Here is a 94,802-nt window from a genome sequence, read left to right on the forward strand (position 1 = left end):
TTGTTGCTCACCGTGCCGAACCAGCTCGGCGTCGCCTACAATGCCCATGTGATCGAGGCCATTCTGAAGCATGTCGCCCCGGCGCTTGGGTGGCGCTGATGGCGGGAACGGTCAGCCTCACCGGTCTGCGCCGATTCCTGGATCTTCAGCAGCAGCGCGACTGGATGCAGGGCCAGACGGTCCTGTCCGACGCCGACGAGCGCTCGGAATCCCTCGAACTGCGCTTCAAATATCTCACGCGGTTCGAGAAGCTGCTGCGCCGGCCGCAGGCGCAGCAGGTCCTTGATATCATCAGGGATTACGGTCAGCACTGCATCCCGATCCCGCGCCGGACCGAGCGGCATTACTGGTCGGTGTCCTGTCTGCCGTCGACCCCGGGCAAGGCGCTCATTCGCGTCAATGCCAGCTGGATGGAGCTTTTCTCGCTCTATGCGGATGGCGAGGGCATCCGCGCGCTCTTTCTGGTGCATCTTTCCGATTTCACCACGGACCATTCGCTCGATCCGGGCCGCGTGGACGAAGCTTTCCTCGCGCGCTGCGTCACGACGCCGGAAGACGTCAGCTATGTGCTTCCCCGCGGCGAGGACATTTTCGGCATCAAGGTCCGCGGCGTCGCCTCGATCAGCAAAGTCCTCGGCGCGCCCCGCACGTTGCGGGCCATCAGGGCGTTCAACCTGACACACATGAACCGGGGGCGGAACGCCTATCAGGCGAGCCACTGCTACAGCCTGGCTGATCATATGCTGAGTGGTCATGTCGGCTGAGCGAGGACAGTTCACGCCACCGGTTCGGTCAGCTCCGCATTGCCGACGACAACCCTGCCGCGCTTGATGATGGTACGGTCGGCGGAATTACGGTAGTATTGAAGGCAGCCAGTCTCGCTCAATTCAAATCGCACGCCTCGCGGATTGCCGGTTCAAGTGGGGCAAGAGTGGTTACCTCAATCGAGCGGGCGACTTCACCGATGCCGACATAGAGCATTCGGCCCTTGAACATGGCTTCGACGAGGTCGCGAGCGGGTTTGTCGACCAGGGCCCCGAACGACCGTGAGGCCACCCAGGTGACCCGAACAATCGGGTCCAGGTCAAGCCGATAGGCGCCAGGCTGGATCTCCTTGTCGGGAAGTGTCGGCACTCCGAAGCCGACGAGCATCATCAAACCATTGGTCGGATCGCAACTGATGGAAGCAATCACATCATGCTGCTTTGTGAGGACACTAAATTCGCGGCCGGCGCCGAGCGGTAAGCGACGATCTGTCCTCACCTGCCAGGATGATAGGTCTTGAGCGCCGACCGGAGGTGTCAACGCGATCAAGAAGAACAGCCAGGCGAAACGCTTCATTTTCGATCTCGGAGTTTTGGATTGACGTGCTTGGAGGGACGAATGGGATTGTGGCAATGGGTACTCATTGCCGGTATGGGTTTATGGAGGCAGGCGCTTCGGCTGTTGGCGGAACTTGAGCCCTCCACCAACAAAGCTCTCGATCGAGGCGTCGTCACTTCAGGATTTCGCGTTTTTGAATCTCGAATTCGTCCTGGGTCAGGACACCGTTGTCGCGCAGCTTTTGCAGCCGTTCGAGGGCATCGATGACGGAGCCTTGCCGATCGCGGGGCGGCGCCACGATCGCCGGGCTGCTGAACTGGGCAGTCCTGTAGCCACGCTCGCGGCCGAATTCGGCCTCTCCGAACGCATCTCCCGTATTGCGTATGCCGAGGCCGGTTGCCGATCCGACAAGGGGGTCGGCGAAGGTCTTGTTGGCCGGATAGACCGCCCAGACCAGTGCCGCGACCCAAAGGACGAGGGTCCAGCCGCCGGCAATGTTGAGAACGCAGATGACCCAGCGATAGTCATGCTCGCGGGAGAACGCCACTATGGTCGGAATGAAATAGAGGCTGACGGCGATGACGAGAAGCAGGATGACAAGCCCGTCCATTGACCGATTCCCCTAAAGCGTCGTGCCGGCCAGGCGGGAGGCCCACGATTCCTCGGGCCGGACAGGTGCACCAGACCAGTCGCGCCATGGCCAAAGGCCGTTCTCGTCGACGCTCATTTCGCCCCCACAATTTTCGCGCATTAGACAGTACGGCACCGGTTGCCGTCCACCGTTGCGTGCCGGAATTGCGGTGACAAATACTTCCTGTCCCGTTTTGCGGAGCCGCCAGTCCCCTCCCTCAAAACCGCGTGCGCAATTCCGGCAAGTGGATAGGGTCCTGTTTCCAGGCGAACCGGCGCGGGAACGGGACATGTCGATCAGCTTCCAGAAAATGCACGCGAATGGCGACGATTTCGTCATTGTCGACCTGCGCGGCCAGGCCAACATCATCGATCGGCACGTGGCCAGGCGGCTGGGCGATCGAAATCGCGGGATAGGGTTCAATCAACTCGCGGTCATCTCGGATTGTGACGACGCGGCGGCGCGGCTGGCGTTCTGGAATCCCGATGGTTCCACGCTGGATGCCTGCGGCAGCGCCACCCGCGGCGTTGCCTGGACGCTGTTGCAGGGCACCAACTCTTCGTCCGTCGTGCTCAGGACCAATCGCGGGCTTCTCAGCTGTTCGAAGGACGGGGATGGCCTCATCTCGGTCGATATGGGCAAGCCGCTGGTGGATTGGCGCGATGTGCCGATCGCCCAGGCGGTGGATACGCTCAGCTTGCCTCTGCCCGGTGATCCCGCCGCTTGCAGCATGGGCAATCCCCATTGCACCTTCTTCGTCGATGATGCGGAAGCCGTCGACGTCGCGGCGATCGGCGCGGCGATCGAGGTTCATCCCCTGTTCCCGCAGAAGACCAATGTTCATTTCGTTCAGGTCATCAGCCCGACGCGCATCCGGCTGCGCATCTGGGAACGGGGTGGTGGAGTTCCACTTGGTTCGGGCTCATGCTCCTGCGGTGCGGCCGTGAATGGAATGCGGCGCGGTCTGCTCGGCCATTCCGTCGAGGTCGATTGCGATGGCGGGCGGGTGACCGTCACCTGGGACGGCATCGGGGGTGTCTTCCTCAAAGGACCCGTCGAACCGAGTTTCAGCGGCGTCTGGCCGGCGGTCCCCGAGAGACACTGACGCGGCGCGCCGCGCGCCGGCGCGCGACATCGTGGTTCCGACAACGGGCGTGAGGGGAAGGGCGGTCTCACCGAGGCAGCCGGCACGGTGACTGCGTGGGCCAGACCTTGGCACCGAGACAGGCAAACGGGAGTGACAGTGGCGGATGGCTGCCGCCTCAATCCCCCTTGGCGTGGACCGCGTGGGAAAAGGTGCCGCGCACTTTCCCGATGGGCTCGCAGTCACAGACCTTCTCTTCGGATATCGAACCAGGCGCGCGGGCCACGGTCGTGCCTGCGACGAAAGTCCCAAGGGAAGCGTCGAGGCCTTCGCTCATAGGGACCCGAAGGGCCAGCCGGTTCAGGTTGCGCCATCGCGCAGATGCTGTTCCAGACCGGCTGACGGTGCCGGCATCGCTTGTAGGTGGTGAGCATGACGATGGCGGCGCAGCCGATGGCGTTCACCCCGAACACCGCCGCCACGACGAAATCTTCGAGCGCCCCGAGGGCATAGATCACCGTCGCGATATTGGCCGCGGTGAATACGATCCATGTCCACAGCGATACCGCGCTGGCGCGACCCGGATCGCGGTAAATGCTTAGGATTTGCGGCCAGTACGCGATCGCCCGGGCAATGTTCAGGGCCACAAAGATCGTGAGCGCGTAGGGTAGATCCGACGACGTGTGCATCCGGCAAGCCCTGGTCCCTCAGTGTGTCCGGCAGGCCGGGCAGGTGAGGTTTTTGACAAATATCGGACGTCGCCGCGTCATCGAAACCGACGATGCCGTCACGAATAAGGAGCATGCTGTCGCAGCCTGCGGATCGGCGGCGTCGCGTTCTGGAACAGGCGGAGAAGGTCGGACTGCCGCACGGTGCTGGTCTTGGAATAGATGCGCTGCAAGTGGGTGCGGATGGTCGGCTCGCCGATATTGAGCATGTCGGCGGCTTCCTTTCCGCCAAGTCCCTGCGCCAGCGCCAGCAGCACGCGCAGTTCGCCGCCGGTCAGCCCGTAGAGCCTGGCGAAGGCCTCGCCCGGCAGCGGCGGGACCTCGACCGGGTCCTTCATGAACAGCGCGACCGATGCGGCGAAGGGCGCGACAATGTCGTGGCGCTGGCCCTGCGACATCGGCAGGAGTGTCGCGATATAGCCGGGCCCGCCATGGGCATCCGGGATCGCCAGGGAATGTTCGCGCATCGTCTTGTCGATGTCGTCACCTGCCGCCTCGTCTATGGCCTTCGACAGCGCCGCCCGTGTCGCGAGATCGATGGGAGAAACCCGGCTGTTCACAATGCGAATGGAATTGCCGGTCTTGACCTGGCGCTCGGCCGCCGCGTTCATATAGACCACCCGACCGTCCCGTGCCGCGAGGTAGACACCCGAGGCCAGCCCATCGAGCGTCCTTTCAAGCATCTCCGAGCGATGCGTCCGGAAATCGAGCATATCGGTGATGGCGAGCACGCGGCAGACATGCGGGGACAGAAGCTTGAACAGGTTGATCTCACGCTCGCCGTAATGCGGGGCCTCATTGCCGCGGGAGGCATGCAGGGAGGCCATGCGCGCGCCGGTTCGCAATGCCGGAAACCACAGGATGTCCTGCAGTCCGAACGGCTTCAGCACGTGACGAAAGAACCGGCTTTCCGACAGGTCGTCCATCTCGACGGAGAGAGCCTTGACGTCGCCGAGAGTGGCGACGACATCCGATGCCGCCATCGGACTTTCCGCGTAGTTCTGTCCAAGCGTCTCCAGAAATCGCTGCTGATATCCAAACACGAACAGCCGGTCGTTGTGCGTGTGCCGGAGATCGTGAACGCAGATCCCGCCTGCCGTGCTGTCGCACAGGCCGGCGATCTTTCGGCAAGTATCCGGCCATCGCTTGGGATCGAGCGCGCAGTCATAGATCGCGCCGATGGTGTCGCTGAGTGCCAGGGCCGAGACACCATCCAGACCGATCACGTTGCATTCTTTCCCAACCGAGGGGGGCGGACCTTGTCCGCCGGAAAGCCATGGCCCGACCGGACGAACCGGGCGATACACCATGTAAGGGGGCATTATGTTCTTGAGGTTCAAGTAGAAATCGACGCAACATCAATGATTGAGACACGGCGTCAAGAAACTGATCTCCAGTGTCGGATTTGCCGGGCACGCCGCCCGCGGCAGGCCGTGCTAGGAATGTTCCAGCGGGTGGGGCAGCGCGATGGGCAAGATCAAAGCGAAGAATTCGCCGGCGAATCTCCCCGCAGGTCCGCCCGCGACGGACAAGGGCGATGAGGGCCCGTCGCCCAGGCTGCAGGGCTTCGACAACAACCCGCAGGGCGCATTCGGCCCACAGTTCTGGCAAGGCTTCCGCGATACCATCGCGCATATCTATACGCTGTCATTGCCCGACCCGTCCGAGGAAGCGCGCTTCACCGTTTCCAGCCGCACCTATCCCACGCCTCGCGCGATCCTCATGCGTTCCCAGGGAACAGCATTCGTCATGACACGCGGGCCCGCGCTGGTCGCCCGCAGCCCCGACCAGTTGCTGATCTATCTCGAGCTCGAAGGCGCGTGCGACAATGACTGGGCCGGACGGCGCGGACGCGTCGAGGCGGGCGATGTCCAGATCGTCGATTATGCGCGGCCGTTCCACAGTGTGACGACCGACTACGCAAATCTGATCGTCGTTCTCGCCCGCGCGAGCGCGCCCGCGGCGCTGCTGGCCATGGAGCCGCACGGTCTGGTCTTTCGGCGCGGGAGCGGCGCGGCGCGTCTGATCGGCGCAGCGATGCAGGAGCTTTTTGCCCAGGCCGACGATCTGACGATCAGCGAAGCCGAGGCGGCGATCGAGGGCATCGTGGCGCTGACGACGGCCTATGCGCGCACAAAGCTGGCGAGCGATGAAGCGAACCACGTGAAGTCGAGAAGAAAGGCCGCGCTCGACTATATCGACGCGCATCTCGCGAATGCGCAGCTCGGACCCGGCGAAATCGCCGATGCGGCGCATCTCTCGCGCGCGTCGCTCTACCGGCTCCTGGCGGCCGAAGGCGGCATTCGCGCCGTCCTGTTGCAGCGCCGGCTCGACCAGGCCCTGCGGCTCCTGCTGGCCGACAACAGGGATGAGTATTCGCTGACGGATGTCGCCAGGCGCTGCGGTTTTGCCGGCGCCAGTCAGTTCAGCCGCGCGTTCCGCGCCCGCTTCGGTTTGCCGCCACGACAATACCGCGCGCTCGTCCGCCAGCAGGACCGCGATTGGCACGAAACGCGGCTCATCGCCGATGGCTTCGACCGGGATTCCCTGCGCTTGCGGCACCAGGGTGTGGGCGGGTCGAAACAGGCCGGTCTTCCCGATTGAGCACAGCCGAAACTGCGATCCACGGCTGACCGGGCAGCACCCCATGTGTGAGACTACCGGATGCACGCACCTTTCAGAGGGCCTGAATGCGTCTTTCTTCGGGATTTCGCGCCGGAACCACCAATCTTTACCTCTCCCCGGCGGGGAGAGGTCGGCCGCATAGCGAGTGCGAACGCATCTCGCGTTCGCTCGATGCTATGAGGCCGGGAGAGGGCGATTTGTAGTTTCAGAACAAAGCGTTCCGCGTTTCATGTGGTGACCTCTCGTCAAGCGCCTCGCCCCTCTCCCGACCACTCGCTACGCTCGCAGTCGACCTCTCCCCGCCGGGGAGAGGTATGAGCAATGGTTCCGGCGCGAACCTCGAAGGTCGGAAAGACGTCGCCTAACGCACTGAAAAGACGCAGATTTCTGTGTTGTGTGAATCCGGTAGATGGGTGAGACAGGCGAATGAGCGTGGCAGGGGCGATCGGAAGCTGAATGCCCGGCAAGCCATGGACGTCCACAGGCCGTTTGCCGCCCTGGTTCAAGCAGGCGGCGATGCCGCGGGCCGGCGCCGGAATGGCGGCGCGCCGGGAGCCTGTCGCGTCACGATCACGACAGGTCGGCCTCGACGATCGGCAGGTCTTGTGGCGCCTGCTCGTGAAGGAGCCGGGCCGGCGCCATGATGGCGGCAGCCGGCGGGACGCGCATGCCGGCGTCGGAGGCACTCGGGGCGATCAGCCCGTTGCCCCAGAACAGGGTCGTCGCGAACAGAATGCCGGCGGCGAAATATCCGAATTGAGACATGACAGATCTCCGGCTCTTGGTGCGATGCAGCAGGTTCGAGATGTCCCGTCCTGAAAGCTCGAAATGCGAGCTTGCCAGCCTCTTTCCGGAGGGAACGCGAAGGCGATGCACGGCTGAGGAGCGGGGCCCGTCGTCACGCGATGGCCGCGGATCGGCCGGGAGCCGGCCGCCGACATGGGCAAAGGCGCAGCGCGTCGAACACTGCGCGGCGCCGCCCGGAAAGATGCGGCGTCACGGTCGTTGCAGGCGCGCGGATGCGGCAGTTCCGAGATCGAGAAGAATGCTTTCATACAGCGCGAGCCCCTCGCCGACGCGGCCGTCGAAGCAGGCCAGGCGGGCGTCCAGCATCGTCAGACCGGCCTTGCCCAATTGGTCCGAGGGCCGGTCGTCGGCGATCCCATGATGCTCGATCGCAGTCGTGACGACGATGTCCTTCAATGCGCATTCCCGGGCGAGATGTCTCGCCGGTGCTTCGGCCATCGCACTGATGGTCATTGCCAGGGTCGCGACGAGGACGAGCACCGGCGATGGATGGCGTTGCAGAATTTTCGGACATGCAAAGGTTCCAACAGCCATCGCGCTTCTCCTTGCCGTGGGTTCATCCGGCCAAGCCTCGGCATGGCGACATGAGGCCAAATCTCCGGGCCGATCCGGACAGATGCGGGATGTTAGGCAGTCGCCCGCGGCCGCCGCGTCATCGGAACCAATGATGCGGTTGCTTTTCGATGCTCCGCCTCGCGGCCAGGCCGCGCGGGTTTGCCGGTCATGGCCATGGGCGGCGTCCAGCCATTTCCGGCCGTCCGGCAGGGCGGCTCGAAACGGCCGGGCATGCGGCCGGCCGCGGCTGTCGAAGCCCGATTGCGAAGGGCGGTTCGGCGCCAGGGATCGGCAACGGGGATCAGCGCCGGCCGGTTCGGGTGAGCAGCGCGCCTATCGCCCGCCAGATGTCGCGATAACAGGCGGCGCGCAGGTCGCGGGCGCGTTCCTCATGGAATGCGACGAGCTCAGGTCTGATCAGTCGCCGCGTATGGGGCGAAAATAGCGCCGATACCACGTAGGTCGGGGCCGCAATCGCGTCGCCGCGCAAGAAATGATCGGGATTTTCCAGGCAATGGAAGTGCGTATCGACCTTCCTTGCAGGCGATGGCCGCGGTTCCCCGGCTCCTGCCGCGACCAGCGGTAGCGCATCGGCACGGGTTTGCATGGCAATCTCCGGGATCGGCGATGCACGATGCTAGGCGGTGCACGGCGGCCGGCGCGTCATTGGAACCAATGATGCGCTTGCCCGTCATGGTGGCCCGGTTAGCCGTCATGGCCGGCCGGCGTCGCCGGCTCCGCGACGTGCGCGTCGGCTTGTCGCCGCCTCTGTCCTGGCGCCGCGGGAGATGTTCATGCCGCATGCGGGAGCGGGGGATCACCACCGCCGGTCCATGCCTTGGCCGTGGCACCGGGTCCTGTGCGGCGGGACGGAATGCGGAGACAAGCCGATGGTTGTCCCAGCTATCCGGAAGGCGACAAAGCCGCTTCGATCTCGCGGTAGGCCTCCGGATTTTTCGCGCGCTCGGCGGCGATGAAGGCGGCGTGCCGCTGCGCGAAAGCGGCGACCTCCTTCAGCGTTTCCGGATAGGGCTCGTTCAGGCTCCAGAACAGGAAGCCGTGCCGGACCAGGGCTTCGACCTTCTTCCATTGCTTTTCGTCGGAACGCTTCGGCGGCTTGAACTTGCGGGTCAGGCCGATGCTCGGGCCGCCGCATTCGGGGCAGGGCAGCACGGCCTCGGTCCGGCTGGCGCGCTTGAAGCTCTTCCGGCAGCGAAAGCAAGCGTAGTGGTGGAGGTAGCTCGACTGGACAGATCCGCCCTTCTGGGCCGGAGGAGGCGAGATCGCGTTCGTCATTGCATCAGTCTAGCGGCCTCGTGCGGATCCGCAAATCGGCCCGTTCGCCGGCCGATGTCTTTTCACGCCGGGCAGGATCGACACCGAGCGCATCACGAAGATCCGGAACAGGTCGATGCGATCCAAGGGAGGCTCGGCGGGATTGTTCGAATTCTCTGACAAGTGATGTCAGGATAGCTGCCTTTATGATGGGCCTGTAGACGATATCCTGCGTCCCTCATGGCGGTCACGAGGTGGCCGCCACGCACCCCAGGGAGGCCGGCGCCATGACCGATCACAACATCAAGGGCAAGACCGTTCTCATCGCCGGCGGCGCCAAGAACCTCGGTGGCCTGCTCGCTCGCGATCTCGCCCGGCACGGGGCGAAGGCGGTGGCGATCCACTACAATACCAGCGCGACCAGGGCGGCCGCGGATGAGACCGTGGCGGCCGTCAAGGCCTCCGGCGCCCAAGCCGCCGCGTTCCAGGCGGACCTGACCACGGCCGGCGCGGTCGAGAAGCTCTTCGCCGACACCGTCGCCGCCATCGGCAAGCCTGATATCGCCATCAATACCGTCGGCAAGGTGCTGAAGAAGCCGTTCGTCGAGATCACCGAGGCCGAATATGACGAAATGACCGCGGTAAACTCCAAGTCGGCTTTCTTCTTCCTCAAGGAGGCCGGCAGGCACGTCAACGACAACGGCAAGATCTGCACGCTCGTGACCTCGCTGCTCGGCGCCTACACACCCTTTTATGCGGCCTATGCAGGCACGAAGGCGCCGGTCGAGCACTTCACCCGCGCGGCCTCCAAGGAATTCGGCGAGCGCGGCATCTCGGTGACGGCGATCGGCCCGGGGCCGATGGACACACCCTTCTTCTATCCGGCCGAGGGTACGGATGCCGTCGCCTATCACAAGACGGCGGCGGCCCTGTCGCGGTTCACCAGGACGGGCCTGACCGATATCGAGGACATTGTTCCCTTCATCCGCTTCCTCGTCTCGGATGGCTGGTGGATGACCGGCCAGACCATTCTCGTCAACGGCGGCTACACCACCAAGTAGGCCGGCGCGCCGTCGCGGCGATTCCAGCATCGCACGCGATGTCTTTCCGGCCGGATCGGCCACGGCCTCGAGAACAATTTCAACCTGCCTTCCTGAGCAAAGGGGCCTGGGCCATGCACATGGCAATGGTGATCGCCGGCGGCATCGTGCTGCTCGGCCTGTTTCTTCTGTTTGGAAAGCTCTGGGGAGGCGATGATGCGAACCTGGCCTTCGCCGCCAAGATTTTCCTGCCGGTCTGGCTCGCCATGTCGCTGACCAATATGTGGATCGGCGTGGCGAGGGCCGGCTACTCGGTGCGGGAGGAACTGCCGATCCTCCTCGTCGTCTTCGCCCTGCCGGCCATCATCGCAGGCATCGCGGTCTGGCGCCTGGCGAAATGACGAGGACGCCATGACCGCCCAATCCGCTCACGACCATGCGCTGCTCCGCCGCCGTGACGGCCATCATGCCCGCGTCACCTTCGAGGAACTGTTCTTCGATCTCGTCTATGTCTTCGCGGTCACCCAACTCAGCCATGAGCTGCTGCATGACCTGAGCTTCACAGGCGTCGTCGAGACTCTGATCCTGTGGTTCGCGGTATGGCTCGGCTGGCAATATACCTGCTGGGTCACCAACTGGTTCGATCCCGAGACGCCGCGCATCCGCGGTCTCATCTTCGCGGTCATGCTCGCCGGCCTCGTCATGGCGTCGGCCATTCCCGGGGCCTTCGGCGAACGCGGCCTGATCTTCGCCGGCGCCTATGTCGCGATCCAGGTCGGGCGCACCGCCTATCTCGCCTGGGAGCTCGGCCCCGATCACCCGCTGTCGGCAAACTATCGGCGCATGCTCGGCTGGCTGCTGATCTCGGCCACGTTCTGGATCGCGGGCGCCTTTGCCGAGCATTGGACACGGGCCGGCCTGTGGGCGGTCGCGGTGGCCTGCGAATATGTCTCGCCGATGTTCGGCTTCCAGCTCCCCGGCCTCGGCCGGTCGAAGACGCGCGACTGGACCATCGAAGGCGGCCATCTCGCCGAACGCTGCCAACTCTTCGTCATCGTCGCGCTCGGCGAAACGCTTCTCGCCACCGGCGCGACCATGGCGAAGGCGGCCAGCTGGGATGCCGCGATCCTGTCGGCGCTGCTCGCGACGTTTCTCGGCACGCTGGCCATGTGGTGGCTCTACTTCGGCACATCGAGCAAGGACGCGACCGAGACGATCACCCATTCCGACGACCCTGGCCGGATCGGCGCCTATTTCCACTACATTCACGCGATCCTTGTTGCCGGCATCATCGCCACGGCGGTCGGCAACGACCTGGTGCTGGCGCATCCTCACGACCCGCTGAAGACGCCCTACGCTCTGATCCTCTCGGCCGGCCCGGCGATCTATCTGCTCGGAAGCGCCGTCTACAAAAAGGCGGTCTACGGCGTGGTGCCGGCATCACACATTGCCGGCGTGGTGGCGCTATTGCTCCTGATCCCCATCGCCCAGGCCGCCGACCTGCTCGTCATGGGGTGGCTGACCACCGCCATCATGCTCGCCGTCAGCGTCCGGGAGGGACGGATGCTTCGAAAGCGGCGGCTTTCGCGCGATCCGCAGCAGGCGGCGCATTGAGACCGTGAACACCATGCCCAGGCTGCAAACGAAGATCATCGGTTCGCCGCCGCCAGCGTGCAGACAGGCGCGGCCCAGCGACATCCTGGCCTTCTGGCGCGGAGCGCCGGCCAAGTGGTTCGCCAGGGACGCCCGTTTCGATGCCGCGTTTCGAGACCGCTTCCTCGACCTGCACCTGGAGGTCGCGGCGCGGCGGCACGACGACTGGTTCGACACCGCCGAAGGTGCGCTGGCGCTCCTCATTCTCACCGACCAGTTTCCCCGCAACGCCTTTCGGGGCAACGGTCACATGTACGCCACCGATCCCCTCGCCAGGCACTACGCCCGGCAAGCCGACGCCGCCGGACATATGGATCGCGTCGAAATCGACTTGCGCCCGTTCTTCTGCCTGCCCTTCGCCCATTCGGAAGATCTCGTTGACCAGGACATCTCCGTCAGGCTCAACGCCAGGCTAGGTCAGCCGTGGCTGTCCCACGCCGAGGGGCACCGCGCCATCATTCGCCGCTTCGGCCGCTTCCCGCATCGCAATCCGATGCTGGGACGCGAGACGACGCCGGCGGAAGCGAGGTTCCTCCGGAGTGGAGGTTTCCGGGGATAGCGGCGGCTGATCGCGTTGTCGGGGCGACGTCGCCTCGCGCGGAGAAGGTGCGACGGACGCCATTTGGGGGCTTATTGTGTCAGGTTTTCTTGTCCTGCTCGCGCAGGCAGCGCTTTATTCCATCGTCATGGGGGCGATTTTCCTCAAGCGGAAGACGATCGGCATCGGCGTCTTCTACTGCCTCCTCGGCACCATGCATTTCCTCGAGACCTATCTGGCGGCCGTCTTCTTCATCGAGCTGCCCTTCGGGCTGATTTCGCCCGGCTCGACGGTCATGTTCGCCGGCAAGCTCGCCTTCTTCCTGCTGCTCTACATCAAGGAAGACGCCGAGGCGATGCGCCAGCCGATCTACGGCCTGCTGAGCGGCAACATCCTGACGATCGCGCTCGCGCTTATCCTGCGCTTCTACAGCGATCCTGCGAACCTGCCCGGCTACAACCCGGATCTGCGCTTCATCGACCAGATGGGCCTGCTGATGATCTGGGGCACGACCCTGCTCTTTGCCGACCTCGTCGTCCTCGTCATCGTCTATGAGCGACTGGGCGCGCTGGCGACAAAGACCATCACGGGCCGGATCTTCATCAGCCTTGCCGTCGTCCTGAGTTTCGACCAGTTGCTGTTCTTCGCCGGCCTGCACATGCTCGCGGCCGTGCCGACATTGGCCTTTTATGGCGGCTGGATCGCCAAGATCGGCGCGGCCGGTTTCTTCAGCCTCATGCTCGCCGCCTATTTGCGGTTCCTGGAGCGCGACGGTTCGCACGCCCCGGCGCAAGGCATGGCCGACATCTTCGACCGGCTGACCTACCGGCATCGCTACGAGAAGCTGGCCGAGCAGATCGGCAGGGATGCCTTGACCGGCCTGCAGGATCGCGGGCGGTTCGACGTGGCGGGGCCGGCCATGCTGCAGGCCGCCTTCCAGACGGACATGCCGGTCAGCCTGATGATGATCGATATCGACCACTTCAAGGCGATCAACGACAGGCACGGCCATGTCGAGGGAGACCAGGCGATTCGCGCGGTGGCCGCCACCATCGCCGCGGCCAAGCGCGAAGGCGACCAGCTTTTCCGCTATGGCGGGGAAGAATTCGCGCTGCTCTGCCCGCAAACGCCTCCGGGCGCCATGGTCTTGGCGGAGCGCGTTCGCGCTGCCGTGGCCAAGGGCGCCGCAACCGGATTGGCGCAACCTGTGACGATCAGCATCGGCATCGCGACTTTTCCGACGGATGCCCGAGACTTTCCAGGGCTCCTCCTGAAGGCCGATGCCGCGCTTTACGAAGCAAAGACGCTGGGACGAAACAGGGTCGTCAGCGCCTCCGCGGCGGGCTCGCGACCCGTGTCCGATCATCACCAGAGTAAGCCGAATTCACCGCCATGAGAGCCTTCGCCAAGGCCGATCGGACTGACGGTGAAACGCACCTCGATGCCCTTCTGCCTTGCCGGCTCGGATTGCCCCGACATTGCCGAACCGGACGGTGAATCCGCTCAGCCGGAGAGCGTTCAAAGGCGGTGATCGTGATGGTCACCGTGCGCGACCTTCCGGCGAATTCTTCGGCCGAGGCAAGCCGGAAGGCAGATTCCCCGGGATGGAACACGGCCCCGGCCCCTATCCGTCTTGTCCACCTGGCAAACCCTGCGTCAGGCATGGCAGGCTGACGCAAATGGCGAGGTGAGCAGCCAGAGGCCTCGCGCCAAGGGAATGCCATGGGATACGGCGTCTTCATTCACCGCTCGGATTCGATCTATGACGACAGCCCGGCTGAGCGATATCAGTTTCCGCGGCAATATCTCGGCCGGGTTCAGGCCTGTGTCGGCGATTGGATCGTCTATTACGAGCCGGCCAAGGTGCGCGGCACGCGCGGTTATTTCGCGATAGCGAAGGTCCAGCAGGTCATTGCCGATCCGGGCACGCCCGGCATGTATATCGCGGTCATCGCACCGGGAAGCTATCTCGACTTCGCCAGTCCCGTGCCGTTCAACGGTCCCGACGGCCTGGTCGAGCGCGGCCTGCTCAACGAACAGGGCGCGATTTCGGGCCGGGCCCAGGCGGCGGTCCGTCCGGTTTCCGCTGCCGATTTCAACCGCATCCTGGAGCGGGGGCTCGACGAGGGCGCGCCGCTGCTGCCGCGCGTCGACGATGCCGGCTCCGCCTTGTCGCTTCAGGAAGAGCCGGCGCCCTTCCTGTTCGAGCAGGAGCGGGACCGCGTCAGCTCCGTCACCTCCCGCATCGTCCGCGACCGCGTCTTCCGCCGGGTGGTGCTGCGCGCCTATGACGAACGCTGCGCCGTCACCGGGCTGAAGCTGATCAATGGCGGTGGCCGTGCGGAGGTCGCGGCGGCGCATATCCGGCCGGTCGAGGCCAATGGGCCCGATATCGTCAGCAATGGCATCGCGCTTTCCGGCACGGCGCATTGGATGTTCGATCGCGGGCTGATCAGCTTTGCCGACGACCTGGAAATCCTGGTGTCACGGCAGGTCAACGATCCCGACGGCGTGCGCGGCATCCTGAACAAGAGCGGCCGCGCGCTGAAACCGCGGCGGCTTTCGGACCAGCCCCATCCGCATTTCCTGCAATGGCATCGCGAGCACTGCTTCAAGCAGTGAAGCGGAAGGACGGCCGCGTACGGCGCCGCAAACCCACACTGCCGCCCGGTGGCCTGAGACGACCGGGCGGGCCGATGGGAGGGGCCTCGCATCCCCGTCAGGCGGCCCTGACGCGCTGGACGAAACTTTCGACCTGCTGCCGGAGCGCCGCGGCCTGGACCGCCAGATTGTTGGAGGCGCCGAGGATCTCGCCGGCCGCATCGCCGGTATCGGCGGCGGCGCGCTTCACGCCGGTGATATTGGCCGAGACTTCCTGGGTGCCGGCGGCGGCCTGCTGGACGTTCCGCGCGATCTCGTTGGTGGCGGCGCCCTGTTCCTCCATGGCCGCGGCGATGATGATCGAGACCTCGTCGACCTGGCGGATCGTCTCCGTCACCCGATTGATGACCCGGACCACCTCGTCGGTGGCGGCCTGCACGGCCGTGACCTGGCTGGAGATTTCGTCCGTCGCCTTGGCCGTCTGGGCCGCGAGGTTCTTCACCTCGGAGGCCACGACCGCGAAGCCCTTGCCGGCCTCCCCGGCGCGGGCCGCCTCGATCGTCGCGTTGAGGGCCAGCAGATTGGTCTGGGACGCGATGGTATTGATCAGCCCGATCACTTCGCCGATGCGCTGGGCCGCGCTCGACAGGCCGCCGACCACTTCGCCGGCCATGCGCGCCTGGCCCGCGGCCTCGGCCGAGGCCTTGGTCGAGGATGCGATCTGCGCGCCGATGTCGCGGATCGTGGCCGACAGCTCCTCGGCCGCCGCCGCCACCGTGCTGACATTGGTGGAAGCTTCCTCCGAAGCGGCCGAAACCGCCATGGACTGAAGGTTGGTCTCGCCGGCGGCCACCGACATGGCCGAGGCGCTCTGCTGCAATTGGGCCGCGGCGGCCGAAACGCTGTGGACCACACCCATCACTTCCGCCTCGAAGCTGTCCGACAGGGCGTGCATCGCCGCGCGCTTCTCGGCCTCCGCTCGCGCTTCCTGCGCGACCTTGTCGTCCTCCAGGCGCTTCACGTCGAGCGCGTTCTGCCTGAACACGGCCAGGGCCTCGGCCATGCGGCCGATCTCGTCGCGCCGCTCGGCGCCCCGGACGGTGACCGAGAGGTCGCCGGAGGCCATGGCGTTCATCGCCGCCGCCATATGATCGATCGGCCGCATGACCCGCGCGAGCAGCAGGCCGCCGGTGACCAGCAGGACCAGTCCGACCAGGCCCATCAGGATGGTGCTCAAGGTGCCGAGCCAGGCCGCCCGCGCATTGGCAACGGCCACGGCGCCGGCGGTCCGCTCGTCGAGCAGGGTGAAGAACGCGTCGACCGGCCGCATGATCTCGGCCTTGAGGCGATGATAGTCCGGCGAATGCAGCAGGTTGCGCGCAAGCTCCAGGTTCGGCTCGCCGCGCACCGTGAAGGCCCCGCTCGCATCGGCGAAGCGGCCCTTGACGGCGTTCATGGCGGTGAGTTCGAGCTTGACGAGATTGTTGGAAAGCCGCTCGGCCTGCGCCAGCTTCTGAAGCTCGGCCTCGGTGAAACCCGCCTCCCGCATCAAGGTGGTGAGCGGCCGCGCGATGCCGTCCGGCCGTGGTTTCACGCCATCGGCGGCCATGAAGTCCCAATAGATACGCTCGGGGTTCAGCGGGCGCGGTCGCTTGCCGTCGCGGATTTCGATGATGGCGTTATATTGCTCTTCATATCGCGCATCGCCGGTCACCGAATAGGCGCGGGCCAGTCGGGTCAGGTCATCGGACGACTGCCGCAGCTCGGACGCCAGAAGGAACGAGGTGTATCGGCTTTCCGTCGCCTGCTTCAATTCATCCGTCGTCGATTTGTACATGAACCAGACGACGGCCAGTCCGGCGATCGATGCGATGGTCACCGCGGACAGGATGGAGAACATCGCTTTCAGGGAGATCGTGGCCGATTTCGAATTTTTAGTCATCGTTTGGCTCGCAGAGGCGGGATGGGCGCTGGACGGCCGCGGGATCGGGCGTCGAGGTACTCGGGCACTGTCGCCGGCCAAATATTAGAAATGGTTAATATTATCGTTTCCGCTGATATTTCCGTCACTTCGATCGATCCGGGACAGAGCCGGCGGCGCTCTCGCCCGCCGCTGCCATGCCGATGCCGGTTCAGGGGTTTTCACATCGGCCGGATGCCGAGAGGGGAGGGCAACGGCGTATGGGCCCCTTGCTCTTCGCGTGACGATTGCGGCAACTCCGTCCCCGCCAGGTCCGCATGCCGCTCTCCCGCGTCAACCGGTCCGGCGGGTTGGAAATTGCCGTGACGGTGCGCCTCATTGGTGACCGATCGCGCGCGGCTCACGCCACCGGCTCGGTCAGCGCCCCATTGCGAACGACGATCCTGCCGCGCTTGATGACGGTGCGGTTGGCGGGGCGCTCCACCACCGCCTCGGCCGGCCTGTCGCCCGGCACCAGCAAGAGGTCGGCGGCGCAACCGAGGCTGAGGCCATAGTTGTCGAGGCCCATGACGGCGGCCCCACCATGGCTGCAGACGTCGAGCGCGAGCTCGATCTCCTCGTCGAGCCGGAAATTGTTGCGCAGCCCGATCAGCATGGCCCGCTCCAGCATGTCGCCATTGCCATAGGGGTTCCAGCTGTCGCGAATGCCGTCCGAGCCGGCGCAGACGACGATGCCGGCTTCGACGCAGGTCTTCACCGGCGGCGCCGGGCGGCTCGCCGGGGCGGTGGTCATCACGGCGATGCGCTCGCGGGCCAGGTCGGCGATCAGACGGCGCGCCTGGTCGACATCGGGCATGCCGAGGCAGAAGGCGTGGCTCACCGTGACCTTGCCCTGCATGGCGTGGGCGCGGGTGCGCTCGATGATCAGCTCCAGCGAGAAGGCCCCCATCTCGCCGGGCTCGTGCAGGTGGATGTCGAGTGGCCGGCCATGTTTCTCGGCCAGCCCGAAAATCGCGTCGAGATGGCCCTTCGGGTCGCGGTCGATGGCGCAGGGGTCGAGGCCGCCGACCACTTCGGCGCCGAGCGCCATGGCGCGGTCGAGCAGTTCGAGCGTGCCCGGCCGGATCAGCAGGCCCGATTGCGGAAAGGCGACGATCTGGACATCGATCACGGCCTTCAGCCGCGCGCGCATCGCCATCACGCCCTCGATCCCCGCCAGGCCGACCTCGGTATCGACATCGACATGGCTACGGATATGGGTCGTGCCCATTCTCAGGCTCTGGGCGACCTGCCGCGCCGATTGCCGGTCGGGGTCGATGCCGATCTCGCGCCGGATGCGGCGTTCGTTCTCGATTTTGTCGATCAGGCGCGGCCCGGCCGAATGGCCGTGCCAGCCCATGCCCCAGAGCGTCTTGTCGAGATGGGTATGCGCCTCGACCAGTCCCGGCAGCAGCAGCGCGCCGGCCCCGTCGAGCACAGCGGCGCCCTCCGCCGTTTCGATGACGCCGATGGCGGCAATATGCCCGTCGCGGATCAGCACATCGGCCGATTGGCCGCCCGCCGGCCTGACATTCCGGATCAGCAGGTCTTGCGGCATGGGAGCCCTTTCTTCCGCCATGGCTTTGGCGTCTGGGTGTGGTCGGCGACGAAACGGTGAATGGCGGCCTGGAGATCGATGGCGCCAGGCGCGCGGCGCTGCGCGGCGAAGATAGCAGCAGGGCGTCGCGATCATAGCGTGTCCGGGCTATCATTCCGCGTCTCGGGGGGGCGCTCCCAAGGACGGTACGATGAAATTCTGGAGCATCCTGGTCTTGCTGGCCCTGGCCCTCGCGCTGGACGCGGCCGCCCTGTTCGTCCAGCACGACCTCAGGGGCTGGACGCCCGACAACCCGCGTGATCCGGCGGCGATCGTCGCGCCGACGCCGGCAGGAGGCCGCCCCTTCGCGGTCCGCGACTGCCTGCCGGGCAGCGTCAGGCCGTGGGAGCCGCCGACGGCGGAGGAATATTCCGGCTCGGCCACGCTCACGGTGCTGGCCTGCCGCAGCCGCGCGAGCGCCATGCCGGTCGCGTTCGCCTATCTCGGGCTGGTCGCCGCCGGGCTCATGCTCCTGCTCGCCGGGCGCGGGCGCGGCAGGGGCGAGGCGCCGCAGGGGGCAGGGCCGACAGCCTGAACGAAAGAGCCCGGAATGACGACGGCGCGGCCGGGACGGCGACATGGCGAGCGTGGCCGTCAATCCACCGGCAGCCGATAAACCGACACGTGCGACCGCGACTCCGCGGTGAATTCGGATCCGGCCCAGTCGGCGTGACGGCTCTCCAGCATGAAGCCGGCCAATTGCGCCATGAGATCGAGCTCGGCGGGCCAGATATAGCGGTGCGGTGAGCGGAAAAGCTCGGCCTGCCGGCCCTCGCCGAACCTGAAGTGATGCGACACGACGTGCTGGCGCAGCACGTCATAGGTGTCGAGACCGATGGCGCCGGGGGCGGATTGCCAGACCACGGCCTGCTGGGTCGGCGGCAGCCGGCGCAGGTCGGGGACCCAGAGCTCGATCACGAAGCGGCCGCCCGGAGCCAGGTGGCGCGCGGCGTTGCGGAAACAGGCGACCTGCTGTTCCTGCGTCAGCAGGTTCGAGATCGTGTTGAACACGAGATAGACCAGCGCATAGCGGCCGGGCGCGGTCGCCGCCGCCATGTCGCCGAGAATGACGGGGATCGCCGCTTCGCTGACCTTCTTGCGCAGCTCTGCGACCATGGCGGGTGACAGTTCTATTCCCGTGACCGAAATGCCGCGCTGGCTCAGCGGCACGGCGACGCGGCCGGTGCCAATGGCGAATTCAAGCGCGCGACCGTTGCCGGCAAGCTCCGCGAGCCGTTCGACCGCCGGCTCCACCACGTCGGCCGCGAACATTCCCGTGCCCGGCGTGTCATAACGCGCCGCTGTTTCAGTGTCCCAGATGTCGTCCTGGCCCATGACCGGCATTGTGCGGCGTCAACGCGAGATGGGCCAGTGCATGGGCGCAACAGTCGCCGTGTCCCGCCGGAGCATCGCGGACAAGCCCGGGAGCCGCGAGGCGGCCCCGCGTCGACGCTAGTTGTGCAGCATCCGCGGCACCTGGTCGATAAAGCCCGGGGTGAAGACCCGCTGCGCCGTTTGCGTCAGGATCTGCCGGTCGGCGGCCGAGAGCGGGGCCTGTCCGGCGACGAAGGCCGACGTCGCCAGGCGGGGCGCGGCCTGCTGCACGGCGGCCTGCAGGTCGTCGAGGCGATGGATCACCGCCATGGTCAGCGGCAGGTTGGTGCAGGCGGCGAGCAGGGCGCCGACGGCCGCGATATCGGCCTCCATCACCGGCGCATTGGCGGGTTTGCCGGCGAGGCGGGCGACGAGGCCGCGGCCGGGCGGCGTCTGCGCCAGGACGAAGCGAAAGGCCGGCGTCTTCAGGACATCGGCCATGGCGCGGCTGTAGCGGCCGCCGGGCCGGCAGCCGAGCACGACGCCGTAGAGCCGCTTGAGAAGCCGCGCGCTGTCCTCGCACTGGCTCAGGCTTTCGGCGTTTTCACATTCGACCTGGTCGCCGTCGTAACGCCCGAGCGGCTGGCAGGCGACCAGCGGATAGCGGTTGAGAAAGTGGTTGAGCTGCCAGTCCATATAGCCGAGCTGGAGCGGCGAGAAAGAATTGCGCGTGCGGCCGAGGAAGCAGCCGAAATAGCCCTCGTTGTTCAGCCGATCGGGCGTGATGGTGCGTCCCCTGACGACGACGCCGCGCGGATTGCCGCAGGCCGAGGTGCCCAGCGCCTCCCAGGCATCGCCATTGTTCAGGTCGTCGGGCGTGTCGGCAAAGTGCGATGAATCGAATGTATGGCCGAGGCCGAAGAAATGGCCGAATTCATGGGCATGGTGACCGATCGTGCCGGCGGTGTCGCCGACGAAACCTTCCGATACCGTCATGGACACGGCGGGCAGTCCGTTCCGGTCGCGCGGCAGGCCCGGAACCCGCGTGTAGCTGGTTTCCGGCTGCATCGCGATCGGCGCGATCATCCGGGCGATCTCGAATTCGGCGATGCCGCCGCTCGACCCGCCGCCGCCATAACCGGCCATGGTAACCACGGTCGCCCGGCCGTAGAGGGTGGTGGCCGCGACCAGGCTGCCACGGTTGGCGGAGGTCCAGTCCGGCCGTCCATCGGCCCTGGGCCGGGCCTCGTTGGCGATGCTGTCGCGCAGCGCCAGATAGTCGTGATCGGGGTCGAAGACGAAACGCAGGCCGAGGCCGCGATAGTGCTCGCTGAGGCGCAGCGCGAAAGACACCATGAGCGTCTTCATCTGGTCGTCCGTGGCGGCACCGTTCGAGGGCTTGCCGCCGTCGTCATTGGCATAACGCAGCAGCGCCAGCCTGACGGTGCGAACCCGGTCCTGCATGAACCAGCTGGTCTGCCGCGGCGGCGTCGCGGCGCAGGGCGCGACGGCGACCCGGTTGTTTTGCAGCAGGGGATCGAGGAAAGGATCGTCGCGGACCACCAGGCAATCGGCTGCGGCCGAGCGGGGGTGGATCCGCCCGTAGACCTGGGCGGTGCGCCAGCGCGGGTTCGGCACCGGATCGACCTTTTCATAGGTCCAGCGCTGCGCGTCGCTGCCGTCGCAGGGGCGCAACAGCACGGTGCCGGGGGTCGGCTGGGCGAGACAGCGGCTCGTGCCGCCGAGCCGGATCGCGCCGTCGCTATAGAGCCAGTCCTGCTCGACGCGGTTGTCGCAATCCGACGTGGTCACGACATTGCGGGCCGGCATGGCGCCGAGGCAGCGGCCCAGGGGGCCGGTGATCGGCAGGCCGGCCTGGCCGCCGAAATAGCTTGCCGCCGCCGGCGGACGATAGGTCGGCCAATTGGCGGCGGGGTCGGAAATGGCCCAGCGCTGGCGCGCCGGCGTCGCGTCGCGGCTATAGAGGCGCAGGTCGCCGCAGCGCGCCAGCTGCACCGGCGTGCCGGCGCGTGGCGGCGCCGCGGTGCGGTTGGGCCGGCCGTCGGTGGTCAGGCAGAACTGGCGATTGGGCCCGGCGACGGTGCCGGTGAGATGGTCGTAGATCCAGGAATCGGCCGCGTCGCTGCGCGCGCAGGGGCTGGCCAGCACCGGCAGGCCCGCCGATTCATTGACGCCCGCGCGGCTCCGCCTGATCTCCGCCGGCAAATAGGCGAGCAGCGAGCCCGGCCGCTCCGCGCCCACCGCGGCGAGAAAGGGCTCCGCCAGGGGCTGGAAGCCCGCGGGCGTCCGGCGCGACAGGCACATGGGCTCGCCCTTCACCACGATGCGGAGTTCGCGGGTGTCGGTCGTCGTCCAGGCCACCGGCGCGGCGGGGGCGCCGCTGCAATCGACCAGCACCACGGGATAGAAGGTTCCGGGCGCCATGCGCAGGGGCGGGGCGCCGTGCGGCACGTCGATGGTCGCGCCGGGGGGCGTCACGACGGGCGCCTTGTCGTCGACGCCAAGGCACAAGGCCGGCGCCGTGCGCGCCGCGGGGTTGTCGACCGTTATCCGGAAATCCGCGGCCCGCGCGGGCAGGCCCGCTGCGGCGAGGACGAAGAACACAACCAGGACACCGCGCAGGCCAATCGACGTCATCGCCATGTGCCGCCTCTTATCGAACCGTCCTATGGTCGCCCGTTACCGGCATTATTGAACGTCAACCACCTGACCAATGGCTGACAGAGGCCGACGCGGGGCGTGCCTGCTGGGACCAATTGGCGCGGCGCGCAACCGGCATGGCGGTTGCGGCCCGCCCCCCGAAATGCGATTCTGGCCAAGGCAACCGACAGGCTGGGGTCGTTGCATGCGGTTCGGCGGTATGCGGACGGAAGCGTGGCGTCGTCGGAGCGCGGGTTGCGCGGGCGGCGGCCGGCTGCTCCCGTTGCTTCTGGCCCTGGTTCTGCTCGCGCCCGCGGCGCTGGCGCAGGAGCGCCGTGTGGCCCTGGTCGCCGGCGTCGGCGGCTATCGCAACGTGCCCGTGCTGGCAAACCCGCCGAACGACGCCCGTGACATCGCCGCTACGCTCGGCCGCCTCGGCTTCGAGACGGAGACGCTGATCGATCCCGACCGGCTGGCGCTGGAAGCCGGGATCAGGCGTCTCGGCCAGCGCGCACGCGGCGCCGATGCCGCGCTCTTCTTCTTCGCCGGCCACGCCCTGGAAGCCGCCGGGCGCAACTGGCTCGTGCCGGCGCCCGCCGACATCCGCAGCGACCGCGACCTGCGCTTCGAGGCGCTCGATCTCGAGGGCGTGCTCGAACAGCTGGAGGGGACGGCCCGGCTGTCGATCCTGGTCATCGACGCGTGCCGGGACAATCCCTTCCGCCGGCGCCTGCAACCGGCGGGCCGCAATGTCCCGGCGGCGTCCGGGCTCGGCGCCACCAATGCGGCGGTCGGCACGCTGCTCGCCTTCGCCACCGCGCCAGGCACCGTGGCCGATGACGGCAGCGGCCGGAACAGTCCCTTCACCACCGCGCTGCTGCGCCTCATCGAGACGCCGGGGCTCGAGATCCGACAGCTCATGGCCGAGGTCCGGCGCGAGGTGCGGGAAAAGACGCAGGGCCGGCAGGTGCCGTGGGAGAACTCGGCCCTGGAAGGCAGCTTCTATTTCCGCGCCGCGCCGCCGCCGCCAGCACCGGCAGCTGCCGCAGCACCCGCCGCCGAGACGGTGTTCTGGGACAGCGTGCGCGCCAGCCGCAACCCGGCCGATTTCCGCGCCTATCTGGCCCGCTTTCCGGGGGGCGTCTTCGCCGCGCTCGCGCGTAACCGGCTGGCGGAGCTGGAGCGCGGCCGTCCGGCCGAGCTGCGCCAGGCCGATCCGAACAGCGCGGTTCCAAATCCGGCGACACCGGAAGGGCGGGAGGCGCTGCTGCTGCGCGTGCTGGTCCTGACGCGGCCGCTCTCCCGGGAGCGGCTCGATGTCCTGACGCAGAGCTTCCGGGCCTTCCGCAACAGCCAGCAGCATCGCGCCTTCGCCGTGGCGCCCGGACGACAGAGCTCGTTCCGTACGACCGGCCTCCCTTCGGCCGCGGTGGCCGAGGAACTGGTGCTGGAGCGCTGCCAGTTGCGCAATGGCGAGCCCTGCATCCCCTTCGCCGTCAACGACACGATCCGTGTTCCGCAATCGGGCGCCGACTGGCCGCGACGGGAAATGGAGCGGCTGCGCTACGAGGGCCCCTATCGTCCGGAGCGGATCCCCGCGCTGACGCGCGAGCGGCGCCGGGAGGCGGATGTGGTGGGGTATGGCCGGGCGCGTGAGCCGAAGGCGATGGCGATCCATCCGCATGGCCGCGTCTTCGTGGTCACAGCGGCGAGCAGCCCCTTCGCGGCGGAGACCGAGGCGCTGCGCCAATGTAACGACGACCCGACCCGCGCCGGGGTGGGCGGCACCTGCCTCCTCTATGCGGCCGGCAACCGGGTGGTGGTGACCGGCCGGCATGCCGAACCGCTGGCGCCCGACCCGGCACGCGCACCGGCATCAGCGGGCCGCCCGTGATGCGCGCGCCCGATCCCGGCCGGTGCCGTCATCGGGTGACGCGCGTCGCGGCCTCCAGGCGCGCGATCGCTTCCGCGGCGCGCTGACGGACGGCCGGGTCGTCGCCGCGCGCGGCGGCGGCGGCGGCGCGGTAGTGATGGAGCGCCGCCACGCGGTCCTGGGCGACGCCCTCGCCGGTCTCGTGGGCCTCGCCGAGAAAGAGATGCGCCCAGGGGTGATCGACGAAGGCCGCGCGCCGCCACAAGACGACCGCCGCAACGCGGTCGCGCGCCAGGCCGCCGCGCCCGTCCCACAGCATGCGGCCGAGATTGGCCAGCGCGAAGCGATCACGCAGCGCGGCGCTGCGCTGGAACCAGAGGACGGCTCCGGCATCGTCGGGCGCCGTGCCGATGCCGTCGCGCAGCATGACCGCATAGACGTTCATGCCGGTCGCGTCGCCGGCCTCGGCGGCCGTGCGGGCGAGGGCAAGCGCGCGCGGCAGGTCGCGCGCGACGCCCGCGCCCTGGCGCAGCGCCAGCGCCAGCTCCCAGCGGGCCTGGTCATTGCCGCGCGCGGCCGCGAGTTCGAGCAGCCGCACGGCGAGCGCATCGTCGCGCCGCGGGCCGCCCTGGCGGAAAGCCCGCGCGAGCGCGACCAGGTCGCCCGGCCAGCCGTTGCGGGCGCGCGTGCAGTTGCGGCGCAGCAGTCCTTCCGGAAGGGGCGCGCAATCGGGCACGACGGCGCGGGCCTCGGTGTCGTGCAGGACCTCGACATCGCGCAGGAACTGCAGCAGGTCGGCGGTCGCCTGGGCTTTGACGCGGGCGTCGCCGCCGACCGTGTAGCCGCGCTCGAGGCAGGTCTCGAGCAGGAAGGCCCGCTCGCGGCCCGGAGCCACCGGAAGCCCCGTCGCCCGGTCGAACAACCGCCGCCGGGCGTCCTGGACATAGCGCCCGGCGCAGGCGCGGCCGGTCTCGTCTTCCGCGACATAGGCCAGGCCGGCGGTGCCTTCATAGGCGTGATAGACGCCGGGATAGACCGCGATGCGTATTTCCCGGTTGCCCGCCGCGCGCATGCGCCGGGCGTAGTCGAGGCAGGGCTCGGCGGGGGTTCCGTGGTCGAGCTCCGCCAGCATGAAGAAGATCGGTGCGCCATTGGTCCGCGCATCACGCGCCGGAAGGTTGCAGCCGCCGGTGGCGATGGCGACATGGGCGGCGAAGCGGATGTCGGTCGCGCGCAACGGCGCGCGATATTGCTCCAGCGCCGTGTGCAGGGCCGCCGCGCCGCCGCGCGACATGCCGAGCACGATGATGCGGCGGGGATCGACCCAGGGTTGGGCCGCCAGCCAGCGGAAGCCGGCGACCGCATCGGCGTCCGACTGGACCTGCCAGACGCGGCCCTGGTCGTCGCCGGTCCGCCGCACGCCCCGCGGCGTGAAGCTGTCGACGACCAGCGCCGCCATGCCCTCGCGCGCCAGGGTGCGGGCATAGTGGAATTCGGTATGCGGCTGGACGCCGCCGCTGGAGTTGATGATGACCGCGGCCGGCACGCGCCCTTCGGCGGCACGCGGACGGTAGAGCTCGGCGGTGACGCGGTCCTCGCGCAGCGCGCCGCTGCTGGTCGGCCAGCGGGTGACCAGCTCCACATCGGGCGTGAGCGTCCAGGGATCGTCGGCGCCGACCGCCATGCCCGACCGGATGACGATCAACAGGAGGACGAGCGGGGCGATGAAGCGACGGCGCATGACACACCGGGCGATTGACGTGGTTGTGGAGCTTAGCTGACCTCTCGCGGTCCGGGCAATGAAGCCTGGCCCGGCCGGCCCGGCGCGGTCGCCGCCAGCCATGGCGCCGCATCGCACAGCCGCATCGCACCTCTGCCCGTGGCGCGCGGCTATGAACGCGGCTTCGTTTGTCGGCGCGCTCCGGGCCGGCTAGCTTCGTGACCCAAGACCAAACGATGGTGAGGAACGATCATGGCGGAAGAGGCTGTTGCGCGGCCGGCGGCCGGCGATGAACTGGCGTTTGACCGGACCAAGGCCGGCCAGCCGCCCTTGCAGCCCTCGATGACGCGCGATCGCGGCGTCGGGCCGTTCAAGCGGCTGGTGCTGCGCGGCGCCACCGTCATCGACGGCACCGGGGCGCCGCCGATCGGGCCGACCGATATCGTCGTCGAGGACGGCCGCATCGTCCTGATGAAAAAGGTCGGCTCGGCCAAGACCGTGATCAAGGAAGCGGCCCGGCCGCCCGGCGGCGATCACGAGATCGATTGCCACGGCAAGTTCGTCACGCCCGGCTTCGTCGACTGCCACGGCCATGCCGGCGTCGCCTATCACGCGGCCAATGGCTGGGTGCCGCCGGTCGACTATGTCTACAAGCTCTGGCTCGCCCATGGCGTCACCACGGTGCGCGAAATGGGCTCGTTCAACGGGCTGGGCTGGATGCTCGACCAGAAGCAGCGCTCCAACGACAACAGCATCGCCGCGCCGCGGCTCCTGTCCTATGTCTATTTTCCTGCCGTCAACGACATGCTGAAGACCGTGCATACGCCCGAGGAAGGGCGCGCCTGGCTGCGGGCGGCGAAGGAGCGCGGCGCCGATGGCGTCAAGTTCTTCGGGGCGCCGCCGGCGATCATGGAAGCGGCCCTCGACGAATGCCGCAAGCTTGGCCTGCGCACCGGCTGCCACCACGCCCAGACCGCGGTCACCCGCATGAACGCCCTGACCACGGCCGGCTGGGGCCTCGGCAGCGCCGAGCATTATTACGGCCTGCCGGAAGCCCTGTTCGAGGACCGGGTGGTGCAGAACTATCCGCACGACTACGACTATAACGACGAATATTTCCGCTTCTCGGTGGCCGGGCAGATGTTCCAGCAGGGCGCCAAGCCCGGCTCGGCCAAATGGAACGAAGTGCTCGACAAGTTCCTGGCGCTCGATTTCACCTTCGTGCCGACGTTTACGATCTACGACGCCAACCGCGACCTGATGCGGGCGCGCCAGGCCGACTGGCACAAGGCCTATACCTGGAAGTCGATGTGGAACTATTTCCAGCCGCAGCGCGGCGGCCACGGCTCCTACTGGTATCGCTGGTCGACCCAGAACGAGATCGAGTGGAAGGAAAACTACCGGCTCTGGATGACCTTCATCAACGAGTACAAGAACCGCGGCGGACGGGTCTGCGCCGGCTCGGATTCCGGCTTCATCTTCCAGATCTTCGGTTTCGGCTATATCCGCGAGCTGGAGCTGTTGCAGGAGGCCGGTTTCCACCCGATCGAGGTGCTGCGCGCGGCAACCTCGCAAGGGGCGGCGCTCTGCGGGCTCGCCGACGAGATCGGCACGGTTGAAGTCGGCAAGAAGGCCGACCTGCTGGTCCATGACCACAATCCGCTGACCGATTTCAAGATGCTCTACGGCACCGGCGCGATGCGGCTCAACGACGAGACGCGCAATATCGAATGGCACCGGGCGCTGCGTTTCACCATCAAGGACGGGGTGATCTACGACACGGCCGAACTGCTCGCCGATGTCCGCGCCATGGTCGACAAGAGCTGGGAGGATGACGGTCCGACACTCGCGGAGCGGCCGAAATGACTTTTGGCGCGAGCGCTCCCGCGGCGCCGGCCTTCATCGTCCTGACCGGCTTTCTCGGCAGTGGCAAGACCACGCTCCTGCGCGACTTCCTGGACCTGTCGGAAGCGGCCGACACGGCGATCATCGTCAACGAAGCCGGCGAGATCGGCCTCGACGGTGCGCTGCTCGCCGATGGCGGCGGCGAGGTCAGGATGAGCATGCTGGCCAATGGCTGCGTCTGCTGCCAGGGCGGCAGCGATCTCGCGGTTGCGGTCGAGGCGCTGCTCCGGGCGGACCGGCCGGAGGCCAAGGGGCCGCTGAAGCGCATCATTCTCGAAACCAGCGGCCTGTCCAAACCCGGCCCGGTGCTGCGCTCGCTCGCGGTGCTGGCCGAGCATCGCATGCCGGTGTCGGTCGTCTCGACCTATGATGCGCTGCGCGGCCGGGAGCTCGCTGAATTCCCCGAGGCGCTGGCGCAATGGGCCGGCGCCCAGGCGCTGGTCATGACCAAGACCGACCTGCTGTCGCCGGAGGCCCGCGGCATCGCCGCGCGCGCGGCCGGCGCGGTCAATCCGCTGGCCCGGGTGGTCGCGGGCGAACGGCGCGGCAAGGCGCTGTGGGACGCGATCGCCGCCGCCGGTCCGCGGGAGAGCGGCTTCGATCCCCCCGAGGCGGCCTTTGCCGATGCCGGCGCCCATCCGCGCATCGGCGTATTTCTGGTGAAGCTCAGCGGCGAGCCCGCCTATGAGGCGCTCGCCGCCTGGCTCGACAATCTCGCGGGCCTGCTCGGCGACCGGCTGCTGCGCCTGAAGGGTCTGGTGCTGACGTCGGAGAGCGACGTGCCCTTGCTGGTCCAGAGCGTCGGCACGCTGTTTTCCATGCCGCGGCCGTTCCGGGCGGCCAGGCCCGATCGCGGCTCGTTCATCGTGGTCATCGCCCGCGACACGACGCTCGGCGACCTGCGCGGCGTGACGCCGGATCTGCCGATGACGGTGACGACGACGGCGGCTGGTGCCTTTGGCGGGCGGAAGCAGGGGGTGGGCGCGCGCCCGGCGATGGCGGAGCGGGTGGCGGGCTGACGGATGTCTGCGCGCCGTCATGCCGTGGCGCGCCGGGGCGCGGGTCGGCGCCGGTTTGCGGAGGCCCTCCCGTCCTGCACGGGTCGGACCCGGGCACCGGGCTTGTCGGCCCGCCATGATCTCCGTCAGCCTTCGACAGGCAATCCCGCACTCCGCAATCCGTCCCTGATCCGCCCGAGATCCGACGGATCCCTGAACGGCATCCGGCCAATTCCGTCCGCGAAGGAATAGGCCGGATTGACCGCCATCAGGTCGCGCCAGACCTGCCGCGCCTCTTCCGCCTGTCCCAGGAGGCCGAGCACCGCCGCGAGGCAGGCACGGCTCATGTCGGTGTCCGGGACCAGCAGGATGCGCTCGCGCAGCAGCGCGGCGGCGGTTTCATATTTGCCGGCGACGATATGCGCCACGCCCAGGTGATGCAGATAGCCCTGGGTGAAGAGGGGGTCGAGGCGCATGGCGCGCTCGATGTCCTCGATCGCCGCCAGGGGCTTGCCCGAATACATGTTGAGCAGGCCGCGCAGCGACAGCGCCGGCGCGAAGTTCGGGTTGAGCGCGAGCGACGTCTCGACCTCGGCATTCCATCGCGCGAAATCCTTGCGATACATGGCGACCAGGGCGGCGACGCCATGTGGAAACGGGTCGATCGGATCGCGGGCAATGGCTTCCTCGACCAGCTCCAGGGCTTCAGCGAGCGCGCCGTCGGGGTCGCTGGTCCAGCGGTTGTGCCAGGCATGCGCCATGGCCATTCCCAGCGCCGCATAGGGCGCCGCATAGGCCGGATCGCGCGCGATCGCCTCGCGAAACAGGTCGCTCGCCCGCTTGAAGACATCGGCGTTCTGCGTCGCGCCGCGCTGCATGGCGCGGCCGCGCAGGAAACAGTGATAGGCATCGATATCGGCCGTTCCGGTCGATGCTATTCCGGGCCATTGGGCGGTCTCTTCCGGGCTCAGCGTGATGCTGAGCTCGCCGACGATCTTGCGCGCCACTTCCTCCTGCACGGCGAAGATGTCGGTCAGCTCCCGGTCGTAACTTTCGGCCCATAGATGGCCCCCGGTTTCGCCGTCGCTCAGCTGCGCCACGATGCGCAGCCGGTTGCCGCTGCGCCGGACGCTGCCTGCCACGACGAAACGCACGCCCAGGTCGCGGGCGACGTGGCGGACGTCGACCGAGGTTCCCTTGTAGGCAAAGCTCGAACTGCGGGCGATGACGACGAGGCCCGCGAGCTTCGACAGCATGGTGATGATCTCTTCGGCGAGCCCATCGGCGAAATATTCCTGTTCGGGGTCGCTGCTGAGGCTGGCGAGCGGAAGAACCGCCAATGACGGTTTCGCCCGGCGCGGGGGCATCTCGGCACCCTTTTCCAGCGAAGCGCCGCGGAACCGGTAGCCGATGCGCGGGATCGTGGCGATCCACTCGCCGCCATCGGGCGAGGCTCCGAGCGCCTTGCGCAGCAGCGCCATCTGCACCGAGAGATTGCTCTCCTCGACGGCGCTGCCGAGCCAGCCCGCGTCCATGAGTTCGGTCTTGGTGAGAATATCGCCGGGGCGCCGGAGCAGGGCATCCAGCAGCAGGATGCCCCGGCGGCCGAGCGCCACCGGTTCGCCCTGGCGGAGCAGCGTTCCCTTGTCGGCGTCGAGTGCGAATGGCCCAAAAACGAGAAGTCGCCTCGACATGGCAGCTGCTGACCCGGCTTCCGAAATTGTTTGGAGATTATTCGGCATCCCTTCGATACGCGAGGGGGCCTTCACGACATCTTCTCCGCCGTTGCAGCAGCGCCTGCATGGCCCCGCGGACAGCGCGGTGTTCTCACCCCACGAACGGAAGAAGGAGAAGACAATGACCTCGATATCCTCGCAAAGGGCCATCGTGCTGGTTCATGGCGGCTTCGTCGACGGGGCCGGCTGGGAGGGCGTCTACCTCAGGCTGAAGCGGGACGGCTATGACGTCAGCATCGTCCAGAACGCCACCGAGACGCTGGCCGGCGATGTCGCCGCCACCCATGCGGTGATCGCGCGACAGGACAAGCCGGTCATCCTGGTCGGCCATTCCTATGGCGGCGTGGTGGTGACCGAAGCCGGCAACCATCCCAAGGTCGCGGGCCTCGTCTATATCACCGCCTTCGCGCCCGATGCCGGCGAGTCCGTCGCCTCGCTGATCGCCAATCCGGCGCCGGGCGCTCCGGTGCCGCCGATCCTGCCGCCCCAGGATGGCTTTCTCCTGCTCGACAAGGACAGGTTCGCGGCCTCCTTCGCGGCCGATGTCGAGCCGGCCAAGGCTGCCTTCATGGCGGATTCGCAGGTGCCCTGGGGCCTGGAGGCGCTGAACGGCGCGGTCACCACGCCGGCCTGGAAAGTGAAGCCGAGCTGGTACCTGGTGGCGACCGACGACAAGATGATCCCGCCCGATGCCCAGCGCGGCATGTCGAAACGTGCCGGCTCGACCGTCGTCGAGGTCGATGGCAGCCACGCGATCTATGTGTCGCAGCCCGGCGCGGTGGCCGAACTGATCGAAGCCGCGGCCGAGACCGTCAAGGTGGGGTGAAGCCGGTCGGCTTTTCCGCGTCGCCGGAGGCCCTCCGCCTTCGGCGACGCGGCGGATGGCGGACCGGCCCCCGGTCGGGCGATCCGCTACCGGCGCCTTCCGGTCAGACGCATCCCGTCGCCGGCCAAAAGGGGCGACGTCGTCCGGGGAACGGCGGAGGATGGTCGCCGCCCTGGCGGTCGTTCGCCGGATCGGCCGGCCGGCGCTCCAGCAGGCGCACGAGGGCTGGATGCAGCCGACCGCCGCGGCGGGCGGCGATGCTGCGCAGGCCAAGCCATGTCATGGTCATTCTCCCTGGGCGCGATGCCGACCGGATGTCATGGCTCCGTCCCGCCCTATTTCGCGTCGTGGAAGATGATGCCGACGGTGTGGCGCAGGCCGGTGCGCAGCCGGCTGACGCCGTGGCGGAGATTGACCCGGTAATTGCCCTTGGAGCCCTGGACCGGCCGGTTGTGCACGGCGAAGGCGACGGCGTCGCCCTGGCGCAACGGCACCACCTCGGCCCGGCTCTGCATGCGCGGGCGCTGCTCGGTCAGGACGAATTCGCCGCCGGTGAAATCCTTGCCCGGCTCGGACAGCAGGATCGCCACCTGCAGCGGGAAGGCGAGGTCGCCATAGAGGTCCTGGTGCAGGCAGTTGAAGTCGCCGGGGACATATTGCAGCAGCAGCGGCGTCGGCCGGGTCTGGCCCTCGGCATGGCATTGGGCGAGGAAGGCCGCGTGGTCGGCCGGGTAGCGCTGGTCGATGCCCATGCGGCCGTTCCAGGCATTGGCGACGCCGGCCAGGCGTGGATAGAGCGCCGTGCGCAGGCCGCCGATCAGGTCGGGCAGGGGATATTTGAAATAGCGGTATTCGCCTTTGCCGAAGCCGTGGCGCGCCATGTGGATATGGCTGCGGAAATGGCGCTCCTCGGGATAGAGGCCGGCGATCCGCCGGCACTCCTCCGGTGTCAGCAGCTTGTCGATCACCGCGCAGCCGAAACCGCTCAGTTCCTCGGACAGGGCCTGCCAGTCGTAACGGGCGACGCGCGCCTCGGCGGCGGTGATCGCGGCGGCCGGGGCGATGGAGCTCGCATGGGCGTTCATGGGTTGGCTTCCTTGCTGATGAGGATCTGTTTGCGCGCGACGCCCCAGCGATAGCCGGACAAGGCGCCGTCGCTGCGGATGACGCGATGGCAGGGGATGGCGAGGGCTAAGGGATTGGCGGCGCAGGCGCGGGCGACCGCACGGGCGGCGCCGGGCGCGCCGATCCGGCAGGCCAGCGCCGAATAGGTCACGGTCTTGCCAACGGGAATGGCACGCAGCGCGTCCCAGACGCGGCGTTGGAAGGCCGTGCCGCGAATGTCCAGGGTAAGGCCCAGGCCCTGGCGCGGCGCGGCGATGAACCGCTGGACGCCGGACAGGTCGTCGCGCAGCCGGGTTTCGTCCGGGACCAAGGCGCTGCCGGGGAACCGGACGGCGAGGTCACGCTTCAGTTCCTCGGCGTCCGCGCCCATCAGGATGGCGCAGATCCCGACGGCGCTGCGCGCGACCAGCACCTGGCCGAGCGCGCTCTCGCCAATGGCGAAAGCGAGGGTGTCGGCGGCGGCGGTGATCCGGCCGCGCTTCCCCGGCGCTGCCGGCGGAGAGGCGATGGGGGTGTCGATGGCGTCCATTGGCTCAAGCTCCCTGATCCCTTGTCCTCCGCGACCCTAGGCAGGCGGCTCCAGGCGCGCACTCCGGTCCTTGCTGGCAAATTTCCCGCGCCGCCGGGCCGAAAAAACAACGAAGCCCGCGCGGTGACGCGCGGGCTTCGCTTGGCGACCGAAATCGCCGATGCCGGGCGATGCCCGTCTGGCTCAGGCAGCCTTCAGCAGGCCGAGCTGGGTCAGCGCGGTGACGCCGTCGTCGAGGCCGATCTCCTCGACGATCTTGCCGTTCAGCACTTTCAGCACCGTGGTGCCGGTGAAGACCATCTTCTTGCCCGTCGCGGCCGGCAGCGCGCCGGCCAGGAAGTCGCCGAAGGCCGGACCGGTATGGGTCCCGCCGCCCCGCCACTGGCCGACCACATAGTCGCCTTCGGCGATCAGATCGGCGGTCGCGCCGAACTGAAGGTCCGGGAAGGCGGCGCGGAAGTCGGTCATGAAGGCCTTGATATCGGCATGGCCGCGGCGCGGCTCGTGCAGCGAATAGTGCAGCAGCATATCCGGCGCGGCGATGGCGTCGACCACGCTCAGGTCGACCTTCTCACCCCAGAAATCGGTGAACCACCGCACGACCACGGCCTTGTTGTCATCTTCCTTGCTCATCTTGCTGTCTCCAGAGTTGATCCCGTGACATCACCGACGGGGCGTCGGCGATGCCGGGCGGATGGGTAGGCCCATCCGCCCGGGCTCGAACTCCGGTTCTTGCGCGGCAATCACATTGGTCGCGCCGGGCCGGCGGCCGACCGGCCGTCAGTGCAACGATCGATCGCCCGGCATCCGGCGGTAGTCGTTCGGTGCGACGCCGACGATCTCCTGGAAAGCCCGGTAGAAGGTCGCCAGGCTGCGGAAGCCGCAGGCAAAGCCGATCTCGGCGACACGCATTGTCGGCCGCGCGAGCAACAGGCGGCACGCCTCCTCGACGCGCATGGACTGGAGCGTCGCCATGAACGTCCGGCCGGTCGGTTCGAAGAGGGCATGGACCTGCCGTTCCGAGATGCCGAGCATCGGCCCGGCGGTCTCGGCCGAAAAGTCCATCCGATGGCAGTGGCGCCGCATGATCTGCCGCAAGGCGTGGCGATGGGCGGTGCGCAGCGCCAGCCGGCTCGGCGGCGCGCCGAGGGCGACCAGCCCGCGGGCGAGCAGGACCAATTGGCCGAGGGCGTCGATCGACTGCTGGGCCTCGGTCTCGGCGAGCGGCGTGATGCCGTCGAACAGGGCGGTGAACGAGGCGGTCATCAGGCGGGAATAGCGGCCGGCTTCGGGGTCGAAGGTGGTGACGCTGAGGCGCCGGGCAAGCCGGGCGAAGGGCTGCGCGCTATTCAGCGGAATCTTGACGGTGCGGAAGTGAAACCGCGATGCGGTCGACGGCGTGGAGGTAAAGGGCTGGTCGGAATGGCCGGCCATCAGCATGCCGCCGGTGACGAAAAACGGCTGGCCCTTGCCGGTGTCGCACCAGCCGGGTCCGGCAACCTGCTGTGAGACGAGCAGGCTGTCGCTCGGCAGGTCGGCAATGTCCGTGGTGGTCCGGCTGATCCGATAGGCCGAGGCGCTGATGGTCGCGAGCGTCGCTCCGCCAATGGTGGAGGCCCGGAAGCAGCCGGAGAAATCCGCCCGGCGTTCGCGTTCGAGCTCGATGGTCACGCCGAACAGCTTCTTGCCGCGCAGGTCGCGCCAGTGCTCGAAGCGCTCGCGCGGCGCCATCGCATCGGTGGAAAAGGCGATCATGGTTCACCTCCACCATGTCGCCGGCGCCCGTTCCGGAGCGCTGCTCGCATGCACGTTTTTCTCGTCACCCGGCGCCATCCCCGACGGTCAGATGATGGTATTATCGAGGAGACGGCAGGCTTTGCCAAGGGCGCGGCACGAAGGGTGCGGCGCAACAGCGGCGGGGCGAGCCCGCCGGCAGCAGGCAGGTCCGCTTGCTACCCGGCCTGGCCGCGCAAATGGCTCGGCGCGGTGCCGATGATGCGCTTGAACGCGCGGCTGAACGCGGCCTCCGAATCGTAGCCCAGGCGGCGCGCCACCTCGGAGATGCGGGCGCTGTCGCGCTGGATCCACTGGCGCGCCTGGTGCATGCGCACCTGGGCGACGTAGCGGGCCGGCGTCTCGCCGACGATCGACGCGAAGCGGTCGGCGAAACTCGACCGCGACGCGCCCATGATCCCGGCGAGCGCCGCCACCGTCCAGTCCCGGTCGGGGTTGAGGTGAATGGCGGCCAGCACGCGGCCGACATCGGGATTGCGCACCGCCGCGATCCAGCCGGTGGCGTCGCCGCAGCCGCCTTCGACCCAGGAGCGGATAATGGTGGCGGCGAGCACGTCGGCCATGCGCGCGGCGATGCCGGCGGCGCCGACCCGCTCCATCGCCACCTCGCAGCCCATGGCTTCCAGCAGGTGCAGGACCGCCGGTTCCCTGGCGATCAGCTCGGTGGCGCGCATGACGTCGGGCATCATGCGCAGCAGCGGGTGCAGCCCGTCGAGATTGAAATGCAGCGAGCAGCAGAACAGCACCGCGCTGGCGCCGTCGCCGCCCGACCTGAAATCGAAGATGTCGCCGCAGATCGGCGTGCAGCGCTGCTGGCCGAAAACCTCCACCGGGACGTCAGGGGCGCTCGCCAGCGCATGGGCGGCGCCACGCGGCAGCAGCACCGCGTCGCCGACGCTGAGCGCGACCCATTCGCCATCCGGCTGGCGCAGCCAGCAGCCCTGCTCGGCAACGAAGTGGAAGCGCGCGGCCTGCTGGGCGGGAAACGAAAAACCCCAGGGCGCCGAGAGCTTGCAGCGCCAGTAGTCGACGCCGTCGAGCCTCAGGCCGCGCAACATGTCATTCAGCGGGTCGCCCGAGGCGAGGCTGTCAGGTTTGGACGAACGATCATGCATTGCGGCGTTTATAGCATGGATAATCCAGGGGGCGAAGCCTAACTCAGCACCTCCTCTGGAGATGACGCATGTCCGACATTGCTTCCGCCACCCTTGATGAAACCCCGCAATTCGCGATCCGGACCGAAGACAGGCCAGCGGCCTGGGCCGCGGTGGTGTCGCTGGCGCTCGGTGTCTTCGGCCTGGTCACGGCCGAATTTCTGCCCGCGAGCCTGCTGACGCCGATCGCCAGCGACCTCGGCATTTCCGACGGCACGGCCGGGCAAACCGTCACCGCGACGGCCCTGGTCGCGGCGGTGGCAGGCCCCGCCATCGTCATCGGCACCGGCGGCGTCGACCGGCGCATGGTCGTCTGGGGCCTGACGCTGCTCCTGGTGCTCTCCAACCTCCTGGCCGCCTTCGCACCGCATGTCGCGGTGCTGCTGGTGGCCCGCGTCGGGCTCGGCATCGCGCTCGGCGGCTTCTGGTCGCTGGCCGCCGCGCTGGCGCTGCGCCTCGTGCCGCCGGCGCTCATGCCCCGGGCCATGTCGATCATCTTCACCGGCGTTTCGGCGGCCACCGTCTGCGCCGCGCCGCTCGGCGCCTTTCTCGGCGATCTCTGGGGCTGGCGCGCGACCTTCATGGTGGCCGGCGTCATCGGCCTCGTGGCGCTTGCCGTGCAAGTGGCGACCATGCCGAAGCTGCCGCCGATGGGCGCCCAGAGCCTGTCGACCTTCCTGGTGCTGCTGCGCCGCCCGAATATCCGGATCGGCCTGATCATCGTGCTGCTGGTCATATCGGGCCATTTCGCCGGCTTCACCTATGTCCGGCCGTTCCTCGAGCAGGTGCCTAAGCTGAATGTCGAGATGATCTCGCTGGTGCTGCTCGCCTTCGGCATCGGCGGCTTCTTCGGCAATCTCGTCGGCGGCTTCATCGCCGAGCGCAGCGCCAAATGGGCGGTGGGCCTGGCGGCGCTGCTGCTCGCCGCCATGGCTTTCGCGATGCTCACCTACGGCGCGCTGGTGCCGGTATCGCTGGTCGCGACCGGCCTGTGGGGTTTCGCCTTTGGTGGCCTGCCGGTCGGCATCCAGACCTGGACCACGCAATCGGCGCCCGACCATGCCGAAAGCGCCGGCGCCTTGCTGGTCTCCACCTTCCAGATCGCCATCGCTTCGGGCGCCATTCTCGGCGGCCTGCTGGTCGACGGTTTCGGAGCGCCGGGCGCGATTGCCTATAGCGCGGTCGCCGTGCTGATCGGCGCGGTGGTGATGCTGGTGTTCGCCCGGAGCAATCAGGCGCGGGCGGGGTGAGGGGAGGGGGGATCTTGGGTGAGCCTGAATACGCAGGCTTCTAGGGCGCGCACGAGAACCACCACCTTCACCTCTCCCCGGCGGGGAGAGGTCGGCCTGAGGAACGAAGGCCGGGAGAGGGGGCGAGGCGCATGACGAAAAGCCTCCGGGCGAGCGCGCAAAACCTTGTTCGGAAAGGTCTATTCCCCCTCTCCCGGCGCTGGCGCGCCGACCTCTCCCCGCCGGGGAGAGGTGAGGGCGGTGGTTCCGGCGCGAGCCTCGAAGGGCTGCCAACCGCTACGCAGCGCCATTCGTCCTCAAGCACGCTCGCAGCTCAACTCCTCAGCCCCGGCGCCTCATGCCCGGTGCGGGCGACATATTCGGTATAGCCGCCGCCATATTGGTGGATGCCCTCAGGCGTCAGCTCTAGCACCCGGTTGGACAGCGCGGCCAGGAAGTGCCGGTCGTGCGAGACGAACAGCATGGTGCCCTCATATTGCGCCAGCGCGGTGATGAGCATCTGCTTGGTCGCCATATCGAGGTGGTTGGTCGGCTCGTCCAGCACCAGGAAATTCGGCGGGTCGTAGAGCATCCGGGCCATGACCAGCCGGGCCTTCTCGCCACCCGACAGCACCCGGCAGCGCTTCTCGACATCGTCGCCGGAAAAGCCGAAGCAGCCGGCGAGCGCCCGGAGCGAGCCCTGGCCGGCCTGCGGGAACCAGCCCTCCAGCGCCTCGAACACGGTCGCCTCGCCGTCGAGCAGGTCCATGGCGTGCTGGGCGAAATAGCCCATCTTGACGCTGCCGCCGACGGTGACCGAGCCGGTATCGGGCTCGGCGGTGCCGGCCACCAGCTTCAGGAGCGTCGACTTGCCGGCGCCGTTGATGCCCATCACGCACCAGCGCTCGCGGCGGCGCACCTGGAAGTCCAGCCCCTGGTAGATCGGCCTGTCACCATAACCCTTGTGAACGTTCTTCATGCTGACCACGTCCTCGCCGGAGCGCGGGGCGGGGAGGAAGTCGAAGACCACGGTCTGGCGGCGGCGCGGCGGCTCGACCCGGTCGATCTTTTCCAGCTTCTTCACCCGGCTCTGCACCTGGGCGGCGTGCGAGGCCCGCGCCTTGAAGCGCTCGATGAACTTGATCTCCTTGGCGAGCATGGCCTGCTGGCGCTCGAACTGGGCCTGCTGCTGCCGGGCGTTCAGCGCCGTCTGCTGCTCGTAGAATTCGTAATCGCCGGAAAAGGCGGTGAGCGATCCGCCGTCGATCTCGACCACCTTGGTGACGATGCGGTTCATGAACTCGCGGTCATGCGAGGTCATCATCAGCGCGCCTTCGTAGCCTTTCAGGAACTGTTCCAGCCAGATCAGGCTTTCCAGGTCGAGATGGTTGCTCGGTTCGTCGAGCAGCATCACGTCGGGGCGCATCAGCAGGATGCGGGCGAGCGCCACGCGCATCTTCCAGCCGCCCGAGAGCGCGCCGACATCGCCGTCCATCATCGCCTCGGTAAAGCTCAGGCCGGCCAGCACCTCGCGCGCCTGGCCTTCCAGGGCATAACCGCCGAGCTCCTCGAAGCGGCCCTGCACCTCGCCGTAGCGGGTGATGATCTCGTCCATGGCGTCGGCCTGGTCGGGATCGGCCATGGCCGCTTCCAGCGCCTTCAACTCGGCGGCGACCGTGCTCACCGGGCCGGTGCCGTCCATCACCTCGGAGACCGCGCTGCGCCCCGCCATCTCGCCGACATCCTGGCTGAAATAGCCGATGGTGACGCCCCGATCGACCGCCACCTGGCCTTCATCGGGCAGTTCCTGGCCGGTGATCATGCGGAACAGGGTGGTCTTGCCGGCGCCGTTGGGTCCGACGAGGCCGACCTTCTCGCCCCTCTGGAGTGCGGCGGAAGCCTCGATGAACAGGAGCTGGTGGCCGTTCTGCTTGGAAATGTTTTCGATACGAATCATGGCAGCCGAATCTTGATGCGCGAATCCCGGGAGGCCCAATCCTGGGAGCCCCGGAGCCTGGAACAGGTTGTTGCGGCGGCCTTAGGCCATATGGTGCGGCGGCGGAAGGGGCTGGCCGGCAAATGGCCTGCTTGCCGGGCTCGCCCGGGGCAAAAAGATCATGGCGACCGGTCGGGCGGCCATGGCGCTCACCCATGGCGCTGCGCATTTTATCGGGCATAATCTGTTTTGCCTGACAGGAGCATGTTGATTTGAGCCAAGCCGCAGCGGACCTCTCCGTCGGAGAAAACACCTATCGTCGGATCAGGCACGGCATCGTGTTCGGCGAGCTGCGTCCCGGCGAGAAGCTGCGGCTCGATCGCCTGCGCCAGCATTACCAGACCAGCGTCAGCACCTTGCGCGAACTCTTGAGCAGGTTGTCGGCGGAGGGCCTGGTCCATGCCGAGGGGCAGCGCGGCTTCGAGGTCGCGCCGGTCTCGGCCAAGGACCTGCGCGAGGTCGCCGACATGCGCCAGTTCATCGAATGCCATGCGCTGGAGCAGTCGTTCGCCTCAGGCGATCTCGAATGGGAGGGCCGGGTGGTCGCGGCGCACCACAAGCTGCAGCGCATCGAGCAGCGCCTGATGGCCGGGGAAACCGCCGAATCCAGCGTCTGGAAGCGCTATGATTGGGAGTTCCACCACGCTTTGGTCTCGGCCTGCGGTTCGGCCGAGCTCATGGACGTCCACGCCAATATCTATGACCGCTATTTGCGCTACCAGATGGTCGTCGGCATTTTCCGCGGCAAGATCGCGGCGAAGGAGCATCGGCTTTTGCTCGACTGCGCGCTGGAGCGGGACGCCGCCGAGGCGAGGCGCGTGCTGGCCGTCCATATCCAGGCCTGTGTCGACGCCATCATCGCCCGCCACGCGCTGCCCTGATCCCGGAGACGGCCCCATGCCGGACGACAGCCTCGAATCGACGGGTGAAAGCGCCTATCGCCGCATCCGCTCCGACATTCTCACCGGCCGGCTGCAGCCCGGCCGCAAGCTGAAGCTCGACGTGCTGCGCGCCGACTACGACGCCAGCGTCAGCACCTTGCGCGAAATCCTGAGCCGCCTCGTCTCGGAGAAGCTCGTCGTCGCCGAAGGCCAGCGCGGCTTCGAGGTCATGCCGATCTCGGTGGCCAACCTGCGTGAGATCGCGGCGCTTCGGCAATTGCTGGAAGGCCATGCGCTGGAACAGTCCTTCGCCCAGGGCGACCTGGAATGGGAAGGCAGGGTGATCGCCGCCCACCACAAGCTCGCCCAGATGGAAGAGCGGATGAAGCGCGGCGACCAGGCCGGCACCGATCTCTGGAAGCGTTATGACTGGCAGTTTCATCAGGCGCTGGTCTCGGCCTGCGGCTCGCAAATCCTGATGCAGACCCATGCCGCCGTGTTCGAGCGCTACCTGCGCTACCAGATGATCGCGCTCAGCTACCGCGGCGATATCGCGGCGGAAGAACATCGCGCCATGCTGGAGGCGGCGCTCAGGCGCGACGCGGCGGCGGCGAGCCGGATCCTGGCCGGCCATATCGAGGGCGGCGTCGCCCATGCCCTGGCCACCGGCACGATCGCCTGACATCGGCCCGCAGGCCATCCGCCACGGTTCATCCCGACACATGTCGACAAGCCACGGCGGCGCGCCGGGCCGTGCCGTTCCATGCCTGCTGTTTCACGAACGAAAGGGTCTTGGCTCATCATTCCGTCATTGCTGACAATGGCAGCTTATAAAAATAATATCCGATATTTTCTGAAATACCATATTGATCAATTGCCGACCGAGGCGCTAGCCTGCCGGCAGAACGGGGGCGTGGAACCTTCACGGCAGAGGAAGGCCGGCCCCGGCGGCGAAGGCCGCGACCATCAGGAGGAAAGAGATGATCACCCGCCGCGGCGCCGTCACGGGCCTCACCTTGTTGCCGGGCCTGTTCGCGCCCAGCCTGTTGCTCGGCCAGGGCATCCAGGAGCGCACCATCCGCTGGGGCCACCTCAACAATACCGATCACCCGGTGAGCTTCGGCGTGCGCAAGTTCGCCGAGGTGCTGGCCCAGAAGAGCAGCGGCAAGCTGAGGGTGCGCGAATTCGCGGCCTCCCAGCTCGGCAATGAGATGCAGATGCAGAGCGCGGTGCGCGGCGGCACCCAGGAGGTGATCTCGGCCTCGACCACGTCGCTCGCCACCGTCGTCAAGGATTTCGGCCTGCTCGACCTGCCCTTCATCGTCGCCAACACGGCCCAGGCGGAAAGCCTGATCCTCGGTCCGTTCGGCCGCGACCTGATCCAGACGCTGCCCGAGAAAGACATGATCGGGCTCGGCTATTGGGGGCTCGGTTTCAGGAACGTCACCAACAGCATCCGGCCGATCGCCAAGGTCGAGGATTTCCAGGGCCTGAAGCTGCGGGTGATCCCCAACCCGGTCTATCTGGAGACTTTCCGTGCCTTCAAGGCGAACCCGGTGCCGATGAATTTCGCCGAGCTCTATACGGCGCTGGAGACCAAGACCGTCGACGGCCAGGAGAACCCCTATTCGGTGACGCTCTCCAACAAGTTCTTCGAGGTGCAGAAATATGTCTCCTCGACCAATCACACCTATACGCAGAACATCATCACGCTCAGCAAGAAGTTCTGGGACCGGCTGTCGGAGGCCGAGCGCGCGCTGATCGGCGAGACCTATGCCGAAACCCGCGATTTCCAGAAGGACCAGACCCGCATCGCCGCGGAAAAGGCGCTGGAAGAGCTGAAAGCCCGCGGCATGCAGTTCACCGACGTGACGGCGGGCGAGCTCGGCCGCATGCGCGATGCCATCAAGCCCGTGGTCGAGCGGTTCTCGGCCGAATACGACCCGGCCAAGGTGCGCCTGTTCAATGCCGAGCTGCAGCGCATCCAGGCGATCAACTGAGCGGTTCGCCGCGCGGGGTGGGATCGTCTCGCATTGGACTGTTGCGCCTTGCACAACGGTCGGCCGTCCTTCGAGGCTCGCAAGAGCTCGCACCTCAGGATGAGGTTGGTTGGAGAACTGCATGACCGCCGCTCATGAGAGACCGCCCTTGTCGCGCGCCCCGCGCCGTCCCTGCTGCAATACCCCACATCCCTCATCCTGAGGTGCGAGCGCAGCGAGCCTCGAAGGACGGCCTTCCTTGGTGCCGCGCGCATTAATTCGAAAACGCCACATTTCAGGGAACCCATCCCATGCGCCTGATCGGCAAAGCGCTCGATCTCTATTGCCGGCTCGCCAAGGCGCTCGCCGTGCTCTGCATGGTCGTCATGGTGGTGCTGGTCTTCGGCAATGTGGTGCTGCGTTACGGGTTCAATTCCGGCATCATCGTGTCGGAGGAACTGTCGCGCTGGCTGCTGGTCTGGCTCACTTTTTTCGGCGCCATCGTGGCGCTGCGCGAGCACAAGCATCTGGGCGTCGACATGCTGGTGCAGCGCCTGTCGGCGCCGATGAAACGGACCTGTTTCGTCCTCAGCCATCTTCTGATGCTCTACGCCTCCTACCTGCTCCTGGAAGGCAGCTGGCGGCAGGTGCTGATCACCGCGGGCGACCGGGCGCCGGCGACCTCGCTGTCGGTCGGCTTCTTTTATGCATCCGGCGTGGTGTTCGGCGTCTCCGCCATGCTCATCCTTGCCTACGACCTCTTGCGCGCCGTGACCGGCGAGGCTCGCGAGGACGAGCTCATCGCCATCAGGGATTCGGAAGAGGGATGAGAGGCCGTTTGAGCGCTCCGTCCGGGCAGTTTGCCACTGCTCGTCTTCCGGGCTTGGCCCGGGGATCCAGGCATTCGAAACAGAGAAGTCGTGGATGGCCGGGACAAGCCCGGCCAAGACGACGTGAAGCCTCGCTGGAACGGGTCCTCAAACGGTCTCTGAGCCCCGCAACCGACCGCGCCCGCCTTCGCCTCGAACCGACCGGCTCGCCATGACGATTGCCATCTTCACCTTCTCGCTGCTCGGCGCCATGGCGATCGGCATGCCCATTGCCTTCGCGCTCCTGATCTGCGGCGTGGCGCTGATGGCCTCGCTCGACATTTTCGATTCCCAGATCGTCGCGCAGAACGTCATCAACGGCGCCGACAGCTTCCCGTTGATGGCCGTGCCCTTCTTCATGCTGGCCGGCGAACTGATGAACCGCGGCGGGCTGGCGAGCCGCATCGTCAATGTCGCCATGGCCGTTGTCGGCCATATGCGCGGCGGGCTCGGCTATGTTGCGATCATGGCGGCCTGCATCCTGTCCTCGCTCTCCGGTTCGGCCGCGGCGGATGCGGCGGCGCTGGCCGCCCTGGTGGTGCCGATGATGGTCGCCGCCGGCCACAGCAAGCGGCATGCGGCGGGCCTCGTCGCCGCCAGCGGGGTGATCGGCCCGGTCATCCCGCCGAGCATCGGCTTCGTGCTGTTCGGCGTGGTCGGCAATGTCTCGATCTCCAAACTGTTCCTCGCCGGCATCGTGCCGGGGCTCCTGATCGGGCTCGGCCTCTGCGTCGCCTGGTGGTGGGTGGTGCGCGGCGAAAAGCTGGAACAGGGGCCGCGCCAATCGCTGAAAGAGGTCGCGCGGGCAGTGATCGACGGCTTCTGGGCGCTGATGCTGCCGGCAATCATCATTGTCGGCCTGCGTTTCGGTGTCTTCACGCCGACCGAAGCCGCGGCGGTCGTGGCGGTCTATTCGCTGTTCGTCGCGACCTGCATCTATCGCGAGCTGAAGTTTTCCGAACTCTACGAGGTGTTCGCCGCGGCCGCCGTCACGACCGGCGTGGTCATGCTGCTGGTCGCGGCCGCGCTGGTTTCGTCCTGGCTGATCACGGTGGCCGAGATCTCGACCCAGGTGGTCGACCTCCTGCGCCCCTTCATGGGCAACCAGACCATGCTGCTGATCGCCATCATGGTGCTGGTGGTGATCGTCGGCACGGCGCTCGACATGACGCCGACCATCCTGATCCTGACGCCGGTGCTGATGCCGATCATCCGGGAGGCCGGCATCGATCCGGTCTATTTCGGCGTGCTGTTCATCATCAACAATTCGATCGGTCTGGTGACGCCGCCGGTCGGCATCGTGCTCAACGTCGTCTGCGGCGTCTCCAAGATCAGCATGGAGGAGATCATCAAGGGCGTGACACCCTTCATGATCGCCCAGCTCGTGGTGCTCTTCCTCCTTGTCCTGTTTCCTGTCCTCGTGACCGGTCCGGCCCGATGGCTCGCCGGCTGACCATCCCGCCCCCTTCGCGCGTTGCCCGAGGGTCGCGCGCGTCCAGGCTCCCGGAGCATCCATGACGAAGCGACTGACCATCATCAACGGCCCGAACCTCAACCTGCTCGGCACCCGCGAGCCGCAGATCTACGGCCTGACCAGGCTCGCCGAGATCGAGGCGACATGCCGGGCGACAGCCGCCGCGCTGTCGCTGTCTCTTGCCTTCCACCAGAGCAATCACGAAGGCGCGCTGGTCGACCTCGTCCAGGCGGCGATCACCGAGGCCGACGCCATCGTCATCAACCCGGCGGCCTGTTCGTTCACCTCCGTGGCCTTGATCGACGCCCTGAAGGTGTTTCCCGGGCCGATCATCGAACTGCATATTTCCAACATTCATGCCCGCGACGAACTGCATCGTCACTCGATCACCTCCAGCGCCGCGACCGCCGTCATTTGCGGCCTCGGCCCCTATGGCTATGTCGCCGCGATACAGGCGGCGGCTGAACTCCTGAGGACACGATCATGAGCACGCATGCCAGCCGGGGGACCGGCTTTCTCGCGATCTGGAGCGACGTCGCCGCCGCGGACGAGACCGACTACCTGCACTGGCTGACCCGAGAGCACGCCGCCGAACGCGTCGGTATCGAGGGCTTCCTCGGTGTCCGGGTGTTCCGCGCCAGGCTCCAGGAGGCGCGCCGCTATTTCATTCTCTATCGCCTGCGGGATGCCTCGGTCATGGCGAGCGCCGGCTATCTCGCGCGGCTCAACGCGCCGACGCCCTGGTCGTCGCGCATCATGCCGATCCTGAAGAATTTCGCCCGCGGCGGCGGTGCCATCCTGGCCGAGACCGGGCAGGGCGCGGCCGGCCTCGTCGCCCCGATCGTGCTCGGGCCGGAGGCGCTCGATCGCGCGGCGTCGATGGTCGGGGGAATCGCGGCTCTCGACCGCGTCACCGCCTGCAGGCTGCTGGCGGTCGACGCGGCGGGAACCACGATCAGGACCGCGGAGAAGGGTTTGCGCGCCGACGACCGGTCGTTCGCCGGGCTGCTGCTGATCGAAGCGCTGGACGAGCAGGGGCTCGGCGAGGCGCTCGCCCGCGCCGCCACCGTGGCGGCTGCGGACGCGCCCCTGCTCTACGATCAGGTCTTCACGCTCGACCGCCGTGATCTCGGCGGGCATGCGACCGGCTGACGACCAGCCGGCCCGCGCGATCAGACCGAGCGGGTCAGGCCGCCATCGACGCGAATATTCTGCCCGGTGATGTAGCCGGCATCGTCGGAAGCCAGAAAGGCGATGGTGCCGGCGATCTCGTCGGCCTTGCCATAACGCTGCAAGGGCACGCTCTGGCGCCGGGCGTCGGTCGCCGGTAGGCTGTCGATCCAGCCCGGCAGGACATTGTTCATCCGGATGTTGTCGGCGGCATATTTGTCCGCGAAGATCTTGGTGAAGGCCGCGAGCCCCGCCCTGAACACGGCAGAGGTCGGGAACATGGCGTCGGGCTCGCCGACCCAGGCGGTCGAAATATTGATGATCACGCCGGAACGCTGCGCCTGCATGATCGGCGCGACGAGGCGCGCCGGCCTCACCGCGCTGAGGAAATAGACCTCCATGCCGCGGTGCCAGTCCTCGTCCGGAATGTCCAGGATGGGTGCGCGCGGACCGTGACCGGCGCTGTTGACCAGGACGTCGACCCGGCCCCAGCGCTCCATGGTCTTGTCGACCAGCCGCTTGACGTCGTCATTGGACTGGTTGGAGCCGGTGACGCCGACTCCGCCGAGCTCGGCGGCCAGGGCTTCGCCCTTGCCGGAGGAGGAGAGGATGGCGACCGCGAAGCCGTCCTTGGCGAGCCGGCGCGCCGCCGCCGCCCCCATGCCGCTGCCGCCCGCCGTGATGATCGCAACCTTGCTGGCCATGGCGTCTTTCTCCCTGTTGCCTGATGTTGTTGCTTTTAGCCGTGACGGGCCGATCGAACCATGGATTTGGCATGCGCGTGGCCTGTAGTTTTGCTACACCTTCGCCATGTCGCCCATGCCACCTCTCGCCACCTTGCGCGCCTTCGACGCCGCCGCGCGCCATCTCAATTTCCGGCTCGCCGCGGAAGAGCTGAACGTGACCCACGGGGCCATTGCCCAGCAGGTGCGGGCCCTGGAGGCGAGCCTCGGCGTGGCGCTGTTCGAGCGCCAGCCCCGGGGCCTTGCCTTCACCGCCACGGGGCGTGCCTTCCACCCGCAGATCCGGCGCGCCTTCGCGCTGATCAATGGGGCGATGGCGGCGATCGAGCCGCGGCGGGAACGCGAGCGGCGGGGCGTGACCGTGACGGTCACGCCGTCCTTCGCGGCGAAATGGCTGATCCCGCGGCTCGGCAGTTTCGCGGCGATCGCGCCCGAGGTGGAGGTGCGCGTGCTCGCCTCGGAATCGACCGAGCGCCTCGGCGGGCCGGGCTTGCCGGATCTCGCGGTGCGGCTCGCCGCACCCCCCTTCGAGCGTTCGCTGGAGGTGCAGCGGCTCCTGTCGGACGACCTGTTTCCGGTCTGCAGCCCGGCCATTGCCGGGACGCTCTCCGGTTTGGACGACCTGGCCGGCGCGACGCTGCTACACGACGCCCATGACGCCTGGCCGCTCTGGCTGGAACTCGCCAATGCGCCGATGCCGCGGCGCGTCGGTCCGCGCTTCAACCAGACGGCGCTTGCCCTGGCCGCGGCGCTCGACGGCCAGGGCGTGGCCCTGGCCTCGTCGGCGCTGGTGGCTGCGGATCTCGCCCATGGCCGCCTGAAGGCGCCCTTCGGCACGACGCTGCGGCTCGCCTCGGATCGGGCCTTTTACCTGCTGACCCCAAAGCCGCCACGGACCCGGCCGGAGGTCGCGATCTTCCGCCGCTGGCTGATCGACGCCTGCGGCAGCGACCTGATCGCTTGAGGGCGACCCGGCGATCTCCTCGGGAATGACCGAGGCGCCCTGCGTGGACGGGCCTTGTCGAGGTCATCGGGCCTGGATGATCATCCGTCCGCCGAGCCGGAAAGAGAGGCCGCCCGTGAGCACCGCCCCGCGCATCGATATCGACATGGCCGCTTTCTGGCACGATCCCTATCCGGTGCTGGCGCGGCTGCGCCGGGACGCGCCGATCGCCTTCGTGCCGCAGCTCGGCGGCACCGTGTTTGCCGCCCGCGACGATATCTTCGTCTGCGAGAAGCAGATCGACGTGTTCAGCTCGCACCAGCCGGAAGGGCTGATGAACCGGCTGATGGGCCACAACATGATGCGCAAGGACGGCGAGGCGCATATGGCCGAGCGCAAGGCGATCTTTCCGACCGTCTCGCCGAAGACCGTCAAGAACCATTGGACTGCCCAGTTCCAGGGCCATGCCGATCGCATTCTCGATCGCCTCGACCCTGCCGGCCCGATCGACTTCTGCCGGGATTTCGCGTTGCCCTTCTCGGCCGAATGCCTGAAATCGATGACCGGCCTGACCAATATCCGCTTCGAGGACATGGATGCCTGGTCGCAGGCGATGATCGACGGCATCGCCAATTATGCCGGCCATCCCGAGGTCGAGGCGCGCTGCCGGGCGGCGACGGCGGGCATCGATGCGGCGATCGACGACATGCTGCCGGTGCTGGCGAAGACGCCCGACCAGAGCCTGATCAGCGTCCAGCTGGCGGCCGGCTTGCCGATGGAGGGTGTCAGGGCCAATGTGAAGCTTGCCATCAGCGGCGGCCAGAACGAGCCGCGCGACGCCATTGCCGGTACCGTCTGGGCGCTGCTGACCCATCCCGAGCAACTGGATCTGGTGCGAAGCGGCGCGGTGTCGTGGCTGCAGGTCTTCGAGGAATATGCCCGCTGGATCTCGCCGATCGGCATGTCGCCGCGCCGGATCGCCAGGCCCTGGACGATCGGCGACATCGCCTTCGAACCGGATGACCGGATCTTCTTCATGTTCAGCTCGGCCAATCGCGACGAGCGCTATTTCGAGCGCGCCGAGCAGTTCGACGTCAGGCGCGACGCCTCGAAGAGCATCGCCTTCGGCGCCGGCCCGCATTTCTGCGCCGGCGCCTGGGCCTCGCGCGCGATGATCGCCGATGTCGCGCTGCCGACGGTGTTTGCGCGGCTGAAGGGGCTGCGGGTGGTGGGGGACGAACCGGTGCGGATCGGCGGCTGGGCCTTCCGGGGGCTGTTGAACCTGCCGGTGACGTGGGGGGTGGAGTAGGGGCGCAACGGCACCAAGTGACCCTCTCCCAAAGGGAGAGGGTGGCGCCGTCAGGCGCCGGGTGAGGGGCGTAAGCGTCCAGAACTGAACGCGGCGCTCGTCGCGTATGCCGCCCTATCCGGAGAGGGACGACCCCTCACCCGGCAGCTGACGTCAGGCAGAAGCAATTGCTTCTGCCGCTGCCACATTCTCCCTCTGGGAGAGGGTCAGTTCGGGACTGTGCTCGTTCTTTTCACCGCCCCATCACCAACGCCTCCGCCATGATCTTCGCTGTCTCGTCGAAATGCCGCCACAGCTCGGGATCGACCGGGTTCGGCGCGCCGAAATAGCCGTTTGGTGTCAAGGCGCGGGCGTGCGCGCCGCCTTTCCTCCAGGCGGGCAGGTCGTCGCGGGTGAGCGTGGTCGGCGGCAGATCGCGCAGCGCGTCGTAGTCGACGGTTTCGGGGAAATAGCGGACGATCGCCGCCGTCTCATATTCGTCGGCATGCACCCCGAAGGTGCCGGTCAGGCGGAAATTCTCCAGGTCCGGCCCCGGCTCCCAGGGCACCCAGACCGGCTCGGCGCCGGTCATGCCGAGACGGGCGAACATGCGCCAGCGGAACGGCGTATAGAGCCAGCGCATGCCGATATCGCCCCGGGCATGGCGGGCCTGGAGCACGTCGCGGATCATCTCGTTATGGGCGAGATCGCCGTGGTGGCTGACCACAAGCACCTGGCCGAAACCATTGGCGAAAAGCGAGCCGAGAATATCGTCGAGCAGCATGGCGGCGGTTTCCGGCCGGATGCGGAAGCTGCCGGGAAAGTCCGCCAGCACGGCATTGATGCCCCAGGTATAGGGTGGCGCGACCAGCGCTTCCTTGCCCTTCGCGCTGGCATAGGCTGCGGTCAGGCGCGACAGGGCCTGGGCGATGAAGGCGTCGGTGCCGATGGGCAAATGCGGGCCGTGGCATTCCATCACGCCGACCGGCAGGATCGCCAGGGCGCCGCGGGCCGCCGCCGCCGCGATCGCGTCGCCGGTCATTTCGGCCATGGTCGCGGGCATGAGAGGATCCTGTTTCATCGGGTCGTTTCCTGTCTCACACCGCGATCCATTGCTGGACGCGGTCGAAATCGGCGAGCAGTTCGCTGGAACTGCCCGACAGCACCACGCGCCCGCGATCGAGCACGATGGCCCGGTCGCTCAGGCGCAGGGCATCCTCGGCGCGCTGCTCGACGATGATGGTGGCGAAACCCTCCTCGCTGCGCAGCCGCTGCAGGGTCCGTTCCAGCTCCTCGACGATGACCGGGGCGAGACCCTCGAAGGGTTCGTCGAGCAGAAGCAGTTTGGGATTGGTCATCAGGGTGCGGCCAATGGCGAGCATCTGCTGCTCGCCGCCGGAGAGCTTGTCGCCCATGTTGAGGCGGCGCTCGCGGAGCCTCGGGAACAGGCCATAGATGTCCGATAGCGCGAAGCGTCCCGGGCGACCGGCGATCAGCAGGTTTTCCTCGACCGTCAGGGAGGCGAAGATGTCGCGCTCCTGCGGCACCCAGCCGAGACCGAGGCGGGCGCGGGCATAGGCTGGCAGGCCGGAGAAATCCTTGCCGTTCCAGCGCAGCGCGCCGCCCATCCGGCCGGCATGGCCCATGATGCTGAGCATCAGCGTGGTCTTGCCGACGCCGTTGCGGCCGAGGACGGCAAGTCCCTCCTGTTCGTCGATGACAAGGCTGATGTCCTCGATGACCATGGCATCGCCATAACCGGAGGCGAGTTTCTCGATCTCAAGCAACGGCATGGTGCCCCCGGCGTCCGAGATAGACTTCGCGCACCCGTGGGTCGGCCGAGATCTCCGCGGCCGTGCCCTCGGTCAGGACCGCGCCGGCGACCAGCACGGTGATCTTTTCGGCGAAGCGGAAGACCAGGTTCATGTCGTGCTCGATGAACAAAAGCGTCAGGTCACGCGGCAGGGCATCGATGCGTTCGAAGATCGCTTCGCTCTGGGTGGTCGGTACGCCGGCCGCCGGCTCGTCGAGAATGAGCACTTTCGGCTTGGTCGCGAGCGCGATGGCGATCTCGACCAGCCGGCGCATGCCATAGGGCAGGGCGTTGACCCGGGCCTTGGCCTGCGGTCCGAGGCCGACCATGTCGAGCAGCGCATGGGCTTCGTCGATGGCGCCGCGCTCGGCTGAGACCGAGCGCCAGAAGATCGCGGCCCGGCCCTCGCGCTCGAGGATCGCCATCAGCACGTTTTCCAGGACGGTGAGGCCGGCGAAGAGCTGGTTGATCTGGAAGGTGCGCGCCAGTCCCCGGCGAACCCGGGCGGCCTGCGACAGCTTCGTCGCATCGACCCCGTTGATGCTGACCGTGCCGGCGCTGCTGGTGAGCGTTCCGGTCAGGGCATGGACGAAGGAGGTCTTGCCCGCGCCGTTCGGCCCGATGATCGCCTGCCGGCTGCCGGCCTCGACCGTCATGGAGACCTTGTCGACCGCGACGAAATTGGCGAAGCGGAGCGTCAGGCCGTGGATTTCGAGAGCCGGGCTCATGGGGCCCTCCGCAGCAGGCGGCCGATGCGCGCCGGCAGGCCGGCCAGGCCGTCGGGCAGGATGAAGACCGAGGCCATCAGCACGATGCCGATGCCGAGATGCCAGTATTTCGGGCTGAAGGCCGAGAGCGCGTCCTTCAGCCAGGCGAACAATGTCGCCCCCAGGACCACGCCGGGAATGCTGCCGGTGCCGCCAATGGCGGTCATCATCACCACCTCGGCGGAGCGCTCGAAGCCGAGCATGTCGAGCGAGGCGAAATTGCTGGTCTGGGCGAGCAGCGCGCCGGCCATTCCGGCAATGCCGCCCGACAGCACATAGGTCACCGCCATATGCCGTGCGACCGGGGCGCCGACCGCATGCATGCGCCGGGTGTTCTCGCGAATGCCGGTGAGCGCCAGGCCGAAGGGCGAGGTGGTGATGCGCCAGATCGCGGCATAGACCAGGACGAGGACGCACAGCGTGTAGAAGAACGCCGTCCGGCCGCGGAAATCGAAGGCGAAGAGGCCGGCGACCGGCCCGACCGTGAAGCTCGACAGGCCGTCGGCGCCGCCGGTCAGCCAGTGCATCTTGTTGGCGGCCTCATGAAACAGGAAGCCGACGCCGAGCGTCACCAGGAGCCGGGTGAAATCATTGCCGACCACGACGACGCGGGCGAGCAGTCCCGCCACCGCCGCGCTCACCGCCAGCGCCGCGGCGAGCGTCACGAGCGGCTCGGATAGGCCGTGGCTGCCGAGCACCGCGACCGTATAGGCGCCGATGCCGAAAAACACCGCGTGGCCGAGCGAGACGATGCCGGCATAGCCCTGCAGGAGATCGTAGGAGAGCGCGAAGGTCGCGACGATCAGGATGCTGGTGATCAGGCCGAGATGGTCGGGAAAGACGGCATAAGAAGCCAAGGCGACGGCGATCAGGAGGGGCAAGGCGAGCTGGATCGGAGTGGCGGCGGTCATGCTGTTTTCCCCGCGATCCCCTTGGGCATGGTGATCATCACCAGGACCAGGATGGCGTAGATGACGAAGCCGCCGATTTCGGGCAGCCAATATTTGGACAGGGCATCGGCGACACCGAGAAACAGGGCGGCGGCAAAGGATCCGGCGATCGATCCCGGCCCGCCGATCGCCACCACCATCAGCACGATGACCAGGTATTTCAGCGGAAAGCTCGGGTCCAAGCCGAGGAAACCGACGGCGAGCGCGCCGCCGAGGCCGGCGAAGGCGGCACCCAGGCTGAAGGCGAGGGCGAACAGCCGGGAGACATTGATGCCGATGCCCTCGGCGGTGACCCGCTTGTCGACCGCCGCCCGGACGCGCGCGCCGAACAGCGTGTGGTTGAACAGGGCGACGAGCGCCGCGAGCGCGACGAGGCCGCAGGCCATGACGAAGAGCCGGTAGCCGGAAATCGCGATGCCGGAAAAGCCGAGCATCCGGGTCGCCCAGCCGGGCAGCGGGATCGGCTGCTGCTGCGGCCCGAACAGGATATTGGCAATGGCGCCGGCGGCGAAGGCAAACCCGATCGAGAACAGCACCTGCTGCAACTCGGATTTCCGGTAGACGTGGCGGATGATCGTGCGCTCCAGGCCTGCACCGAGCAGGCCGGTGGCGGCGAAGGCGACCGGCAGGGCGAGGAGGAAGGGGAGGCCGGCCGTGCCGACCAGCACGACCAGGACATAGCCCCCGGCCATGGCGAAGGCGCCATGGGCGAGGTTGATGAAGCGCATCAGGCCGAGCGTGATCGACAGGCCGATGGAGAACAGGAACAGCAGCATGCCATAGGCGATACCGTCGACGACGACGGTCAGAAGGCCGGACGGGTTCATTTCGCCGGGTCTCGGACGGCTTCGATGGTGGCGAAGGTGGTGTTGACGCCGACGCCATTGGCCATCTCGCCGCGGCGAATATAGATGTTCTCGACGATTTCGCGGGTTGCCGGGTCGATCAGCACCGGGCCGCGTGGGCTGTCCAGCCGGGCGCCCTTGAGCGCGGCCATGAAGGCCTCGCCGTCGGTCCGGCCGCCGGTCTTTTCGAGCGTCTGATAGATCAGCGCCATGCCGTCATAGCCCTGGACGACGCGGTAGCTCGGCACGGCCGCTGCCCCGAACTTTGCCCGGAACGCCGCGAGGAACCGCTTGTTCGCGGGGGTGTCGACATCGATCTGGTAGTGCCAGGCCGAGATCACGTCCCGGGCCGCTTCGCCCATGGCCGGCAGCAGGTTGTCGTCGACCACGTCGCCGGTCACCAGGAGCTTGATGCCGGTGCCCTTCAGGCGCTCGCCGGCCTGTTTGATGAAGGCGATCGAGACGTCGCCGCCGGGGTTGAAGGCGAAGATCGCATCGGGTTTGGCTTCGATGGCGCGCTGCAGGAACGGCACATATTCCATCGCGGCCAGCGGTGTCCGGTCGCTGCGGATAATGGTGCCGCCGCCGTCGGTGAACCCCTTGACGAACCACTTCTCGGCATCGAGGCCGGGCGCATAGTCGGAGACGATCGTATAGGCGGTCCTGATGCCGTTGCCGGCGGCCCATTTCCCCAGGCTGTGGGCGACCTGGGACATGGTGACGGAGATGCGGGTGAAATAGTCCGAGCGCTGGGTCAGCACCGAGGTCGCGGCATTGACGATGATGCCGGGCACCTTGGCCTCGGTCAGAAGCCCGGCGGCCGACATGGCGTTGGGCGTGAAGCTGTAGCCGAGGATGATGCTGGCGCGCTCGCGCAGGATCAGCTCCTGGGTCAGGCGGCGGGCGAGGTCGCCGGATCCCGGCCCCTGATCGTCGCGAATGACCAGGCGCACCTCGCGGCCTGCCGCCCTGGTGCCGTTCATCTCCTGGAACAGCCGCATGCCGGTTTCATAATGGCCGCCCTGGTCGGCGAAGGCCCCCGAGAGCGGCAGGATGACGCCGACCGTCACCGGAGCGTCGGCGGCAAGGCCTGTCTTGGCGAAGCCCGCCGCGCCGGCGAGGACCGCCGGGGCAAATGCGAGAAAGTTCCGCCGCCGGATCGCGGCGGGCGCAATGATGGAACGGGCCATGTGTCGGTTTCCCCTGTTTTTGACGACACGTATCGGTTTGTCGGCGCGGCCCGGCTAGCGGGCGTCAGGCACCTGGCGGGTGGCCAGGAACTCCTCGAAGGTCTCGCCGCGCATTTCGGCATAGACTTCCAGATTGGTTTCGCCGACGAGACGGGCGAATTTCTCCAGCACGAAGAAATTCGCGCCCATGCGGATCAGCCCGATCCAGTCGCGGCGGGCGACCAGGTCGGTTTCCGCCGCGGTCAGCCCGGCGGCCCGGCAGGCCGCGGCCTCGTCGGCCTTGAAGGCGGCGCGCGCTTCCGGTGTCCGCATGGCCCAGAAGAAGCGGTTGAGGCGGATCTTCTCGACGCCGGTCCTGATGTCGAAGGGATAGGTGCCCTCGATCTCCTCGATGCCGGCGATCTGCGGATTGCCGGCCCGGATCTCGGCGGGCGTCGGCCGGTGCACCTGGTTTTCCTCGAAGACCAGCGTGGTCATGGCCGTGGTGGTGGCGAGATAATAGCTCTGGTGCACCTTGGTGATGTCGTCGCTGAGCGCGCCGCGCATGGTCAGCCACATGATCACCTCGGCGCTTTCGGCGCCGCCCAGGCGGACATAGTCGACATGGCGCATCCGGGCGAGTTCCATCGGGTCGCGCTCGATCAGGTCGAGGAAGCGCATGTCCCAGTCGGTGTCGTTATGGCCGGTGCGCTCGCCATGGATCTGATGCGACAGGCCGCCGGTGCCGACGATGGCGACCGAAATGTCTTCCGGGTAGGAATGGATGGCGCGGCGCAATGCCTGGCCGAGCTTGAAGCAGCGCATGGCGGTCGGCAGCGGATATTGCACGACATTGACCATGATCGGCACGACCGCGCCGGGCCAGCCGCCCTCGTGCGGCCAGAGCAGCGGCAAGGGCGAGAACACGCCGTGGTCGAGTGGGCGATCATGGAATACCGCGAGGTCGAATTCGTCGGCGATGACCTGTTCGGCGATATGGGTGGCGAAGGCCGTATGCCCCGGCAGCATCGGCAGCGGCCGGCGCCCGGCGCCCTCGTCCGCCACGTCGTGCTCGGGCGAGACGCCGATCGCGAAGGTCGGATAGAGGTCGTAGAAGAAGGCGTTGAGGTGGTCGTTGTAGAGGAAGACCAGCACGTCGGGCTTCTTGTCGGCCAGCCAGTCGAAGGCTGGCTTTGCCCCTTCGAACAAGGGCGCCCAGGCGGGATTGTCCCATTTCTGTTTGTCATAGGCGACGCCGATCGTCGGCACATGCGACATTCCGATGCCGCCGAGAATACGAGCCATTTCCAGTTCCTCCAGATGCCCCGGCCTTGTGGCGGACGACCGGCGGAAGCAGCCGCGGCCAAGGCCCGCGGCTTCCGTGGTCGGGCCGCGTGCCGGACGCGGCCTTGATCCTCGCGGATCTCGATCTCTTGTTGTTTGCCAGCTTCCGGTGCGTAGCCCACGCGGTGAAGCCGCAAATCCCTGCAACGCTATCGAAAAGACTTATGAAGAGGCTGCGGGGCTGGGTCCCAGCACGAGCCGGTCGATGGCGGTCGCGCCCTGCCGCGAGACGAATTTCCACAGGCCGTCCCGGCGGACCAGGCGATCGTCGAACTGACCGACCGACAGCGTTCCCGCGCCATCGGCTTCGACGCCGACAAGCACCGAATAGCTGAAGGCTTCAGCCGCATCCGGACCCTGCATGGTGACCACGGTATTGCAGACGAGATGACGCGCGAGCCTTGCCGGCCGCGCCCGGAAAGCATCCAGGATCTGCGGCCGGCCGACGAGTGGGCGATCCGGCGCCGAGGGGCGGGCGAAGACCGCATCGTCGGTGAAGAGATCGGCCAGTTCGTCCCAGCGGCCGGCATCGTTGAGCAGCGCGAAGCGGCGTATCACCGCCTCGATGGCCCGTTCGTCGACAGCGCCCTCACCCTGGCCGCCCATGTCGGGTCCCCCTAGCGGGCCGGCGCGGCGGGCGCGGGCAGGAGCATCTCGTTCAGCAGTTCGTCGACGGTCACGACATCGCCGAAACTCTGGAAAACCGTCGAGAATCCAACGTTGTGGTCTTCCTGGTAGCGCGCCGCATTGGCGTCGGACACCATGGCCACGTGATAGTCGAGCATCATCGCGTCGCGTGCCGAGGTCTCGCAGCAGAAATTGGTGAGCATGCCGACGATGACGACATTGCGGATGCCGCGCGCCGCCAGTTTCTCCATCAGGTCGGACTTGCCGGGAATGAAGGCGCTGAAGCGCAATTTGCTGGCGTGGATATCGTCGGGGCGGATTTCGAGATCGGCATGCAGCTCCTGGCCCGGCGCGCCTTCGGTCAGGTTGTCGCGATGGCGGGCGCCGTTCTCGGGCGTGAAGAAATAGTCGTGATAGACCGGCCAGAGGCTCTCGCCGTCCTTGCCGGCGACCATCTTGACCCAGGCGACCGCGCCGCCGCGCTCGCGCAGCGCCGCCGCCAGCCGATTGATATTGGGGATGATGGCGATGGCTTCCGGTACGTCACGCACGTAGAAGTCCTGCATATCGATGACGACAAGTGCCGTTTCCTTCGGCTCGAACCGGTCGAAGACACGAAGACGGCCCCGCTTCTTCATGACGCGCTCGATGACATAAGCCGGCATTTTGAACGGCGCGGGTGCTTTCATTGCGAAGATCCAAGTCTTATTGGCCTGAGGGCGTCCCGAGACGCGTGTTTGTCTCGAGAGGGTGCCGCGCCGAGGCCCCCCGGCATAGTTGAAACTCGTCATGTCAGGACCTAAAAGACTTATATGGTCTCGGAACGCATGGCGCCGCAGGGACGCAATCCCCTGACGATCAATCCGAAATATCTGCGCGCTTTCCTGACCGTTGCCCGCACCGGCAGCGTCATCAGGGCCAGCGAAGAGGTTCACCGCGCCCAGTCGGCCGTCACCCGCTCGATCAAGGAACTGGAAGCCGGGCTCAATGCGCCGCTGTTCGAGCGCAGGGCTTACGGCATGCTGCTGACCGAATTCGGCCGCGTGCTGCTCGAGCGGGTCGAGGTCGCCTTCGCCGAGATGCAGGCGGCGCGGAGCGGCTTTCGCACCCAATGTCCGCAGGGGCGCTGGAACGACAATGCCCCGGTCTTCTCGCTGTCGCTCAGCCGGCAGAGGCTGCTGGTCTTCGTCGATCTCATCGAACAGCGCCACATGGGCGCTGTCGCCGACGCCTTCGGCATTTCGCAGCCGGCGGTCAGCCAGGTCTTGCGCGAAGTGGAGCAGGGGCTCGGCATGACGCTGGTTTCGCGCACGCCGACCGGCATCCTGCCCAATGGCCTCGGCCTGATGCTGTCCATGCATGTCCGGCGGGCGCTGGCCGAATTGCGCAAGGCCGAGGCCGAGGTCGCCTCGCTGCAGAGCGGCGTGTCCGGCCAGGTCGTCGTCGGCACGCTGTCGCTCGGCCGCAACCGGCTCCTGCCGCGCGCCATCATCGCTTTGACCGAGACCTATCCCAATCTCAAGGTGAGCACGGTCGAGGGGACGTTCGAGCACCTGGCCGTGCTGCTGCGCGCCGGCGATATCGATTTCGTGCTGGGCGGCCTGCGTCCGCCCGAACATATGGTCGGGTTATCCTCCGAAGTCGTGGTCGAGGACATGCTCGGCGTGATCGTGCGCCGCGGCCATCCGCTCACCGCGCATGCGGCGATCGACTTTCCCGATCTCGAAGACGCGCGCTGGGTGCTGCCGCAGCGTGGCACCTCGACCAGGACCGCGCTGGAGGTGTCGCTCAGCGAACGCCGGCTGCCCGCGCCGAGCGTGATCGTCGAGACCGCCGATATCGCGATTACCCGCGGCCTGCTGATCGGCAGCGAATTCCTGACTGCCGCCTCGCCGCATCTGTTCCAGCACGAGATCGACGCCGGCGAGCTCGAAGTGCTGCCCTTGCCGCTGCCCGCCAGCCGGCGCGGCATCGGCATCGTCCAGCGCTCCGACAGCAAGCCGTCGATCGCCGCGCGCCTGTTGATGGACGGCATCCGGCAGATCCACCTGTTGTGAGCCGGTGCACCGGCCGATCTCAGTCGGCGACGTTGCTCAGATTGACATATTGCTCCGCGATCACCTTTCGGGCGGTCTCCGAGCCGGCCACATGGTCGAGTTCGGCCATCTGCATGCCGCGCTCGAACGGCGTGTGGTGATCGAACCTGTGCAGCAGGTCGGTCAGCGACACCGAGAAGCGGATGGTCTTCCAGACCCGGTCGATGCAGTCGGCGCTGTAGCGGTCGAGGCCGGTGCGCGCGCCTGTCGTGAAATAGGAGACCATCGACCGCGCCAGCACCCGGACATCGGCCACCGCCATGTTCAGGCCCTTGGCGCCGGCCGGCGGCACGATATGCACGGCGTCGCCGGCCAGGAACAGGTTCCCGTATTGCATGGGGTGGGCGATATAGGAGCGCAGCTGGGCGACATCGCGCTGGAAGATCTCGCCCTCCTGGATTTCCGACCGGCCTTCGTCGAACATGCGCATGTGCAATTCGTCCCAGAAACGCGCGTCCGACCAGTTCTCCGGCGCGTCGGAGGCGGGCACCTGCAAATAGAGCCGCGATATGCTCATCGAGCGGCGGCTGCACAGGGCGAAGCCCCGGTCGTGATTGCTATAGGTCATGTCGGCGATCGGTGCGGCCTTCGCCAGCACGCCGAGCCAGGCGAAGTCATAGCTGCGCGTATAGGTTTCGATCACGCCATCGGGCACCGCGCCGCGGCTGACGCCGTGGAAGCCGTCGCAGCCGGCGATAAGGTCGCAATCGAGAACCTTCGCGACGCCCTCATGGCTGTAATGAATGCGCGGGCGGCCGGTCTCCAGGTCTTCGAGCCGATCGACCTTGGCTTCGAAGACGAGCGGGCCGCCGGCGGCGAGGCGCGCCGCGATCAGGTCCTTCACCACTTCCTGCTGGCCATAGATCCGGACGCCGCGGCCGGTGAGGCCGGGCAGGTCGAGATGGATGTTGCGGCCCTTGAAGCGCATGTCGAGGCCGTCATCGACCAGCCCCTCGCGCATCATGCGCTCGCCGAGACCGAGATTGTTCAGCGTGTCGATGGTGCCGGCCTCGAGCACGCCGGCCCGCACCCGGCCCTCGACATAGGCGCGGCTGCGCGCTTCCAGGACCACGGCTTCGATACCCTGGCGCGCCAGGAGATGCGCCAGGAACAGGCCCGCGGGTCCCGCGCCGACAATTCCGACCTGAGTTCTCATGGTCCATTCCCATTGGTATCGCTGTTGCTCGCCGGCTTCTAACGTGCGCCGGAGCGGCCGGACCAATGGAAAACCGTGCGGGCGCCTTTCAATTCGCTTATCGGCAGGGCGTGGCGGAGGGGGATACCGCGCGCTGGTCAGCGTGAGCGGGGTGCTCAAGTCGTGGATGGCCGGGACAAGCCCGGGCAAGACGCAGTGATTGACCTGGTGGGCGATCAGATTCGTGGCCGGCTGGTCACCCGCCCCAAACTGTCTGAGCAACTTGCTCGTCTTGGCGGGCTTGTCCCTGATATCGACAACGTGTCTCAGGCTCGGCCGACGCTTGGCGATGGCGCCTCTCCGCTTCGTGATTTGATTTCTAAGACGACCGGTCATATTTGCTGGCCATGGCCAGACACAACACCCGCGAGCAGATCGTCGAAGCTGGATTGAAGACCCTTCTCGAAAAGGGTTTCAACGGCGTCGGCGTGCAGGAAATCACCGCGCTGGCCGGCGTCCCCAAGGGGTCGTTCTACAATCACTTCGAAAGCAAGGAAGCGCTCGGCGCCGAGATCGTCGAGCGCTACGGCAAGGCCGGCACGCGCCGGCTCGTCCTCGCCGACACGTCGGTCGCGCCGCTGGACCGGCTGCGCCGCTATTTCCAGTCGCTGAACGCGCGGCTGGTCGAATCGAATTTCGAGCGTGGCTGCCTGCTCGGCAATTTCAGTGCGGAAATGTCCAATCAGAGCCCGCTCATTCGCGACAGCCTCGCCGGGCTCTATGCCCGCTGGACCGAGGATATCGCGGTGGCGGTCAGGGACGGCCAGGCCGACGGATCGATCCCCGGCAAGGTCGAAGCCGGTGTTCTCGCCGGCTATCTGCTGGATGCCTATCAGGGCGCGCTGCTGCGCGGCCGGGTCGAAAGGGACAACCGTTCCTTCGACCGCTTCATGCAGATCGCCTTCACCCAGATCCTGACCTGAACCGAGCCGGTCCCGCCGAAACGCGGCGGCATCGGACTTCCATTGTCATTTCCTGAGATGACCAGTCGTCTTAGAATCATTCCGCGAGGTGCCATCATGAGCTGCGCTGCCGCTACCGCCGAGCCCGACCAGAGAGCCTTCTTCTCAACCCGTGCCATGACCGTCTTCGGTATCGTCACCGCCGCCACCTTTTCGGCCAGCGGCAGCGCGCCGACGCCGCTCTACCGCCATTACCAGGAGGTGATGGGGCTCTCGCCGGCGGTCCTGACGGTGATCTTCTCGGCTTATGTGCTGAGCCTGCTGACGGCCCTGCTGACGGTCGGTTCGCTGTCCGACCATATCGGCCGGCGGCCGGTCATTTTCGGCGCGCTGATCCTGAATGCGCTCGCCATGGTCATGTTCATCGCGGCGGACACGGCGGCGGCGCTGACGCTGGCGCGGGTGGTACAGGGCTTTGCCACCGGCGCCGCGACGACCACGCTCGGCGCGACCATCCTCGACACCAACCGGGTTCAGGGACCGCTCTATAACAGCGTCACCGCCTTTGCCGGGCTGACGCTCGGTGCCCTTGGGTCGGGCGCCCTCGTCACTTTCGCGCCGGCGCCGACACAGCTGATCTATATCGTCTTGCTGACCGTCTCGGCCCTGGCAGCCGCGATGCTCTGGTTCATGCCGGAAACCGCTGAAAGGCGGCCGGGTGCTCTCGCCTCCCTGCGTCCCCATGTCAGCGTGCCGCCGCAGGCGCTCAAGGCACTGGCCCGGGTGACACCGGTCAACATCGCCACCTGGGCGCTGGGCGGCTTCTATTTCTCGCTCATGCCCTCGCTGGTCCGGGTCGCCACCGGCCTGACCTCGCCCTTCATCGGCGGCATGGTGGTGGCGGCCCTGCCTTTCGCTGCCGCCATTGCCGTCGTGCTGGTGCGGCGGCTGACCGCCACCACCATGCTGACGGCGGGCACGTCGGTGCTGGCGCTGGGCGTCGCGATCACGCTTGCCGGGGTGCACGCGCAGCGCGTGCCGCTCATGCTGCTCGGCACGGTGATCGCGGGCCTCGGCTTCGGTTCGGCCTTTTCCGGCACGTTCCGGTCGGTCATCCCGCTGGCGGCGCCCAGCGAGCGGGCCGGTTTGCTCGCCGCCTTCTATGTCGAGAGCTATCTTGCCTTCAGCCTGCCGGCGATCATGGCCGGCCTCGCCGCGCCGCTGCTCGGCCTCGGCCTGTCCAGCGACATCTACGGTGCGGCCGTCATCCTGCTGGCGCTGACGTCGCTGGTGGCCATGCGTTCCGGGCGCCGCGCGGCTGCCGCCACGCCATGAGGTCCTGGACCACCCGACGCCGCCCCGCCGTCTCAGGCGGGACGGGGCAACCGGTCATCCGCCGGATCATGCATCGCCTGAAAGTGCTCGAGCACGTGATCGCGAGGATTGTCCGCGACCGCGCCGCTCAGCCCCTCGGCCGCACCGCGTGCGGCTTCGGTCGCGCGCGGAACCATGATCGCCTCGTAGTCGGCCACCGCCCGGCGCCAATCGCCGCGCTCGGCCAGCGCCAGGGCGAGATCGGCGCCGTCGGCCATCGCGCCATTGGCGCCTTCGCCGCCGAAGGGCGACATCAGATGAGCGGCGTCGCCGATCAGCGTGACGCCCGGCCGGTTGGGCCAGTGATGGCCGACCGGCAGTGCATACATGGGCCGCAATGCCAAAAGCGCTCCTTGCGTGATGAGGTCGATCAGCGTCGGCGCGAAACCGTCGAAATAGGCCGCCAACTGCTCGACCGCCCGGCCCGGCGTGGCGCGGTCGAGCTGAAGCGCGTCTTCGGCCAGACGCAGCGCCGCATAGACCCGAATATGGCCATTGGAACTGCGTTGGGCGACCAGTGTCCGCGATCGTCCCTTGGCGAAGATCTTGCCATGTCCGACCAGGGCGGCGATCGCGGGATGGCGCCTGTCGGCATCGTCGATGCCCAGTTCGGCGAACATCACGCCCTCGTAGAAGGGCACCGCGTCGGAAACGAGCGGCCGCACGCGCGACCAGGCTCCATCCGCGCCGACGACCAGGTCGAACGCCTCGCCGGTGCGGCCATTGGCCGCCACCGCATGACGGCCGTCAGGCAGCGGCGTGACCGCCTCCACCTTCCGGCCCCAGCGCACCATGCCATCAGGCAGCGCATCGAGGAGCAGCTGGCGTAGCTGGGTGCGATCGATCTCCGGCCGGTCGCCGGTGAAATCCGTGTCCTCGAACAGCAGGCGGCCGTCCGGATGATAGACTTTCCCGCCCTGGTCTTCATAACGCGCCAGCCTGCGGAAGCCATCCTCGAGACCGGCGAGGCGAAGCGCGCGCTGGCCGGTCTCGGCATGCATGTCGAGCGACCCGCCCTGCGGCCGGGCGAGCGGGTGGGCGTCGAGCTCGAATACCGTGGCGGTCATGCCGTTCACGTGAAGGATGCGGGCGAGCGTCAGGCCGCCGAGCCCTCCGCCGATGATTGCGATCGAGGGGTGTTGCGACATCGGGGTCTCCTGGGATAGGTTGTCCATAGGTGCCTATATATATCTATATAGGGTCCAATGTAAATATCTGGATAGGATGTGATGTAAATGTCGGAGGCGGAGGAGGACTGGCGGCCCCGGACAATGCCGACGCTGCTCATCGCGACCGCCGCGCGCATGCTGGCGCGGATTGCCGATGCGGGGCTTCGCGATATCGGCATCAGCGTCAGCCAGTTTTCCGTGCTGGTGCCGTTGAAAAACGGCGCGCGCCTGTCGCAGAAGGAACTGGCGCGTCTCGCCGGTGTCGAGCAGCCGAGCATGGCGCAACTGCTCGCCCGCATGGAGCGCGACGGCCTGATCCGGCGCGAGCCCGATCCGTCCGACGGCCGAAGCAGCCTGATCTCGCTGAGCGATGACGCACTGGCGCGGATCGGCCCGGCGCGCGCGGTCCTGCTGCAGGGCGATCAGGACGCGTTGGCGGGTTTCGACCAGGCCGATATCGACAGGCTGACGGTGCTGCTGCACCGCGTGATCGCCAATGTGAAGGGCAGCCAGGATTGCCCCCCGCCGGGCGTCGGCGGCGCGCCGCCGGTGGCAGGTCCGGCAAACGGCTCACGATGAGCCAGTGGCGGCCGGCGGAGCCGTCCTTTGGTTGCCGCTCTCGGGCCGCCGCTCTTGGACTGCCTCTCTTGGACTGCCGGTCCGCGCCTCGCTGTCGGTTACGCCGGCAAGGGCAGCGGTCCGCCGGCATTGATCTCGGCGGAACGGGCGATCCGCAGCGCCAGCGCGTCGGCGAAACGCCGCGCGACCACCTGCAGGCCGATCGGCAGGGCGGAGGCGCTGCGTCCGACCGGCACCGAGACGCCGGTCCATTCGAGATAATTGACGAAGCGGGTCAGGCCGCCGGGAGCGCCGGCCTCGTCGACCTCGGCGATCGGCACGGCCGGGATCGGCGAGGTCGGCAGGATCAGCGCGTCGATACCCTCAAGGGCGGCATTGGCGGCGATGATCCGTTCGGCCCGGCGTTCCAGGCCGGCGAACAAGGTGGGGCCGGAGAGACCAGCGCCGCCACGCAGGCGCTGGGCGACCGGCGCGCCGAGCGGCGAGGGCTCGGCATCGGCGAGCGCGCCGTAGCGGCAATAACCCTCGACCATCATCAGTTCGCCGCAGGCGGTGGTGTAGGTCGCAAGCGTCTCCGGCAGCATCAGCCGGACGACCCGCGCGCCGGCCTGTTCCAGGGCGCGGGCGGCGGTCTCGATGGCGGCGGCCACCTCGACATCGACGGCCATGTCGTGGTCGAGGCTGACCAGGCCGATGGTCAGGCCCTTGACGCCGGCTTCGAGGCCCGAGACGAGGTCGAGCCCCGGCGCGCCGGAGGTCGAGGCATCGGCCGGATCCGAGCCGAGCATGATCTGGCCCATGACGGCGGCGTCGCGTACCGTGCGGGTGATCGGCCCGATCGTGTCGAAGGCGAGCGCCAGCGGCACCACCCCGGCGCGACTGACCAGGCCGTAGGAGGTCTTGTAGCCGACGGCGCCGCACCAGGCGGCGGGCAGCCGCACCGAACCGCCGGTATCGGTGCCGAAGGCGAGCGGCACCATGCCGGCGCCAACAGCCACGCCCGAGCCCGAGGACGAGCCGCCGGGCACCCGCGCGACGGCGATATCATGCGGATTGACCGGGGTTCCCGCGACGACATTGGTGCCCCAGCCGCCAAAGGCATATTCGACCGTATTGGTCTTGCCGATGACGATGGCGCCGGCGGCCCGAAGCCTGGCGACCACGAAGGCGTCATAGGCGGCGGCCGGCAGGTGATCGCGGGTGACCGATCCGGCGCGGGTCTGCTGGCCGCCCACGTCGATGATGTCCTTCACCGCGACCGGCACGCCGTGCAGCGGGCCGCGGCGGTGGCCGCGGGCCTGGAGCTGGTCGAGCAGGGCGGCCTCGGCGCGGGCCTCGTCGCCGAGCACGGTGATGAAGGCCTGCAGCCGGCTATTGTCGCGGCCGATGCGGGTGAGCGCCTGGTCGACCACGGCGCTCGCCGTGGTCTGGCTGCGGGCGATGGCATCGGCGGTGGCGACGGCGCCGAGTGCGGGCAGGGAGGCCAGATCGGTCATCAGACAGTCTCCAGGACAGGCAGGCTGAGGCGGGCGGCGACGAGATCGGCGATTGCCAGCGAGGCGGTCAGCCCCGGGCTTTCGATGCCGAGCAGATTGACCAGGCCCGGCACGCCGTGGACCTGCGGGCCATCGATGCGGAAATCCGGCATGGGCATGCCCGGGCCGTGCAGCTTCGGCCGGATACCGGCATAGTCGGGCTGCAGCGCATTGTCGGCCAGGCCGGGCCAATAGGCGCGAATGGCTGCGTAGAAGCCGGCGGAGCGGGCGGGATCGACGATCAGGTCGGTTTCGTCCTCGACCCATTGGACGTCGGGACCGAAGCGGCAGCGGCCCTGCAGGTCGATGGTCGCATGGACGCCGAGGCCGGCGCTGTCGGGCATCGGATAGACCAGGTGCTTGAACGGCTGGCGGCCGGCGAGCGAGAAATAATTGCCCTTGGCGTACCATTGCCTGGGAATATGGGCCGATGGGAAGCCACGCAGGGCGGAGAGGAATTTCGGCGCGAAATGCCCGCCGGCATTGATCACCGTGCGGGCGGTGATCTCGGTCGGGGCGGCGCCGCCGGTGGTCAGCACGATGCCGTCGGGCCCGATCTCCGCCGCGACCACCGGGGTTTCGAAGGCGACCATGCCGCCGGCGGCCTCCAGGTCGCCCTGCAGCGCCAGCATCAGGCCGTGGCTATCGACAATGCCTGTTGTCCCCGAGACGAAAGCCTTGATGCAGGAGACTTCGGGTTCCAGGGCGCTGGCCTCGTCCGCGGTCTTCCAGGCAAGTCCGGCGACGCCGTTGGCTTCGGCCTGATCCCAGATCGCCCGCAGTTTCGGCAGCTGGCTCTCGTCGGTCGCCACCATCAGCTTGCCGCACATGACGGCCTCGACGCCGCGCGCCGCGGCATAACGGTAGAGCAGCTCCTTGCCGCGCAGGCAGGCGGCCGCCTTGATCGAGCCGGTGGGGTAATAGAGCGCGGCGTGGATCACTTCGCTGTTGCGCGAGGAGGTGCCGGTGCCGATGGCATCCGCCGCCTCGATGACCAGCGTCTCCTTGCCGGCCAGCGCCATGCGGCGGGCGGTGGCGAGACCGACCACACCCGCGCCAATGACCACGGTGTCGATGGAAAAAGCTGTCATGGGCTCTCAGGCACTCGTCCGGACCAACCCGCCTTTCTTAAGGGGGCGAAGGCGAGGCGGGAAGAGTGCGTCACGGGAGGCTGGTCGGCGGGAGCGCGGCAAGGCCTGAAGCCCGTGGACCCGCGACATGCGCATGACCTAAGGGGTCCGCGGAGCAAGGTCCGCCAGAAACCGCAGCAAGGCTGCGTTGACCGTGTCGGGGCGCTCCTGCTGGATCCAGTGGCCGCAGCCGGGCACCTCGATCGTCCCGGTGAGCCGCGGCACGAGGTGCGGCATGTCGGATATGATCTGGCGCATGCCGGGAATGCCCAGGCCGGCGTCGCGCTCGCCGACCATGTACAGGGCCGGCACCGTGACGGGCAGGCCATTGAGGCTCCGCTGCAATTCCCAGTTCCGATCCAGGTTTCGGTAGAGATTGAGGCCGCCGCGAAAGCCGCGCGCGCTGAAGGCCTTTTCCAGGACGTCCAGGTCTGCCTCGGTCAGCCAGGCGGGCAGGGCGGCTCGGTCCGGCAGCGGCGCGAGCAGGCCCTGCGCACGGGAGACCATGCCGAACGGATTGGGCGTGCCGTCATTTGCCTGGCGCGGCCCCGCGTCTCCGGACGCGGCGACGAGAATCTTGCGCAGCGTCATGCGGATATCGCGTTCGAACTCAGCCTCGGCCACGCCGGGTGCCTGGAAATAGAGGGTGTAGAACAACGCCTCTTCGGTTTGCGGAAAGAGCTTGCCGGGAGCCATGGGTGGCGGCCCCATCATGGGGACGCCGAAGGCCGCCACCGCATGGAAGCGATCCGGACGCATCAAGGCCGCCTGCCAGGCCAGCGTCGCACCCCAGTCATTGCCGACAATGACGGCGGTCCCGGCATCGAGCGCGTCCAGCAGGCTCACCATGTCGCCGACCAGATGGAGGAGGGTGTAGCGGTCGATCTCCGGCGGGCCGGCCGTCGCGCCGCAGCCGCGCAGGTCCGGCGCGACCACGCGGAACCCAGCCGCGGCAAGCGCCGGGAGCTGATGGCGCCATGAATACCATGTCTCGGGAAAGCCGTGGCACAACAGGACAAGCGGGCCTTCGCCCTGTTCGGCAATGTGCATGCTCAGGCCGTTCGCTTCGACCGTTCGGTGCCTCAGCTGGTTCATGGTGTTTCCGATCCGGCGGCGATCGCGGCTCCGCAGCGACGATTGCACTTGCGCAACTTCATATGTTACGCGAGGGACGTGAGTCAATCATCCGCAACTCAGGAAGTTGCGCAATCGCCTTGGCCGGCCAGCGCGAAGGAAAGCCGTTCGATGAGGAAGGACAATCGTCTGTCCCGCATGCTGCACGTGCTGATCCACATGCGGTTGCGTGGCGGCAGCACGACTTCAGAAACGATCGCGCTGATGCTCAATACCAATCCGGTGGTGGTGCGGCGGGTGATGGCGGGCCTGCGGGAGCAGGGCTATGTCACGTCGGAAGGTGGCCATCATGGCGGCTGGACGCTCGCCTGCAGGCTCGAAGAGCTGACGCTACTGGATGTTCACCGCGCCCTCGGCGCGCCGGATGTGCTCGCCATCGGGCTGGCGGTCGATCATCCCGCCTGTCCCGTGGAGCGGGCGGTCAACGTTTCTCTCGACAAGGCGTTTCGCGCCGCCGAGGCGACATTGCTGGACCGGCTGGGCCACCTGTCCGTGGCTGATATCGCGGCGAATGTTGCCGGCGCAAACGAGGCCGCGCGGGGGTGATCCGGCGCCCCTGCTAGCTGCCCAGCCATTGGACAAAGCCTGTTGCGATCAGGCCCCACAGCCCTATGCTGATCACCAGCGCGACGCGCCAGGTTCCCGCCGGTCGCTCGAAAGCGATGGCGCGGTCGATCGGGACATGTATCCTTCGGTCGTACATGATCGCCGGTCAGCGCTGTGGACGATGCGACAAATCCTAATACACCCTTAAAATTTGTCCATAGGGTCAGCAACAATTCGTTACGATTGCTGTGAACAGCCGATCCGCGGTCAGCGCCACCGCCGATGCAGCCAGAGCCATTGCTCGGGATGCTCGCGCACCCAGCCCTCGACGACATCGGTCATGACCTGCATGGCGCCCTTGACGTCGATTCGGCCCTCGGCGTCGCGTGGCAGGACGATTTCCTCGGTCGCTTCCAGGCGGAAGCGATTGCCGGGCAGGCGGATGACCCGGGCGCCATGGACCGGGCAGTCGAATTCGCGGGCGAGCTTGGCAGCCGTCGGATTGGCCTTGGCCGGGCGGCCAAAAAAGGTCACGTCGACGCCGCGCTGGAGATGCTGGTCGATGAGCATGCCGATATGGTTGTTGCGCTCGAGCTCGCGGACGAGCTGCAGCACGCCCGAACCGCCCGAGGCGACCATCTTGCCCATGGTGCGGCCGCGGATCTTCTGGATGGCGCGCGCCACGAAGCGATTGTTCGGCATGCGGTAGAGCGCGGTCATGTCGAGGCCGTGGGCGGCGGCGGCGACCGCCGGCATTTCCCAATTGCCGAGATGGGCGGCGAAAAAGATCGCCGGCTTGCCGTCGTCGCGCAGCCGCTCGTAGAGCGGCACGTCGTCGGTGACGACGCGGCCCTGGTTGGGGCGGGCCGCATCGAAATCCCACAGATCGTCCATGCAGGCATATTCGCAGGCGGTGCGCCCGAGGTTTTCCCAGACGCCATGCAGAATGGCCTGGATCTCGGCCTCGGATTTCTCCGGAAAGGCCGCTTTCAGGTTGGCCTGGCCGATGCGGTTGGCCTTGATGAAGCGGCCGATGCGCGGCGCAACCCAGCCACCGAGGTCGCTGGCGCGATCAGGCCCGAGCGAACGCACCAGCTTGAGGCCGGCGAGCACGATCATGCCGACCACCCAGTCGAGTGGCAGCATGGCCCAGGGATAGTTGTGGCGAAGCCAGCGAACCAAGAGCCCGGCCGCCCCTAGATCTTCACGAGGATCTTGCCGAAGACCTTGCGGCTCTCCAGGCGGTCGAGCGCCTCCTTGAAGCGATCCATCGGCAATTCGGTATCGATGACCGGCGTGACGCCGTCGGCGATGCGCTTCAGGCCGTCGGCAATGGCGCGGATCGGCGCGCCGAAGGAGCCGAGGATCTTGTATTGCTGCTGGAACAGCTGCATCAGGTTCATCTGCACCGTGGCGCCCGAGGTGGCGCCGCAGGTGGCGAGCCGGCCGCCGCGTTTCATGCACAGAAGCGAGCCGTTCCAGGTGTCGGCGCCGGTATGTTCGAACACCACGTCGACGCCCTTCTTCTTGGTGATCTTGCGGACCACGCCCTCGAAGCGCTCGGTGCGGTAGTTGATCACGTGATCGGCGCCGATGGCCTTGGCCTTCTCGGCTTTCTCGTCGTCGCCGACCGTGGTGATGACGGTGCAGCCGAGCGCCTTGGCGACCTTGATGGCGACCGTGCCGATGCCTGAGCCGCCGGCCTGGACCAGCACGGTCTCGCCCGGCTGAAGCTTGCAATTGTCGAACAGCATGTGCTCGACGGTGGAAAAGGTGATCGCCGCGGTCGCCGCGTCGCTGAGCGAGACGCCCGCCGGCACCGGCACCACCAGGCGTTCTTCCATGGTGACATATTCGCAGGCGAAGCCGTCGATGTGGAAGCCCATGACACCGCCGACATTCTCGCAGAGATTATCGCGGCCGGAGCGGCAATAGACGCAGGTGCCGCAGGTCTTGGCGCCGAACATGACGACCGGATCGCCGCGCTTGAAGCGGGTGACGCCTTCGCCGACCGCGTCGATCGTGCCGGAGGCCTCGGCGCCGGCGACCAGCGGCATCTTGCGCTTGGCAAACGCCATGCCGCGAAAGCCCCAGACGTCGATATGGTTCAGCGCGACGGCTGCGATCTTGATCCGGACCTCGCCGGCGGCGGGCGCCGGCGCATCCTCGATCTCCTCGAGGCGAAGGTCGCGGTCACCATGGAGGCGGAGCGCGCGCATCAGGTTCTCCTTGAATCCTATCGGCTTTCCCAAGCGCACCGCGCTCATTGAAAACGAGTGGCGCTGCCTAAAGGGCGGGGCGGGCGGCGTCAACTCGCCCGCCTCCCGCAACCCCGGCGGTGACGCCGCTCGTCATGCGGGAGAACGTCAACTTATGGGTATTGGCCGGCAGCACAAAGGGTTGATGACCGGCATCGGGTCCTCTATAGCAGGCCCGAATGCTAAACGATGCCCTTCGCGGGCAAACGTCGCCTATTGTCTCGCACCATGTTCGCCGGATGGCGGCCGCACGGAGACCCCTGATAATGTCGTCCACCTTCGAAGCCGTCTCGAAGATCATCTCGGAAACCTGCGATATTCCGCTCGAGAAGATCACGCCGGAGAGCCACGCGATCGACGATCTGGGGATCGATTCGCTCGACTTCCTCGATATCGCCTTCGCCATCGACAAGGCGTTCGGGATCAAGCTGCCGCTGGAAAAGTGGACGCAGGAGGTCAATGAGGGCAAGGCCAAGACCGAGGATTATTTCGTGCTCGGCGCGCTCTGCTCGAAGATCGACGAACTGGTCGCCGCCAAAAGCGCCTGACCCGGTCAGCGCCGGAGACCCGCGTCCCATGCGGCTTGAATATTTCCAGATGATCACGCGCGTCGTCTCGTTCGACGCGCAGGCGAAGACACTGACGGCCGCGGCCGACGTGCCGGCGGAAAGCCCCGTGTTCGAGGGCCATTTCCCGGGCTTTCCGCTGTTGCCGGGCGTCTTGATGATCGAGGCCATGGCCCAGACGTCGGGCTGGCTGATTCTCGGTCTCAACAAGCTGACGGCCATGCCGTTCCTGGTCGGCACCAATTCGGCCAAGATGCGCGATTTCGTGCCGCCTTCGACGGCGCTCGAGGTCACCGCCCACCTGATCGGCGACGGCTCCGGTTATGCGGTGACCAAGGCTTTCATTACCCGCCAGGGCAAGAAGGTCGCGGAAGCCGAGATCAAGTTCGCGGTGAAGACGTTTCCCGATCCCAAATTCGCCAAGATGATCCGCGAGTGGGGCGAGCGCCTGGAATTTCCGTTCGAGAAACTCGAAGCGGCCTGACGACGATGCGATAATGAGGAGTGCTTGATGTCGATTGCCCGGGAACGCGAGGCCTGGATCACTGGGATCGGCCTTGTCACGGCGCTCGGCGAGGGGCTCGACGCGCATTGGGCGGCTCTCGGCGGTGGACAGGACGACTGGCTGAAGCTCGATTCGACCACCCACGCGCCCTATCACGTGCATCCGGCGGCCGCGATCGACGTGATCAAGCAGATCCCCGACCGCGGCGATCGCCGCCAGATGGAAGCCTGGCAGCGGCTCGGCACCTATGCCGCGGGTCTCGCGCTCGATGATGCCGGCATCAAGGGCGACAAGGACCTCCTGTCGGCCATGCATATGGTGGTCGCCGCCGGTGGCGGCGAGCGCGATTATGCGGTCGACGGCCAGGTGCTGACCGGCCTGGAGACCTCGAACACGCCCGGGCCGTTCCTCAACGAACGGCTGATGAACGATCTCAGGCCGACCCTGTTCCTGGCGCAGCTGTCGAACCTGCTCGCCGGCAATATCTCGATCGTCCACGGCGTGGTCGGCTCGTCGCGCACCTTCATGGGCGAGGAAATGGCCGGCGTCGACGCGGTGCGCGTCGCGCTGGCCCGCTGCCATGCCAATCAGGGCGACCTGTTCCTGGTCGGCGGCGCCTATTCGGCCGAGCGGCCGGACACGATCCTGCATTTCGAGCTCGGCCATATGAACTGGACCAAGCCCTGGGCGCCGGTGTGGGGCCGCCAGAAGGATGGCGGCGGTACCATCCTCGGTTCGGTCGGCGCGTTCCTCGTCATCGAGGCCCGCGAACATGCCGAGAAGCGCGGCGCCAAGCCGATCGCCAGGCTGACCTCGGTGACCTCCGACCGCACCGCGCGCAAGGACGGCCAGGCCGAGCATTCGCTGGCGGTGCAGTGGAACGCCATCTCGCCGCAACTGATCCCCGGCGCGACGGTCGTCGTGTCGGGCACCACCGGCGTCGCCGGGCCGGTCAGGATCGAGCGCGACCTCCTGGATCAGCGGCGGGTGCCGACCCGGGCCACCGGCTCGGTGATCGGCCACAGCGTCGAGGCGACCTTCCCGGCCAATGTCGCGCTTGCCGCCATGATGGTGGCGCGCGGCGCGGCGGTGCCGCCGGTCGGCGGCTCGACCGATGAAGCGGCAATGACGCGCAAAGTGAAACAGGCGGTCGTGACCTCGGTCGGCCATTGGCGCGGCGAAGGTCTCGGCCTGGTCGAAGCGGTCTGACGGAGGCTGACATGGCTGCCACGATGAAAGACAAGCACGGCCGCCCGGTGGTGGTCGTCACCGGCATGGGCGTGGTCACCTCGCTCGGCCAGGGCAAGGAAGAAAACTGGGCCAAGCTGACCGCCGGCCAGTCCGGCATTCATGCGATCACCCGCTTTCCGGTGGAAGGCCTGCGCACCACGATCGCCGGCACGGTCGATTTCGTGCCTTTCGACAATGCGCCCGACCTGACCACCAAGATGGCGGTGCTGGCCGCGGACGAGGCCGTGGCCGAAGCCGGAATCGGCACCGACGGCGCCTTTCCGGGGCCGCTGTTTCTCGGCATGCCGCCGGTGGAGATGGAATGGCCGCAGCGCCAGGAGCTGGCACGCGCTTCCGGTCAACACGACGGCATCACCTATACCGACCTCTTGAGGGGCGCGGCGTCGCAAGACTTTTCGCGCATGCAGACGCGCTTCCTGTTCGCCTCCGTCGGTGATGAACTGGCCGACCGCTTCGGCACGTCGGGCGCGCCGATCTCGGTCTCGACCGCCTGCGCCACCGGCGCGACGGCGATCCAGCTGGCGGTGGAAGCCATTCGCCGTGGCGACACCGCGGCCGCCCTGGTGATCGGCGCCGACGGCTCGGCCAACCAGGAATCGCTGGTGCGCTTCTCGCTCCTGTCGGCGCTGTCGACACGCAACGACAAGCCGGCGGCTGCGGCGCGGCCATTCTCCAAGGACCGCGACGGCTTCATCATGGCGGAAGGGGCGGGCGCCCTGGTGCTCGAATCCTACGAGCATGCCAAGGCGCGTGGCGCCACGATCCTGGGGGTCGTCGAGGGCTGCGGCGAGATGGCCGATTCGTTCCATCGCACCCGCTCGAGCCCGGACGGTGCGCCGGTCATCGGCTGCATCCGCAACGCGCTGGAGGATGCCGGCGTGACCGCGGCCGACGTGCAATATGTCAATGCCCATGGCACGTCGACGCCGGAAAACGACAAGATGGAATATGTCGGCCTGGCCGCCGTGTTCGGCGAGCACCTGAAATCCGTCGCGGTGTCGTCGAACAAGTCGATGATCGGCCATACCCTGTCGGCGGCCGGCGCGATCGAGGCGGTGTTCACCTTGATGACCATTGCCCGCGGCGTCATTCCGCCGACCATCAACCACGAGGTGGCCGATCCGGCGATCCCGATGGACGTGGTGCCGAATGTCGCGCGCAAGGCCGAGGTCAGCCGCGCCATTTCCAATTCCTTCGGCTTCGGCGGCCAGAACGTCTGCCTGGTGCTCGCCAGGGAACCGGCGTGATGGGCCGCGTCCTGGTCACCGGCGGCGCCAAGGGCATGGGCGCCGCCATCGTCCGGGCCCTGGCGGAGGCCGGTCACGACGTGACCTTCACGGTGCGCTCGTCGGGAGCCGCCGCCGAAGCGCTGATCGCCGAGGTCAAGGCGGCCCATCCGGCGCGCGATGTCGTGGCGCGGGTGCTCGATCTCGCCGACAAGCAGGCGGTGGATGCCTTCGTCGGCGAACTCGAACAGGGCGAAACCTATTACGGTCTCGTCCACAATGCCGGTCAGCCCTATGACCAGCTGGCCGCGGTGATGGACCAGGCCAAGGCCGAAGCGGTGATGCAGATCAATTTCTTCGCCTTCACCCGGCTGGTCTCGGCCTTGATCCGGCCGATGATGCGGGCGCGCACCGGTCGCATCGTCGCCATCGGCTCGGTGACGGCGGAGCGTTCAAACCAGGGCAATGCCGCCTATGGCGCCTCCAAGGCGGCGCTTGCCGCCTATTGCCGCACGCTGGCGATCGAGAGCGCCAAGCGCGGCGTCGCCGTCAATGTCGTTGCACCTGGCTTCGTCGATACCGACATGATGACCAAATATGCCGATTATCGCGACAAGATGGAAAGCCAGATCCCGGCCGGGCGCTTTGCCAGGCCCGAAGAGATTGGTGGTCTCGTTGCCTATCTTCTGTCGCCTTTGGCTGGCTATCTCACCGGCGCGACCTTGACCATGGACGGCGGCCTGACCGCGTCGATGGGCCTGTCGCGCTGAGAGCGGCGCTGAGCCGGACAGGAATCGATGCATCGGCCGAAGTGCTCTCCCGCCGCGCGCGTGGCCCATTGGTGCCGTGCGACCATCAATGATCCCAACCGCGCGGCCTTCCTGTTCGCGCCGCTGCTGGGATTTCTGCCGCTGCCGCTCGGCAGTTTCGCGACGCTCTGGTTCTTCGCCGGCGCGGTTTATGTTTCGGCGCTCTGGCTGACCGGCCGGCTCAGCTGGGTCTGGCCGCCGTCGACCGCCTTCGGCTGCCTCGTCTGCCTCGCCTATTTCGGCGTCGCGCTCATTTCTCCCCTGCTGTTCCCCAACCGGCTCGCCGGTCTCCTGGATGTCGGCACCACCCTGCATTTCCTGGCCTTCACCGTGCTGGTCGGCGCGCTGGTGCAGACGCCGCGGGTCGATGCTTTCGACCTGTTCCTGCACGGCATACGGGCCGGCGCCATCGCGGCCCTGATCTATTCGCTCATCGAAGTCTTTTGCCTCGGCCACGGGCGTGCCACCGCCGGCATGGCCAATGCCATTCCCTTCGGCGACGTGGCGATCCTGGCGGCCGGCCTGTCGCTCGTCGGGCTCAGCAGGCTGCCGCCCCGGCACAAGCTGTTTGCCGTGGTCGCCGCCGGGGCGGGCCTCGGCGCCTGCCTGCTGTCGCAAACGCGTGGGGCGCTGCTCGCCCTGCCGCTGATCGTGCTGGCGCTGGGCATCTATCTCTGGCCGATGATCCGCCGCCACGCCGCCATGGCAAGCCTGGTGCTGGCGGTGGTCGGCGCGGCCGTGGTCGGCCTCGGCCTCGCCGCGAAGGTGTCCAACCGCTTCGTCGCGCTCAAGTCTTCGCTGGAGACCGGCGAGGCGGTGCATAGCCCCGATGAGAGCACGGCGCATCGCGCCATCCTCTGGACCTATGGCGCGCAGGCCTTCCTGGCGCGCCCGCTGTTCGGCTATGGCAGCCAGAACGCGGTCGACGAAGTGCGCCGCAGGGCGGCCAAGGACGGTTTCGACGTGCCGCCCTATCGCCACCTGCACAATGAATTCATCACCACGGCGGTCGGACGGGGCCTGATCGGCCTTGGCGCGCTGCTGCTGCTGCTGGCCGCCCCGGTCGTCGTGGCGATCGGTTCGATCCGCGACGGGCGCTACCGGGACCGCGTCGCCTTCGCGATCATGCTGTCGGGCGGCTATGCCATTTTCGGCATGACCAACCTGATCTTCAGCCACGACCAGATGAACACGGTGTTCGTCTCGGCCTTCCTGGTGCTGCTGGTCGGGGTCTATCAGGCGGCGACCAGCCAGACCGCGTTCGCGCGGCCATCGCTGGCCGCGCCCAGAAGCCGGGTGACGGGCTGATGGGCCGGCCGGCGGCCGCGTTGACCATTTCCCGCGAACGGACTGGCGTCACATTTGCATTGCCGCTAGGTCGATAGCCAGGACAGGCGGTTTTCGAGAAGGGATGGGGGGCATATGACGGCTCAGAAGCGGATCGTTCCGGTGATCCTGTCGGGCGGCGCGGGAACACGGCTCTGGCCGTCGTCGCGGGAGGCCTATCCCAAGCAGTTCCTGCCTTTGCTGGGCGAGCGCTCGACCTTCGAAGAGACGCTGGCGCGGGTCGCCGACCGCTCGGTGTTCACCGATCCGGTGGTCGTCACCGGCGAGGATTTCCGTTTCCTGGTCGCCGACCAGCTGGCCCGGGCCGGGGTCACCGGCCGTATCATGCTGGAGCCGATGCGTCGCGATTCGGGACCGGCGATCGCGGTCGCCGCCGAACTGCTGCGCGCCCATGATCCGGATGCGGTGATGCTGGTGCTCGCCGCCGACCACCTGGTGACCGACAGCGCCGCCTTCGCCGCGACCGCGCGGGCAGGCCTCGATGCCGCCGAGGCCGGGGCCCTGGTCACGTTTGGCATCAAGCCGTCTCACGCCGCCACCGGTTATGGTTATATCCGGCCGGGCGACATGATGGACGGCCGGGTGCGCATGGTGGCGGCCTTCGTCGAGAAGCCGGATGCGGTGACGGCGGAACAGTTCGTCGCCGGCGGCTATCTGTGGAACTCCGGCAATTTCCTGTTCCGTGCCGATGTGTTCCTGGGCGAGCTCCGGCGGTTCGAGCCGGCGATCGCCGATGTCGCGGCCAAGGTCGCCGCGGCGATCCAGGTCGACCGGGCCGGCGGCATCAGCTTCGAGCGCATCGACCGTGAGATCTTCGCGACATCGCCGGCGAAATCGGTCGATTATGCCGTGATGGAGCGCACCGACCGGGCAGCCGTGATCGAGGCCGACTATGCCTGGTCGGATCTCGGCTCGTGGCACGCGCTGTGGGAGATGTCGCCCAAGGATGACGCCGGCAATGCCGTGCGCGGCGCCGTGTCGCTGGCCGACACGCGCAATTCCTATGTTGCGAGCGAGGACATCCACACGGTGGTGATCGGCCTCGACGATGTCGCCGTGATCACCACCAAGGATGCCGTGCTGGTCGCCCGCCGCGGCGTGGCGAACGAGCTGAAGACGCTGGTCGCAAGCTTGCGGGGCGACGAGACGACGCGCCGGCTCGCCGATGAGCACACCCGGGTGCTCCGTCCCTGGGGTTCCTATGAGGGCGTCGATCGCGGCACCCGTTTCCAGGTCAAGCGCATCGTGGTGAAGCCCGGCGCGCGGCTCTCGCTGCAGAAGCACTTCCACCGCTCCGAGCACTGGATCTGCGTCACCGGCACGGCGACCGTCGAGGTCGACGGCACCTCGAAGATCCTGCGCGAGAACGAGAGCACCTATATTCCGCTCGGCGCCTGGCACCGCCTGTCCAACGAAGGCAGGATCGATCTCGAATTGATCGAGGTGCAGTCGGGCAGCTATCTCGGCGAGGACGACATCGTCCGCTCCGAGGACGATTACAAGCGGGTCTGACGGGGCCTTAGCGGGCGGCGCGGACCAGCCGGGCAAGACCGTCGGTGCTCGGCTCCTCCGGCGTCCAGCCGGCGGCGGCGAGGGCGCTGCTGGAGACCACGAGATCGCAGCACAGCTGGTCGTGGAACGCCGGCGCGCCGAGGCGCATCAGGCGCCGTTCAAGCCCGGACGGCAGGCTGAACAAGGCTGGGCCGCGACCGAGCGCCCGGCGCATGACGGCGATCATTTCGGGCAAGGTCAGCGGCCGGCCATCGTCGACATGGAACAGCTCGCCGCGCGCTTGCGACGTGGTCAGGACAAAAGCCGTCGCCGCTGCCAGATTGCGGTCGGAGACCACCGAGCGGCGGCCGGTGAGGCCGCCGAGCGGCAAGGGCAGGTGCAGGCGGGCGAGCCGTGCCAGCCGGGCCATATTGGCCTTGGCGCCGGCACCGTGAACGACGGGCGGCCGCAGAATGACCGCCGCGGGCAACGCCTCGCGCACCAGGTGCTCGCCGGCGAGCTTGGAGCGGCCATAGGGGTCGGTTGGCCGGGCCATATCGGTTTCGGCCAGCACCGATCCGGCGGCCGCACCGGTGATCGCGCGGATCGAGGAGATCAGCACGAAGCGGTCGATGCCGGCGGCGGCCGCGGCCGTGGCGAGTTCGCCGGCGGCGTCGGCATTGAGGCGGAGCATCGACGCTTCGTCCGCGCCGGGTGGCTGATGGGCGAGGCCAGCGGCATGGACCACCGCGTCGACCCCGTCGAGATGAGGGCGCCAGTCGACCGGAGCGGCGAGATCGGGCAGGGCCCAGGGCGTGATGCCCGGACCGGCGGCGATCCGCGCCAGATCGCGGGTGCCCGCGCGCACGGCATAGCCCCGACGGCTGAGGACACCGGCAATGGCGGCACCGACGAAACCGCTCGCGCCGGTCACCAGCACTTTCACGGCGCGCGACCGGCGGGTGCCGGGGAGGGGGCCGGGGCCGGCTTGCGCCTGAACCAGCCGATGATCGGCGGCACGACCCAGCAGAAGCCGACGACGAGACAGCCGGCCTGCACCAGCGGATGCGGCATGGCGAGGCTCACCAGGGCCAGAACGGCGGTGGCGCAGGCGACCAGCGCCACCGTGGCGGCGACCCGGCGCACCGGCACGCCGGCATCGACGGCATGCTGATAGGCGTGGTCGCGATGCGGCTCGGCGAGCGTGGCGCCGCGCCGGAACCGGCGCAGGAGCGTGACCGCCGCATCGGTCAGCGGGTAGAGCACCAGCAGCGGCCCGGCCACCAGGGCGCCTTCGGCGCTGGCGCGCAGCGCCAGCCAGCCGATGAGAAGGCCGAGCGGCAGGCTGCCGGCATCGCCGAGGAAAATGCGCGCGGGATGCCGGTTCCACAGCCAGAAGCCGGCGACCGCGCCGAAACCGACGGCGGCAGGCAGGCTGGTCGCCGCGCCGACCAGGGCGAGCGGACCGGCGAGCGCCAGCGCCGCAAAGACAGGCGCGCCATGCGCCGCTGTGATCTCGTCGATGCCGTCGATGAAATTGACGATATTGACCATGGCGAGCAGGACAAAGACCATCAGCAGGCGCTCGGGCCAGAACAGGGCTTCGGCCGGCAGGAGGCGCAGGCTCGCCGGCAGGCCGGCCACGGCCACCAGGCAGCAGAGCGCCTGCAGGCCGAGCTTGAGGCGCCAGCGCAGCGGCCGGATGTCGTCGGCGAAGCCGAGCATGGCGAGGCCGAGCGCTGCGAGCGCAAGGCAGCCGACCGGGCGGTCGGGCCTGAAGCCATAGGCTATCAGCGCGACGACCAGCGCCGCCGCCAGCATGGCGAGGCCGGCGCCTTGCGGCACGGGAACCCGATGGGACGAGCGGGCATTGGGCCTGGCCAGGGCCAGCCGCGCCAGCAGCGGGCGCGACAGGGCGATCAGCGCCCAGGTCAGGACCGCCGCGATGGCCGCCGCATAGGCCGAGAAGGTCGCGAGATCGAACGTGAAAATGGCGAGCGTCCCTTCAGCCGGGCCTGGAGGAGTCTCTCCTGGACTAGCCGCGCCGGCGCGCGGCGGCAAGGGCCGGCGGCGACACCTGGCGGCGGCTACCGCGCGGCGATATGGCGCTCGATCATCTCGACCGAGCAGGGGCTGTCGTCGTCGATGCAATAGCGCCAGTCCGGCGCGAAGGGCATGCGCGCCGGATTGCGGATGATCAATTCGGTCTTGATGAAGGGAAATTTGAAGGTCTTGACCAGAACCGAGGCCAGTTGCTGGCTTGGGTTCAGGGGAAAGCTGAACAACTGCTTTCGCAACCTGTAGCGCTCGCGCAGGCGCCGCGCCTCCGGCAGCTCCCGCGCCTCGTCGGCCGGCGGCCGCCTGGCCGCGATGTCCCGGAACAACTGAGGATAGACGACGGAGAGCTCCAGTTGCGCGCCGGCATTGTCCAGGAGCGCATTCTCGAGCGTCTCGTGATCGATGACGGCGGCGACGAAATGCTGCTTGCGCATGGCCGTGGTCAAGGCGATCTCGCCACGCTGGATGATGATCCATTTGCTGAAGGAGAGGCGCAGGTCACGCAGGAAGGCGGCCATGTCCAAGGTCGCCCGGCGGCCGTGGCCGAGCACGAAATAGGACTGCAAATGGGCGCCGCCCTGCAGGCTTTCGGTCAGGCCGAAGACGCCCTCGCGCTGGAGGCATTTGTCGATCCAGGGCTGAAGCGGCGAAATCGGGCCGATATTGGAATCATTGGTCAGGAGCAGGCTGTCGAGAACACGCGCCTCCTCGCCCAGCAGACGCAGCGCATCGGCCCAGGCGCCGAAATCGAGCCCGTGATTGGCGCGCCGGATGACGACGGCGCAAAGCGCGCCGAGCCGGGTGAGGTCGTCGCTGGCGAGCGAGGCCGACATCGACACGAAGACGATCGAAAATCCCGCCTGCCGATAGGCGCGCAGTTGTTCCACCACCATGTCCGAGACATGGGAATTGCGCGAATAGGATGCGTAGAGGCAAAGCCGGCGCGGTTGCGTGCCGTCCGGAAACACGGCGCCGATACGATGAACCTCGGGTGGCGCCAGGCTGGTCAGGGAGGTCTTCAGCAGCAGATCCCGGCACGAGCCGCTGACGATGTCCCTGACATTGTCCAGGTGAATGAACAGGCGCGAGTAGCGGACTTTGAGGAGGGAAAGCGGTGTCCGTCGGCGCAGCCGATAGCGATAGTCCTGCACTTGCCGCATCAAAGCCGCCTCAAAATCCTGGCCGAGATGAAAGCACCCGTGCCGATCCGACGGATTTGCATAAAGGAAGGTATATTGACAGACAACTCAATGTTCTTGTCTTCCGCAAGATGAGGCAAGTTTGCACAAAATGAGAGTCACCCTAAGCCTGGGACGCGAGGCGGTTTGGCCAGTGCTTCGCCGTTCCTTGTGGTCCGAATTCAGGGCGTTTTACTCAATGGCGACGCCCGATCAGCCGACCAATGGACCGCAAGCCCGCGGTCAGGCGCCAGGATGTGCTCATGCGCATCGCGGCCAGCTCCGCGCATACGGCCGCGTGCCGGGCTTCGAGCCGGTGGTTCCGGGTAGCGTTGGCTTCGATGGTTTCCTGCGGCGCCTCCGCCAGGCGCCGCAGGTCTCGCTGGGTCTGTCGCCAGGCGGCCTGTAGCAGTTTGTCGCGTTCGCCGGGCGAGGCGATGATCCGGGCATGGCCGGCGATCTCGTTCCGCCGCTGCTCCGGCGTCCAGCCCTCACGCAGCGACGTCGCAAAATGGATCGACGTCGCCGCGCCGAACCGCGTGCCGGCCGTGATGTCCGGGAGCGCCAGGAATTTCCGCCACATGAAGAGATCGGTGAAGAGGCCGGCCGGCGCGGGCGACCAGCCGACGGGAAGGCGGCGGTAGGTTTCCATGCGGTAGCCCGCCGCCGTCGGGCCGAAGATGTTGAAGGTCTCATGCATCATTCGCCGTTGGACGGCCGGGTCGGAGAGGTCGTCGGCGGCAATGCGGTGGAGGCCGTCCGGCGTGGCCAGGATCGAGGGCAACTGGCCGAATTCGAAATCGGCCAGCAGGTGCTGCATCTCCTGGAGGTGGTTGGGCAGCCACAGGTCGTCATCGGCGATCTGGCAGACGAAGCGGCCTGCGCCCTGCAGCAGCGCTTGATGGCGATAGGCCTCGCCATGCCGCTCGCCCTTGGGGTGGGCAAAGACCTGGATCCGGTGATCGCGCGCGGCGATTGTCCGGGCCGCAGCGACGGTTGCATCCGGTGCGCCGTCGCAAATGATGAAAAGCTCGAAATCGCTTCGCGTCTGGCCAAGCACCGAATCGGCGGCGAAAGCCATCAGGTCCGGCAGACGCGTCACCGGCAGCAGAATGGTGAAGGCCGGGGCGGTCATGGCGCCTTGCCCGGCGGGACGGCCAGCATGGCTTCGATCTCCGCGAGGCGTTCGACCACCTGCAGGCCCTCCTCGGCCGAGCTCATGGGCCGGGGCCCGCCGGCGAGGAAAGCGAGGAATGTCCGGATTTCGGCCAGCAGGGGCATGTCCCGGCCGACATCGATAGCCCGCTCCGGCGCATCGGGCTGGCCGGGGCGGCCGAGCCGCATGAAGACCTTGTCGTCATAGCCGTCACGCAGTTCCATCGCCGCCAGGCTGCCGACGACGAGGCACCGGCGCTGGTGGCCGGGGCTCGCCGTTCCGATATCCATCAAAAGGCTCGGGCCCCGCTCTCCGGCGAGGTGGGCGGTGAAGCCGAGATCCGGCATGGCCGCGTGCAGCACGGCGACGCTTCGGAGCGGCGGCAAGGCACCGACCAGATGCTGGGTGATCGACAGGTCATGGGGCGCGAGGATCCACAAGGCGCCGACGTCGTCATGCGGGTTGCCCCACCCCCAGCGGATGGTGCGGATCGCCAGGACCTCGCCGATCGCGCCGGCGGCAATTTCCGCACGCATGGCCTCGATGCCCGGGTGGTAGCGCCACTTGTCCATGACGAATAATCGTTCGCCGGCCGTTGCCGCGAGCCGCCTGGCGCTGGCGAGATCGGCGGTCATCGGTTTCTCGACGAAGATCGGCCGGCCGGTCGCCAGGAGCCGGTCGACGACCGCGGCATGGGTGATCGTCGGCGTCGCCACGACATAGCCGTCCATGGGCCCGAGGGCGTCGATATCCGATACTGCCGTGCCGGCGCCGAGCGCGACGGCCCGCGCCCGGGTCGCCGCGTGGCGCGCGACGACGGATACCGTGGCGCCGCAGGCGAGCAGGTCACGCAGGATGAGGCTGCCCCAGCGGCCGCAGCCGATCAGGCCGATGCGCGGCGCCACGATCAAGCGCCCCGCCCGAGGACCGAGATCATCTCGGCATAGGAGCCGGCCGTGCGGTCGCGCTCGGACAGAAGCGGATCGTCACAAGGCCAGGCGAAACCGAGCTCCGGCGCATCCCACCGGCAGCCGACCTCGTCGCTGCCGTCGAAATAATGGCTGACCGCATAGAGCGTGGTGGCCGGCTCGGCGAAATAGAAGCCATGGGCGACGCCGACGGGAATCGCCACGATATGCAGGTCGTCGGCCTGCAGGCGCAGGAGCCGCGAGACCCGGTAGGTCGGTGATCGCGGCCTGAGGTCGTGGAGGCCGAGGATCATCTCGCCGGCGGCGATGGTCAGATAGTCGGCATGCAGGCGATGGGCGTGCACGCCGCGCAGGACATTGGCCCGGGACTGCACGATGTTCCACTGCAGCGCCGGCGCTCCCAGCCCCCATTCCTCGCGAAACACCTCGGTGAAGGTGCCGCGGGTATCGGCATGGGTCTTCAGGGCCCTGAGCGCCACACCGGCCGGGATGGTGATCTCTTCGGCCAGGACGGAGCGCGCGGTCGGAATGGCGTCGATGGTCATCGAAGGCTCGCGGTTGCGGACGGAGGCATAGCGTGGTGGTGGGGGTGGGGTCCAGGGGAGGGACACAAGGCTCTTGGCCGGTATTCGGGAAACACGAGCTTATCCGCTCTGGTTTCATATACTGGCGGCGCTTTCGAGGGGCGCTCGCAGCGAGGTGGCCTGCAGTGTCTTCGACGGCATCGCCATGCGTCGGCGCGTGGATGTCTGCGGCGACCAGTCGTTCGCTAGCGGGCAGGCTGTTGCCGGCCATAGGATCGTACCGTCGGGTGGCCTGAGGTATGGGGCGTGAGCGTCTTGGATCTCTTCGGTCTTCACGGCTCTGATCGGGAGTTCGAGCGCGAAGACTGCCGCCCACTTGCGACGCGATATGCCCTTCGCGTCCTAGATCCGCGCCAGAATTTCTTCTAGCGGACCGTCCGCGACAATTGTTCCCTCTCGCAGCAGGACCGCACGATTGCAGTGTTGACGCAACGTGTCCGGATTGTGTGATGCGAGCACGAGGATGCGAGCCCGCGACAACATCTTGTCCAGCCGGCGCTTGGCCTTCTCGGCGAAGCTTGCGTCGCCCGCGCTGATCATCTCGTCGAGCAAGATAATGTCTGGTTGAACAGCCGTCGAAACGCCAAAAGCGAGGCGGAGAACCATACCGCTCGAATAAGTCCGCATCGGAAGGTCCAGGTAGGCCCCGAGCTCGGAGAAATCGGCGATTTCGGGAACCAGAGCATTGGCCTCGGCAAAGGTCATACCCAGGAAAACCCCGCGCAGCACAATGTTCTGCCGGCCGGTCAATTCGTAATCCATGCCCATGGCGAGATCGAGAAGCGACGAGGTCTTACCTTCAATTGTCGCGCTGCCTGACGAGGGTTCGTAGGCGCCACTCATGACACGCAGAAGTGTCGATTTGCCCGCACCGTTGTGGCCAACGAGAGCGAGACGGTCACCAGGCTGCAGTGTCAAGCTGATACCACGCAGAGCCTGAATGGTGACGCGATCACCGTCGCTCTTTCCAACCTTGCCCCCAACGCGGCGGAGAAGATCGCTGCGCAGCGAACGGCCTCGCGCGTTGTAGATCGCAAAATCGACCCCAGCATTTTGCAGCTTGATCGAGGCCACTGGTCGATCCTTACAGCCAATAGACGATGCGGGCGCGGAAGCGCACGAAGAGTGGAAGACTTATTGAAGCCAGGAGCGTGACTGCAGCGAGGGCGAGCCCGTAAGTGAAAGTGTTGGGGGTGACCCCGCGCAACGGCTCCGTCACGACGTGCAGGAAGGCCGCAAATGGATTGTAGTCGATGACCCATGCGGCGTGGCCCGGCAAACTGCTTGCGGGCCACATCACGGGAGTGATGAAGAAGGCAATCTGTACGACGTTTTGGACGATTTGCGGCAGGTCGCGGAAGCGTGTGCAGAACACGCCGAGCAGCAGAGCGGTAAAAAAGCCGGCGACAAGAACAAGGCCAAGCCCAAGCGGAGCCAACAGCCACGTCCAGGAAGGTGGGTGACCCATTGTCACAAAAATCAACGGTATCAGGACGATGTTATGCGCAAAATTCATGGTGTTGCGCACGAGAAGGCGCATAACGAAAATGGTCTTGGGGAGTGGCTCTTGACGCAGAAAGCTCTCGGACTGTGTAAAAATGGTAGAGCTCTCAGTGATGATGCCGGAAATGAGAGTCCAGACGACGATGTTGACTGCGATATAGGGAAGGAACTGTCGGACGGGCTGATTGAAAAGCAGGGCGTAAACGAGACCGATCGCGACGATGAAAATCGCCATGCTGAAGGTGATCCAGAGCTGGCCGATCCGCGACCGAGCGTAGCGCGAGCGGATATCGCCGGTGCCAAGGAGCCACCAGATTCGCCACTTGCCGATGCCCGACTTGATGTCGCGTATTGCGCGCCTCGTGTCATCGTTGGATGAGGAGATCAACGTCGTCCTTCCCTTGCGGTCATGGTCAGGCTGGCCGCGGTCAATGTAGACCTTGAGCCGGGGGACACAATTGCCTCAATACCAGACTTGTCGGCGAACGGCTGCAGCTAGAGTAAAATCTCCCTGTTTAGGAAGATCTCCATCGTCCCACGCAGTTGATGATCGTCGGCCGCCGATTTGCCTGCACGGGTTATCGAACTGGAATACCATAGGCAATCGCTAAGAAGGTCACGCCATCCGACGGACGATGAGGTTCTCATCTTGGAGGCTGTGTTCGCCATGGATACTGGGCTGCATTGTGGCGATGGCGCGCCGAGAGCGTCATGCCGATGCCATCGGTAATCGAAGACGCGTCCCCGGAGATGGCACTACCCTGTCAGCGATCGGCCAAGACGGCCACCCGGCTCTGTGCGGCGGCCGCGAGGGCGTTATCGGAATGGCGCTGGACAACAGTTCGAAGGGGCACGGCAGTGCTGGCGCAACTCGCCGCCGCGAACTCCTGGGCGATGGCGATGTCGTCGTCGCATGCCAGCGGCGGTGCGTCACGGTTGGGCGCGAATAAGATGGGGACGGGGTGGTCAGCCATGGGTTGGGTCTCTGTTGGAGCGAGGGGAAAAGCAAATCCAACGAGGGCGCCGGCGAGCGCCGCCGGGGACTATGGTCGCGATGACCGAAGGGCCGCGCCTTCACGCGGATGCAGGGCGGCGCCTGCTAGTGTCGCGTCACAATGATTGTGACTCGTTGAGCGAGGGGGCTGGATAGGATTTTGTCATCTTCAAGGAGGGGCCTGATCTGTAGAGCACATCCATCGGATTCGCGTGCCGGAGACGGTTCGGCGGCATTGTCTGGCCGGGACTTCGGTTTCGAGTTGGGTGCGACTTTCGATGCGGCGGTCGAGGCATTGGCGCCGCATGACGCCGATCGCGATCTCGGCCATGTCGGGCCAACTGGCGTGCCTGGAGGCGCGGTTGAATCCCATACGTGTCAGGATCCGCCGTGCTTCGGCGGCTGGGACGGCATCATAGATGGCCGATGACCTCCGCCGCGACAGGGACAGCAAGAGCGCGCGGATGCGTTGCGTTTGTTTGGCCTCGCGGGCTATGCGGAGGCCCTGGCATAATGTCGTGCCAGGCATGGCTGACGGGCGAGCCTTATGACGGGGCCGATCAGGAGACCCGCATTCATCTATTGGGGCCGTCGAGGGCCGGCTCTGCGTATGGCGCGGGATCTGATCGATGCCGCTCAGGTGGCGGATATCGAGTGTCTGCTATCGTTGTCCAAGCAGAACTCTGGAGTGTCGGAATTTGCCGACCTGGGGGAGCGCCTCGTACCCGTTTCCACCTTTCAATACGGATTCGGGGCTATCACCCGAATCGGCGCTTTGCCCCGAGCATGGCGGGTACTGCGCGAGAGCCTCGAACGCCATCGGTCCGACGCGGTGATCGTCTTGATGCCGCATGTATGGACGCCACTCATCGCGCCGCATGTACAGGCGCTTGATCTGCCTTATGCCGTCGTGGTCCATGATGGTCGTTCGCATCCGGGCGATCCTACCGGCTTGGTGAACCACTGGCTGTGGCGCGATGCGCACCGTGCGGATCTCGTCTTCACGTTGTCGGACAAGGTGGCGGACGATCTACACGCGATGGGTATTCCACGATCACGCCTCGTGCCGTTATTCCACCCTGACCTTGGATATCGCGGCGATGCCGGCGGCGGACCAGCCAAGGAGAGCGGGCGGTTACGGGCGCTCTTCTTCGGCCGAATCCTGCCCTACAAGGGATTGTCTCTTTTCGTCGATGCCCTCGAACGCTTGGTGGCTCAAGGCTATCAGGTCGAGGCAAGTGTGGTTGGTGAAGGCTCGCTTGGCCAGGAGGGCGGGCGGTTGGCGCGCCTCGGCGCCACAGTCATCAATCATTGGGTCGCCGATGACCAGATCGCCAGCATCTTTCAGGCTCACGATGTCGTGGTCCTCTCGCATCTTGAGGCGAGCCAGTCAGGCGTCGTCGCCGCCGCCTTTGCGCAAGGTGTTCCGGTTGTCGTCACGCCCGTTGGCGGCCTAGCCGAGCAGGTCCAGCATAATGAGACCGGGTTGGTAAGCGAGCGGGTGTCAGGCGAGGCCATCGCTGCCTCATTGAGCAGGCTGATCGACGAACCGCTGCTTCTTCCGCTGCTCCGCAAGAGCCTCGCCAAGCAAGCGGAGGCCCGATCGCCCGGCCGCTTCCTGCACGAGATGCTGGCGGCCTTCCAGTGCTGACCGGAATTGTTATTCCACAGTGCGTAAGTGCGAATTTGGGCGCGCGGTCTGATTCCCGCCTCAATCGCGACAGCGTTCCTGGTTAACCGGCGCTCGGTCCATCGGTGTTGGCGACGTCCCGCCCGTGGCGGTCAGTGCATGTCAGTGCAGGAAACAGCCGCGCGGCCTCGCCGCCGCGGCAGCGCAATGCTTTGCACCGCAAAGCCCGGAGACATCACAGGTTTGGACGTCAGGATGCAATTGCCTCATCGCCCCGCCGCCACGGCGGCCGATCCCATCGTCCGGGCGCTGCGCGCCTGTCGCGGGCCGCTTTTGGCGGCCGCGTTGTTCTCGGGCGTGCTCAACGTGCTGATGCTCGCCGGCGCGCTTTACATGCTGCAGGTCTATGACCGGGTGCTCGGCAGTCGCAGCGTCCAGACGCTGATCGGGCTCACCGTGCTGCTCGCCGGCATCTTTCTGGTCCAGGCGGCGCTCGACATCATCCGGCAGCGGCTCTTAACCCGGGTCGGCGCGTCGGTCGACCGGCGGCTGGCGGACCGGATCTACCAGATGACCCTGGCGATCCCGCTGAAGGGCGGGGCGGGGGCCGATGCGCTGCAGCCGAGCCGGGATCTCGACACGGTGCGCGCCTTCGTGTCGGGGCTCGGGCCGACGGCCTTTTTCGATCTGCCCTGGATGCCGCTTTTCGTCATTCTCTGCTTTTTCCTGCATCCTTTGATCGGCTGGGCGGTGGTCGCCGGCGCCATCGTGTTGTTTTCCATCACGCTGCTCACCGAGCGGGCCATTCGGGGGCCGTCGCAGGCCTATTCACGTGAGGCTTCGGCGCGTTCGGCCATGGCCGAGACCTCCCGGCGCAATGCCGAGGCCATCGCGGCCATGGGCATGCAGGCCGCGCTCACCGGCCGTTACGGCGCGATCAACGGCCGCTATCTCGCGGCCAACCAGGCCGCGACCGATGCCGGCGCGTTGTTCGGCACGGTGTCGCGCACCTTCCGCATGGCCATGCAGTCGGGCATTCTGGGGCTCGGCGCCTTCCTCGTGCTTTCGGATCAGGCTTCGCCCGGCGTGATGATCGCTTCGTCCATTTTGATGGGGCGGGCGCTGGCGCCGATCGAACTGGCGGTCGGTCATTGGAAGAGCTTCATCGCGGCCCGCCAGGCCTGGGCGCGGTTGCGCCACACCATGCGGGCCCTGCCGCCGGCCGCGCCGCCCATGCCGCTCGCCGCGCCGCGCAACATGCTGACGCTCGAGCAGGTGTTCACCGGCGCGCCCGGCGCGCAGAACCCGATCATCCAGGGCATATCGCTGTCGCTGCTCGCCGGCCAGGCGCTGGGGGTCATCGGCCCCTCGGCGTCGGGCAAGTCGACGCTGGCACGCACGCTCGCCGGCATCTGGGCGCCGCTGCGCGGTTCGATCCGGCTCGACGGCTCGGAACTGTCGCAATGGGCGCCCGAGGCGCGTGGCGACTTCATCGGCTATTTGCCCCAGGACATCGGCCTGTTCGACGGCACCATTGCCGAGAATATCGCGCGGTTCCGGCCGGGGGCCGATCCGGCCGATGTCGTGGCGGCCGCCAGGGTCGCCGGCGCCGACGGCATGATCCGCGGCCTGCCCGACGGTTACGAGACGCGCATCGGCGATGGCGGCACGGCCTTGTCGGGCGGCCAGCGCCAGCGTGTCGCGCTGGCGCGTGCCGTATTTGGCAATCCCTTCCTGGTGTTGCTCGACGAACCCAATGCCAATCTCGACATGGAGGGCGAGGAGGCCGTCACTCAGGCCATTCGCCATGTCCGCGACCGCGGCGGCATCGCCATCGTCATTGCCCACCGGCCGAGCGCGCTCACCGCGGTGGACGTGGTCGCGGTGATGCGCGAAGGCCGCCTCGTCGCCTTCGGATCACGCGACGAGGTGTTGAAACGGGTGCTGGCGCCGCAGCCGAAAGGGGCAAGGTCATGACCGATATCATGCAGCGATTCATCGAGGCCCGCCGCGCCGGCACCCGGGGCGCGCGCGGCCTCGCGGCCGGGAGCAAGACCATCACCGAACTCGTGCAAAGGGTCACCGGGGCCGGCAGCGCCGGCGCGGCCTGGGCGCGCAATGCCGCCGTGAAGGCCAGGGCCGCGACCCATGGCGGGCAGGGCGGCACAGCGATCGATCGCGCCGAGACGGCGCCCGACCCGTCCATGCGTCGCCTGATCATCGCCGGCCTCGCCATCGTGGCGGTGCTGGTCGGCGGCGTCGGCACCTGGGCCTCCACCGTGCTGTTGTCCGGTGCCGTGGTGGCCAGCGGCACCGTTGTCGCCGACACCAATGTGAAGACCGTCCAGCATCCCACCGGCGGGATCATCGGCGAGATCCATGTCCGCGACAGCGTGCGCGTCAAGGAGGGCGATCTGTTGATCAAGCTGGACGACACCGTTACCCGCGCCAGCCTGCAGGTGGTGGTCAAGCAGCTCAACGAGATGCAGGCGCGGCTGGCCCGCCTGGAGGCTGAGCGCGATGGCCTGCGCGAATTCGCCGTGCCGGCGGATCTCGCCAACTGGATGAGTTTCCCCGATGTTGCGCGCGCCGTCGACAGCGAGAAGAGCCTGTTCCAGGCCCGGCTCGAGGCGCGCGAGGGCCAGGCCAAGCAGCTGCGCGAGCGCATCGGCCAGATCCGCGGCGAGATCGCCGGCATCAGCGCCCAGGAGGCGGCCCGCCGCCGCCAGGTCGCGCTGATCGATCGCGAGGTCACCGATGTCGGCGATCTCTTCCGGCGCAATCTGGTGCCGCGCACGCGCCTGGTCGAGCTGGAGCGAGAGCAGGCGCGCCTGGCCGGCGATGTCGGCCAGTTCGTCGCCGAGCGCGCCCGCGCCGAAGCCCGGATTTCCGAAAACGAGCTGCAGATCCTGCAGATCGGCCAGGACCTGCGCCGCGAGGTGTCGACGGAGCTGCGCGATATCCAGGGCAAGATCGGCGAGTTCGTCGAGCGCCGCATCCAGGCCGAAGACACGCTGAAGCGCATCGAGATCCGCGCGCCGCAGAGCGGCCTGGTGCATCAGCTCGCCTATCACACGGTCGGCGGCGTCATTCCGGCCGGCCAGCAGATCATGCAGGTCGTGCCGGGCGACGATGTCCTGGTCATCGAGATCCGCATCCAGCCGCAGGACATCGAAAAGGTCGCCGTCGGGCAGCCGGCCTACATCCGCTTCAGCGCGCTGCCGCATGGCACGACGCCTGAATTGCAGGGCAAGGTGACCCGGGTTTCCGCCGACGTGGTGCGCGAGCCGCAGACCAACGCGGCCTATTTCACCGCCAGGGTCGCGGTGCTGGATGGCGAGCTCGCCAAGCTCGGCAGCCATCGGCTGACCTCGGGCATGCCGGCGGAAGTGTTCATCCGCACCAAGGAGCGCACGGCGCTGGCCTATCTGATGAAACCGATCGCCGATCAGCTCAACCGGGCGTTCCGCGAAAACTGACGGCCGGGGCGTGACCGGGCGGCCTCAAACCGCCTGGCCGCGCGCCTGACTGAGCGAGATGATGTTTTTCGGCTTGCGGATTTCGGGCACGAGATCCGCGACCAGGTCACGCACCGTGTCGTCGTCGCCCTGCTCGGCCGCGCGCGCCAGCTCGGCCACGATGGCATGCAGCCGCGGCAGCGGGATCGACTGGGATTCGGCGGCCACGATGCCGCGCACGCCGATGTCGAACTGGGGTTCGCGGTCCTCGAACAGGAATTCGGCCATGCGCTCGCCCGGCCGCTTGCCGGTATAGACGATGCGCATGCCGCGGTCGGGCTCGAAACCGGCAAGCCGGATCATGCGCCGGGCGAGGTCGTCGATCCGCACCGGCTGGCCCATATTGAGCACGAGCACCGCGGACTGGCTTCCCGGCTCCTGGCCGGCGGTGACACGCGCGGCGGTCCAGAGCAGGTCGGTCGCCTCCCGCTTGGTCATGAAATAGCGGACCATGGCCGGGTCGGTGACGGTGACCGGGCCGCCCGCCTCGATCTGCGCGCGGAAGCGCGGCACCACCGAACCGGCCGTGCCGATGACATTGCCGAAGCGCACGGCGACCAGCCGCGTGGCACGCGGCACATGGCCGCCGACCAAAGCAGGGGCCGCGTCGATCGACTGGGTATAGAGCTCCGCGATCCTTTTGGTCGCGCCCAGCATCGAGACCGGCCTGGTCGCCTTGTCGGTCGAGATCAGCACGAAGACGCCGACATTCGCCGCGATGGCGGCATCGGCGGTGTTGACGGTGCCGAGCACATTGGTGCGCACGGCCTCCGCCACCTCGCGTTCCAGATGCGGGACATGTTTCAAGGCCGCGGCGTGGAACACCACGTCCGGGGCGAAGGCCTTGATCAGTTCGGCGATGCGCGCCCGGTCGCGGATATCGCACAGGCGCCCTTCGACCGCTTCGGCCTTGTCCTCCAGCGTCAGCTCCGCCCGTTCCAGGACGGCGTGCAGGGCCGCCTCGGAGTGATCGATCACGAGCACCCGGGCCGCGCCGATCTCGGCGCTGCGCAGGGCCAGTTCCGCGCCGATCGAGCCGCCGCCGCCGGTCACCAGCACCCGCTTGCCCTGGACGTAGTTCTTCAACGGTCCTTCATCGACCTCGACCAGCGGCCGGATCAGCAGGTCGTCATCGATCACCGCGTGCAGCTTGGCCGGCCGCGCCATATCGGTCGAATGGGCAATGTCGAGCCGGATCGCGGGAATGCCGAGACGCCGGAACATGCCGACCACGTCCTCGATCTGGCGGACTTCCTTCAGCGCCTCCGGCGCGATCAGCGCGCGCTGGATGGTGATGCCGCGCTCGGCGGCGTCCCGGACAATGGTCTCGACGCTGTCGATCAGCCCCCAGACCGGCACGCCGCGCACGGCCTGGTTCACTTCCTGCGGCACGGTGGTGACAATGCCGAAAATGCGGATCGGGCCGGCGAGGCCGGCCTCGGCGAGCTTGATCACGCCCTCGGCGTCGGAAGCGCGGCCGATGGCGATCGCGGCGAGCAGGTCGGCGCCATGGACATTGGCCCGCCGCCAGTTGCGGAAGGCGCGATAGGCGACCCGCGGGCCGCCGAGCAGGATGACCTGCACGCACCAATAGATCGCCAGTGTCCGGCCGCCGAAAAACTTGCCGACGTCGATATAGCGCGGCGAGATCATATAGTCGGCGATCAGCAGCGCCGCCGTCAGGATAGACACCGCCTTGAAGATGCCGAACAGGTCGAAAAGCGAGGCAAAGCGCCAGCGCGACGCGTAGAGCGAGCAGAAATGATAGATCAGCAGGGCGAAAGCGGCGAAGGCCAGGCCAGCCAGAATCTCGAATCGCCGACCGAAGTCGGAAATATAGGGCTCGCCCCGCAAAGAAACGGCAAGAAACAAGGCAAGGAATGTGACGCCGAAATCATGCAGCGCGACACAGTAGGTCTTGAATTGGATTCGTTTCAAGGGGCTGTTCACGTTGCACAGGGGACGACAGGCCGCCACGCAAACAGGTCGCCATTATGCCGAAACCTGCATGCTTAGCGGACAAGGTCTACGACAAACCATCGTTTCCGCAGCCGGTCAAGCGTCCCGGGAGCTGTTCGCGCAGAGGTTTGCGAGGGGTGGTATCAACGTGCCGTCAGGTTTATGACAGCAAGCATGTCATAAACTGCTTTGCCGCAGGCTTCGGCCCGGCAACGCTTCTCAGGTCTGCGCCGCGCGCAGCGCGCCGATCAATGACCGCTCCAGCGTCGAGGCGACCTGGGCCTGCGACGCCTTTTCGGCGAACTCGGTCAGCATCTGCGGCGGCAGCCGGGGCGCGAGCGTCGAAACCAGGCGAATCAGTTCCTCCAGCGTGCCGGCGAAATGCTCCTGCAGGTCCTGGCCCATGCCCGGTTCGCGCCGCATCCGGTCCGCCAGTTCCTGCGCGACGATGCGGGCCGATTCGTCGAGGCCGGCGCCGGTCACGATGACGCTGTTAACGCAGAGCCGGACGAAGTAGGGAAGGCAACGTTCAACTTCTTCCGCGATTGTTGGCATAGGATTTCTTAAAATCAGGGCGCCCCTCGCCCACGCCGCCGTGCCGGTGCCGACGGGCGGGCGATTTGTCTCACTCGCTGGCGATAAAGGCAAGGAACCATGGCGGGCGCGTGGCTTGGTGGAACGATCGGGACAGGGCGCCTGGCCGGACGGCCGGGATATGCCGGGGCGCGGCCATGAGCGCGCCGCGCATTCTGTGCATCATCAACGAGGACTGGTTTTTCCTCTCGCATTTCCTGCCCTGGGCGCGCGCCGCGCGCGCGGCCGGTTTCGAGGTCGTCCTGCTGGCGGCCCGTGGCGCGGCTTCCGCCCGGATCGAGGCCGAAGGCATCCGCGTGGTCGCGGCCAAGGCGGCGCGTGCCGGGCTGGCGCCGAAGAACCTGGTGCCTGCGGCGCGCCAGGCGATCGGGCTGATCGACCCGGCCCGGCCAACCATTGTCCACGCCTTCGGGCTGCATGGCATGGCCATCGCGGCGCTGGCCCGTACGCTGCAGGGCAAGTTTCCCGCCGTCGTCAGCGTCACCGGCCTCGGCTTTCTGGCGGCCGCCGGCCGGAAGCTCGCCGCGGGTGCGCTCGCCTTCGCCGCGCGCACGGCCCTCGACGGGCCCGCGACGGTCTGGCTCACCGAGAACCCGTCGGACGGACCGGCCATGGGGCTGTCGCGCGCGGGCAGGGACGGGCGGATCATTCAACTGGGCGGCGCCGGCGTCGACGTCGCGGCCTTCAGTCCGCGGCCGTCCTTGCCGCGGCCGCCGCTGAAACTCGCGCTGGTGGCGCGGATGATCCGCTCCAAGGGCGTCGATCTCGCCGTCGCCGCGGTGAGGGAGGCCCGCCGCCGGGGCCTGGACGTCAGCTTGACCTTGGTCGGCGCCGGCGATCCGCGCAATCCGCGCGCCTATACGGCGGCGGAGCTCGCGGGCTTCGCCGCGACCGAAGGGGTCGCCATGCTCGGCGCGCGCGACGACGTTGCGCGGATCCTCGGCGAGCATCACGCCTTCATCCTGCCGTCGCGCGGCGGCGAAGGGCTGCCGAAGGCGCTGCTCGAGGCGGCCGCCGGCGGGCTGCCGGCCGTGGTCACCGACGTGCCGGGCTGCCGCGAATTCGTCGTCGACGGAGCGACAGGCTTCGTCGTTCCGGCCGACGATACCCGCGCGCTGGCGGATGCGCTGGTGCGGCTCGTCGCGAGCGACGTTGACGCCATGGGCCTGAACGCGCGCGCGCGGGTCGTCGACGGCTATTCGGTCGAAACCGTCTCGGCGACCGTGGTCGCGGTCTACCGGCGGCTCGCCGCCAAGGCCGCTGACAGGCGCTGAGCAAGGCGCCTCGCGGCTGCGGGCGGCGAATGGCGAGTGGCAAATGGGGGGCGCCCCGCCCAGCAGCACCGCGCCAACCCTCGCCCACGCCTTCGTCTACGGCATGCACATATCTCTGGAGAGGAAGTGCGGCGGATTGACTCGGGTGTGCGGCGGGGCTGGCCATTGCGGCT

87 protein-coding genes and 2 pseudogenes are annotated in these 94,802 nt (G+C 67.3%); 41 read left to right on the plus strand and 48 right to left on the minus strand.

The features are described from left to right. Together AC07WJ_RS35000 and AC07WJ_RS35005 are read left to right on the plus strand one after the other, a co-directional pair. A pseudogene (locus tag AC07WJ_RS35000) lies at positions 1-99 on the plus strand (flavin-dependent oxidoreductase); the annotation flags it as partial. Then, positions 99-764, plus strand: a complete 666-nt coding sequence (locus tag AC07WJ_RS35005) for a hypothetical protein (RefSeq protein ID WP_494939362.1) — start codon at positions 99-101, stop codon at positions 762-764. The pseudogene AC07WJ_RS35000 and the gene AC07WJ_RS35005, both read left to right, overlap by 1 nt. 118 nt (positions 765-882) lie before the next feature. Here AC07WJ_RS35005 and AC07WJ_RS35010 read toward each other — a convergent pair whose 3' ends face one another. Together AC07WJ_RS35010 and AC07WJ_RS35015 are read right to left on the minus strand one after the other, a co-directional pair. After that, positions 883-1,341 (minus strand): hypothetical protein, encoded by a 459-nt coding sequence (locus tag AC07WJ_RS35010; protein WP_494939363.1) that lies wholly within the window; start codon positions 1,339-1,341, stop codon positions 883-885. Positions 1,342-1,495: 154 nt separating this feature from the next. Beyond that, positions 1,496-1,933: a superinfection immunity protein gene (locus AC07WJ_RS35015; protein WP_494939364.1), complete on the minus strand. Its 438-nt coding sequence runs from the start codon at positions 1,931-1,933 to the stop codon at positions 1,496-1,498. A 310-nt stretch (positions 1,934-2,243) separates the two neighbouring features. Here AC07WJ_RS35015 and dapF point away from each other — a divergent pair, with 310 nt between their 5' ends. After that, positions 2,244-3,059, plus strand: a complete 816-nt coding sequence (gene dapF, locus AC07WJ_RS35020) for a diaminopimelate epimerase (protein WP_494939365.1) — start codon at positions 2,244-2,246, stop codon at positions 3,057-3,059. Positions 3,060-3,280: 221 nt separating this feature from the next. Here the strand turns inward: dapF and AC07WJ_RS35025 are convergent, their stop codons facing one another. Further along, complete coding sequence (locus tag AC07WJ_RS35025; protein WP_494939366.1) at positions 3,281-3,727, minus strand: hypothetical protein; 447 nt, start codon at positions 3,725-3,727, stop codon at positions 3,281-3,283. A gap of 98 nt (positions 3,728-3,825) precedes the next feature. Beyond that, complete coding sequence (locus AC07WJ_RS35030) at positions 3,826-4,992, minus strand: helix-turn-helix transcriptional regulator (protein WP_494939367.1); 1,167 nt, start codon at positions 4,990-4,992, stop codon at positions 3,826-3,828. Between the two features lie 241 nt (positions 4,993-5,233). Between AC07WJ_RS35030 and AC07WJ_RS35035 the strand changes: the two genes are divergently transcribed. After that, positions 5,234-6,370: a helix-turn-helix domain-containing protein gene (locus AC07WJ_RS35035; RefSeq protein WP_494939368.1), complete on the plus strand. Its 1,137-nt coding sequence runs from the start codon at positions 5,234-5,236 to the stop codon at positions 6,368-6,370. A gap of 591 nt (positions 6,371-6,961) precedes the next feature. Here AC07WJ_RS35035 and AC07WJ_RS35040 read toward each other — a convergent pair. The 4 genes from AC07WJ_RS35040 to AC07WJ_RS35055 all read right to left on the minus strand — a co-directional run bounded on the left by AC07WJ_RS35040 (position 6,962) and on the right by AC07WJ_RS35055 (position 9,049). Beyond that, complete coding sequence (locus AC07WJ_RS35040) at positions 6,962-7,156, minus strand: hypothetical protein (protein ID WP_494939369.1); 195 nt, start codon at positions 7,154-7,156, stop codon at positions 6,962-6,964. A gap of 231 nt (positions 7,157-7,387) precedes the next feature. Continuing rightward, entirely contained in the window at positions 7,388-7,732 is a 345-nt protein-coding gene (locus tag AC07WJ_RS35045; RefSeq protein WP_494939370.1) for a hypothetical protein, read from the minus strand. Positions 7,733-8,054: 322 nt separating this feature from the next. Next, positions 8,055-8,360 (minus strand): hypothetical protein, encoded by a 306-nt coding sequence (locus AC07WJ_RS35050; RefSeq protein WP_494939371.1) that lies wholly within the window; start codon positions 8,358-8,360, stop codon positions 8,055-8,057. Positions 8,361-8,656: 296 nt separating this feature from the next. Then, on the minus strand, positions 8,657-9,049 hold the full coding sequence (locus AC07WJ_RS35055; RefSeq protein WP_494939372.1) for a hypothetical protein: 393 nt from the start codon (positions 9,047-9,049) through the stop codon (positions 8,657-8,659). A 266-nt stretch (positions 9,050-9,315) separates the two neighbouring features. Here AC07WJ_RS35055 and AC07WJ_RS35060 point away from each other — a divergent pair, with 266 nt between their 5' ends. From AC07WJ_RS35060 to AC07WJ_RS35085, 6 genes are all read left to right on the plus strand, one after another. After that, the gene (locus tag AC07WJ_RS35060; RefSeq protein WP_494939373.1) at positions 9,316-10,089 is read left to right on the plus strand and encodes an SDR family oxidoreductase; all 774 of its coding nucleotides are present in this window, start codon (positions 9,316-9,318) and stop codon (positions 10,087-10,089) included. A gap of 125 nt (positions 10,090-10,214) precedes the next feature. Then, on the plus strand, positions 10,215-10,469 hold the full coding sequence (locus AC07WJ_RS35065) for a hypothetical protein (RefSeq protein WP_494939374.1): 255 nt from the start codon (positions 10,215-10,217) through the stop codon (positions 10,467-10,469). A 10-nt stretch (positions 10,470-10,479) separates the two neighbouring features. Beyond that, on the plus strand, positions 10,480-11,682 hold the full coding sequence (locus AC07WJ_RS35070) for a low temperature requirement protein A (protein ID WP_494939375.1): 1,203 nt from the start codon (positions 10,480-10,482) through the stop codon (positions 11,680-11,682). Between the two features lie 13 nt (positions 11,683-11,695). Beyond that, positions 11,696-12,280, plus strand: a complete 585-nt coding sequence (locus AC07WJ_RS35075; protein WP_494939445.1) for a DUF924 family protein — start codon at positions 11,696-11,698, stop codon at positions 12,278-12,280. A 76-nt stretch (positions 12,281-12,356) separates the two neighbouring features. Next, a complete protein-coding gene (locus AC07WJ_RS35080; protein WP_494939376.1) occupies positions 12,357-13,655 on the plus strand; it encodes a GGDEF domain-containing protein in 1,299 nt (432 codons plus the stop codon). Positions 13,656-13,981: 326 nt separating this feature from the next. Continuing rightward, positions 13,982-14,881, plus strand: coding sequence for an HNH endonuclease (locus AC07WJ_RS35085; RefSeq protein ID WP_494939377.1), 900 nt, complete (start codon positions 13,982-13,984; stop codon positions 14,879-14,881). Positions 14,882-14,978: 97 nt separating this feature from the next. Here AC07WJ_RS35085 and AC07WJ_RS35090 read toward each other — a convergent pair whose 3' ends face one another. Then, positions 14,979-16,883 carry a methyl-accepting chemotaxis protein gene (locus AC07WJ_RS35090; RefSeq protein ID WP_494939378.1) on the minus strand — a complete coding sequence of 635 codons (1,905 nt, stop codon included), beginning with the start codon at positions 16,881-16,883 and terminating at the stop codon, positions 14,979-14,981. A 298-nt stretch (positions 16,884-17,181) separates the two neighbouring features. Beyond that, a complete protein-coding gene (locus AC07WJ_RS35095) occupies positions 17,182-18,378 on the minus strand; it encodes an amidohydrolase family protein (protein WP_494939379.1) in 1,197 nt (398 codons plus the stop codon). A 190-nt stretch (positions 18,379-18,568) separates the two neighbouring features. Here AC07WJ_RS35095 and AC07WJ_RS35100 point away from each other — a divergent pair, with 190 nt between their 5' ends. Continuing rightward, positions 18,569-18,952 (plus strand): hypothetical protein, encoded by a 384-nt coding sequence (locus AC07WJ_RS35100; protein ID WP_494939380.1) that lies wholly within the window; start codon positions 18,569-18,571, stop codon positions 18,950-18,952. A 59-nt stretch (positions 18,953-19,011) separates the two neighbouring features. On the opposite strand, the gene AC07WJ_RS35105 is transcribed toward AC07WJ_RS35100, so the two are convergent. Together AC07WJ_RS35105 and AC07WJ_RS35110 are read right to left on the minus strand one after the other, a co-directional pair. Then, the gene (locus tag AC07WJ_RS35105; RefSeq protein WP_494939381.1) at positions 19,012-19,752 is read right to left on the minus strand and encodes a class I SAM-dependent DNA methyltransferase; all 741 of its coding nucleotides are present in this window, start codon (positions 19,750-19,752) and stop codon (positions 19,012-19,014) included. Positions 19,753-19,869: 117 nt separating this feature from the next. Beyond that, positions 19,870-22,395, minus strand: a complete 2,526-nt coding sequence (locus AC07WJ_RS35110; protein WP_494939382.1) for a ricin-type beta-trefoil lectin domain protein — start codon at positions 22,393-22,395, stop codon at positions 19,870-19,872. Positions 22,396-22,675: 280 nt separating this feature from the next. Between AC07WJ_RS35110 and AC07WJ_RS35115 the strand changes: the two genes are divergently transcribed. Then, entirely contained in the window at positions 22,676-24,286 is a 1,611-nt protein-coding gene (locus tag AC07WJ_RS35115) for a caspase family protein (RefSeq protein ID WP_494939383.1), read from the plus strand. A gap of 28 nt (positions 24,287-24,314) precedes the next feature. Here AC07WJ_RS35115 and AC07WJ_RS35120 read toward each other — a convergent pair whose 3' ends face one another. Next, positions 24,315-26,006, minus strand: a complete 1,692-nt coding sequence (locus AC07WJ_RS35120; RefSeq protein ID WP_494939384.1) for a dienelactone hydrolase family protein — start codon at positions 26,004-26,006, stop codon at positions 24,315-24,317. A gap of 231 nt (positions 26,007-26,237) precedes the next feature. On the opposite strand from AC07WJ_RS35120, the gene AC07WJ_RS35125 reads away from it, so the two are divergent. Then, positions 26,238-27,851 carry an amidohydrolase family protein gene (locus tag AC07WJ_RS35125; protein WP_494939385.1) on the plus strand — a complete coding sequence of 538 codons (1,614 nt, stop codon included), beginning with the start codon at positions 26,238-26,240 and terminating at the stop codon, positions 27,849-27,851. Continuing rightward, the gene (locus AC07WJ_RS35130) at positions 27,848-28,909 is read left to right on the plus strand and encodes a CobW family GTP-binding protein (RefSeq protein WP_494939386.1); all 1,062 of its coding nucleotides are present in this window, start codon (positions 27,848-27,850) and stop codon (positions 28,907-28,909) included. Before AC07WJ_RS35125 ends, AC07WJ_RS35130 begins: the two co-directional genes overlap by 4 nt. 125 nt (positions 28,910-29,034) lie before the next feature. On the opposite strand, the gene AC07WJ_RS35135 is transcribed toward AC07WJ_RS35130, so the two are convergent. Then, positions 29,035-30,582: a winged helix-turn-helix domain-containing tetratricopeptide repeat protein gene (locus tag AC07WJ_RS35135; RefSeq protein ID WP_494939387.1), complete on the minus strand. Its 1,548-nt coding sequence runs from the start codon at positions 30,580-30,582 to the stop codon at positions 29,035-29,037. Between the two features lie 163 nt (positions 30,583-30,745). Here AC07WJ_RS35135 and AC07WJ_RS35140 point away from each other — a divergent pair, with 163 nt between their 5' ends. Further along, positions 30,746-31,450 (plus strand): alpha/beta fold hydrolase, encoded by a 705-nt coding sequence (locus AC07WJ_RS35140; RefSeq protein WP_494939388.1) that lies wholly within the window; start codon positions 30,746-30,748, stop codon positions 31,448-31,450. A gap of 335 nt (positions 31,451-31,785) precedes the next feature. Here the strand turns inward: AC07WJ_RS35140 and AC07WJ_RS35145 are convergent, their stop codons facing one another. From AC07WJ_RS35145 to AC07WJ_RS35165, 5 genes are all read right to left on the minus strand, one after another. After that, complete coding sequence (locus AC07WJ_RS35145) at positions 31,786-32,535, minus strand: 2OG-Fe(II) oxygenase (protein WP_494939389.1); 750 nt, start codon at positions 32,533-32,535, stop codon at positions 31,786-31,788. Further along, positions 32,532-33,104 (minus strand): methylated-DNA--[protein]-cysteine S-methyltransferase, encoded by a 573-nt coding sequence (locus AC07WJ_RS35150; protein ID WP_494939390.1) that lies wholly within the window; start codon positions 33,102-33,104, stop codon positions 32,532-32,534. The genes AC07WJ_RS35145 and AC07WJ_RS35150 overlap by 4 nt, the downstream gene beginning before the upstream one ends. 183 nt (positions 33,105-33,287) lie before the next feature. Next, positions 33,288-33,737 (minus strand): ester cyclase, encoded by a 450-nt coding sequence (locus tag AC07WJ_RS35155; RefSeq protein ID WP_494939391.1) that lies wholly within the window; start codon positions 33,735-33,737, stop codon positions 33,288-33,290. Between the two features lie 147 nt (positions 33,738-33,884). Further along, the gene (locus AC07WJ_RS35160) at positions 33,885-34,859 is read right to left on the minus strand and encodes an AraC family transcriptional regulator (RefSeq protein WP_494939392.1); all 975 of its coding nucleotides are present in this window, start codon (positions 34,857-34,859) and stop codon (positions 33,885-33,887) included. Between the two features lie 197 nt (positions 34,860-35,056). Beyond that, positions 35,057-36,013, minus strand: a complete 957-nt coding sequence (locus AC07WJ_RS35165; RefSeq protein WP_494939393.1) for an AraC family transcriptional regulator — start codon at positions 36,011-36,013, stop codon at positions 35,057-35,059. 68 nt (positions 36,014-36,081) lie between these two features. Between AC07WJ_RS35165 and AC07WJ_RS35170 the strand changes: the two genes are divergently transcribed. Further along, positions 36,082-37,302: an MFS transporter gene (locus AC07WJ_RS35170; RefSeq protein WP_494939394.1), complete on the plus strand. Its 1,221-nt coding sequence runs from the start codon at positions 36,082-36,084 to the stop codon at positions 37,300-37,302. Positions 37,303-37,615: 313 nt separating this feature from the next. Here AC07WJ_RS35170 and AC07WJ_RS35175 read toward each other — a convergent pair whose 3' ends face one another. Continuing rightward, the gene (locus tag AC07WJ_RS35175; protein ID WP_494939395.1) at positions 37,616-39,238 is read right to left on the minus strand and encodes an ABC-F family ATP-binding cassette domain-containing protein; all 1,623 of its coding nucleotides are present in this window, start codon (positions 39,236-39,238) and stop codon (positions 37,616-37,618) included. A 251-nt stretch (positions 39,239-39,489) separates the two neighbouring features. Between AC07WJ_RS35175 and AC07WJ_RS35180 the strand changes: the two genes are divergently transcribed. The 7 genes from AC07WJ_RS35180 (at position 39,490) to AC07WJ_RS35210 (ending at position 45,632) form a co-directional block, all read left to right on the plus strand. After that, positions 39,490-40,158: a GntR family transcriptional regulator gene (locus AC07WJ_RS35180; RefSeq protein ID WP_494939396.1), complete on the plus strand. Its 669-nt coding sequence runs from the start codon at positions 39,490-39,492 to the stop codon at positions 40,156-40,158. A gap of 16 nt (positions 40,159-40,174) precedes the next feature. Beyond that, positions 40,175-40,840 carry a GntR family transcriptional regulator gene (locus AC07WJ_RS35185; protein ID WP_494939397.1) on the plus strand — a complete coding sequence of 222 codons (666 nt, stop codon included), beginning with the start codon at positions 40,175-40,177 and terminating at the stop codon, positions 40,838-40,840. A 298-nt stretch (positions 40,841-41,138) separates the two neighbouring features. Beyond that, positions 41,139-42,158, plus strand: a complete 1,020-nt coding sequence (locus AC07WJ_RS35190; RefSeq protein WP_494939398.1) for a DctP family TRAP transporter solute-binding subunit — start codon at positions 41,139-41,141, stop codon at positions 42,156-42,158. Positions 42,159-42,457: 299 nt separating this feature from the next. Continuing rightward, on the plus strand, positions 42,458-42,967 hold the full coding sequence (locus AC07WJ_RS35195) for a TRAP transporter small permease (RefSeq protein ID WP_494939446.1): 510 nt from the start codon (positions 42,458-42,460) through the stop codon (positions 42,965-42,967). 211 nt (positions 42,968-43,178) lie between these two features. After that, positions 43,179-44,459, plus strand: coding sequence for a TRAP transporter large permease subunit (locus AC07WJ_RS35200; protein ID WP_494939399.1), 1,281 nt, complete (start codon positions 43,179-43,181; stop codon positions 44,457-44,459). A 61-nt stretch (positions 44,460-44,520) separates the two neighbouring features. Further along, positions 44,521-44,967: a type II 3-dehydroquinate dehydratase gene (locus tag AC07WJ_RS35205; protein WP_494939400.1), complete on the plus strand. Its 447-nt coding sequence runs from the start codon at positions 44,521-44,523 to the stop codon at positions 44,965-44,967. Then, positions 44,964-45,632: a hypothetical protein gene (locus AC07WJ_RS35210; protein WP_494939401.1), complete on the plus strand. Its 669-nt coding sequence runs from the start codon at positions 44,964-44,966 to the stop codon at positions 45,630-45,632. The genes AC07WJ_RS35205 and AC07WJ_RS35210 overlap by 4 nt, the downstream gene beginning before the upstream one ends. 20 nt (positions 45,633-45,652) lie before the next feature. On the opposite strand, the gene AC07WJ_RS35215 is transcribed toward AC07WJ_RS35210, so the two are convergent. After that, positions 45,653-46,354 carry an SDR family oxidoreductase gene (locus AC07WJ_RS35215; protein WP_494939402.1) on the minus strand — a complete coding sequence of 234 codons (702 nt, stop codon included), beginning with the start codon at positions 46,352-46,354 and terminating at the stop codon, positions 45,653-45,655. Between the two features lie 115 nt (positions 46,355-46,469). Between AC07WJ_RS35215 and AC07WJ_RS35220 the strand changes: the two genes are divergently transcribed. Both AC07WJ_RS35220 and AC07WJ_RS35225 read left to right on the plus strand, forming a co-directional pair. Continuing rightward, entirely contained in the window at positions 46,470-47,357 is an 888-nt protein-coding gene (locus AC07WJ_RS35220; RefSeq protein ID WP_494939403.1) for a LysR substrate-binding domain-containing protein, read from the plus strand. A gap of 115 nt (positions 47,358-47,472) precedes the next feature. Further along, positions 47,473-48,645: a cytochrome P450 gene (locus AC07WJ_RS35225; RefSeq protein WP_494939404.1), complete on the plus strand. Its 1,173-nt coding sequence runs from the start codon at positions 47,473-47,475 to the stop codon at positions 48,643-48,645. Between the two features lie 232 nt (positions 48,646-48,877). On the opposite strand, the gene AC07WJ_RS35230 is transcribed toward AC07WJ_RS35225, so the two are convergent. From AC07WJ_RS35230 to AC07WJ_RS35270, 9 genes are all read right to left on the minus strand, one after another. After that, on the minus strand, positions 48,878-49,705 hold the full coding sequence (locus AC07WJ_RS35230) for a creatininase family protein (protein WP_494939405.1): 828 nt from the start codon (positions 49,703-49,705) through the stop codon (positions 48,878-48,880). A 16-nt stretch (positions 49,706-49,721) separates the two neighbouring features. Further along, positions 49,722-50,417 carry an ABC transporter ATP-binding protein gene (locus AC07WJ_RS35235; RefSeq protein ID WP_494939406.1) on the minus strand — a complete coding sequence of 232 codons (696 nt, stop codon included), beginning with the start codon at positions 50,415-50,417 and terminating at the stop codon, positions 49,722-49,724. Then, complete coding sequence (locus AC07WJ_RS35240) at positions 50,404-51,165, minus strand: ABC transporter ATP-binding protein (RefSeq protein WP_494939407.1); 762 nt, start codon at positions 51,163-51,165, stop codon at positions 50,404-50,406. Before AC07WJ_RS35240 ends, AC07WJ_RS35235 begins: the two co-directional genes overlap by 14 nt. Beyond that, positions 51,162-52,115: a branched-chain amino acid ABC transporter permease gene (locus AC07WJ_RS35245; RefSeq protein WP_494939408.1), complete on the minus strand. Its 954-nt coding sequence runs from the start codon at positions 52,113-52,115 to the stop codon at positions 51,162-51,164. The genes AC07WJ_RS35240 and AC07WJ_RS35245 overlap by 4 nt, the downstream gene beginning before the upstream one ends. Further along, on the minus strand, positions 52,112-52,981 hold the full coding sequence (locus AC07WJ_RS35250; RefSeq protein ID WP_494939409.1) for a branched-chain amino acid ABC transporter permease: 870 nt from the start codon (positions 52,979-52,981) through the stop codon (positions 52,112-52,114). The genes AC07WJ_RS35245 and AC07WJ_RS35250 overlap by 4 nt, the downstream gene beginning before the upstream one ends. Continuing rightward, entirely contained in the window at positions 52,978-54,189 is a 1,212-nt protein-coding gene (locus AC07WJ_RS35255; protein WP_494939410.1) for an ABC transporter substrate-binding protein, read from the minus strand. Before AC07WJ_RS35255 ends, AC07WJ_RS35250 begins: the two co-directional genes overlap by 4 nt. Before the next feature lie 54 nt (positions 54,190-54,243). After that, complete coding sequence (locus AC07WJ_RS35260) at positions 54,244-55,473, minus strand: gallate dioxygenase (protein ID WP_494939411.1); 1,230 nt, start codon at positions 55,471-55,473, stop codon at positions 54,244-54,246. 201 nt (positions 55,474-55,674) lie between these two features. Next, positions 55,675-56,118: a nuclear transport factor 2 family protein gene (locus AC07WJ_RS35265; RefSeq protein WP_494939412.1), complete on the minus strand. Its 444-nt coding sequence runs from the start codon at positions 56,116-56,118 to the stop codon at positions 55,675-55,677. Between the two features lie 11 nt (positions 56,119-56,129). Then, positions 56,130-56,828, minus strand: coding sequence for an isochorismatase family protein (locus AC07WJ_RS35270; RefSeq protein WP_494939413.1), 699 nt, complete (start codon positions 56,826-56,828; stop codon positions 56,130-56,132). 123 nt (positions 56,829-56,951) lie between these two features. On the opposite strand from AC07WJ_RS35270, the gene AC07WJ_RS35275 reads away from it, so the two are divergent. Then, complete coding sequence (locus AC07WJ_RS35275) at positions 56,952-58,196, plus strand: LysR family transcriptional regulator (RefSeq protein WP_494939414.1); 1,245 nt, start codon at positions 56,952-56,954, stop codon at positions 58,194-58,196. 19 nt (positions 58,197-58,215) lie between these two features. Here AC07WJ_RS35275 and AC07WJ_RS35280 read toward each other — a convergent pair whose 3' ends face one another. Continuing rightward, entirely contained in the window at positions 58,216-59,391 is a 1,176-nt protein-coding gene (locus AC07WJ_RS35280; protein WP_494939415.1) for a 4-hydroxybenzoate 3-monooxygenase, read from the minus strand. A 386-nt stretch (positions 59,392-59,777) separates the two neighbouring features. On the opposite strand from AC07WJ_RS35280, the gene AC07WJ_RS35285 reads away from it, so the two are divergent. Together AC07WJ_RS35285 and AC07WJ_RS35290 are read left to right on the plus strand one after the other, a co-directional pair. Next, positions 59,778-60,353, plus strand: coding sequence for a TetR/AcrR family transcriptional regulator (locus AC07WJ_RS35285; RefSeq protein ID WP_494939416.1), 576 nt, complete (start codon positions 59,778-59,780; stop codon positions 60,351-60,353). Between the two features lie 96 nt (positions 60,354-60,449). Next, entirely contained in the window at positions 60,450-61,667 is a 1,218-nt protein-coding gene (locus AC07WJ_RS35290) for an MFS transporter (protein WP_494939417.1), read from the plus strand. Between the two features lie 32 nt (positions 61,668-61,699). On the opposite strand, the gene AC07WJ_RS35295 is transcribed toward AC07WJ_RS35290, so the two are convergent. Beyond that, a complete protein-coding gene (locus AC07WJ_RS35295) occupies positions 61,700-62,854 on the minus strand; it encodes an FAD-dependent oxidoreductase (RefSeq protein ID WP_494939418.1) in 1,155 nt (384 codons plus the stop codon). 87 nt (positions 62,855-62,941) lie between these two features. Between AC07WJ_RS35295 and AC07WJ_RS35300 the strand changes: the two genes are divergently transcribed. Further along, the gene (locus tag AC07WJ_RS35300) at positions 62,942-63,454 is read left to right on the plus strand and encodes a MarR family winged helix-turn-helix transcriptional regulator (RefSeq protein WP_494939419.1); all 513 of its coding nucleotides are present in this window, start codon (positions 62,942-62,944) and stop codon (positions 63,452-63,454) included. A gap of 98 nt (positions 63,455-63,552) precedes the next feature. Here AC07WJ_RS35300 and AC07WJ_RS35305 read toward each other — a convergent pair whose 3' ends face one another. From AC07WJ_RS35305 to AC07WJ_RS35315, 3 genes are all read right to left on the minus strand, one after another. After that, entirely contained in the window at positions 63,553-64,950 is a 1,398-nt protein-coding gene (locus tag AC07WJ_RS35305; protein WP_494939420.1) for an amidase, read from the minus strand. Beyond that, positions 64,950-66,080 carry an NAD(P)/FAD-dependent oxidoreductase gene (locus AC07WJ_RS35310; protein ID WP_494939421.1) on the minus strand — a complete coding sequence of 377 codons (1,131 nt, stop codon included), beginning with the start codon at positions 66,078-66,080 and terminating at the stop codon, positions 64,950-64,952. The genes AC07WJ_RS35305 and AC07WJ_RS35310 overlap by 1 nt, the downstream gene beginning before the upstream one ends. A 138-nt stretch (positions 66,081-66,218) precedes the next feature. Then, the gene (locus AC07WJ_RS35315; protein ID WP_494939447.1) at positions 66,219-67,214 is read right to left on the minus strand and encodes an alpha/beta fold hydrolase; all 996 of its coding nucleotides are present in this window, start codon (positions 67,212-67,214) and stop codon (positions 66,219-66,221) included. Positions 67,215-67,364: 150 nt separating this feature from the next. Here AC07WJ_RS35315 and AC07WJ_RS35320 point away from each other — a divergent pair, with 150 nt between their 5' ends. Then, positions 67,365-67,799 carry an Rrf2 family transcriptional regulator gene (locus tag AC07WJ_RS35320; RefSeq protein ID WP_494939422.1) on the plus strand — a complete coding sequence of 145 codons (435 nt, stop codon included), beginning with the start codon at positions 67,365-67,367 and terminating at the stop codon, positions 67,797-67,799. Positions 67,800-68,066: 267 nt separating this feature from the next. Here the strand turns inward: AC07WJ_RS35320 and AC07WJ_RS35325 are convergent, their stop codons facing one another. After that, positions 68,067-68,981: a lipid A biosynthesis lauroyl acyltransferase gene (locus AC07WJ_RS35325; protein WP_494939423.1), complete on the minus strand. Its 915-nt coding sequence runs from the start codon at positions 68,979-68,981 to the stop codon at positions 68,067-68,069. Between the two features lie 14 nt (positions 68,982-68,995). Then, complete coding sequence (locus AC07WJ_RS35330; RefSeq protein WP_494939424.1) at positions 68,996-70,018, minus strand: zinc-binding dehydrogenase; 1,023 nt, start codon at positions 70,016-70,018, stop codon at positions 68,996-68,998. 305 nt (positions 70,019-70,323) lie between these two features. Here AC07WJ_RS35330 and AC07WJ_RS35335 point away from each other — a divergent pair, with 305 nt between their 5' ends. From AC07WJ_RS35335 to AC07WJ_RS35365, 7 genes are all read left to right on the plus strand, one after another. Next, the gene (locus AC07WJ_RS35335; protein WP_136958665.1) at positions 70,324-70,605 is read left to right on the plus strand and encodes an acyl carrier protein; all 282 of its coding nucleotides are present in this window, start codon (positions 70,324-70,326) and stop codon (positions 70,603-70,605) included. A 28-nt stretch (positions 70,606-70,633) separates the two neighbouring features. Next, a complete protein-coding gene (locus AC07WJ_RS35340) occupies positions 70,634-71,107 on the plus strand; it encodes a 3-hydroxyacyl-ACP dehydratase FabZ family protein (RefSeq protein WP_494939425.1) in 474 nt (157 codons plus the stop codon). A gap of 27 nt (positions 71,108-71,134) precedes the next feature. Further along, positions 71,135-72,337 carry a beta-ketoacyl-ACP synthase gene (locus AC07WJ_RS35345; protein ID WP_494939426.1) on the plus strand — a complete coding sequence of 401 codons (1,203 nt, stop codon included), beginning with the start codon at positions 71,135-71,137 and terminating at the stop codon, positions 72,335-72,337. A gap of 11 nt (positions 72,338-72,348) precedes the next feature. After that, the gene (locus AC07WJ_RS35350; RefSeq protein WP_494939427.1) at positions 72,349-73,626 is read left to right on the plus strand and encodes a beta-ketoacyl-ACP synthase; all 1,278 of its coding nucleotides are present in this window, start codon (positions 72,349-72,351) and stop codon (positions 73,624-73,626) included. Continuing rightward, positions 73,626-74,375, plus strand: a complete 750-nt coding sequence (locus tag AC07WJ_RS35355) for an SDR family NAD(P)-dependent oxidoreductase (RefSeq protein ID WP_494939428.1) — start codon at positions 73,626-73,628, stop codon at positions 74,373-74,375. The genes AC07WJ_RS35350 and AC07WJ_RS35355 overlap by 1 nt, the downstream gene beginning before the upstream one ends. A 27-nt stretch (positions 74,376-74,402) precedes the next feature. Beyond that, positions 74,403-75,722 (plus strand): O-antigen ligase family protein, encoded by a 1,320-nt coding sequence (locus tag AC07WJ_RS35360; protein WP_494939429.1) that lies wholly within the window; start codon positions 74,403-74,405, stop codon positions 75,720-75,722. Between the two features lie 114 nt (positions 75,723-75,836). Beyond that, positions 75,837-77,273, plus strand: a complete 1,437-nt coding sequence (locus tag AC07WJ_RS35365) for a mannose-1-phosphate guanylyltransferase/mannose-6-phosphate isomerase (RefSeq protein WP_494939430.1) — start codon at positions 75,837-75,839, stop codon at positions 77,271-77,273. Positions 77,274-77,280: 7 nt separating this feature from the next. Here AC07WJ_RS35365 and AC07WJ_RS35370 read toward each other — a convergent pair whose 3' ends face one another. The 9 genes and pseudogenes from AC07WJ_RS35370 to AC07WJ_RS35410 all read right to left on the minus strand — a co-directional run bounded on the left by AC07WJ_RS35370 (position 77,281) and on the right by AC07WJ_RS35410 (position 85,634). Then, the gene (locus tag AC07WJ_RS35370; protein WP_494939431.1) at positions 77,281-78,198 is read right to left on the minus strand and encodes an NAD-dependent epimerase/dehydratase family protein; all 918 of its coding nucleotides are present in this window, start codon (positions 78,196-78,198) and stop codon (positions 77,281-77,283) included. Then, on the minus strand, positions 78,195-79,313 hold the full coding sequence (locus tag AC07WJ_RS35375; RefSeq protein ID WP_494939432.1) for an MraY family glycosyltransferase: 1,119 nt from the start codon (positions 79,311-79,313) through the stop codon (positions 78,195-78,197). Before AC07WJ_RS35375 ends, AC07WJ_RS35370 begins: the two co-directional genes overlap by 4 nt. Before the next feature lie 26 nt (positions 79,314-79,339). Further along, entirely contained in the window at positions 79,340-80,470 is a 1,131-nt protein-coding gene (locus AC07WJ_RS35380) for a rhamnan synthesis F family protein (RefSeq protein ID WP_494939433.1), read from the minus strand. 214 nt (positions 80,471-80,684) lie between these two features. Beyond that, complete coding sequence (locus AC07WJ_RS35385; RefSeq protein WP_494939434.1) at positions 80,685-81,623, minus strand: glycosyltransferase family 2 protein; 939 nt, start codon at positions 81,621-81,623, stop codon at positions 80,685-80,687. Continuing rightward, the gene (locus AC07WJ_RS35390; RefSeq protein WP_494939435.1) at positions 81,620-82,549 is read right to left on the minus strand and encodes a Gfo/Idh/MocA family protein; all 930 of its coding nucleotides are present in this window, start codon (positions 82,547-82,549) and stop codon (positions 81,620-81,622) included. The genes AC07WJ_RS35385 and AC07WJ_RS35390 overlap by 4 nt, the downstream gene beginning before the upstream one ends. Before the next feature lie 2 nt (positions 82,550-82,551). Beyond that, positions 82,552-83,118, minus strand: a complete 567-nt coding sequence (locus AC07WJ_RS35395) for a dTDP-4-dehydrorhamnose 3,5-epimerase family protein (RefSeq protein WP_494939436.1) — start codon at positions 83,116-83,118, stop codon at positions 82,552-82,554. A gap of 381 nt (positions 83,119-83,499) precedes the next feature. Next, positions 83,500-84,078, minus strand: a pseudogene (locus tag AC07WJ_RS35400) (ABC transporter ATP-binding protein); the annotation flags it as partial. Between the two features lie 163 nt (positions 84,079-84,241). Continuing rightward, positions 84,242-85,048 carry an ABC transporter permease gene (locus tag AC07WJ_RS35405; RefSeq protein WP_494939437.1) on the minus strand — a complete coding sequence of 269 codons (807 nt, stop codon included), beginning with the start codon at positions 85,046-85,048 and terminating at the stop codon, positions 84,242-84,244. Positions 85,049-85,424: 376 nt separating this feature from the next. Continuing rightward, positions 85,425-85,634: a hypothetical protein gene (locus tag AC07WJ_RS35410; protein WP_494939438.1), complete on the minus strand. Its 210-nt coding sequence runs from the start codon at positions 85,632-85,634 to the stop codon at positions 85,425-85,427. Positions 85,635-86,264: 630 nt separating this feature from the next. Between AC07WJ_RS35410 and AC07WJ_RS35415 the strand changes: the two genes are divergently transcribed. The 3 genes from AC07WJ_RS35415 to AC07WJ_RS35425 all read left to right on the plus strand — a co-directional run bounded on the left by AC07WJ_RS35415 (position 86,265) and on the right by AC07WJ_RS35425 (position 90,763). Beyond that, on the plus strand, positions 86,265-87,305 hold the full coding sequence (locus AC07WJ_RS35415; RefSeq protein ID WP_494939439.1) for a glycosyltransferase family 4 protein: 1,041 nt from the start codon (positions 86,265-86,267) through the stop codon (positions 87,303-87,305). 234 nt (positions 87,306-87,539) lie between these two features. Next, positions 87,540-89,261: a type I secretion system permease/ATPase gene (locus AC07WJ_RS35420; protein WP_494939440.1), complete on the plus strand. Its 1,722-nt coding sequence runs from the start codon at positions 87,540-87,542 to the stop codon at positions 89,259-89,261. Next, positions 89,258-90,763, plus strand: a complete 1,506-nt coding sequence (locus AC07WJ_RS35425) for an HlyD family type I secretion periplasmic adaptor subunit (RefSeq protein WP_494939441.1) — start codon at positions 89,258-89,260, stop codon at positions 90,761-90,763. Before AC07WJ_RS35420 ends, AC07WJ_RS35425 begins: the two co-directional genes overlap by 4 nt. A 24-nt stretch (positions 90,764-90,787) precedes the next feature. On the opposite strand, the gene AC07WJ_RS35430 is transcribed toward AC07WJ_RS35425, so the two are convergent. Together AC07WJ_RS35430 and AC07WJ_RS35435 are read right to left on the minus strand one after the other, a co-directional pair. After that, entirely contained in the window at positions 90,788-92,740 is a 1,953-nt protein-coding gene (locus AC07WJ_RS35430) for an SDR family NAD(P)-dependent oxidoreductase (protein ID WP_494939442.1), read from the minus strand. 240 nt (positions 92,741-92,980) lie between these two features. Further along, the gene (locus AC07WJ_RS35435; RefSeq protein ID WP_494939443.1) at positions 92,981-93,244 is read right to left on the minus strand and encodes a hypothetical protein; all 264 of its coding nucleotides are present in this window, start codon (positions 93,242-93,244) and stop codon (positions 92,981-92,983) included. Between the two features lie 248 nt (positions 93,245-93,492). Between AC07WJ_RS35435 and AC07WJ_RS35440 the strand changes: the two genes are divergently transcribed. Continuing rightward, positions 93,493-94,629 (plus strand): glycosyltransferase, encoded by a 1,137-nt coding sequence (locus AC07WJ_RS35440; RefSeq protein ID WP_494939444.1) that lies wholly within the window; start codon positions 93,493-93,495, stop codon positions 94,627-94,629. The last annotated feature ends 173 nt before the right edge of the window (positions 94,630-94,802 follow it).

The sequence above is a fragment of the Phreatobacter sp. GW821-FHT04C01 genome (genome assembly GCF_059420385.1).

What these genes read in the sequence shown, in the direction of transcription:
- AC07WJ_RS35005 (WP_494939362.1), top strand. Translation starts at nt 99, where the DNA reads ATGGCGGGAACGGTCAGCCTCACCGGTCTGCGCCGATTCCTGGATCTT.
- AC07WJ_RS35010 (WP_494939363.1), bottom strand. Translation starts at nt 1,341, where the DNA reads ATGAAGCGTTTCGCCTGGCTGTTCTTCTTGATCGCGTTGACACCTCCG.
- AC07WJ_RS35015 (WP_494939364.1), bottom strand. Translation starts at nt 1,933, where the DNA reads ATGGACGGGCTTGTCATCCTGCTTCTCGTCATCGCCGTCAGCCTCTAT.
- dapF (WP_494939365.1), top strand. Translation starts at nt 2,244, where the DNA reads ATGTCGATCAGCTTCCAGAAAATGCACGCGAATGGCGACGATTTCGTC.
- AC07WJ_RS35025 (WP_494939366.1), bottom strand. Translation starts at nt 3,727, where the DNA reads ATGCACACGTCGTCGGATCTACCCTACGCGCTCACGATCTTTGTGGCC.
- AC07WJ_RS35035 (WP_494939368.1), top strand. Translation starts at nt 5,234, where the DNA reads ATGGGCAAGATCAAAGCGAAGAATTCGCCGGCGAATCTCCCCGCAGGT.
- AC07WJ_RS35040 (WP_494939369.1), bottom strand. Translation starts at nt 7,156, where the DNA reads ATGTCTCAATTCGGATATTTCGCCGCCGGCATTCTGTTCGCGACGACC.
- AC07WJ_RS35045 (WP_494939370.1), bottom strand. Translation starts at nt 7,732, where the DNA reads ATGGCTGTTGGAACCTTTGCATGTCCGAAAATTCTGCAACGCCATCCA.
- AC07WJ_RS35050 (WP_494939371.1), bottom strand. Translation starts at nt 8,360, where the DNA reads ATGCAAACCCGTGCCGATGCGCTACCGCTGGTCGCGGCAGGAGCCGGG.
- AC07WJ_RS35055 (WP_494939372.1), bottom strand. Translation starts at nt 9,049, where the DNA reads ATGACGAACGCGATCTCGCCTCCTCCGGCCCAGAAGGGCGGATCTGTC.
- AC07WJ_RS35060 (WP_494939373.1), top strand. Translation starts at nt 9,316, where the DNA reads ATGACCGATCACAACATCAAGGGCAAGACCGTTCTCATCGCCGGCGGC.
- AC07WJ_RS35065 (WP_494939374.1), top strand. Translation starts at nt 10,215, where the DNA reads ATGGTGATCGCCGGCGGCATCGTGCTGCTCGGCCTGTTTCTTCTGTTT.
- AC07WJ_RS35070 (WP_494939375.1), top strand. Translation starts at nt 10,480, where the DNA reads ATGACCGCCCAATCCGCTCACGACCATGCGCTGCTCCGCCGCCGTGAC.
- AC07WJ_RS35075 (WP_494939445.1), top strand. Translation starts at nt 11,696, where the DNA reads ATGCCCAGGCTGCAAACGAAGATCATCGGTTCGCCGCCGCCAGCGTGC.
- AC07WJ_RS35085 (WP_494939377.1), top strand. Translation starts at nt 13,982, where the DNA reads ATGGGATACGGCGTCTTCATTCACCGCTCGGATTCGATCTATGACGAC.
- AC07WJ_RS35095 (WP_494939379.1), bottom strand. Translation starts at nt 18,378, where the DNA reads ATGCCGCAAGACCTGCTGATCCGGAATGTCAGGCCGGCGGGCGGCCAA.
- AC07WJ_RS35100 (WP_494939380.1), top strand. Translation starts at nt 18,569, where the DNA reads ATGAAATTCTGGAGCATCCTGGTCTTGCTGGCCCTGGCCCTCGCGCTG.
- AC07WJ_RS35105 (WP_494939381.1), bottom strand. Translation starts at nt 19,752, where the DNA reads ATGGGCCAGGACGACATCTGGGACACTGAAACAGCGGCGCGTTATGAC.
- AC07WJ_RS35110 (WP_494939382.1), bottom strand. Translation starts at nt 22,395, where the DNA reads ATGGCGATGACGTCGATTGGCCTGCGCGGTGTCCTGGTTGTGTTCTTC.
- AC07WJ_RS35120 (WP_494939384.1), bottom strand. Translation starts at nt 26,006, where the DNA reads ATGCGCCGTCGCTTCATCGCCCCGCTCGTCCTCCTGTTGATCGTCATC.
- AC07WJ_RS35125 (WP_494939385.1), top strand. Translation starts at nt 26,238, where the DNA reads ATGGCGGAAGAGGCTGTTGCGCGGCCGGCGGCCGGCGATGAACTGGCG.
- AC07WJ_RS35130 (WP_494939386.1), top strand. Translation starts at nt 27,848, where the DNA reads ATGACTTTTGGCGCGAGCGCTCCCGCGGCGCCGGCCTTCATCGTCCTG.
- AC07WJ_RS35135 (WP_494939387.1), bottom strand. Translation starts at nt 30,582, where the DNA reads ATGTCGAGGCGACTTCTCGTTTTTGGGCCATTCGCACTCGACGCCGAC.
- AC07WJ_RS35140 (WP_494939388.1), top strand. Translation starts at nt 30,746, where the DNA reads ATGACCTCGATATCCTCGCAAAGGGCCATCGTGCTGGTTCATGGCGGC.
- AC07WJ_RS35145 (WP_494939389.1), bottom strand. Translation starts at nt 32,535, where the DNA reads ATGAACGCCCATGCGAGCTCCATCGCCCCGGCCGCCGCGATCACCGCC.
- AC07WJ_RS35150 (WP_494939390.1), bottom strand. Translation starts at nt 33,104, where the DNA reads ATGGACGCCATCGACACCCCCATCGCCTCTCCGCCGGCAGCGCCGGGG.
- AC07WJ_RS35155 (WP_494939391.1), bottom strand. Translation starts at nt 33,737, where the DNA reads ATGAGCAAGGAAGATGACAACAAGGCCGTGGTCGTGCGGTGGTTCACC.
- AC07WJ_RS35160 (WP_494939392.1), bottom strand. Translation starts at nt 34,859, where the DNA reads ATGATCGCCTTTTCCACCGATGCGATGGCGCCGCGCGAGCGCTTCGAG.
- AC07WJ_RS35165 (WP_494939393.1), bottom strand. Translation starts at nt 36,013, where the DNA reads ATGCATGATCGTTCGTCCAAACCTGACAGCCTCGCCTCGGGCGACCCG.
- AC07WJ_RS35170 (WP_494939394.1), top strand. Translation starts at nt 36,082, where the DNA reads ATGTCCGACATTGCTTCCGCCACCCTTGATGAAACCCCGCAATTCGCG.
- AC07WJ_RS35175 (WP_494939395.1), bottom strand. Translation starts at nt 39,238, where the DNA reads ATGATTCGTATCGAAAACATTTCCAAGCAGAACGGCCACCAGCTCCTG.
- AC07WJ_RS35185 (WP_494939397.1), top strand. Translation starts at nt 40,175, where the DNA reads ATGCCGGACGACAGCCTCGAATCGACGGGTGAAAGCGCCTATCGCCGC.
- AC07WJ_RS35190 (WP_494939398.1), top strand. Translation starts at nt 41,139, where the DNA reads ATGATCACCCGCCGCGGCGCCGTCACGGGCCTCACCTTGTTGCCGGGC.
- AC07WJ_RS35200 (WP_494939399.1), top strand. Translation starts at nt 43,179, where the DNA reads ATGACGATTGCCATCTTCACCTTCTCGCTGCTCGGCGCCATGGCGATC.
- AC07WJ_RS35205 (WP_494939400.1), top strand. Translation starts at nt 44,521, where the DNA reads ATGACGAAGCGACTGACCATCATCAACGGCCCGAACCTCAACCTGCTC.
- AC07WJ_RS35210 (WP_494939401.1), top strand. Translation starts at nt 44,964, where the DNA reads ATGAGCACGCATGCCAGCCGGGGGACCGGCTTTCTCGCGATCTGGAGC.
- AC07WJ_RS35215 (WP_494939402.1), bottom strand. Translation starts at nt 46,354, where the DNA reads ATGGCCAGCAAGGTTGCGATCATCACGGCGGGCGGCAGCGGCATGGGG.
- AC07WJ_RS35220 (WP_494939403.1), top strand. Translation starts at nt 46,470, where the DNA reads ATGCCACCTCTCGCCACCTTGCGCGCCTTCGACGCCGCCGCGCGCCAT.
- AC07WJ_RS35230 (WP_494939405.1), bottom strand. Translation starts at nt 49,705, where the DNA reads ATGAAACAGGATCCTCTCATGCCCGCGACCATGGCCGAAATGACCGGC.
- AC07WJ_RS35235 (WP_494939406.1), bottom strand. Translation starts at nt 50,417, where the DNA reads ATGCCGTTGCTTGAGATCGAGAAACTCGCCTCCGGTTATGGCGATGCC.
- AC07WJ_RS35240 (WP_494939407.1), bottom strand. Translation starts at nt 51,165, where the DNA reads ATGAGCCCGGCTCTCGAAATCCACGGCCTGACGCTCCGCTTCGCCAAT.
- AC07WJ_RS35245 (WP_494939408.1), bottom strand. Translation starts at nt 52,115, where the DNA reads ATGACCGCCGCCACTCCGATCCAGCTCGCCTTGCCCCTCCTGATCGCC.
- AC07WJ_RS35250 (WP_494939409.1), bottom strand. Translation starts at nt 52,981, where the DNA reads ATGAACCCGTCCGGCCTTCTGACCGTCGTCGTCGACGGTATCGCCTAT.
- AC07WJ_RS35255 (WP_494939410.1), bottom strand. Translation starts at nt 54,189, where the DNA reads ATGGCCCGTTCCATCATTGCGCCCGCCGCGATCCGGCGGCGGAACTTT.
- AC07WJ_RS35260 (WP_494939411.1), bottom strand. Translation starts at nt 55,473, where the DNA reads ATGGCTCGTATTCTCGGCGGCATCGGAATGTCGCATGTGCCGACGATC.
- AC07WJ_RS35265 (WP_494939412.1), bottom strand. Translation starts at nt 56,118, where the DNA reads ATGGGCGGCCAGGGTGAGGGCGCTGTCGACGAACGGGCCATCGAGGCG.
- AC07WJ_RS35270 (WP_494939413.1), bottom strand. Translation starts at nt 56,828, where the DNA reads ATGAAAGCACCCGCGCCGTTCAAAATGCCGGCTTATGTCATCGAGCGC.
- AC07WJ_RS35275 (WP_494939414.1), top strand. Translation starts at nt 56,952, where the DNA reads ATGGTCTCGGAACGCATGGCGCCGCAGGGACGCAATCCCCTGACGATC.
- AC07WJ_RS35280 (WP_494939415.1), bottom strand. Translation starts at nt 59,391, where the DNA reads ATGAGAACTCAGGTCGGAATTGTCGGCGCGGGACCCGCGGGCCTGTTC.
- AC07WJ_RS35285 (WP_494939416.1), top strand. Translation starts at nt 59,778, where the DNA reads ATGGCCAGACACAACACCCGCGAGCAGATCGTCGAAGCTGGATTGAAG.
- AC07WJ_RS35290 (WP_494939417.1), top strand. Translation starts at nt 60,450, where the DNA reads ATGAGCTGCGCTGCCGCTACCGCCGAGCCCGACCAGAGAGCCTTCTTC.
- AC07WJ_RS35295 (WP_494939418.1), bottom strand. Translation starts at nt 62,854, where the DNA reads ATGTCGCAACACCCCTCGATCGCAATCATCGGCGGAGGGCTCGGCGGC.
- AC07WJ_RS35300 (WP_494939419.1), top strand. Translation starts at nt 62,942, where the DNA reads ATGTCGGAGGCGGAGGAGGACTGGCGGCCCCGGACAATGCCGACGCTG.
- AC07WJ_RS35305 (WP_494939420.1), bottom strand. Translation starts at nt 64,950, where the DNA reads ATGACCGATCTGGCCTCCCTGCCCGCACTCGGCGCCGTCGCCACCGCC.
- AC07WJ_RS35310 (WP_494939421.1), bottom strand. Translation starts at nt 66,080, where the DNA reads ATGACAGCTTTTTCCATCGACACCGTGGTCATTGGCGCGGGTGTGGTC.
- AC07WJ_RS35315 (WP_494939447.1), bottom strand. Translation starts at nt 67,214, where the DNA reads ATGAACCAGCTGAGGCACCGAACGGTCGAAGCGAACGGCCTGAGCATG.
- AC07WJ_RS35320 (WP_494939422.1), top strand. Translation starts at nt 67,365, where the DNA reads ATGAGGAAGGACAATCGTCTGTCCCGCATGCTGCACGTGCTGATCCAC.
- AC07WJ_RS35330 (WP_494939424.1), bottom strand. Translation starts at nt 70,018, where the DNA reads ATGCGCGCGCTCCGCCTCCATGGTGACCGCGACCTTCGCCTCGAGGAG.
- AC07WJ_RS35335 (WP_136958665.1), top strand. Translation starts at nt 70,324, where the DNA reads ATGTCGTCCACCTTCGAAGCCGTCTCGAAGATCATCTCGGAAACCTGC.
- AC07WJ_RS35340 (WP_494939425.1), top strand. Translation starts at nt 70,634, where the DNA reads ATGCGGCTTGAATATTTCCAGATGATCACGCGCGTCGTCTCGTTCGAC.
- AC07WJ_RS35345 (WP_494939426.1), top strand. Translation starts at nt 71,135, where the DNA reads ATGTCGATTGCCCGGGAACGCGAGGCCTGGATCACTGGGATCGGCCTT.
- AC07WJ_RS35350 (WP_494939427.1), top strand. Translation starts at nt 72,349, where the DNA reads ATGGCTGCCACGATGAAAGACAAGCACGGCCGCCCGGTGGTGGTCGTC.
- AC07WJ_RS35355 (WP_494939428.1), top strand. Translation starts at nt 73,626, where the DNA reads ATGGGCCGCGTCCTGGTCACCGGCGGCGCCAAGGGCATGGGCGCCGCC.
- AC07WJ_RS35360 (WP_494939429.1), top strand. Translation starts at nt 74,403, where the DNA reads ATGCATCGGCCGAAGTGCTCTCCCGCCGCGCGCGTGGCCCATTGGTGC.
- AC07WJ_RS35365 (WP_494939430.1), top strand. Translation starts at nt 75,837, where the DNA reads ATGACGGCTCAGAAGCGGATCGTTCCGGTGATCCTGTCGGGCGGCGCG.
- AC07WJ_RS35380 (WP_494939433.1), bottom strand. Translation starts at nt 80,470, where the DNA reads ATGCGGCAAGTGCAGGACTATCGCTATCGGCTGCGCCGACGGACACCG.
- AC07WJ_RS35385 (WP_494939434.1), bottom strand. Translation starts at nt 81,623, where the DNA reads ATGACCGCCCCGGCCTTCACCATTCTGCTGCCGGTGACGCGTCTGCCG.
- AC07WJ_RS35395 (WP_494939436.1), bottom strand. Translation starts at nt 83,118, where the DNA reads ATGACCATCGACGCCATTCCGACCGCGCGCTCCGTCCTGGCCGAAGAG.
- AC07WJ_RS35410 (WP_494939438.1), bottom strand. Translation starts at nt 85,634, where the DNA reads ATGGCTGACCACCCCGTCCCCATCTTATTCGCGCCCAACCGTGACGCA.
- AC07WJ_RS35415 (WP_494939439.1), top strand. Translation starts at nt 86,265, where the DNA reads ATGGCGCGGGATCTGATCGATGCCGCTCAGGTGGCGGATATCGAGTGT.
- AC07WJ_RS35420 (WP_494939440.1), top strand. Translation starts at nt 87,540, where the DNA reads ATGCAATTGCCTCATCGCCCCGCCGCCACGGCGGCCGATCCCATCGTC.
- AC07WJ_RS35425 (WP_494939441.1), top strand. Translation starts at nt 89,258, where the DNA reads ATGACCGATATCATGCAGCGATTCATCGAGGCCCGCCGCGCCGGCACC.
- AC07WJ_RS35440 (WP_494939444.1), top strand. Translation starts at nt 93,493, where the DNA reads ATGAGCGCGCCGCGCATTCTGTGCATCATCAACGAGGACTGGTTTTTC.